We start from the raw sequence: 115,343 nt of genomic DNA on the forward strand, positions 1-115,343 counted from the left end.
ATGGTACTGCACTGGTGACGGTGTGGGAGAGTAGGACGCAGCCGGACACACATTCAGACAACCCCGCCGGGTCACCCGGCGGGGTTGTCGCATTTCCGGACCCTTTTCGCCGCCCTGTTAGCGGTGTGCAGCAGCGGCTAGGGTTGGAGACGTGCCTGAACTCATCGAATCCCCGACTCGCATCCCCGTCCCCGGTGGCAAGGTCATCGACGAGCACGTCGGTGCGGTGAACACGCCCGCGGCTGGCCTGCAGACCTCTGTATCCGTCGCGCGGATGGTCGCTCCGGCCGGGTGGTCCGAGCCGTTCCAGACGCCGGAGTTCGACGAGATCACCGTGGTGCTCTCCGGGACGGTCCTCGTCGACCACGACGGGGGAACCGTGGAGGCGCACGCAGGGCAGACCGTCGTGACCCGTGGTGGGGAGCGCATCCGCTACTCCTGCGGGCCGGAGGGCGCTGAGTACGTCGCCATCTGCCTGCCCGCCTTCAGCCCCGGCACGGTGCACCGTGAGGACGAGGCCGACGAGGCGGCCACGGCCGAGGCAGCGGGCGAGGTCCAGTGAGCGACGAGCTGCCCGCCGACCTCCGACGTGCGCCGAAGGTCCTGCTGCACGACCACCTGGACGGCGGCCTGCGCCCGCAGACGGTGATCGAGCTGGCCGACGCCGTCGGCTACGCCTCGCTGCCGGCCCACGACGCCGACGCCCTCGGCGCCTGGTTCCGCGAGAGTGCCGACTCCGGTTCGCTCCCGCGCTACCTCGAGACGTTCGACCACACCCTGGCCGTGATGCAGACGCGTGAGGGCCTCTTCCGGGTCGCCAGCGAGTGTGCCCAGGACCTGGCGTCCGATGGTGTGGTCTACGCCGAGAGCCGCTACGCGCCGGAACAGCACCTGACGCACGGCCTGACTCTGGAGGGCGTCGTCGAGGCCGTCAACGCGGGCCTGCGAGACGGCGAAGCCAAGGCGGCCGCCGCAGGACACCCCATCCGGGTCACCGCCCTGCTGACGGCCATGCGCCACGCGGCCAACGCCAAGGAGATCGCCCGCCTCGCCATCCGCTACCGCGACGAGGGGGTCTCCGGCTTCGACATCGCGGGGGCCGAGGCCGGCTTCCCTCCCACCCGTCATCTCGACGCGTTCGAGTACCTCCAGCGCGAGAACTTCCACTTCACCATCCATGCGGGGGAGGCCTTCGGCCTGCCGTCGATCTGGGAGGCGATCCAGTGGTGCGGCGCCGACCGCCTCGGTCACGGCGTGCGCATCGTCGACGACATCACCGTGGACGGCTCGCCGTTCTCCGAGTGGCTCGAGGGGCAGACGGACGACCCGCAGGCCCTGACCGCACTCGAGCTGGACCGCGTGCGCCTCGGACGCCTGGCCGCGTACGTTCGGGACAAGCGCATCCCCCTGGAGATGTGCCCGAGCAGCAACCTGCAGACGTCCGCTGCCCTGTCCATCGCCCACCACCCGATTACGCTGCTGCGCCGGCTGCGTTTCCGGGTCACGCTCAACACCGACAACCGGCTGATGAGCGGGACGTCCATGACCCGCGAGGCGACGCTGCTGCGCGACGAGGCGGGCTGGACCCTCGAGGACCTTCGCTGGGTGACGATCAACGCGATGAAGTCGGCCTTCATCCCCTTCGACGAGCGGCTCGCGCTCATCGACGACGTCATCAAGCCCGGCTACGCGACCCTCGTGGAGCAGGCGCCGGTCACCTGACGCGTACGGCCCGCTGCTCCCGGCTCGGCCCTGCCTGGGGCTGGCCGGTCTCAGCCGTGCCGGGGCGCCCCGAGGACGGCCAGCTGCGCCTCTGCCTGGCGGGGGTGCACGCACCGGGCGCCCTGGGCCGTCGCCTCCTCGATGACCCGGGGCTCGTCGCGCCACAGGATCAGGCCGCGACGCACCAGGATGTGCGGCGCCTTCCGCCGTTCCGACAGGTCACGCACGAAGCGCCGCGCGGCGGTCAGGGAGCGGTTCTGCCGGACACACAGCGCGTCCGCGAGCAGCCCCTCGCGGTCGAGCGGCTCGATGAGCCGTCCGGCGAAGAGCCCCTCTGCGAGGATGTGGTCGGTGGGCGCGGCCTCCAGCTCGTGGCGCCCCGTCACCGCGGACGCGCCGATGTCGTAGATCGGCAGCTGCACGGGACCCCCGTCGACGAGCCGGCGCAGCGCGTCCACGGCGGCGTCGGCGTTCCACGAGTCGACGTGGTCCCAGTCCGGGATGCCGAGCGGTGACCGGGGCAGGCGTGGGTCGTGGGCCTCACGGTAGAAGTCGTCGAGGCGCACGACCGGCCAGCCGTGCGTGGCGCTGAGCCGGGCCGAGAGGCGGCTCTTGCCGGCCCCGCTGGGGCCGGTGAGCAGGATGACGCGTCGCCGGTGCCCGTCAGCGACAGGAGCGGCGTCCTCCGGTGCCACCGGTCAGAGGCCCTTGGGGTGCCAGACCGTCTTGGTCTCGACGAACGCGCGGATGCGGTCCAGTCCCGGGTCGGCGGTCCAGTCCGGCTCCACCGGTGCCCCGTCGCGCAGGGTCGGGCGGTACACCCGCTTGAGGTTGCCCGCGGCCTCGGCCTCGAGAGCTGCCCAGTCGACGCCCTCGGCGCCGGCCACGCCGGTGAGGTCGAGGGCGTTGACGTCCCGGTGCGCAGCCAGCCAGGTGGCGACCTCCGCGGTGCGCGCGGTCACGATGTTGACGACGCCGCCGGGGACGTCGGAGGTGGCGAGCACCTCGCCGAAGGTGACCGCCGGCAGGGGCCGGTCCGCCGACGACACGACGACGGCCGTGTTGCCCGTCGCGATCACCGGTGCGACCACGGAGACGAGACCGAGCAGCGAGGAGGCCTGCGGCGCAAGGACGCCCACGACGCCGGTCGGCTCGGGCACGGAGACGTTGAAGAACGGCCCGGCGACCGGGTTGAGGTTGCCGAGCACCTGGGCGATCTTGTCGGTCCACCCGGCGTACCAGACGACGCGGTCGACGGCTGCGTCCACGGCCGCCCCGGCGGCACGCGCCGAGAGGCCCTCGCCCGCGGCGACCTCCTCGACGAACTGGGCACGACGGCCCTCGAGCACCTCGGCGACGCGGTAGAGCACCTGGCCGCGGTTGTACGCCGTGGCACCCGACCACTTGGCCAGCGCGCCCCGGGCGGCGACGACGGCGTCGCGCACGTCCTTGCGCGAACCCATCGAGGCGTTGGCGAGGAACTCGCCCGAGGCCGAGACGACTTCGTAGGAGCGGCCCGACTCGCTGCGGGGGAAGGCCCCGCCGATGTAGAGCTTGTAGGTCTTGCGCACGTCGAGGCGGCTCATCGGGTGGCTCCCGTCAGGGTCGAAGCGGCGGTCGGAGCAGCGGTGGTGACGTAGGCCTCGAGGCCGTGGCGGCCGCCCTCGCGGCCGTAGCCGGACTCCTTGTAGCCACCGAACGGCGACGTCGGGTCGAAGCGGTTGAAGGTGTTGGCCCACACCACCCCGGCGCGCAGCTGGTCGGCCATCCAGAGGATGCGCGAGCCCTTCTCGGTCCACACGCCGGCGGAGAGGCCGTATGCCGTGTTGTTGGCCTTGGCGACCGCCTCCTGGGGCGTGCGGAAGGTCAGCACCGACAGCACCGGGCCGAAGATCTCCTCGGTGGCCACGCGGTGCGTCTGCGAGACGCCGGTGAGCACGGTCGGCGGGAACCAGAAGCCCTTGCCGGGCAGCGCGCACTCGGGGCTCCAGCGCTCCGCGCCCTCGGCCACCCCGGCCTCGACGAGCGAGGTGATGCGCTCGAGCTGGGCGCGGGAGTTGATGGCGCCGAGGTCGGTGTTCTTGTCCATCGGGTCGCCGACGCGCAGCGTCCCGAGGCGGCGCTTGAGCCGCGACACGACCTCGTCGTGGACGTTCTCCTGGACGAGCAGGCGGGACCCGGCGCAGCAGACCTGGCCCTGGTTGAAGAAGATCCCGCCGATGATGCCCTCGACCGCCTGGTCGATGGGGGCGTCGTCGAAGACGATGTTGGCGGCCTTGCCGCCGAGCTCGAGGGTGGCCTTCTTGGACGTGCCGGCGATCGAGCGGGCGATGGCCTTGCCCACCTCGGTGGAGCCGGTGAAGGCGATCTTGTCCACCCCGGCGTGCTCGACCAGGGCCTGGCCGGTTCGGCCGTCACCGGTGACGATGTTGACGACTCCGGCGGGCAGCCCGGCCTGCTGGCACACCTCGGCGAAGAGCAGGGCGCTGAGCGGCGTCGTCTCGGCGGGCTTGAGCACGACCGTGTTGCCGGTCGCGAGTGCGGGCGCGATCTTCCACGCCAGCATGAGCAGCGGGAAGTTCCACGGGATGACCTGCGCGACCACGCCGTGCGGTCGGGGCACGCTGCCACCGGAGGCCGAGAGGCCGGCATACTCCAGCTTGTCGGCCCAGCCGGCGTGGTAGAAGAAGTGCGCCGCCGCGGTCGGCACGTCGACGTCGCGGGTCTCCTTGATCGGCTTGCCGTTGTCGAGCGTCTCGAGCACGGCGAACTCGCGGGCCCGCTCCTGCAGGATGCGCGCGATGCGGAAGAGGTACTTGCCGCGCTCGGCGCCGCTCATCCGGCCCCAGACGCCCTCGAACGCACGGCGGGCGGCCGCCACGGCGCGGTCGACGTCCTCGGCGCCGGCCTGGCTCACCTGCGCGAGCACCGTCTCGTCGGCCGGGTTGATCGTGGGGAAGGTCTCCGCCGGCTCGGTGAAGGCGCCGTCGACGTAGTGGCCGTACGCCTCCTCGATGGTGACGACGGCTCGCGACTCGGGAGCGGGGGCGTACTCGAACGTGGGCATGAAAGTGTCTTTCGTGGCAGTCGTGGCAGGCGCCGTGGCGGTCTCGGTCAGGGCGCTCGTCAGTCGAGCGTCACGTAGTCGGCACCGGAGTAGGCGCCCGTGGTCAGCTTCTGCCGCTGCAGGAGCAGGTCGTTGAGCAGGCTCGAGGCGCCGAAGCGGAACCACTCGGGGGTGAGCCAGTCCTCGCCTGCGACCTCGCTGACCATGACGAGGTACTTGATGGCGTCCTTGGTGGTGCGGATGCCGCCGGCCGGCTTGACACCGACCTGGACGCCGGTGAGCTCGCGCCAGTCGCGCACGGCCTCGAGCATCACGAGGGTGACCGGCAGCGTCGCGGCGGGGGAGACCTTGCCGGTGGAGGTCTTGATGAAGTCGCCGCCCGCCAGCATGGACAGGTAGGACGCGCGCCGGACGTTGTCGTAGGTGACGAGCTCGCCGGTCTCCATGATCACCTTGAGGTGGGCCTCGCCGCAGGCCTGCTTCACCTGGGCGATCTGGTCGAACACCGTGAGGTAGTCGCCCGAGAGGAAGGCGCCGCGGTCGATGACCATGTCGATCTCGTCGGCACCGGCCTCGACGGCGTCGCGGGTGTCGGCTAGCTTCACGGCCATGCTGGCGCGTCCCGACGGGAACGCCGTGGCGACGGCCGCGACGTGGATGCCGCTGTCTCCCAGTGCCTCCCGTGCGGTGGCCACCATGTCGCCGTAGACGCAGATCGCGGCGGGACGCGGCGTGCTCGGGTCGAGGGGGTCGGGCACGAGGGCCTTGGCGCACAGGGACCGCACCTTGCCGACGGTGTCGGAGCCCTCGAGCGTGGTGAGGTCGATCATGCCGATGGCGGTGTCGATGGCCCACGCCTTGCTCGTCGTCTTGATCGAGCGGGTGCCGAGGCCGGCGGCGCGGGCCTCGTTGCCGACCTGGTCGACGCCGGGCAGGCCGTGGAGCCACGAGGTGAGGGCTCGGTTGGTCAGTCGCGAGACCCCGAGCACGTCCCGGGCCTGAGCGGCGACGTCCGAGGCGGTGCGGGTCGTGGTGCTAACGGTCACCACGGGAGTCTATCCACCCTTCGAGACGGGGCCGGACGCGTGAGAGAGTCGGGGGGTGAGCCCAGACGTGTCCCAGCCGCCCGACTCACCCGTGCCGAGCAGCGGCCCCGGCCAGCCCGCGCCGGAGTCCGGCAGGCAGCCTGCACCGCAGCCCCTGCCCGAGCCCCGGACGCTGCGTCCCGGGTCGTCGGTCGCCATCGGCGTCATCGCGGGGCTGGCCGCGCTCGGCCTGCTCGCCTCGGCCCTGCTGTCCGATCCTCGGAGCTGGACGCTCGCCTCCACCGTCGTGCTCGCCCTCGTGCTGCTGTGGCTCTTCGTCGTGCGGCCGTGCGTCGTCATCCACACCGAGGGCATCCGGCTGGTCAACCCGATGCGGGTGGTCGAGCTGACGTGGCCGGTCATCACCGAGGTGCGCTCGCGCTGGGCCCTCGAGCTCGTCGCCGAGGGCCGGCGCTACACCGCCTGGGGCGTGCCGGCCGACCCGGGCCGCCCGCGCTACGGCCGCAGCCTGCTCACCGTCGGGTCCAACAAGGTCCGCGGCAAGGGCACCTCGGAGCTGCCGTCGAAGTCGAAGGTCGAGGCGCAGGTCGTGGCCGCCGAGGTCGAGGAGCGCATCGCGGCCGACCGACGGCGCAAGGACGGCCGTACCCCCCGCATCGCGACCCAGGCCTGGGACCCCGTGTCGGTCGGGCTGCTGCTCGGCGCCCTGGCCGTCTTCGTTCTCGGCACCTTCGTCGCCTGACGCGGGCGTATGCCGTGTGCCGCCGTGATCGGCCGGGTGCGCGGGGTCCCGCCGCGGGCACCCGGCATACGGCGAGGTGCCCGCGGCGACGCGACTCAGAGCGAGGTGAGGCGCTCGAAGTCGGAGCGCACGCGGGCCAGCCGCGTCTCTGCGACCGCACGTGACTCCCCGAGGGAGGCGGCGTCGGCGACGGGCTCGATCACCTCGAGGTAGACCTTGAGCTTGGGCTCGGTGCCGCTGGGGCGCACGATCACGCGCGAGCGGTCCGCGAGGTGGTAGCGCAGGCCCTCGGTGGGCGGCAGGCCACCGTCACCCTTGGCGAGGTCGTCGGTGCGCGACACCTGGACGCCGGCCACCGTGGTCGGCTTCTCGGCGCGCAGGCGCGACATCAGCGTGTCGATCTGCGCGAGGTCCGAGACGCGCACCGAGAAGGAGTCGGTGGCGTGGACCCCGTGCTGGACGGCGAGCTCGTCGAGCAGGTCGGTCAGACGCCGACCCTCGGCCTTGAGCGTCGCGGCCAGCTCGGCAAGCAGCAGGGCCGCGCTGATGCCGTCCTTGTCGCGCACGAGCTGCGGGGCGACGCAGTAGCCGAGCGCCTCCTCGTAGCCGTAGCGCAGGCGGTCGACCCGCGAGATCCACTTGAAGCCGGTCAGCGTCTCCTCGTGGGCGATGCCGGCGCTCTTGGCGATGGAGGCCAGCAGGCGCGAGGACACGATGGAGCAGGCGAAGACGTCCTTGCGCGAGACACCACGACGCACCACGTGGGCACCGAGCAGGGCGCCCACCTCGTCGCCGCGCAGCATCCGCCAGTCGCCGAGCGCCGGGTCGTGGACGGCCGCCGCGCACCGGTCCGCGTCGGGGTCGTTGGCGATGACGAGGTCGCACCCCACGGCCCGGGCCCGTGCCAGGGCGAGGTCGATGGCGCCCTTCTCCTCGGGGTTGGGGAAGGCGACCGTCGGGAAGTCGGGATCGGGCACGGCCTGCTCGTCGACGACGACCGGGGCCGGAAAGCCGGCCCGGACGAAGGCGGAGTGCACGGTGCCGTGGCCGACGCCGTGCAGGCTGGTGTGCACGATGCTCAGGTCGCGCGGGGAGGTGGGGTCGACCACCGTGACCACGGCGTCGACGTAGTCCTGCAGCAGGTTGTCGCCCAGGGTCTCCCAGCCGTCGGCGGCGCGGGGCACGTCGGCCACCCACTGCACCCGCGCGATGTGCGCGGCGATCTGGGCGTCGGCCGGCGGCACGATCTGGCTGCCGTCGCCGAGGTAGACCTTGTAGCCGTTGTCCTGCGGCGGGTTGTGGCTGGCGGTCACCATGACACCGGCGTCGGCGCCGAGGTGGCGGATCGCGAAGGCGAGGACCGGGGTCGGCAGGGGCTGGGGCAGCAGCAGCGCGCGACCGCCGGCCGCGACCACCACCGCCGCCGTGTCGCGCGCGAACACGTCGGAGTTGTAGCGGGCGTCGAAGCCGATGACGACCGTGGGCGCCTCGCCCGCACGTCCCTCGGCCTTGAGGTATGCCGTCAGGCCGGCGGCCGCGCGGATGACCACGCTCCGGTTCATTCGGTTCGGGCCGGCGCCCAGCGCCCCACGCAGCCCGGCGGTGCCGAACTCGAGCAGCCCGGACATCCGGTCCGCGAGGTCGGCGACCGCGTCGGCGTCGCCACCGGCAGCCCGGGTCAGGACGGCGTCGAGCTCGGCGCGGGTGGTCGGGTCGGGGTCGTCGTCGCGCCAGGCCCGCGCTGCGGCATACAGGCCCTCGGCGTCGTCGGTGGGCTGCATGCTCTCGAGGTCGGGCATCACAGGCGCCCCACCACCGCGGCGAGGAGGCGCCCACAGCGCTCTGCCGCGGCCTGGCCGGCCTCGAGCACCTCGGCGTGGCTGAGCGGCTGGTCGGAGATGCCGGCGGCCAGGTTGGTGACGAGCGAGATGCCGAGGACGTCGAGCCCGCACTGGCGTGCGGCGATCGCCTCGAGGGTCGTCGACATGCCGACGAGGTCGCCGCCGAGGACCTTGGCCATCTGCACCTCGGCCGGGGTCTCGTAGTGCGGGCCCCGGAACTGGACGTACACGCCCTCGTCGAGGTCGCCGTCGACCTCACGGGCCAGCTCGCGCAGGCGGGGGGTGTAGAGGTCGGTGAGGTCGACGAAGTTGGCGCCCTCGACGGGGGAGTGCGCCGTCAGGTTGATGTGGTCGCGGATGAGCACGGGGGTGCCGGGGGACCAGGCGGGGTTGAGGCCGCCGCAGCCGTTGGTGAGCACGATCGTCGAGCACCCGGCGGCCGCCGCGGTGCGCACGCCGTGCACCACCGCGCGCACGCCGCGACCCTCGTAGAAGTGGGTCCGCGTGCCGAAGACGAGCGCCCGGCGACCGGTGTCGCCGATGGCGACGGAGCGCATCGTGCCGGAGTGCCCGGCCACCGCGGCGCTGTGGAAGCCCGGCACCTCGGCGTTCTCCACCGTCGCCAGCGTCTCGCCGATGAGGTCGGCGGTCTGCCCCCAGCCCGACCCGAGCACGAGCGCCACGTCGTGGCGCGCAGATCCGGTGCGCTCGGCGATGACGGCCGCGGCCTGCGCGGCGACGTCGAAGGGGTCGGTGGCGGGATCGGTGAGATCGGCGCTGACATCTCGGTGGCTACTGGTCACGCTGAGGACTCTAGCGAGGTCGCTGCGGCCGGAGCGGCCATGCCCTGTCCGGTCCGAGGGGACCGGGTGCCCGTCCCGGCCGTGGTGGTTGGATGGAGCCCGTGATCACGCGCGAGACGTCGGTTGTCATCATCGGCGGGGGCCCCGGTGGCTACGAGGCGGCCCTCGTGGCCGCCCAGCTCGGGGCGCAGGTGACCATCGTCGAGAAGGACGGCCTCGGCGGCGCTGCGGTGCTCACCGACTGCGTCCCCAGCAAGGCCCTCATCGCGACCGCCGACTACATGTCCGACTTCGAGACCGCCTCCCACCTCGGCGTCCGGCTGCAGGACGACGACGGCGACGAGGTCTCCGACGCCGTGGCCCAGGCCCAGACCGTCAACGGGCGCATCCTCGAGCTCGCAGCCGCCCAGAGCGCCGACATCCAGGGCAGCCTCGAGCAGGTCGGCGTCTCCGTGCTCCGTGGCACGGCGCGCCTCGCCCGGCGCGACCTCGTGGTGGCCGAGCTCACCGACGGGACGACGCGGGAGCTGGCCGCTGACGTGGTGCTCCTCGCGACCGGCGCCGCGCCCCGGGTCATGGACACCATGCGCCCCGACGGCGAGCGGATCCTGACCTGGCAGCAGATCTACTCGCTGCGCGAGCTGCCCGAGCGGATCATCGTCATCGGCTCCGGCGTCACCGGTGCCGAGCTCGCCCAGGCCTACCTCGGACTCGGCTCGGAGGTCGTGCTCGTCTCGTCCCGAGACCGGGTGCTGCCGGGGGAGGACGCCGACGCCGCCACGGTCATCGAGGACGTCTTCCGCAAGCGCGGCATGGAGGTCCTGAACAAGTCGCGCGCCGCCTCCGTCGAGCGCACCGCCGACGGCGTCGTGGTCACCCTCGTCGACGGCCGCACCGTGGAGGGCTCCCACGCCCTGCTGGCGGTGGGTTCGGTCCCCAACACCTCTGGGCTGGGTCTCGAGGAGGCCGGCGTCGAGCTGAGCGCCTCCGGGCACATCTCGGTCGACCGGGTCTCGCGCACCAGCGTCGGCGGCGTCTACGCGGCCGGCGACTGCACGGGAGTGCTGCCCCTCGCCTCGGTCGCCGCCATGCAGGGCCGCATCGCCATGTGGCACGCCCTCGGCGACGCGGTGGCGCCGCTCAACGTGCGCGGCGTCGCGGCCAACATCTTCACCGAGCCCGAGATCGCCACCGTCGGCATCAGCCAGAACGCCGCCGACGAGTCCGCCGACATCGAGTGCGTCATGCTGCCCCTCGCCCGCAACCCGCGCGCCAAGATGCAGGGCATCAACGACGGCTTCGTCAAGCTCTTCTGCCGCAAGGTCACCGGCGCCGTCCTCGGCGGCGTCGTCGTCGCACCGAAGGCGTCCGAGCTGATCTTCCCCGTGGCGCTCGCGGTGCAGAACCGTCTGAGCGTCGACCAGGTCTCGAGCACCATCACGGTCTATCCGTCGCTCTCCGGCTCGATTGCGGAGGCCGCCCGACAGCTGCACCAGTCGGACTGAGCCGTACGCGCAGGGCCGACCTCACGGGATACGGCGCGGCTCCGTTGCAACGGGAAGGTCAGCGTGGCTCGTGGCCGGACGGGGGCGCGTCGTCGGACCGGGGTGCGTCCTGATCGTGCCGCTCGAGGTCGTGCCGGTCGAGGTCGTGCCGGTCGAGGTCGCGCCGCTCGAGCTCGTGTCGCTCGAGCTCGGCCTGGCGGTCCTCCTCGGCCCAGCGCTCGCGCCTGCGGCGGGACACGGACTCGCGCAGCTTCTTCTGCAGCGGGTAGACCACCGCGGCCACGATGGCGAGGATGATCAGGTTCTGCACGGGGAAGACGGGCTGCTGGGCCGCAGCTTGGACTGACGCGAGCACCTGACCAGTCTGCCAGAGGGGTAGCGTCGAGCCCGTGGCGGCTTCGTCGTCGCGCCAGGGACGGGGCAGGGCCTCGGTCCTGGGAGGCCCGACCGTGGAGGACACGCAGTGAGCGACTGGATCCAGAAGGCCAAGGACTTCGTCAAGGGTCACCCGGAGCAGGCCGAGCAGGGACTCGACAAGGTCGAGGACCTCCTCAACCAGCGCACCGGCGGCAAGTACGCCGACCAGATCGACCAGGGCGCGGACAAGCTCAAGGAGAGCCTGGGGCTGCCGGGCGACGGTGGCGCCACCATCCCGCCCACGCCCAACCCGGGGCCCGCTCCTACACCGACGCCCGAGCCGGCTCCGACCCCGACGCCCGAGCCCGGGCCGGCTCCGACGCCCGGTCCCGCTCCCGGGGAGCCGATGCCGCCGGTGGACCCGACCGACCCGACCCCGGTCGACCCCACCCTTCCGGGCAGCCCCGGGCCGTCGGAGATCCCGCCGACGGGGGAGCCGGCCGGCGAGCAGGACCTGCCCGGGGTGCCGAACCCGAACGAGCCGGCGCCCGGCTCGGAGCACATCACCCTCGGCGACCCGCCGCCGAACCAGCACTGACCGCCACCGGCCGGCGCGTCGAGCGGCGACCGGTGGACGGGAGAAAGGGCCGACCCGCCAGACGGCGGGTCGGCCCTTTCTGAGGCCTGCAACCTGGGGCGTCAGCCCTCGGCGGCGTCCTTGATCTCGGCGAGCACGGCGCCGGAGGTGACGGTCTCGCCGACGGCGGCCTTGAGGCCGGAGACGACGCCGGCCTTGTGGGCGGTGATCGGCTGCTCCATCTTCATCGCCTCGAGGACGATGACGAGGTCGCCGGCCGCGACGGTGGCGCCCTCCTCGACGGCGATCTTGACGATGGTGCCCTGCATCGGGGCGGTCAGCGAGTCGCCGGAGGCCGCGCCACCGGACTTGCCGCCACCGGAGCGCTTGGGCGCCTTCTTCTTGGCCGCGGTGCTGTTGCCGCCACCGAGGGAGAGGCCTCCGGGCAGCGACACCTCCAGGCGCTTGCCGCCGACCTCGACTACGACCGTCTGGCGCTCCTCGGCCTCGGCCGCGTCGGCCGACCCGCCGGCATACGGCTCGACGGTGTTGTCCCACTCGGTCTCGATCCAGCGCGTGTGGATCGTGAAGGGTGAGCCGTCGGAGGGGGCGAACGCCGGGTCCGAGACGACCGCGCGGTGGAAGGGGACGACGGTCGGCATGCCGTCGATGACGAGCTCGGCCAGGGCCCGGCGCGATCGCTCGATGGCCTGCTCGCGCGTGCGGCCGGTGACGATGAGCTTGGCGATCATCGAGTCGAACGCGCCGGCGACGGTGTCACCCTCGACGATGCCGGCGTCCCAGCGCACGCCGGGGCCGGAGGGGACGACCATCCGGGTGACCGTGCCGGGTGCCGGGAGGAAGCCCCGGCCGGCGTCCTCGCCGTTGATGCGGAACTCGATGGAGTGGGCGTGCGGCTCCGGGTCGTCGTAGTCGAGGGACTCGCCGTTGGCGATGCGGAACTGCTCGCGCACGAGGTCGATGCCGGTGACCTCCTCGGAGACCGGGTGCTCGACCTGCAGGCGGGTGTTGACCTCGAGGAAGCTGATGTCGCCCTGCGGGCCGACGAGGAACTCGCACGTGCCCGCGCCGACGTAGCCGGCCTCCTTGAGGATGGCCTTGCTCGCCCGGAGCAGCTCGGCGTGCTGCTCCTCGGCGAGGAACGGGGCCGGCGCCTCCTCGACGAGCTTCTGGTTGCGGCGCTGCAGGGAGCAGTCACGGGTCGAGACGATGACGACGTTGCCGTGCTGGTCGGCCAGGCACTGGGTCTCGACGTGGCGGGGGTGGTCGAGGAAGCGCTCGACGAAGCACTCGCCGCGGCCGAAGGCCGTCACGGCCTCGCGGACGGCCGACTCGTACAGGTGCGGGATCTCGTCCATCTCGCGGGCGACCTTCAGGCCGCGACCGCCGCCGCCGTATGCCGCCTTGATCGCCACCGGGAGACCGTGCTCCTGGGCGAACGCGACGACCTCGTCGGCGCCGGACACCGGGTCCTTGGTGCCGGGCACGAGCGGCGCGCCGGCCTTGGTGGCGATGTGGCGCGCCTTGACCTTGTCCCCGAGGGCGTCGATGGCGTCCGGCCCGGGACCGATCCAGATGAGGCCGGCGTCGATGACGGCCTGCGCGAAGGACGCGTTCTCGGCGAGGAATCCGTAGCCCGGATGCACCGCGTCGGCGCCGGACCTGCGGGCGACGTCGATGAGCTGCTCCTGGACGAGGTAGCTCTCACCGGGGGTCGAGCCCCCGAGGGCGTACGCCTCGTCGGCGACCTTGACGTGGAGGGCATCGCGGTCCGGGTCGGCGTAGACCGCCACCGAGGCGATTCCACTGTCCCTGCACGCCCGCGCGATGCGGACGGCGATCTCACCACGGTTTGCGATCAGGACCTTGCTGATGGATGCCATGGCTCGGACTCTATCGGCACGGCACAGCGTCGATTCGGCGTCATTCGTTCTATTCCCGCGCGTCTCGCAGTGAGGTCCGGCACATCGCGCGGCGAGCGGTCGGCCTAGCGTGGTCGACATGACGACACACCAGCCAGCTCCCGTCCTGCCGCTCGGCCACGCCTCCGTCCCCGGCCTGTCGATCCCGCAGATCGGCTTCGGCGTCTGGGAGGTCCCGGACGCCCAGGTGGACGCCGCGGTGGGTCAGGCCCTCGAGGTCGGCTACCGCCACGTCGACACGGCCCGGATCTACGGCAACGAGGAGGGCGTCGGACGCGTCCTGGCCCGTGGCGACGTCGACCGCGACGACGTCTTCGTGACCACCAAGGTGTGGAACGACGACCACCGCAACGTGGCGGGAGCGTTCGACGCGTCGATGAAGCGCCTCGGCATCGACGTCCTCGACCTCTACCTGATCCACTGGCCCGCTCCGGCTCAGGATGCCTATGTCGACGCCTGGAAGGACATGCTCGAGCTGCAGGCACAGGGTCGGGTCCGCTCGGTCGGCGTGTGCAACTTCCAGGTGCCGCACCTGCAGCGCCTGCTCGACGAGACCGGCGTCCTGCCGTCGGTCAACCAGGTGGAGCTGAGCCCCTACCTGCAGCAGCGGGAGCTGCGCGCCTTCCACTCCGAGCACGGGATCGTGACCGAGGCCTGGAGCCCGCTCGCCGTCCGCGCCGGGCTCCTCGATGACCCGGTCGTCGTCGAGCTCGCTGGCCGGCACGGCGTCACGCCTGCCCAGCTGGTGCTGCGGTGGCACATCGAGCTCGGCAACGTGGTGCTGACCCGCTCGGTGACCCCGGCCCGGATCGCGGAGAACTTCGGGATCTTCGGCTTCGCGCTCGGTGACGACGACCTCGACGCACTCGCCGGACTGGACCGCGGGACGCGCACCGGCCCGGACCCCGACACCTTCGGCTGACCTGACGGGCCCGGCGGGCCAGCCACTAGATTGGCCGACATGGGTCTGTTCTCGCGCAAGGGACGAGGCGAGTCCGCCACCTCCTCGGGCGCCGACCAGCCGGGCGACTCGGGCGACTGGGAAGACGCGGTCGACTCGGGCGACCTGGCGGACGCCGAGGGTGGTCCCGGTGACTTCACGGGGCGCCCCGTCGCGCAGCCGCTCGGCGCCGAGGAACGTGACCGCATCGAGCGAGCGCTCGCGCAGGCGGCTGCCGATGGGGTCGATGTCGACGACCTCGGCTCCATCGGCACCCACTACGACGACGCGTACCGGCGTTGGGTCGCCGACGGGGGCACCGGGCAGGGGCCCGACACCATCGTCGATACGTATGCCGTGGCCATCGGCGAGCACCTGGCGCGCCACAGCGCGCGGGAGTGGGCCGTGGTGACGGACGTCTTCGGCACCGATCTAGGCCTCGTGGCGGCGCGTGCGGACACCGTCGTCGTGCCGCACAACCTCGTCGGTGCCCGGTGGATGCGCGGTGAGACGGGGTGGGTGCCCGGAGTCGTCTCCCACCTCGTCGGGCTGCATCCACGGTCGCGCTGACAGCACGCCTAGGATCGCGGTCATGGACAGTGCCGCCCCCGGTGGGCTCGACCGGCGCAGCAAGCGTGACCTCGAGGAGGGCATCCAGCGCGACTTCCGGCGGAAGATGTCGTACGGCGACTACCTGCGCTTGGAGACGCTGCTGAGCGCGCAACAGCCGTTGAGCGACCCGCCGCAGCACGACGAGCTGCTGTTCATCATCCAGCACCAGACGTCCGAACTCTGGCTGAAGCTGATGATCCACGAGCTGCGTTCTGCTAGAAATCTGCTCCGGGAGGACGAGCTGGCTCCGGCGCTCAAGCGGCTCGCTCGGGTCAAGCACATCCAGCACACCCTGACGGACCAGTGGTCGGTGCTCGCGACGCTGACGCCGAGCGAGTACGCGCAGATCCGGCCCTTCTTGGCTACCAGCTCGGGCTTCCAGTCGGCGCAGTACCGGGAGGTCGAGTTCCTTCTCGGCAACAAGAACGCCGACATGGTGGCCGTGTTCTCCCACGACGAGGCGGCCCGCGCGGCCCTCGACGCGCTGCTCCACGAGCCGAGCCTCTACGACGAGTTCCTCGCGTACCTCTCGAGGCGGGGGTATGCCGTCCCGCCGGCCCTGCTCGACCGTGACTGGACCCAGCCCTACCGCCTCAACGACGGCCTCGTCGACGTCTTTGCGGGGGTCTACGCGGAGCCGCACGAGCACTGGGGCGTCTACGAGACGTGCGAGGAGCTGGTCGACCTCGAGGACAACTTCCAGCTGTGGCGCTTCCGGCACCTGCGGGTGGTGCAGCGCACGATCGGCCAGAAGACCGGCACGGGGGGCTCGACCGGGGTCGACTTCCTACGACGGGCCCTCGACCTCACCTTCTTCCCCGAGCTCTACGAGGTACGCACCCGCATCGGGGGGTGACTGCAGCGAGTCGTCGAGCCTTCGCCAGCGCAGGTCGTTGCTGGGTGGCTCGCACTGGCAGGGGCAGTCGGTCACACAGAGCTCCTCGAAGCACTGGTCCAGGCACTCGCAGACGATGTCCGGTGGTGGCGGCGCGTCCACCCTCGGCTGACGCCCCAGCATGAGGCGGCGCCTACGCGTCAGCTCGGAACTGGTCGGATGGTCGGTCGGCCGCTCACGCTCCCGGGCGCCCTGGGCCACGTCGTCGCGGGCGCCACGCAGGTGGTACCAGCCGCGCGCCTGCGGCCGGTCGTAGCGCGGGAATGCCCACCGCTCCCACGGCACCTCGTCCGGCGGCATGACGTCGAGGTGTGCGGGGAACCGCCGACCCTGGTTGTCGCGCACGGTGTCGGCGGGCACTGGTGCCACCTCTCGCCCGTCGGCATCGAGCACGGCCAACCGGAGCCCGGCGACGGCGAGAATCCGCTCGTAGAGGCCCAGAGTCGGGGTGATGAAGCCGGACTCGAGACGGCTCACCGTGCTGCACGAGACGCCGACGTGCGCAGCGAGCTCGCGCTGGCTCAGATCCGCCAGCCGCCGAGCGCGCAGGACGTAACGCCCGCTTTCACCCTCGCGTTCCTGGCGTGCGTTCTCACTCATGTCGCAAGGTTGCAGGCCGGTGCCGACAACTGAGACGGTCGAGGGGAGGTTTTCCACAAGCCGTCGCACTCACCTGCCCCAGCGGTGCTACGACACTGCTGCGTCGGGTGCAGCAGTGTCGTGGGGGTGGCTACGTCTGTGCTGCGTGGGGTGCAGCAGTGTCGTGGGGGTGGCTACGTCTGTGCTGCGTGGGGTGCAGCAGTGTCGTCGGGGTGGCTACGTCTGTGCTGCGTGGGGTGCAGCAGTGTCGTGGGGGTGGCTACGTCTGTGCTGCGTGGGGTGCAGCAGTGTCGTAAGGGTGGCTACGTCTGTGCTGCGTCGGGTGCAGCAGTGTCGTAGGGAGGGGCGGCGGTGCGTGTCAGCCGGCGGTCTTCGCGCGGACCTGGCGCTTGATGCGGGCGAGCATCGCCACCATGCCGCGCATGCGCAGCGGAGACACCGCCTCGGCGAGGCCGAAGCGCATCGGGGCGTCGTCCGGCACAGCGAGGACCTCGGCGGCGGAGAGGCCGTCAAGTCCCTCGTGCAGGATCCCGGCGAAGCCGCGTGTCGTCGGGGCCTCCGCCGGCGCGTCGAAGAAGAGATTCACGGAGCGCTGGTCGAGTGATGCGCCGTCCTCGACCTCGACGGTCAGGAACAGCGGGGACTGGCACTCGTCGACGCGCTCGAGCTCGTCGAGCCGGCCGGCATACCGCTCGGGCAGGGGAGGCAGCTCGTCGCTGAACTCGAGCAGCAGCTGTAGCTTCATCTGGCTGCTGGCCGCGCGGAAGTCCTCGGCGATCTCCTCGAGCTGCGCCGGCAGGGCAGTGTCGTTCACTGCAGGCTCCTCACAGGCGTACGGGTCACTTCTCGATCGGGACGCGCACCGAGTTGCCCCACTCGGTCCACGAGCCGTCGTAGTTGCGCACCGACTCGAAGCCGAGCAGGTGCGTCAGCACGAACCACGTGTGGGACGAGCGCTCCCCGATCCGGCAGTAGGCCACGACGTCGTCGGAGGGAGCCAGGCCCTGCTCCTGCTGGTAGATCGCCTCGAGCTCCTCACGCGACTTGAACGAGCCGTCCTCGTTCGCGGCACGTGCCCACGGCACCGACTTCGCGCCGGGGATGTGGCCGCCGCGCATGGCGCCCTCCTGCGGGTAGTCGGGCATGTGGAGCAGCTCGCCGGAGTACTCGCCGGGGGAGCGGACGTCGACCAGGGGCTTGCCGAGGTGGGCGAGCACGTCGTCCTTGAAGGCACGGATGGGGGCGTCGTCGCGTTCGGCGACGGGATACGACGCCGGCTTGGCCGTCGGCACCTCGCGGGTCAGCTCACGGCCCTCGGCGACCCACTTCGCGCGGCCGCCGTCGAGCAGGCGCACGTCCTCGTGGCCGAAGAGGCTGAAGACCCACAGGGCGTACGCCGCCCACCAGTTGCTCTTGTCGCCGTAGATGACCACGGTGGTGTCGCGGCCGATGCCGCGAGCGCCCATCACCTCGGCGAAACGGGCGCCGTCGACGTAGTCGCGGGTCACGGGATCGTTGAGGTCGACGTGCCAGTCGATCTTGAGCGCACCGGGGATGTGACCGGTCTCGTAGAGCAGCACGTCCTCGTCGGACTCGAGCAGTGCGATGCCGTCGGGGCCGCCGACGTTGCCGCCAGCGACCTGCTCGGCGAGCCACTCGGTGGTCACGAGTCGCTCGGGGTGGGCGTACGCGGAGATCTTCGTGTCTTCAGCGCTCATGTCCCCATCGTGTCACGCGAGCGCGCGGCCCTCACACGTGGTCGAGCCGAGCGAGGTCCTCGCGGCAGCGCCGCTCGAAGTCCCCGAGCTCGGCGATCGCGTCCTGCACGTCCCGTAGGCGTTGCTCGAGGTCGCTGCGGCGCTCGTCGATCTGGCCGAGGACGTACTCGAGCTGCGCACGCCGACCGCGGGGCGCATCGAAGAGGTCGATGATCGTGCGGATCTCCTCCAGCGGGAAGCCCAGCCGCTTGCCGCGCAGGATCAGGCCCAGGCGGGTCCGGTCACGGCGGTGGTAGACCCGCTGCGTCCCGCGGCGCTCGGGGGAGATGAGGCCGAGGTCCTCGTAGTGACGCACCGTCCGGTGCGTGACCCCGAACTCGTCGGCGACCTGCGCAATGGTCCATGTCGGCGCGCTTGTCATGCCCACGATCGTGCTTTACGTTTACGTAAGCGTCAAGCCATCCCACGAGGAGAACACCGATGTTCGAGCTCAGCCAGGACCACGAGGACTTCCGCATGGTCGTCCGCGACTTCGCCGAGAAGGAGGTCGCGCCCAACATCGCCAAGTGGGATGCCGCGTCCTACTTCCCGACCGACCTCGTGCCGAAGATGGGTGACCTCGGGCTCTTCGGTCTCGTCGTCCCGGAGGAGTACGGCGGCGCCGGCGACAGCGGCGACTTCACGAGCCTCTGCGTCGCCATCGAGGAGCTCGGCCGCGTCGACCAGTCCATCGGGATCACGCTCTCCGCCGGCGTCGGCCTCGGCATCAACCCGATCCTGACCTACGGCAGCGAGGAGCAGAAGCAGCGCTTCCTGCCCGACCTCGTGGCCGGGCGCGCGCTCGCGGGCTTCGGTCTCACCGAGCCGGAGGCCGGCTCCGACGCCGGGGCCACCCGTACCCGGGCCGTCCGCGACGGCGACGAGTGGGTGCTGCACGGCGCCAAGGCGTTCATCACCAACTCCGGCACCGACATCACGTCGGTCGTGACAGTCACCGCCCGCACCGGGACCAACGAGGACGGCTCGCCCCAGATCTCGGCGATCATGGTGCCGGCCGGCACCCCCGGTTTCGTCGTCGAGCCGGCGTACCACAAGCTCGGCTGGCACGTCTCCGACACCCACGGGCTCACCTTCGAGGCCTGCCGCGTCCCGGCCGACCACCTCCTCGGCCAGGAGGGGGAGGGCTTCAGGCAGTTCCTCAAGACCCTCGACGACGGCCGCATCGCCATCTCGGCGCTCGCCGTCGGCTGCGCCCAGGCCTGTCTCGAGCTCGCCACCGACTACGCGAAGACGCGCACCGCCTTCGGACGCCCGATCGGCGTCAACCAGGGCGTCTCCTTCCAGCTCGCCGACCTCGCCGTCATGGTCGAGGGCGCGCGGCTGCTGACCTACAAGGCGGCCTGGCTCAAGGACGAGCTGCACGCGGGGAAGCGCTCGGTCAAGGAGGTCAAGCAGGCGGCCGCCATCGCCAAGCTCTACTCCACCGAGGCCGCCGTCACGGCCACCCGGATCGCGACGCAGGTCTTCGGTGGCAACGGCTTCATGGAGGAGTACCCCGTGGCCCGCTTCTACCGCGACGCGAAGATCCTCGAGATCGGGGAGGGCACGTCCGAGGTGCAGCGCATGCTCATCGCCCGCGGGATGGGGCTACCGGCATGACCACACCCACGAGCACCCCGACGAGCATCCCGACGACCACCTCGAACCCGCAGGCCGACCCCCGCGTCGCCGACGTCCGCAGCCGGCTCGCCGCCGCGCACGCGGCCTCTGCCAGCGCGCCGGAGAAGGCGCAGGCCAAGCTCGACGCCCAGAGAAAGATCTACGTCCGCGACCGCATCGCCCTGCTCTTCGACGAGGGATCCTTCGTCGAGGACGGCCGCTACGCCAACGCCCTGCAGCCGGGGCTGCCTGCCGACGGCGTCGTCACCGGTCGCGGCACCGTCGACGGACGGCCCGCGATCGTCATCGCCAACGACCCGACCGTCAAGGCCGGTTCGTGGGGAGCGCGTACCGTCGAGAAGATCGTGCGAGCCACCGAGATGGCGCTGCGCGAGGAGCTGCCCGTCTTCTGGTTCGTCGACTCCGCAGGTGCCCGTATCACCGACCAGGTCGAGATGTTCCCCGGCCGCCGCGGCGCAGGGCGCATCTTCCACAACCAGGTGGCCCTGTCGGGCAAGGTGCCGCAGATCTGCTGCCTCTTCGGACCGAGCGCGGCCGGAGGCGCCTACATCCCGAGCTTCTGCGACCTCATCATCATGGTCGAGGGCAACGCCTCGATGTACCTCGGCAGCCCGCGCATGGCCGAGATGGTCGTCGGCGAGAAGGTCTCCCTCGAGGAGATGGGTGGCGCCCGCATGCACTGCACCGTCTCGGGCGTCGGCGACCTGCTCGCCCACGACGACGCCGAGGCGATCGAGCTCGCCAAGCTCTACTTCTCCTACGTCCCCGGCAGCTGGCGCGACCACCCACCGACGTATGCCGCCGAGTCCCCGGCCGTGCCGCTGACCCGTGAGACCGTCCCCGAGCGCGAGTCGGTCCCGTTCGACATCCACGACGTCATCGAGGGCCTCGTCGACGACGACTCCTTCTTCGAGCTGAAGCCGCTGTGGGCCGGGGAGCTCGTCATCGGCTTCGGCCGGCTCGAGGGCCAGAGCGTCGGCATCGTCGCCAACAACTCGATGGTCAAGGGCGGGGTGCTCTTCACCGACAGCGCCGACAAGGCGGCCCGGTTCATCTGGCTGTGCGACGCCTTCAACATCCCGCTGATCTACCTGGCCGACGTGCCCGGCTTCATGATCGGCTCCGACGTTGAGCGGGGCGGCATCATCCGCCACGGCGCCAAGATGGTCAGCGCCGTCTCGTCGGCCACGGTTCCGCAGTTCTGCGTCATCGTGCGCAAGGCGTACGGCGCGGGCCTCTACGCGATGGGTGGGCCGGGCTTCGGTCCGGACGCGACCATCGCCCTGCCCACGGCCCGGATCGCGGTCATGGGCCCCGAGGCGGCCGTCAACGCCGTGTACGCCAACAAGATCGCCGAGATCACCGACCCCGACGAGCGCGCCCGCTTCGTGGCCGACCGTCGGCGCGAGTACGAGGAGGACGTCGACATCGAGCGGCTCGCCGCCGACCTGGTGCTCGACTCGGTCATCGAGGCCGATGAACTGCGCTCGGACCTCGTGCGACGACTGGCCTATGCTTCCCGGCGTGACCGCCACTTCAGTGAGCGCCGACGCGCCGTCCCGCCCGTCTGAGGAGGGGCTCGGTCACCGGCTCGAGCACCCGGACCGCGAACTCGAGAGGACGCAGCCCTTCTGGCGCCGCTTCCCGGTGTGGTTCCCGTTCGCGGTCTTCGCGGTCTCGCGCCTGTTCGTCTGGGTCAGCGCCACCTACCTGTCCCGCTACCAGATCGCGCTGCCCATCGGCACGCCGAACATCCGCATCTTCTACCCCTCACCGGCGGATCCCGGCTACCTGTCGGTGATGAGCGGCTGGGACGGCCAGTGGTACCGCGTCATCGCCGAGCACGGCTACCCGGCGGTGCTGCCCCGCACCGGCTGGGGCGGCATCGACATGAACCCGTGGGCGTTCTTCCCGGTGTTCCCGATGACGGCCGGCCTCGTCATGAAGCTGACGGGCCTGCAGTTCGCGCTCGTGGCGCCGCTGCTGTCGACGGCGATCGGCTTCGCCGCCATGCACGTCCTGTTCAAGCTCGTCGACCAGGTCGTCGGTCGCTGGGAGGCCATCGTCGCCGTCGTGGCGACCTGCTTCTACATGGCCTCGCCGGCCTTCTCGGCCTCCTACACCGAGTCGACGGCCCTGCTCGGCGTCGTCACCGTGCTGTGGCTGCTGCGCGCCCGCCGCTACTGGTGGGTCGTGCTCGCGCTGCTCGTGCTGTCGCTGAGCCGCAACGTCGTCATCGCGATGGTGCCGGTGATCATCGCCCACGGTGTGGTGCGCTGGCGCCAGCACGACGAGGGTGACAACCCGCGGAGGCTGCGCGTCGTCCTGGCGGCGCTCGCGGCATATGCGGCTGCGCTCACCTGGCTGTGGCCGGCCTTCGTCTCCATCGCGACGGACACCCCCAACGCGTACAACGACACGATGCTCGCCTGGAACATCCAGACGAAGATCAAGCTCTACCTCTGGTGGAACCTGCTCTACGACTACTGGGGCGTGCTCGGGCAGGTGGCCGGGGTGCTCGGGGTGGCGGCGTTCGCCTGGTTCATGCTGAGCCGCCACTCGTGGCGGTGGGGCCCGGAGATCTGGGGCTGGGCCGGCGCCTACCCGGCGTACATCGTGCTGGTCACGAGCACGACGCCGAGCCGGGTGCGCTACGCGCTGCTCGCGTTCCCGATGGCCCTGATCATCGCGTGGTTCCTGCAGCTGCGGTGGTGGCGGCGCTACCGCTACTGGATCCTGGGGCTCATCGTCGTCACCGGGGCGGCCCAGATGTGGTGGTGGACCGAGCACTACCTCGTGGTGGAGAACCTCACCGACGACCTCTACCCCTGACGTCTACCCCTGACCGCTGCCTGCGGTGGGGGTGGTCTCACACGGCCCGGGGGCGGGCGCCCAGGCTGCCCAGGACCTCGAACCAGCCGATGCCGGCGTCGGCCAGCAGCTCGCGCAGGAGCGGCAGCGACAGGCCCACGACGTTGTGGTGGTCGCCCTCGACGGCGGTGACGAAGGCACCACCGAGGCCGTCGATGGTGAAGGCGCCCGCCACGGTCAGCGGCTCGCCGGTGGCGACGTAGGCATCGATCTCATCGTCGGACAGGGCCGCGAAGTGGACCGTGGTGGAGGCGGTGGCGCCGAGCGTGGCACCGCCCTGGTCGCGGTCGTCGATGAGCCAGTGGCCGGTGTGCAGCACCCCGGAGCGTCCTCGCATGCGGCGCCACCGGGCTACCGCCTCGGCCGCGTCCGAGGGCTTGCCGTGCATCTCGCCGTCGAGCTCGAGGACCGAGTCGCAGCCGAGGACGACCATGCCGTCCTCAAGCCGGCCGGCGACGTCCTCGGCCTTGGCGCGGGCGAGCAGCAGGGTGATGTCGCCGGGTTCGAGCGGGCCGTAGCGCTCGGTCGCCTCGGCGACGGCGAGGTCCTCGTCGACCTCGCTCACCACGACGACCGGCTCGATGCCGGCCGCCTGGAGGGTCGAGCGCCGGGCCGGTGAGGCGGAGGCGAGGACGAGCTGGACGGCGGGCACGTCGGGGAGGGGGCTCGGCGGCATGACGACATGGTAGGCCGCGGCCGGTCATGGCGACGGCGCCGCTCCCGGTGGGGGCGGCGCCGTCGTCGTCTGGTGGGCGTCGTCTGGTGGGCGTCGTCTCGGGCAGCAGCCGGGAGGCCCTCAGAGCTCCAGGAGGACCGCGGTGCGCAGGGTGTCGAGACCGACGCTGCCGATGTCGAGCGCGCGACGGTGGAAGGCCTTGAGGTCGAAGGAGTCGCCCTCACGCTGCTTGACCTCCTCGCGCAGCTGCAGCCAGAGCCGCTCACCCACCTTGTAACTCGGCGCCTGCCCGGGCCAGCCGAGGTAGCGGTTGAGCTCGAAGCGCAGGATCTTCTCGTCCATGAAGCCGTAGCGGGTGAGGTAGGTCCAGGCCTTGTCGTAGTCCCACGCGCCGCCGCCGACCTCGTCCGGCGCCTCGAAGCCGCAGTGCACGCCGATGTCGATGACGACGCGTGCAGCGCGCAGGGACTGCCCGGCGAGCCACCCCATCCGGTTGCCCGGGTCGTCCATGTAGCCGAGCTCGGCCATGAGCCGTTCGGCGTAGAGCGCCCAGCCCTCGCCGTGCCCCGACACCCAGGACTCGAGGCGGCGCCAGCGGTTGAGCAGCTGCGACCGGTAGACGGTCTGGGCGACCTGCAGGTGGTGGCCCGGCACGCCCTCGTGGTAGACGGTCGTCAGCTCGTTCCAGGTGCGGAACTCGGTGTTGCCCTTGGGCACCGACCACCACATCCGACCCGGACGGCTGAAGTCGTCGGAGGGGCCGGTGTAGTAGATGCCGCCGGTCTGCGTCGGCGCGATCATGCACTCGATGCGCTGCACCGGACCGGGGATGTCGAAGTGGACGTCCTTGAGGTTGGCGATGACCTCGTCGGCCCGCTCCTGCATCCAGGCCTTGAGGGCGTCGGTGCCGTGCAGGGCGTAGCGGTCGTCGGCGTCGAGGATCTCGACACCACGCTCCACGGACGCGCCGGGCTCGAGCCCCTCGGCGATCTCAGTCATCTGGGCGTGCAGGTGGGCGACCTCCTGCTGTCCCCAGCGGTAGGTCTCCTCGAGGTCGACGGTGGCCCCGAGGAAGTGCCGCGACTCGAGCTGGTAGCGCTCGATGCCGCAGGCGTCGGCCTCGGGCGCGTGGGGCAGCAGCTCCTGCTCGAGCCAGTCGGCCATCTGGGCGTATGCCGTCGCCGCGGCCCGGGCGCCCGTGGCCAAAGCGTCGCGCAGGTCGCCGTCGAGGGGCGCGCCGTCGACGGTGGCGTCCGCGACGACCTTGGTGAAGTAGCCGTCGTCGGCGACCAGGTCGCGGGTCTGCTCGGCACAGGCCACCACCTGGCGGCGGGGGGTGACCTGGCCGCGCTCGCGGGCCAGCAGCAGCGACTCCCTGTACCCCTCGAGGGCGGCCGGGATCTTGCCGAGGCGCACCGCGAAGGTGCGCCAGTGCTCCGGCGTGTCCTGCGGCATGAGGTCGAAGACGTCCCGGACGCCCTGGAGCGGCGAGGCGATGACGTTGAGCGACATCTCGTCGAGCCCGGCGGCATACCGGTCCTCGGCGAGCTGCAGGCGCTCGGTCATCGCGGCCACCGTCACCGCGTCGACGTCGTCGGCCGGCGTCGCGGCCTCGAGCTCGGCGAGGGTGCGGCGCCGCAGCTCGGAGTGGGCGGCACTGCCTGCCGGGGACAGGTCGTCGAGGTCCTCGTCGCGACCCGGCACCCCGAGGTAGGTGGCGTTGATGGGGCTGAGCGCGACGGCGGCGTCGAAGTAGGCCTCCGCGATGCGGTCGACGTCGGTCTGCGGTCGCGCGCTGTGGGTGTTGGTCGTCACCCGGCGAACGTAGTCGAGGGCCCGACCCCGTGCCAGTGCATTCGGGCTCGTGCCGGACGGCCCGGCGCGGCCCTCAGTCGCCCTTCTTCTTGCCGCCCTTGCCGCCCTTCCCGGGACCCTTCTGGTCGCCGGCCGGGGTGGAGTCGTTGCCGGCGGGGCTCGGCGAGCTCGTGGCGGCTCCGGGTGTGCCGGAGACGACGAGCACGACGACGCCCTCGGTCGTGGGCTGCCCGGCCGCGGGCCAGGTGGCGATCACCTGCCCGTCGGGGGAGGAGGAGGGGATCGTGACCCGCGTGACGCGTACGTCCTTGGCGTCGATGCGCGACATGGCGTCGTCGGCGCTCGTGCCGGCGAGGCCGTCGGGGACGAGGAAGGAGGAGTTGACGCGGTCGGGGGCGTTGGCACGGCTGACGACCAAAGCTACGGTCTGGCCCTTCGTCATCGGCTGGCCCGGGGCGGGGTAGCTGCCGAGGACCACGTCGTTCGGCTGCGAGGAGCGCACGAGGACCCAGCGCACGTTGACGCCGCGCGAGATGAGCTCGGAGACCACGGTGCCCCGGGGCTGCCCGACGATGTCGCTCGGCACCGTTCCACCGTCCGAGGGCGCCGCCGTCGTGGGCGTTGTCGAGCTCGGTGTGGGAGCCGACGTGGACACCGACGGCTGCGGGCCGGCCGTCGGTGCGGAACCCGTGCCCGAGGGCCTCAGCAGGGCGAAGACGAGGGCGGCGAGCAGCACCACGACGACGGCGCCGAGGCCCCACACCAGGGGCCCGGGTCCCTGGCGTCGGCGGGACCGACTGGTGGAACGCGTCGGGGTGGCGGTGGGTGCGGCGGCCTGTCCCGAGGCGGGCCGGACGGCCGTTCCACCGGTGGCCCCGTCAGCGGAGGCAGGACCGGACCCGGCGTCTGCACCAGCCGCCACCGCGGCAGCAGCGAGGCCGGCACCGACTGCCGGCATGACCGCGGTGCCGCTGCCCGCAGCCGGGCGGGCCGCCGCGCGGTCGTCGGGCGCCCCCAGCACCGCAGTGGGCTCGGCCAGGGGCATGGCCTGGGTCGCGGCGTCGGCGAGCTGCTCGCGGCCGCGCAGGGCATCGGCCATGGCGTCGGCGTCGCGGTAGCGGTCCGCGGGCTTCTTGGCCGTGGCGCGGGTGACGACCTCGTCGAGCTTCGCCGGCAGGTCGGCCACGCGTGAGCTGGGCAGCGGCATGGGCTCGTCGAGATGCCGCATGGCGACCGCCACCGGGGTGTCGCCCTCGAAGGGCACCGCACCGGTGAGCATCTGGAAGAGCAGGACGCCGAGCGAGTAGAGGTCGGTGGCCGGTGTGGAGGGCCGGCCCTGGGCCTGCTCCGGGGCGACGTAGGCCGCGGTGCCCATCACGGTGCCGGTCTCGGTGAGGGAGGCCAGCCCCTTGGCCTGGGCGATCCCGAAGTCGGTCACCTTGACGGTGCCGTCCGGGCGCACCATGACGTTGCCCGGCTTGATGTCCCGGTGCACGACACCGGCGCGGTGCGCGGCCGAGAGCGCCGCGCACACCTGCTCGGCGACGCGCACCGCGTCCGTGGGCGTGAGCCGTCCCCGCTCGCGGAGGATCCGGGCAAGGTCGGAGCCGTCGACGTGCTCCATGACGATGAAGTGCGACGAGCCGTCGACGCCGTAGTCGTAGACCTGGGCGATGTTCGGGTGCGAGAGGGCGGCGGCGGTCAGGGCCTCACGGCGGAAGCGCTCGACGAAGTCGGGAGAGTCGGCGTAGACGGGTGCGAGCACCTTGACTGCGACACGGCGCCCGAGGCGCTCGTCGGTCGCCAGGTGCACCTCGCCCATGCCTCCGACGGCGATGCGCTCGAGCAGCAGGTAGCGCTGGGCGAGGCGGACGGAGGGGGAGGAGTCGACCGACATGGGCAACGAGACTACGGGAGCCACCTCGGGCGGGGCCAACCGAGCAGGTCACCTCGGCAGGCCGGTGCTCCTCCAGCCGCCGTGCCGCGCGGACGGTCCGACGAGCCGCCACGACGGGTCGGACCAGGCCGACATGGCCGGCTCCGGGGGCTCGTCACCGCCGCCGAGGGCCGAGAGCACGACAACGAGCGCGGCAAGCTCCTCGGAGGTGGGGCTGCCGGACACGCGGATGGCGGCAGCCGGGGCATCCGGCCTCTCGACCTGTGTCGCGTCGGTGCTCACAGCGGGATGTTCCCGTGCTTCTTGGGCGGCAGAGTCTCGCGCTTGTTCTGCAGCGCCCGCAGGGCCCGGGTGACGTTCATCCGCGTGTTCGACGGGCTGATGACCGTGTCGATGTAGCCGCGCTCGGCCGCGATGTACGGGTTGGCGAGCGTCTCCTCGTAGTGGGTGATCAGCTCCTGGCGCTGCGCCTCGACGTCGCCGCCCGCAGCGGCGGTGGCCGCGAGCTCCTTGCGGTAGAGGATGTTGACGGCGCCCTGGGCCCCCATGACGGCGATCTGGCCGGTGGGCCAGGACAGGTTGATGTCGGCGCCGAGGTGCTTGGAGCCCATGACGTCGTAGGCGCCGCCGTAGGCCTTGCGGGTGATCACGGTGATCTTGGGGACGGTGGCCTCGGCGTACGCGTAGATGAGCTTGGCGCCGCGACGGATGATGCCGTCCCACTCCTGCGAGGTGCCGGGCAGGAAGCCGGGCACGTCGACGAACGTCAGCACCGGCACGTTGAAGCAGTCGCAGGTGCGCACGAAGCGCGCGGCCTTCTCGGAGGCGTCGATGTCGAGGCACCCGGCGAACTGCAGCGGCTGGTTCGCCACGACGCCGACCGACATGCCGTCGATGCGCGCGAACCCGGTCACGATGTTCGGCGCGAAGAGCGGCTGCACCTCGAGGAAGTCGCCGTCGTCGACGACGTGCTCGATGACCTGCTTCATGTCGTACGGCACGTTGGGCGAGTCGGGGATGCACGTGTCGAGCCAGCGGTCCTCGTCGGTCACGGTGAGGTCGGCCTCGCCGACGCCGTACGCCGGCGGCGTCTCCATGTTGTTGCTCGGCAGGTAGGACAGCAGCGCCTTGACGTAGTCGATGGCGTCCTGCTCGTCGGTGCCCATGTAGTGGGCGACGCCGGACTTGGTGTTGTGCGTCTGCGCGCCGCCGAGCTCCTCGAAGCCGACGTCCTCACCGGTGACGGTCTTGATGACGTCAGGTCCGGTGATGAACATGTGCGAGGTCTGGTCGACCATGACGGTGAAGTCGGTGATGGCGGGGGAGTAGACGGCGCCGCCGGCGCACGGGCCCATGACGAGCGAGATCTGCGGGATCACCCCGGAGGCGCGCACGTTGCGGAAGAAGATGTCGCCGTAGAGGCCGAGGGAGACCACGCCCTCCTGGATGCGGGCGCCGCCGGAGTCGTTGAGGCCGATGACCGGGCAGCCGATCTTCATGGCGAGGTCCATGACCTTGACGATCTTCTCGCCGAAGACCTCACCTAGCGAGCCGCCGAAGACGGTGAAGTCCTGGGCGAAGACGGCCACCTGGCGCCCGTCGACGGTGCCGTAGCCGGTGACGACGCCGTCGCCGTACGGGCGGTTCTTCTCCTGCCCGAACTGGGTGCTGCGGTGCCGGGCGTACTTGTCCATCTCGATGAACGTGCCCTCGTCGAGGAGCATCTCGATGCGCTCGCGGGCCGTCTTCTTGCCGCGCGCGTGCTGCTTCTCGACCGCACGCTCGGACCCGGCGTTCGCCACCTCGGCGACCCGGCGCTTGAGGTCCGCGAGCTTGCCGGCGGTGGTGCTGAGGTCGGGGCCCGGCGCGGCTGCCGCGTCCGGCGTGGTCTGCTCCGGGGCGATGGGAGGCTGCTCTGCCACGGCGTGATCGGTTGCCATGCTGGGCACTCTAGCCTTGTGCGCGTGCGCAGCCCGCTCGACTCCGACAGTGTCCGTGCGGCCTTGGTCACGTCCGGACGGCCGTGGCGCGGGGTCGAGTTCCACCCTGCCCTCGGCTCCACGAACACGCGGCTGCGCGAGCTGCTGACCGCGTCCTCCGGCTCACCGAGGGCGTATGCCGCCGGGCGCGCCGACGAGGTGCCCGGGCTCTGGCGGGTGGTGCTGACCGACCACCAGACCGGCGGCCGCGGACGTCTCGGCCGTGCCTGGACCGTTCCCGACCGGGCATCCCTCGCCGTCAGCGTGGCGGTGCCCGTGAGCGACCAGGCGCAGGCCGGCTGGCTGCCGCTGCTTGCCGGGCTGGCCCTCGCCCGGGCGGTCGACGACGTCACCCGCACGGTGGACCACCCGCTGATGACGCGGCTCAAGTGGCCCAACGACGTGCTCCTCGCCGACGACGGCGACCGGAAGCTCAGCGGGATCCTCTGCGAGCTCGTCACCACCCCTGCCGGCCCGGCGGTCGTGGTGGGCACCGGCGTCAACGTCGACCAGACCCGCGCCGAGCTGCCCGTCGACACGGCGACCTCGCTCGCGCTCGCGGGCGCCGACGTGCGCCGCGAGGACCTCCTGCTCGCCTACCTCGACCACCTCCTCGCGGTGCTGCCCGGCGCCGGTTCCGAGCCTGCGGTCCGGCCCGACCGCGCGACCGCGGGCGAGGTCGCGGCGGTGCGGACGGCATACCGCGAGTCCTGCTCGACGGTGGGGCTGGAGGTCCGCGTGCACCTGCCGACCGGGCACGCGGTGGAGGGCACCGCCCTCGACGTCGACGACGCCGGGGGGCTCGTGGTGCGCACGCCGGACGGGCCACGGACCTTCGCCGCGGGCGACGTCGTCCACGTCCGGCGGGCCGGCGGCGGGCTGGCATGATCGGCTCATGACCGAGCCCGGCAGCTCTGGCGCAGAGCCGACGAGGCGGCCGAGCGACGACTACACCGAGCAGCTGCTCGGGCGTCCGCTCGAGCTGCGCCGCCGCGATGTGAGCCGCGGGGCCGAGGTGTCGCTGCTCTCGGCGCGCAAGTTCTGGCACGCGCTCGGCTTCCCGGTCGTCGACACCGACGACGAGCTGTTCACGGAGGCCGACCAGAAGGCCCTCAGCGCCGTCGCCGGCATCGTGCGCGACGGCCTGCTCGACGAGCAGACGGCCCTGGCCATGACGCGGGCCTTCGCCCGCTCGGCCGACCGCCTGGCCGGCTGGCAGTCCCAGCTGATCGCCGAAGCCGTCGAGGCCCACATGACCGCGGCGCTCGAGGAGGAGGGGGACACGGCCGAGGGCGAGACGCGTTCGGTCCCGAGCACCGAGACCGCCACCGAGACCGCTCGGCGGCTCTCGGCGCTCACCGACCGCCTCGAGCCGCTCCTCGTCTACGCCTGGCGCCGGCACCTCTCCGCGACGGTCTCGCGCATGCTCGCCGACGCCGACCCCGAGTCCTACGGCATGACGAAGATGCGCTCGGTGGGCTTCGCCGACCTCGTCAACTTCACCGCTCTCGTGCGACGGATGTCCGAACGCGACCTGGCCCGGCTCGTCTCCCGCTTCGAGGCCCTCTCGGCCGACGTCATCACCGCGCACGGCGGCCGCCTCATCAAGACGGTGGGCGACGAGGTGCTCTTCACGACCATGGGGGCCGCTCCCGCCGCTGCCATCGCGCTCGACCTCGTCGAGGCCATGGCGCAGGACGACCTGCTGCCCGACGTGCGCTGCGGGATGGCACGCGGGCCGATCATCTCCCGGCTCGGCGACGTCTTCGGCACGACCGTCAATCGGGCGTCGCGGCTGACGGCCGTCGCGCAGGCCGGCACGGTGCTCGTCGACGCCACGATGGCCCGTGAGCTCGCCAGCCTCTCCGGGTTCGAGCTGACGGGCCAGCGGAGGCGCATCCTGCGCGGCGTCGGCCCGGTGACCCCCTCCCTGCTGCGCCGCGCGACCTCGCCCGCGCGACGGTCGACCTCACCGGTGACGCCCGAGCAGGGCACCCCCGATCCCGCCCGCCGCGACCGATCGCACCCCGAGCCGCGCCCCCGCACCTGAGGCCCGTCCCGGTCCCAGCCGATTCACGCCGATCCACGAGGAGAACGCCGTATGCCGTCGACGCCGACCGCACCCGAGCCCACCGACGCGGGAGCCTCGGCCCCGGACGCCCTCGTACGCGTCGAGCGCTTCGAGGCCCCCGAGCTCGCCCACGTCGCCGAGATCGTCCTCGACCGCCCCCGGGCCATGAACGCCGTCTCCACGGCCATGGCCCGCGCGATCGCCGCCGCAACGAAGCAGGTGGCGGCCGACGAGTCCGTGCGCTGCGTCGTGCTCACCTCCACCCACGAGCGGGCCTTCTGCGTCGGCGCCGACCTCAAGGAGCGCAACGCCTTCACCGACGCCGAGCTCATGGAGCAGCGTCCGGTCGCGCGGGCGGCATACGGCGGCGTGCTCGGCCTGCCGGTGCCGTCCATCGCAGCGGTCGACGGGTTCGCCCTCGGCGGTGGCTTCGAGCTGGCGCTCTCCTGCGACGTCGTCGTGGCGGGGGAGGGCGCGACGGTCGGCCTGCCCGAGGTGGGCGTCGGCGTCATCCCCGGCGGGGGTGGCACGCAGCTGCTCGTGCGCCGCGTCGGCTGGTCGCGCGCCGCGAAGGCGATCTTCACCGCGGCCCGGATGCCGGCTGGCGAGGCCCTGGAGATGGGCGCGGTCGACGAGGTCGTCGCCGCGGGGACCGCTCGCGACCGGGCACTCGAGCTGGCCGCCACCATCGCTGCCAACTCGCCCGTCGGGCTGCGCAGCGCCAAGCGGGCCATGCGCCTGGGGGCCGACGTCGACCTGGCCGCCGGGCTCGAGATCGAGGACGCGTGCTGGCGGGCGACCGCCTTCTCGGGCGATCGGCGCGAGGGTGTGGCGGCCTTCGCCGAGAAGCGCCGGCCGGTGTGGCCGGGACGCTGAGCGCGCTCGGCACGGCCGCTACCGGGGCCCGTGCGGCGGCGCCGGTGGCGTCGCCGCCGTGTCGGGTGGGCGCCAAGGTGCAAAACGGGCGGTTGTCGATAGGCTCACGACCGTCGGCGCGACCCGGGCCGGCACCCCGATGAGGACGGTGACATGACCCTAGTGCTCCTGGCGGAGGACGACCCAGCCATCTCCGAGCCGCTGGCGCGCGCGCTGCGGCGCGAGGGCTACGACGTCGACGTGCGCGAGGACGGACTGGCGGCGCTGGACGGCGCCAAGGAGAGCCCCGATCTCGTGCTCCTCGACCTCGGCCTGCCCAAGATCGACGGCCTCGAGGTGTGCCGGCGCATCCGCGCCGAGGGCCGCACCATCCCGGTCCTCATCCTCACCGCCCGCGCCGACGAGGTCGACACGGTCGTCGGGCTCGACGCCGGCGCCGACGACTACGTCACCAAGCCGTTCCGCCTCGCCGAGCTCCTCGCCCGCGTCCGGGCCCTGCTGCGGCGCACCCCGACCGAGCCGGTGGCCGCCGGCGAGCTCGTGCGCATCGACTCCGACGGCCGGCGCGCCTGGTTCAAGGGTCAGGAGCTGCAGCTGACCGCCAAGGAGTTCGACCTGCTCCGGGTCCTCGTGCGCGAGCAGGGCAAGGTCGTCTCCCGCGAGCAGCTCATGCGTGAGATCTGGGACACCGCCTGGTTCGGCTCCACGAAGACCCTCGACATGCACATCTCCGTCCTGCGGCGCAAGCTCGGTGACGACGCCACGTCCCCGCAGTACATCGCTACGGTCCGTGGCGTCGGCTTCCGCTTCGAACGGCCACAGGCGGAGTGACCGTGCGGGGCGTGCTCGACCGGCTGGCGCTCGTCGTCGCGGCCGTCTGCGCCGGGGTCTGCGTCCTGCTCTCGACGGCCGTCGTGGCGTGGGTCCTGACCCAGCGCCCCGGGGCGGTGAGCCAGCTGCTGGCCTCGGAGCCCTCCACGGTGGTCGCCCGCTTCGGCGGTGCGATGCTCGTCGTCGGAGTCCTGGGCGGCGTCACGGCATACGTCCTCACGGCGCGCAGCCGCGCCCGGGTCGGTCGCTCCTCACGGGAGCTCGTGGAGCTGGCCACCCGCTTCGCGGCGGGGGAGGCCAGGCTCGCCCCGGTGCACTCGGACATCGAGGAGATGGACCTGGTCTCCGGGGTCATGACCCGGCGGGCCCACGACATGACGAAGTCGCTGGCGGCCGAGCGCGACTTCGCCGCGGATGCCTCGCACCAGCTGCGCACCCCCCTGACCGCCCTGCTCATGCGCCTCGAGGAGATCTCGGAGACCGACGACGCCGAGGTGGTCAAGGAGGAGGCGACGATCGCGATCGCGCAGGTCGAGCGCCTGACCCGGGTGGTCGACGACCTGCTGGGCCGCACCCGCGGCGCCGGCGGGCCGGCCCCGGCGGTCTCGCTCGACTCGGTCATCGCCGCGCTGCAGCGCGAGTGGCAGCCCGCCTTCGAGCAGGCGCGCCGCTCGGTGCGGGTGCGCGGCGAGCGTGGTCTCTTCGTCCGGTCCACGCCGGTCGCGCTGTCGCAGGTGCTCTCGACCCTGCTCGAGAACTCGCTCGTGCACGGGCGTGGCACCGTCGACGTGCACGCCCGCCGGTCGGGACCCTCGGTCATCGTCGAGGTCAGCGACCAGGGCGACGGCGTGCCCGCCGCCATGGCCCCGCACATCTTCGAGCGGTCCGTCAGCAGCGGCGCCGGCGGCAGCACCGGGCTCGGGCTCGCGCTCGCGCGCGACCTCGCCGAGTCCAACGGCGGGCGCCTCGACCTCGTGCAGGCCCAGCCCGCCCGCTTCGCCCTCTTCCTGTCCGAGGCCGAGACCGACTGAAGGACGCGCGCCCGGCCCCCACCGACCTGCGCGAACCACCCGGGAACTCCCGGACTCGCGGGGTAGGGTGCCCCGGTGAGGCGCCTGCATGAGTTCCTGTTCGTGCGCCACCGGCACAACTGGCTGCTGCTGCTCCGGTTCGCGGTGGTGGGCGCCTCCGGCGTGCTGGTCAACCTGCTGACCCTCGTCGTCGTCAAGAAGCTCGGGCCGGGCTTCGACGAGGCCCTGGTCGGCCTGCCCGGCACCGAGTTCAACGTGCGCTGGTACCACCTCTACTCGACCGTCGCCTTCCTCGTGGCCAACCTCTGGAACTTCCAGCTGAACCGGAGCTGGACCTTCCGAACCGGCAAGCACGCCCGCTGGTGGCGCGAGTACTGGCCGTTCCTCGCGGTCGGACTGCTCGGCCAGGTGGTCGGGCTCCTGCTGCTGACGTTGCTCATGCACCTCGACTCGCCGATCCACCTGTCGCCCACGGTGTTCGACGACTCCACCGGCCTGCGGACCCGGCTCTACTGGGCCCAGCTCATCGTCATCGCGGTCGTCACCCCGGTGTCGTTCGTGCTCAACAAGCTCTGGACCTTCGCCGCCGTGCGCACCGCGCACCCCGAGCTGGCCGACCCGGCGCACGTCGAGGCGGTGTTGTCGGAGGACGACGAGGCCAGCGAGCCCACCGCGGCTGCCGAGGTGGGTGCCGAGGCCCGCGCCCACACGGGTGGCTCCGGCCGGCCGGCCGGGGTCGCGGTGCGCCAGCCGGACCGGCACGACCCCGTCCGCTGACGCCGACTACGCTTGGCCGTCGTGAGCCAGCCCAAGCGCGCCCCCGGAGGTTTCCCCGTCGTCGGCGTGGTCGGCGGCGGACAGCTCGCCCGCATGATGCAGGGCCCCGCCGTCGAGCTCGGCATCCAGCTGTCGGTGCTCGCCGAGAGCGACACGGCAGCTGCCGCGCTCGTCGTGCCCAGCTCGCCGGTCGGTGAGCACACCGACTACGAGGCCATCCGGGCCTTCGCCGAGCACTGCGACGTCGTGACGTTCGACCACGAGCACGTGCCCCCGCACGTGCTCGAGGCGCTCGAGGCGGACGGGGTGACCCTGCACCCGACCCGCGCCGCCCTGCACTTCGCGCAGGACAAGCTCGCCATGCGGGAGCGCCTCAGCGCCTTCGGCATCGCGTGCCCCCGCTGGGCGCGCGCGACGACCGCCGAGGAGGTCACGGCCTTCGGTGACGAGGTCGGCTGGCCGATCGTCGCCAAGACCCCGCGCGGCGGCTACGACGGCAAGGGAGTGGCGATCGCCTCGTCGGTGGACGACATCGCCGACTGGGTGTCGCGCATCGGCGCCCCCGGACCCCTCGAGCACGGCCTGCTGCTCGAGGAGAAGGTCGACTTCGAGCGCGAGCTGGCCGTGCTCCTGGCCCGCAGCCCGTCCGGCCAGGCGGCCGCCTGGCCGGTGGTCGAGACGGTCCAGACCGACGGGGTCTGCACCGAGGTGCTCGCCCCGGCCCCGGCCCTCGACGCGGACCTCGCCTCCGTCGCGACCGAGGCGGCGCTGCGCATCGCCGGCGAGCTCGGCGTCACGGGCGTGCTCGCGGTGGAGATGTTCGAGGTCCGGTCGCCGAACGGCGAGCCGTCCTACGTCGTCAACGAGCTCGCGATGCGGCCCCACAACAGCGGCCACTGGTCGATGGACGGCGCTGTGACGGGCCAGTTCGAGCAGCATCTGCGCGCGGTCCTCGACCTCCCGCTCGGTGACCCCCGGCCGCGGGCGCCGTGGACCGTCATGGCCAACGTGCTGGGCGGTGACTACGAGCACCTCTACCCGGCCTACCGCCACATCATGGCGCGCGACCCCGGCGCCAAGGTGCACGTCTACGGCAAGGGCGTGCGTCCCGGCCGGAAGATCGGCCACGTCAACGTCAGCAGCGGCGACCTCGAGGAGGCGCGCGAGCGCGCCGGCCACGCCGCCGACTACCTCAGAGGGACGATCACCGAATGAGCGAGAGCAACCAGGCCGCACCGGCCCCCGTGGTCGGCATCGTCATGGGCAGCGACAGCGACTGGCCCGTGATGCGCGAGGCCGCCCGGGCCTTGGCGGAGTTCGGCATCCCCTACGAGGCCGACGTCGTCTCGGCACACCGGATGCCCGACGAGATGATCGCCTACGGCCAGCAGGCTGCGGGTCGCGGCCTGCGCGTCGTCATCGCCGGGGCCGGGGGAGCCGCCCACCTGCCCGGCATGCTGGCCTCGGTCACGCCGCTACCGGTGGTCGGGGTGCCCGTGCCGCTGAAGTACCTCGACGGCATGGACTCGCTGCTCTCCATCGTGCAGATGCCGGCCGGCGTGCCCGTGGCCACCGTGTCGATCGGCGGCGCCCGCAATGCCGGCCTGCTCGCCGCGCGGATCGTGGCAGCCGGCAGCGACGAGCTCGCTGTCGACGTGCGCGAGCAGATGGTCACCTTCCAGGACGACCTGCGGGAGCAGGCGCACGCCAAGGGCGCGAAGCTGCGCGAGGAGGTCGCCCGCGGGCTCGAGTGAGCCCAGCGGACGGCATACGCCCTCAACCTCAGCCGGGCGGGAGGAGGAAGCCCCGCACGGCGGCCGTGAACGCGGCCGGCTGGCTCGCGTGGACCAGGTGCCCCGCGTCGATGCGCACGAGCCGGCCGTCGGCGACGGTCTCGGCCATCTGCGCGACGTGTTCGGCCGGCATCGGGCTGCTCGGGCCGCCCCAGACCACGAGCGTCGGGGCCGTGATGCCGGCGACGAGCTGGGCCCACTCGGGGTCCGGGTCGTCGATCTGCACTCGCACCTGCAGCACGGCCGCCCAGTCGAAGGTGAGATCGCCCTCGGGCCTGGTCGGGGGCCGTGGCTCGCGGGGATGCGGCACCGGGACGTCCTCGAGCACGAGGCGGTGGACGAGCTCGGGCCGGCGGCTCGCGACGATGCAGGCGACCAGCCCGCCCAGCGAGTGGCCCACGACGTCGGCGGGTCGCCCGTGCTCGGCCGCGAGGCCTGCCGCGACCGCCTCGACGTCGCCGGCGAGCTCGGTGAGCGCGTAGCTGCCCGCGCGCGGGCTGGACCCGTGCCCCCGCAGGTCCACGGCGACGACCAGCCGGTCGGTGGCCAGCCCGGGCGCCACCTGCTCCCAGTCGGCCGAGCTCTCACCGGTCGCGTGGACGAGCAGGACCGGCGGAGCCGACCCCGGTTCACCCCAGCGCCGCGTGTGCAGCCCGACGGCCGCCACGGCGGTCAGTCGGTGACGGCGTTCGCGCCGTCGCCGGGCCGGATCCGGGGGAACTCGATCTTCGGGCAGGTGTCCATGACCACGGACAGGCCGGCAGCCTCGGCCCGGGCCGCCGCCTCCTCGTCGATCACGCCGAGCTGGAGCCACAGGGCCTCGATGCCAAGCCGTTCGCGCTGGGAGATCGCCTCGTCGACGACCTGGCCGACCCGCGCGCTGTTGACGAAGCAGTCGACGACCTTGACGACGGTGCCGTCCGGGATGTCGGAGAGGGTGGCATGGCCGGGCTCACCGTGCACCGTCGCCGCGCTCGGGTGCACCGGGACGATGCGCAGCCCCAGCTCGCGCTGGAGCCACCGGGAGACGGAGTATGCCGTGCGGTCGGGGTTGGCGCCGAGGCCCACGACGGCCCAGGTGGCCGGGGTGTGCAGCAGGTCCCGGATGACGGCAGGGTCGTTGCGGTGGGCGGTCATGGCGCCATCCTCACACGGGCGGCCGACGGTCGCCGGGTCCGTCCTGTCCAGCCCTCTTCCAGAACGCCGTGGTTTGATGACGGGATGCGATTTGGAATGTTTGTGCCCCAGGGCTGGCGGATGGACCTCGTCGGGATCGAGCCGGCCCAGCAGTGGGAGGCCATGGTCAACCTCGCCCGGCACGCTGACGACGGCGACGTCTTCGAGTCGATCTGGGTCTACGACCACTTCCACACGGTGCCCCAGCCGTCGGGGGAGGCGACGCACGAGGCGTGGTCGCTCATGGCCGGCTTCGGCGCCGCCACGAGCCGGGTGCGCCTGGGCCAGATGTGCACGTGCATGGCCTACCGCAACCCCGCCTACCTCGCCAAGGTCGCCGCGACCGTCGACGTCATCTCCGGTGGGCGCACCGAGATGGGCATCGGCGCCGGCTGGTACGAGCACGAGTGGCGTGCCTACGGCTACGGCTTCCCCAAGGCCGGTGACCGCCTCGGCGCCCTGCGCGAGGGCGTGCAGGTCTTCCGCGACATGTGGACCAAGGGCGAGGCCACGCTCGACGGGAAGTACTACCAGGTCGACGGCGCCATCTGCGCCCCGCGCCCGCTGCAGGGCACGAGCCACCCGGGCAGCGCCGTCAACGGCATCCCGATGTGGATCGCCGGCGGCGGCGAGAAGGTGACCCTCAAGATCGCGGCGCAGTACGCCGACTACACCAACTTCGACGGCAGCCCCGAGGGCTTCGACCACAAGAGCGAGGTCCTCAAGGGCCACTGCGACGACCTCGGCCGCGACTTCGGCGAGATCGTCCGCTCGGCCAACTACAACGTCGTCATCGGTGAGACCGACAGCGACGTCGAGGACCGCCTGGCGTTCTACGGCGAGCTGCTGCGCAAGGGCGGTGTCGCCGACGACAAGGCGGCCGCCGCGGTGGACGACCTGCGCAAGCAGCCGGCCGTCGGCACCCCCGACAAGATCATCACGATGCTCAAGGACATGCAGGCCCGCGGCATGACGTACGCCATCACGTACTTCGCGGAGGCCGCCTACGACCGCTCCGGCATCGAGCTGTTCGAGCAGACGGTCGCTCCGGAGCTCGAGGGCTGACCCGCTCCCAGCACACCCGTTCGAGGTGGTGCCGTGCCGGTGACGGCCGCGGCATCACCTCGAACCGTTTTCGGGCGGGGTACGGCGCGACCAAGTGGCACGCGCTACCAGGCGGTCCAGCCGCCGTCGACGGCGACGACCTGCCCGGTGACGTATGCCGACGCGTCCGAGGCGAGCCAGGTGACCACCCCGCGGAAGTCGTCCTCGGTGCCCATCCGGCCCAGCGGCGTCAGCCGCTCGTAGCGCTCGACGAACGCCTCGTCCTGGCCGCGCGCGATGCCGCCGGGCGCGAAGGCGTTGACCCGCACCTCGGGCGCGAGCACGGTCGAGAGGTAGCGCGTGAGCTGGGCGAGACCGCCCTTGCTCGCGGCGTACGCGGCCGGGTTGCCCATCCGTGTGCCCTCGTAGAGGCCCATGTTCGGGCCGACGAGCCCGTAGATGCTCGAGACGTTGACGACGCTGCCGTGGCCTCCGGCCCGCAGCAGGGGTGCGAGGCGGCGCGTCAGCGAGAAGGGCGCCGTGAGGTTGAGGGCGAGCGCCATCGCGAAGGCCTCGTCGGTCTGCTCCTCGAACGGGACGGCATACCCGGGGACACCCGAGGTGCCGGTGAAGGCGGCGTTGTTGACGAGCACGTCGCACGCGCCGAGGTCGGTGACCGTCGCCACGACGTCGGTCAGGCCCTGCGGGGCGAGGAGGTCGGCCGCGAGTGGCACGTGACCGGAGCCGTGCAGGCCGTCCGCCGTTGCGGCACAAGCGGTTTCGTCGCGGTCGACGACGACGACCCGTGCGCCGGCCGAGGCGAGGGCGTCGGACAGCACGCGCCCGAGCGGGCCGGCACCACCGGTGACGACGGCGGTGCGCCCGGTCAGGTCGGTGGTGGGCTGCGTCATCGGACGTCCTCCTGGGGGGTCGGGTGGCCCGTGAGCCAGGGCAGGGTGATGAGGCCCGCGCCGACGAGGGCCTCGATGAGGCGGAACTCGTAGTCGTCGTCGATGGAGAAGGCCTGCGCCTCGGGGATCTCGAGTCCGGAGTGGTGACCCTCGTCGAACCACGACGACTCGAGCCGTCGCACGAAGTCGGCGCGCCACAGGTAGAAGTTGCCGTTGATGCGCAGGAAGCGCCCGACGTCCTGGCGGCGCGTGACCCCGGCTCCCGAGGGGAAGTAGCGGGTGAGCACGTCGTCGCGCGCGTCGTCCGGGCGGACGCCGACCCAGACCGGGTTGAACGTCGGCTCGGAAACGCTGACGACCCCGTCGAGGCCGGCGGTCGCGGTCAGGCGGCGCACGGCCTCGGCCAGCTGCGCCGGCACGCGGGCGGGGCTCGTCGGGTCGAGGAGCAGCACCGCGTCGTATGCCGTGCCCTCCTCGCGCTCGACCGACTCGAGGGCGTGGCGCACCACGGGCGCCATCGGGGTGTCGTCGGAGGCCAGCTCGGACGGTCGCAGGAAGGGGATGTCGCCGCCGTGCTCGCGCGCGACGCGGGCGATCTCGGGGGAGTCGGTGGTGACGACGCAGCGGGTCACCTCGGGGGTGAGTGCCGCGGCCCGGATGCTGTGCGCGATCAGGGGCAGCCCTCGCAGGGGCCGGATGTTCTTGCCGGGCAGCCCCTTGGAGCCGCCTCGGGCGGGGATGACGGCGAGCACGCGCGGGCTGGTGTCGGTCACGAGTTCTTCTCCGGGTGGTCCGAGGCCGAGGCAGCGGCGTCTGCCCGGCTGGTGCTGAGGGCGCGGGCCTCGTCACAGAGGCGGACGGCGGCGACGCCCTCGGCGAGGTTGGCCGGCGCTCCTCGCGGGATGCGCACCGGGGCCGGTGCCCACGGACGCAGCTCGAGGGCCGCCCGGGCCTGGGTGCCCATGACGATGTCGCGGTCGAGGTCGTGGTCGAAGGCCTGCTCGGTGACGTCGCCGTCGGCGGTGGTGTGCCGGATGGTGGCCCGGACGACGTCCCACTCGAGCACGCCGTCGGGGGAGCGGACCACGACGCCGCGGGTCGTGGGGCGGGTGACGTAGTCGAGCCGCGCCGCCACGTCGAAGGAGCCTGCCGTCCACAGCAGGCTGGCGGCCTGGTCCGCCTCGATGTCGAGCGGCCCGGTCGTCGAGACGCCAGCGCCCAAAAGGGTCGGCGGTCCGAACAGCACTGTCGCGTAGTCGATCTCGTGGACGAGGTCGCGAAGCACCCCACCCTCGCCCGGTCGCGCGGAGTAGGACTCGCGGTAGTCGCGGTCCGGACGCCAGTCGGGCAGCCACGACTGCGACCACACGTGGGCGGAGCCGCCGTCGTCCAGGCGACCGACGAGGCGGTGCAGGTGACGGAAGGCCTCGTGGGCCCGCAGGGGCGCCGCGACCCAGACGTCGCCGGAGCGGGGGTGGTCGGTCAGGGCGGCGGCGTCGGCCGCCGTGGGTGCCACCGGCTTCTCGACGAGGACCGTCCTGGCGCCGGCGTCGAGGGCCTGGAGCGCGTCGCTGACGTGCCGCGCGGTGTCGGTGGCGACGACGACCAGCGTGTCGCGCAGCGCAGCCGGGCCCGACGCGTCGTCGAGCAGGCGCGCGCCGGTGGCGTCGTCGACGGTGCCCGGAGGCAGGCCGCGGTCGCGGACCGGCCAGAGGGAGACGTCGGCGCCCTCCTGGCGGAACACGCGGGCGTGCCGTTGCCCGATGGAGCCGGAGCCGCGCACGACGACCCGCAGTGAGGACGGCGACAGGCTCGGCATCCCTGCAGGCTAGAGGAACCGGCCGGTGGTCGCCCACGCCGGCGCTCCTGCGCCTCGCCGGGCCGGGCGCACACGCACCCCGGTGCGTGCGCGGGGCTGACGTGGGCGCGTGCGAGTCCCCGAGGGGCGGTCCGCCGCGCACCGGTACCTTCGGGTCTGTGACGAGCCCACCCGGAACCCCCGCGCCGACCGCCGGCAGCCGGGGCTCGTCCCTCGGTGGCCACGCCGTGGTCTACCTCGTGGGGACCGCGCTGCAGGGCCTCGGGGTGCTGCTGGTGCTGCCCTTCGCCACCCGGGTGCTCGGTGCGACCGAGTTCGGCCGGGTCGCGACCGGGCTCGTCGTGGTCCAGATGGTCGGCACGATCGCCGCCGCAGGCATCCCGCAGGTGATCCTGCGCGAGCACCACCGCGGCGAGGAGGGCCCCCGCGTCGCCCGGGCCCTGGCCGGCACCATGGTCCTGCTCGCCGTGGCGCTGGGGGTGGTCGGTCTGGCGCTGGCTCTCGTCCTGTCCGCGACGGGCCACGCCGACCTCGGCCAGTGGGTGCCGCTCGTCGTGGCCGCGGTGGCGCTGACCACCGTCGTCGCCGGCCAGACCCTCATGCGGGCCCGACTGCAGCCGTGGGGATTCCTGGCCCTGGCGGTGCTCGCGACGGTCGCCGCCCAGCTCGCGGGACTGCTCGCCGCACGCGGTGAGCCGACCGCGGAGCGCTACCTGACGGCATACGCGGCGGTCGTGCTCGTGGCGGCGCTCGTGGCGGTGGCGCTCGGCCGCCCGCTGCCTCCCACGGTCGAGCGGGAGCGGGTCTCGGCCGGTGTCCGGCTCGCCGCGCCGCTGCTGCCGCAGGCAGCGGCCATGCTCGGCCTGCTCTCGGGCGACGTCCTGCTCGCCCGGGCGCTCGTCGGGGAGGCCGGCGCCGGCACCTACCAGGTCGCCCTGCAGCTCGGGAACATGCCCTTCGTCCTCGCCGTCGCCCTCTTCAACGCGTGGGGCCCGCTCGTGCTGTCGCACCCGGTCGAGGGGCGGTGGGCGTGGACGGCCCGGACCGGCACGGTCCTGACGGCCGTCGTCGCGGCCGGCGCCGCCGGGGTGGCGCTGCTCGGCCCGTGGCTCGTGGCCGTCATGGCCGACCCCGGCTTCGACCACGGGGCGATGGTCGGCGCCCTGGGCCTGATCTGCACCGTGTCGATCTCGTACATGCTCTACCAGGGCTCGTCCCTGGCGGTGCTCGACGCCGAGCGCACCGGGCGGCTGGCCTGGTCGGCGCTCGCGGCACTCGCGGTCGTCGTGGCGGTCGCCCTCTGGCTCGCACCCGGGCGCGAGGGCACCGACGGCGTCGTGGGCATCGCCGTCGCCAAGGCCGTGGGCTACCTCGTCCTCATGGCGCTGACGACGGCCTTCGCCCGCCGGCACTCGTCGCTGCGGTGGCCACGCCGGGCGGCCGCCGTGGCCGGGTGCGGCGCAGCCCTGGCCGTGGCGGGGTCGGTGCTCCCGCTCACCGGCGCGGGGGCCTGGCTGCGGGTGGTCCTCGCCGCGCTCGTCGCCGTCGCCGCGCTCGCGGCCGCGCCCCGGATCGTGCGAGTGCTGCGCGGATAGGATGGGGCGCTCGCCGGCTCATCCTCGTCCCGGCAGCGACCGACACGCAGGAGACACGCTTTCGTGGTGACACCGCTCGTCCACATGGGTCTGGGCTACGACGACCTCCTCGTCCCCGCACTCGTGCACGCCGGATTCGACACCAGGGACCTCGTGCTCGTCGCGAGGACCGACGCCAACCTCGCGTGGGTGCGCCGGCACGCGCCGCGCGCCACGACCGTGAGGCTGCCGTATGCCGCCGCGCGCAAGGCCAACGTCGTCAGTGGCCTCGCGCCGCACGCGGCTCTCAAGCGCGCCTGCGCGGGCGTGGGTCTCGACCCGCTCGACCTGCTCGTGTCCGAGCGCGCGCTGCGCCGTAACCGGGTCGACACGGCGATGAACTTCCTCAACCTCGCCGCCGAGGAGCTCGAGGCGGTCGTCGCCGACCGCGGACCGATGCTCGCGCTCGTCGAGTTCACGGTGACGTCCGAGCTGCTGACTGCCGGTCTCGTCACCCACCACGGCGGCCTCGCGACCTGGCCACGCGGCATACGGCTGCCCTCCGACCGCTTCGGACTGATCGGCGCACCCAAGGGCATCACCCTGTGGCAGCGCCAGGTCGAGGACCCCTCGGCCGTCGCGGCCGGACAGGCCTTCCTCGACACGTGGCGCGCACAGCACGGCCGGCCTATGGGCTTCGCCCGTAACCTCAAGGTCGAGACGGGGCAGGAGATCTGGCGCCTCGCGAGCGACCGGATCAGGGAGTTCGCCCTCGACCGCGGCGCGAACCTGCAGCTGCCCCGGCCCACCGACTACGCCCGGCTGCCGTGGCTCAACCCCGTCAAGGCGCGCCTCAACCTGCGCGAGTACTCCGGTCGGCGCTGGGACCCGGTGCCCGAGAAGTTCGTGTTCCTGCCGCTGCAGGTGCAGCCAGAGTCCAGCGCGGACGTCATGGGGCAGGAGTGGCGCGACCAGGCCTACACCGCCCGCGTTCTCGCCGAGGCGCTGGCCCCGCTCGGTATCGGGGTCGCCGTCAAGGAGCATGCGCACTTCATGTGGCGCCGCGACCCCGACTACTGGCCGCAGTTCGACGCCCACCCGAACATCGCGACGATCGACCCGTTCGCCGACTCGCGCGAGCTGATGAAGCAGGCCGTCTTCACGGTCACCGCCACGGGCACGGTGGGCCTCGAGGCGGGCCTGCTCGGGCTGCCGGTGGTGACCGGCGCCGAGATGCCGTGGAGCGGGCTGGGCAACGTCGCACGGCTGGCATCGCCCGACGACCTCACGCAGTTCGTCGCGGACCGCGGGTGGGAGTCGCTGCGCGCGGACCAGGCGTCGATCGACGAGTGGTTCGTCCACGACTACGTCCGGAACTCGTGGGAGGGTCTCGTGCTCGACCCGCCGCGCGTCCCCCCGGTGCTCGAGCCTGACAACATCCGCAAGGTCGGCGGCGCGCTGGCCGAGGCTGCGGCCTCGCTGGGGCACGCGCCGGCCGCCGGTGATCCTGCCACCGCCCTCCCAGCTGGGCCGACCGCGCCGGCGACCTCCCAGACCTCCGCGACCACTGCGACCACGCCTGCGACCGCCACGACCGGGACGGTCTGACGTGGCGACCGGCGAGGCCGGCTGGGTCGTGCTCGGCGCCGGCGGGCACGCCCGCTCGGTCGTCGACGTGCTCGAGCGGGCCGGCCAGTCCGTCGTCGCCGTGTCAGGCCACGCGCCCGAGGGACAGCCGTGGCACGTCGACGTGCTCGCCGACGACGACGCGGCCGTCGAGCTGGCCACCGCCCGGGGCCTGCGTCTCGTCGTCGCCATCGGCGCCTCGGCGACGCGTACGCGACTGGTCCGGGAGCTGCTCGCCCGCGGGCTCCGCGTGCCACCCGTCGTCGCGTCGACCGCCACGGTGTCGGACCGGAGCCTGCTCGGTGACGGCTGCGTGGTGCTCGAGCACGCCCACGTCGGCCCGGCCAGCCACCTCGGCGAAGGGGTGCTCGTCAACACGGCGGCCGTCGTCGAGCACGACTGCAGCATCGGCGTCGGGGTCCACCTCGCCCCCGGTGCCGTCGTGCTCGGCGGCGCCTGCGTCGGCGACGGGACCCTCGTCGGCAGCGGCGCCCGCGTCCTGCCGCTCGTCACCGTGGGGTCCGGCGTCACCGTCGGCGCCGGTGCGGTGGTCACCGGGCACGTCGCCGACGGCCAGACCGTCGTCGGCGTTCCGGCCACCGCCCGCCCCGCCGCCGCCCACCACCTTCCTGGAGAGACCACATGAGCGACCCGTTGAACGCCGTCACCCCGGTCGCGATCGGCACGGCGACCGTTCCCACCGCCGGTGACGTCTTCGTCATCGCCGAGGCCGGGGTCAACCACAACGGCGACGTCGACCTGGCCCACCGGCTCGTCGACATCGCGGCGGCCTCGGGCGCCGACGCCGTGAAGTTCCAGACCTTCTCACCCGACAAGCTCGTCTCGTCGGCGGCGGCCACGACCCCCTACCAGCGCGACCGCGGCGGGTCCACCGACCAGCGCAGCCTGCTGGAGGCCCTGACCCTGCCCAAGGAGGCCTGGGTCGAGCTGCGCGACCACGCCACCGAGGCGGGCACGACCTTCCTGTCGACGCCCTTCGACCTCGACAGCGCAGAGATGCTCGTCGACCTCGGGCTGCCCGCCCTGAAGGTGAGCTCGGGCGAGCTGACCAACCTGCCCTACCTGCGGGAGATGGCCCGCCTCGGTGTCGTCCTGCTCGTCTCCACCGGGATGGGCACCGAGGAGGAGGTCGAGGCCGCGGTCGAGGCCTGCGCCGACGCGCCGGGGCTCGTCCTCTTCCACTGCGTCTCGGCCTACCCGGCGCCGGTGGAGGAGTGCAACCTACGGGCCATCCCGCGCCTGACCGAGCTGCACGGCATACCCGTGGGGTGGTCGGACCACACGCCCGGGCTCACGACGGCGCTCGGTGCCGTGGCGCTGGGCGCCCCCATCCTCGAGAAGCACTTCACGAGCGACCGCACCCTGCCCGGGCCCGACCACCTCGCCAGCCTCGAGCCCGGCGAGCTGACCGACTACGTCGCGGCGACGAAGCAGCTGGCGCGCGCCCTCGGCGACGGGGTCAAGGTGCGTATGCCGTCCGAGGAGGAGAACGCCCTCCTCGTCCGGCGCTCGTGGCACGCCGCCCGCGCCCTGCGCCCCGGCACCGAGCTGACCGGCGACGACCTGCAGCTGCTGCGCCCCGAGGGCGGCATCAGCCCGGGCACCGACATCCGCGGGCGCGTCGTCACCCGGGCGGTCGAGGCCGGGGCGCCCGTCACCGACGCCGACCTCGAGCAGCCCTGAGCCACATGACCGCCCAGCCACTCACCGTCGCCGCCTTCGTCGGGACGCGCGCCGACCTCGGCCCGCTCTCACCGGTGCTCGAGGCGCTGCAGTCGGCCGACGACGTGAGCCTGCGCATCCTGACCGGGGTCATGTATGCCGCCGACGACCTCGTCGCGGCACTGCCCACGAGCGCCCCCGAGCGGGCCTGGCGCGCGGCCGTGGTGCCGCTCGCGGAGCCGATGGCCGAGGTCAGCGTCGAGGCACAGCTCGAGCAGGGCGCCCTGCTGTCACGCGCGACGGGACGGGCCCTGCGTGAGCACTCGGTCGACGTCCTCGTCGTCCTCGGCGACCGGTGGGAGCTGCTCTACGTCGTGCCGCCGGCGGTGCTGCTCGGCGTCCCGGTCGTGCACCTGCACGGGGGAGAGGTCACCGAGGGCGCGCTCGACGAACGCGTCCGGCACGCCGTCACCAAGCTGGCCGACCAGCACTGCGTCGCGTCCGACGACGCGGCCGCCCGGGTGCGGCAGCTGGGGGAGCCCGGCGAGCGCGTCCACGTGACGGGGGCGCCGGGCCTGGACCGCCTCGCGGCCGCGCAGCCCCTGCCGGACGACGAGCTGGCCGACCTGCTGGGCGCCGCCGTCGAGCGCCCGCTCGCTCTCTTGACCTACCACCCGCCGACCGCCCAGCCCGGCGCGCCGGTGGGCCGGTGGGCCCACGAGGCGGCCGAGGCGGCGCTCGCCACCTGCGGCACGGTCGTCGCCACGCACCCGGGCATGGACGGGGGCCGCGAGGAGATCCTCGCCGCGCTGACGCAGCTCGCCTCCCGCGAGCCGCGGCTGCGCCTCGTCGCCGCCCTGGGCCGCGACTACCCCCGCGTGCTCGCTGCCGCCGACGTCGTCGTCGGCAACTCGAGCTCGGGTGTCATCGAGGCCGCGACCCTGCACGTGCCCGCCGTCGACGTCGGCGAGCGCCAGCGCGGTCGGCTGCGCGGGGAGAACGTCGTCCACGCCGACGAGGGGCGCGAGGCCGTCGAGGCCGCGCTGCGGACCGCCCTGACCCCGCGCTGGCGCGAGCACTCGGCCCACATCACGAACCCCTACGGCACGGGTGAGGCCAGCGCGCGCATCCTCGATATCGTTCGGGCAGCGGCGCGCGCCCCGCGGGTCAAGCCCTTCCGTGACGCACGCGCGTTCACGACGACCGCCGGGCCCGCCCTACCTGGACGCACCGACGGCGGCGACCGTGAGGAGGAGCAGTGACGGCTCGGGACCTGCGCGCGGCCTGCGCGCCGATGACGGCCACGATCCGCGAGGCGCTGGAGGTGGTCGACCGCAGCGCGACCCTGGTGTGCCTGCTGGTCGACGAGGCCGGACGCCTGGCCGGTCTGCTCTCCGACGGTGACCTGCGGCGCGCCGTGCTGAAGGGCTCGAGCCTGGAGGATCCGGCGCTGGACCATGCGACGCGCTCGCCGCACGCCGTGCCGGCGGGGTCGCCGCGGGCGCTGGTGCTGGACCTGATGCAGGCGTTGCGGATCTCGGCGGTGCCGGAGCTGGACGGCGAGGGTGTCGTGGTCGGGTTGCACACCCTGTCGGACGTCGTCGGGTCGGCGCCGCTGCCGAACGTGGCGGTGGTGATGGCCGGGGGCCGTGGGACCCGGCTGGGGCCGCTGACGAAGGACACGCCGAAGCCGCTGATGACAGTCGCGGGTCGTTCGATCCTGGAGTGGATCGTGCTGGGGCTGGTGGGCAACGGGATCCGCGAGATCTACGTGAGCGTGAACTACCTGGCCGAGCAGATCGAGGAGCACCTGGGGGACGGCTCGCGCCTGGGGTGCACGGTGCGCTACCTGCGGGAGGAGCCGGACCGGCCGCTGGGCACGGCGGGGTCGCTGACGTTGCTGCGGGCCGAGCGGCCGGATCTGGCGGACCCGGTGCTGGTGATGAACGGCGACCTCATGGTCGAGTTCGACGCGAGCGACCTGCTGGATGCGCACCGGCGGGCGGGGGCGGCGTTGACGGTGGCGACGCGCACCTACCAGCACGAGGTGCCCTTCGGGGTGGTGGAGAGCACCGACGGGCGGGTGACCGGGGTGTCGGAGAAGCCGACGCTGACCTTCGACATCAACGCGGCGGTGTATGCCGTGGACCCGCGGGCGTTGTCGTGGCTGCCGGAGGGCCGGGCGAGCACGATGCCGGAGCTGGTGCAGACGTGCCTGGGGCGCGGGGAGCCGGTGGCGGCGTGGCCGATCCAGAGCGAGTGGATCGACGTGGGCACGCCGCGGGACCTGGCCCGCGCGAAGGGTCACTCGTGACCGACGCCTCGATGACCGACCGGACGATGACCGACCGGACGATGGCTGACCGACCGATGACTGACCCAACGATGACTGACCGAACGATGACTGACCGAACAATGACGAAAAGGCAGCCGTGACAACACTTCCGGGCACCATCACCTCCGACGAGGCCCGTCGGGCCGAGCTGACCGCGCGTCCCGTGGAGGGCTCGCTGGCCGGCAGGACCGTGCTGGTCACCGGGTCCGACGGGTTCATCGGCTCGCACGTCGTGGAGCGCCTCGTCGCTGACGGCGCGCAGGTGCGGGCGTTCTGCCTGTACAACTCCAACGGGTCGACCGGCTGGCTGGAGGAGTCCGAGACGTTCCGGGCGGCGGTGCGTGACGGGCAGGCGGAGGTCGTGCTCGGCGACATCCGCGACCCGGAGCACGTGTCGGCATCCGCTGAGGGCGTGGACGTCGTGCTGCACCTGGCGGCGCTGATCGCGATCCCGTTCTCCTACGTTGCGCCCCGGTCCTACGTGGAGACGAACGTCATCGGCACGCTGAACGTGCTGGAGGCGGTGCGTCGGCACGGGACGCCGCGGATGGTCAACACCTCGACGTCCGAGGTGTACGGCACGCCGGAGGAGGTGCCGATCACCGAGGCCCACCCGCTGCGGGGGCAGTCGCCGTACTCGGCGACGAAGATCTCGGCGGACAAGATGTGCGAGTCGTACGCGTTGTCGTTCGGCACGCCGGTGACGACGCTGCGCCCGTTCAACACCTTCGGGCCGCGTCAGTCCGCGCGGGCCGTGATCCCGACCGTGCTGTCGCAGCTGCTGGCCGGGGCCGAGCAGGTCCGGCTCGGGGACGTGACCCCGAAGCGGGACTTCACCTTCGTGACGGACACGGCCGACGGGTTCGTGCGAGCGGCCCTGGCCGACGTGGCGCCGGGCACGACGATCCAGCTGGGCACCGGGCGGACCGTCTCGGTGGGCGAGGTCGTCGAGCTGTGCCGGAAGGTCACCGGCAGTGACGCGCAGATCGTGACCGAGAGCGACCGGATCCGGCCCGAGGGCTCGGAGGTGCAGATCCTGCTGTCGGACCCCGGCCGGGCCAACGAGGTGCTCGGGTGGGCGCCGACGGTCTCCCTCGAGGAGGGCCTGGCGGCGACGGCCGAGTGGCTGCGGCCGCGGGTCGACCTCGAGACGGCTGCGCGGTACCACCGGTGACCGCCGGCCACCACACGAGCGGGGAGGCGCACGCGCCCGGCGCGCGTGGCCCGGAGGGGACCATCCCGCTCGCGGTGCCCAACATCGGCGAGCTCGAGCGGCGCTACGTGCTGGAGGCGGTCAAGTCCGGGTTCGTCTCCTCGGTGGGTCCGTTCGTGTCGGAGTTCGAGCGCCGCTTCGCCGAGCAGGTCGGCGCGAAGCACGCCATCGCCTGCTCGAGCGGCACCGCCGCCATCCACGTCGGCCTGATCCTGCTCGGTGTCGGTCGCGACGACGAGGTGGTCTGCTCCGACTTCACGTTCGTCGGCTCGGTCAACCCCATCGCCTACCTCGGGGCCCGGCCGGTGCTCGTCGACTCCGAGACCCGCACCTGGAACCTCGACCCGGCGCTGCTGGCCGCCGACCTCGACCGGCGCGCCCTGGCCGGCCAGACCCAGCCGAAGGTCGTCGAGATCGTCCACGTGCTCGGGCAGCCTGCCGACATGGAACCGCTGGTGGACGCCTGCGAGCGACACGGCATACCCGTGCTCGAGGATGCCGCGGAGTCGCTCGGTGCCACGTGGACGACCGGGCGCTACGCCGGCCGGCACACCGGCACGGTCGGGCGCATCGGGTGCTTCTCGTTCAACGGCAACAAGATCGCCACGACCGGCGGCGGCGGGATGATCGTCACCGACGACGACGACCTCGCGGCCCGCGCGCGGCACCTGACGACCCAGGCGAAGGTGCCCGACGTCGGCTACCTGCACGACGAGGTCGGCTACAACTACCGCCTGACCAACCTCGCCGCCGGCCTCGGGCTGGCCCAGCTGGAGCGGCTGGAGGAGTTCGTCGCCGCCAAGCACCGCATCGCCGGACGCTACGACGCGGCGTTCGCCGACCTGCCGCTCGTGCTGCCACCTCGGGTCGAGGGCATGGACGCGACGTACTGGCTCTACTCGGTGCTCGTGCCCGAGGCCGACGGGCGCGGGCGCGACGACTTCCTGGCCCACCTGCAGGCCGCCGGCGTCGGGGCCCGCGCACTGTGGCGGCCGCTGCACGCCCAGCCGCCGTTCCTCAGCGCCCCCGTGCTCGGGGGAGCGGTCGGCGACGGGCTCTTCGCCCGCGGCCTGTCGCTGCCGTGCGCCACCGACCTCACCGAAGCCGACCAGCACCGCGTCATCACCGCCGTCCGCTCCTTCTTCGGCTAGCAGCGTAGGGTCCGGGACTCGGTCCGGGATCCGGTCCGGGGCCGGACCCGGCGGCAGCGGCAGCGGGCCCCGACCGTGGACGGGTGAGGCCGAGAGCCGCCGCGTGCGGCAGGATGTCGCCGTGGAGATCGCCATCGGACTGCTCGCGATCGCGGCCACGGTTCTCGCGGGCTCGTGGCTGGCCGACCGGTTCGACCTGCCGGCGCCGCTCGTGCTCATCGTCGTCGGGATCCTCGGCTCGTTCCTGCCGTTCGTGCCCGAGGTCGCGCTCAGCCCCGAGGTCGTCCTGCTCGGGATCCTGCCCCCGTTGCTGTATGCCGCCGCGATCCAGACCTCGCTCGTGGACTTCCGCAACAACAAGGGCGTGATCCTCAGCCTCTCGGTGGGGCTCGTGATCTTCACCGCCCTGGGCGTCGCGCTCTTCCTCCAATGGGCACTCGGCCTCAAGTTCGGCGTGGCGTTCGCCATCGGGGCGGTCGTCGCCCCGCCCGACGCCGTGGCTGCAACCGCGGTCGGTCGGCGAATCGGGCTGCCCCGGCAGCTCGTGACGATCCTCGAGGGCGAGTCGCTCCTCAACGACGCCACGGCGCTGGTGTCGCTGCGGACCGCCCTGGCGGCGGCGGGCCTGACCGCCGGGGTCGCGTCCGACGGCGTCAGCGTCGGCACCGTCGCGCTCGACTTCGTGTGGGCCTCGGTCGGCGGCGTCGCGGTCGGTGTCGCGGTGGCGTTCCTCGTCGGGGTGCTGCGCCGGCACTTCTCGACGGAGCCCGCCTTCGACACGATCCTGTCGTTCATGGTGCCCTTCGCGGCCTACATCCCCGCCGAGGAGCTGCACGCCTCCGGCGTCATCGGCGTCGTGACAGCGGGTCTGGTGCTCGGCCACCGCTCGCCGCGCACCCAGTCGGGCGCCTCGCGGCTCAGCGAGCGGATCAACTGGACCTCGATCCAGTTCCTCCTCGAGAACGCCGTCTTCCTGCTCATCGGCCTGCAGGTCTTCTACGTCCTGCGCGAGGTCCGCAGCTCCGACCTCTCGCCACAGCAGATCGCCCTGGCCGCGCTCGGCACGCTCGTGGCGGTGCTGGTGCTGCGTCCGCTGTGGCTCGTCCCGTTCCGCTTCCTGCGCACCAAGGTCACGCACCAGGACCCCGACGCCCCGTGGACGCACACCGTCGTGCTCTCGTGGGCCGGCATGCGGGGCGTGGTCACCCTCGCGGCCGCGCTGCTGCTCCCGGGCGAGACCGAGCACCGCGACGTGCTCGTGCTCATCGCGGTCGTCGTCGTGGTCGGCACCCTCCTGCTGCAGGGCACGACCCTGCCGGCGTTGGCCCGGCGCCTCGGTGTCCACGGCCCCGACCCGCGCGAGGACGCCCTGCAGGCGGCCACCGTGATGCAGGCGGCGACGCGCTCGGGGCTCGACGTCCTCGAGGGCCTGCCCGAGGTCGACGAGGCCACCCGCGAGCTGCTCCGCAACCGCGCCGACGACCGGCTCAACCAGATGTGGGAGCGCCTCAGCCCCCGCAGCGGGGACGCGGACGAGACGCCGAGCGCGAAGTACCGCCGGGCCCGGATGCAGATGCTGCAGGCCGAGCGCACCGAGGTGCTGCGACTGCGTGACGAGGGTCGTGCCGACCACGCGGTGCTCCGCGTGGTGCTCGGGGCCCTCGACCTCGAGGAGACGATGCTCGACCGCATCGACGACCAGGAGAGTCGCCTGGAGGAGAGCGAGATGCTGCCCGTGGACACGATCGAGGCGCCGTGCGAGCACCTGCGGAGCACCGAGTCCTGCCTCGAGCCGCGCACGCCCGGCGGCTGCGAGGAGTGCCTGCGCGACGGCACGGTCTGGGTGCACCTGCGCCTGTGCCTCACCTGTGGCCACGTCGGCTGCTGCGACTCCTCCGAGGGCAAGCACGCGACGGCGCACTTCCACGAGACGCAGCACCCCGTGATGCGCTCCATCGAACCCGGCGAGGCGTGGCGCTGGTGCTACGTCGACGAGGTCGTCGGCTGACGCCTGCTGCGCCTGGACGGGATCGTCATCCCCGCCCACTAGGGTGACGCGCATGTCCGAAGCGACCCCCGCCAGCACGACCGCGACCCGAGCTGGGCGCCCGGCAAGCCTGCACCGCCGGCTGGGCGTCGTCGGCTGGGCCGTCGACGCCGCCGCGGTCCTCGCCTGCGTGGTCTACGCGGCGCGGCTGTCGGCCGGCATGGACGTCAGCTTCGACCAGATCAGCTACCACTACTACTACTCGTGGCTGCTCTTCCACGGTGGCATCGACCAGGTCGACCCCGAGCCCTTCACGAACCGCTACGTCAGTCCCCTGGCCCAGCTGCCCTGGTACGTCCTCGACTCCGTGCTCTCCCCACGGGGGACAGCCGCCGCGATCGCTGCGCTGGCAGGGCTCAACCTCCCGCTCGTGCGCAGGATCTCGATGCGTATGCTGCCCGCTCGCGTCGGTGACGTGAGCCGGCTCGCGCTCGGGGTGGCGGCGATGCTGCTCGCGGGCACGGGCGCGGTGTTCCGCCTGTCGCTCGGCACCAGTCTCAGCGACGTCATCGTCACGGTGCCGGTGCTCGGGGCGCTGCTGTGCGTCCTCGTGGCCGCCGACGACGGGGTGGGGCCGCGGCGGCGCACCTGGCTCGTCCTGCTCGCCGGCCTCTTCGCCGGGGTCGCGGTCGGCGCCAAGCTGACGATGGGTCCGTTCGTCGTGGCCCTCGTCGTGGTGGTCGGCTGCCTGGCCGTCGCCCGGCGGACGGTGCTGCCCGTCGTCTGGCTGGCCGTCGGTGGTCTGGTCGGCGTCGTCGTGGCTGGGGGATGGTGGTTCCTCGACGTGTGGCGGGCCACGGGCAGCCCGACCTTCCCCTACTACAACGCTGTCTTCAAGTCGCCGTGGTGGCCGCTCGAGAACTTCCGCGACACCCGCTTCGGGCCGAGGTCTCTGGCCGACGCCCTGCAGTTCCCGAACTACATGCTGCAGGGCACCCGCCGGCTGCTCGACTACGAGCTGCGCGATGCCCGCTGGGTCGTCCTCGAGGTGCTCGTGGCGCTGGCCCTCGTGGTGGGCGCGGTGGGCCTGGCCCGGGCGCGTCGTCGCCCGTCGATGCCGACGCTGCCGAGCCTGGTCGTCTGGGCGTTCTTCCTCGTCGGCGCGCTGCTGTGGCTCGTCCAGTTCGGGATCGCCCGCTACGCCGCCCCGGTCGAGCTTCTCTCGGGGGTGGTGCTGGTGGCGCTCGTCCTGACGATCACCAGGCGACCGGTCGTGGCCGTGGCGGGGTCGGTCGTTCTCGCGCTGGCGATGGCCCCCTGGGTCAAGGGGCACGTCGAGCACGTGCCGTTCGCCGCGGACCGCTACGGCATCAAGGGCCGGGCGCTGCAGGACATCCCCGCCGGCTCGGAGGTGCTCGTCAACGCGTGGAGCGCGCCGAGCGGCTTCCTGCTGGCCGAGGTGCCGGCCACCTCCCGGCGGCACATCATCCACCCGTGGTTCTTCGGCTCCCCGCTGCTCGAGCGACTGAAGCGCGACGAGATCAGCAAGGCCCCCCGGATCTACGTCATCGTCTCGGGGAAGTGGCGCTCGTCGCCGAAGGTGATCGCGGCGTTCGAGAAGGCGGTGGGGGTCCGGCTCGACGAGAGCACCTGCGTGCCGATCCCGAACCACGTCAGGTCCCGCGCCCTGTGCTCGGGGACCTGGGTCGGCGGCTCCTGACTCGCCGGGGCGACCGGCCCTCGGCGCCGGGCTCAGGGTTCGGTGGGGACCTCGGCCCGCTCCGCGGCCCGGACGAACACGAAGCGGCGGTAGGTCACGAACCGGAAGACGGTCGCCAGCCCCCACCCGATCAGGCGTGCGACGTTGTCGCTGAGCACGGAGTCGAGGCCGAGCACCTGGCGCGAGAGGAACACGGTGCTCGCTGTGATCACGATGCCGATGACGTTGACGATGACGAAGAGCGCCAGCTCGTGCGCGACGTTGGCGCGTCGCTGGTGCCGGTAGGTCCAGTAGCGGTTGCCCGCCCAGCTGAGCACCGTGGCCGCGCCGGTGGCCACCACGGACGCGGCCACGGGGGAGCCGTGCATCGGCCCGTCGCCCGATCCGGGGAGGCCGAACACGAGCAGGTTGTAGCCCCCTTGGTCGATGACGAAGGCGAGGGCGCCGACGACGCCGAACTTCGCGACCTCACGGTAGATGCCGCGTATGCCGTCGCGCGCCGTGACGACGACATCCCCCAGGGCTGGCATGGGCTCGATGCTATCCGGGCCTAGACTCTGCGACCGAACCACCCGTCAGCCGAGGAGTAGTCCCGTGGAACCGACGATCGCCTGTGTCGTGCCCTGTCACAACGAGGAGGCCGCGATCGGTCAGGTCGTCCGTGACCTGCGCGAAGCCCTGCCCACGGCGACGATCTACGTCTACGACAACGCGTCCACGGACCGCACGGTCGAGGTCGCGACGCAGGCGGGCGCCATCGTGCGCCACGAGCCGCGCAAGGGCAAGGGCAACGTCATCCGGCGCGCCTTCGCCGACGTCGACGCCGACGCACTCCTGCTGATCGACGGGGACGACACCTACGACGCCAGCCGCGCCGGCGACCTCGTGGACGCCCTCTTCGACGGGCCCTACGACCAGGTGCTGGGCGCGCGTCGCCAGACGGTGGACGGCGCCTACCGTCCGGGCCACGCCGTGGGCAACCGCGTGCTGACCGGGGCGGTCCGTTTCCTGTTCGGCAACGACGTCACGGACATGCTGAGCGGCTACCGCGTCTTCTCCCGGCGCTTCGTCAAGTCCTTCCCGGCCCTGTCCAAGGAGTTCGAGACCGAGACCGAGATGACGGTGCACGCCCTCAACCTGCGCCTGCCGACGGTCGAGGTCCCGGTGGACTTCAAGGACCGCCCCGCAGGCAGCGAGAGCAAGTTGCGGACCTACCGCGACGGCTGGCGCATCCTGCGCGTCATCGTCAACCTCGCCCGCCGTGAGCGTCCGGCGCTCGTCCACACCGTGATCGCCGCGCTGATCGCGCTGGTCGCGCTCGTCCTCGGCGTCCCCGTCATCGGCGACTACCTGAGGACGGGGACCGTGCCGCGCTTCCCGACCGCGATCCTCGCGGCAGCGATCATGACGATCGCGGCCCTCGTGGCTCTGATGGGCTACCTGCTCGAGTCGGTGCAGCACATGCGCCAGGAGCAGTCGCGTCTGGCCTACCTCTCCCTGGCTGCGCCGAGCCGGCCCGCGCCCGCGGCGGCCCATCTTCCGCCGGCAGCCACCCAGGAGCCGGTGCTCGGCCAGCCGCAGCCGACGCTGCAGCAGCACGGACGCTGACCCGACGCGGCCCGGCTCAGACGAGCCGCTGGGTGACCGAGTGCCGCCCGCCGTCGTGGACGACGGTCGTCGTCGCGCCCTGGACGAGTGCCAGCATCGGCTGCACGTGCCCGCACTCGACGTTGGCGACGATGGGCAGTCCGAGCATCCCCAAGGCGTCGACGACCGCTGCGTGCTGGGTGAAGCCATCCGGCTCGGGTGCCTTGGTGCGTGAGACGAGGATGCCGGTGGCCGCGTCGAACCAGCCGCGCAGCCGCATCGCGTGCAGTGCCCGGCAGATGTCGGGGGAGCGCCACTCGGCGACGTCGAGCGCGATGACCAGACCCTCGGGGGCGTGGTCGCGCGCGAAGGTGCCGATGTCGGCGTAGCGGCCACCGGCCAGGAAGCTCAGGGTCTCGACGCAGCCGGCGACGAGCCGCCCCGAGAAGGTGACCGGCTCGTCCTCGTGGCCGGGGTCGATCCGGGTCCACGTGCCGCGGCCCTCGAGCGTCATCGTCGTGACCCTGGGCTCGCTGGCGTAGTCGTCCCACCCACCGGAGCGGTAGCGGCCGGGGGAGTGCTGCTCGACCTCCGCACCGCCCTCGGTCGAGGCGACGTCGACCCAGTGGCGTATGCCGTCCGGCACGGCGTACGGGGTGTCCATGAGGTTCTGCCCGTGGATCGTTGCGATCCCCGTGGTGAGGGTGAGTGGCGTGATCCACGTCGAGGTGTCCGAGAAGCCGACGCACCACGTCGGGTCGGCGGCTGCCACGGCGTCGAGGTCGAGCAGGTCGAGCAGGTCGATGCACGTCTCGCCGCCCCACGGCGGCACGACGGCCCGGATGGTCGGGTCGAGGAGCATGGCCATGAGCTCGGCCGCGCGTGCCTCGCGCGGCCCGCTGACGTGGGAGGGCGCGTGGTTGAGCTCGCCGACGACGACCTCGAAGCCGCGGTCGCGCAGCCACGAGACGGCATACGTGAACCGTCCCCAGAGGGCGTCGGGGACGCCGGAGCTCGGCGACGTCACGCCGATGCGGTCGCCGGGGCGCAGCGGGGCGGGGTAGCGGATCGGCATGGCTGACATGGTGCCAGCCGTGCCGATCCGCTTCGCCCCGTTTTCACCCGCGGCGAGACGCTCAGGCCTTGGCGGCGGCGAAGCCCTGCTCGAGGTCGGCGAGGATGTCGTCGATGTGCTCGATCCCGACCGAGAGGCGCACGAGGCCGGGCGTGACGCCGGCGGCGAGGCGGTCGGCCTCGGGGCCCTGCGAGTGCGTCGTCGACGCCGGGTGGATGACGAGCGAGCGCACGTCGCCGATGTTGGCGACGTGGCTGTGCAGCGTCAGCGCCTCGACGAACTTCTTGCCCGCCTCGAGGCCGCCGGCGATCTCGAAGGAGAGCACCGCGCCGGCGCCGCGAGGCGCGTACTTCTGCGCCGTGGCGTAGGACGGGCTGTCCGGCAGCGACGCCCAGACCACGCGCTCGACCTGCTCGTGGCCCTGCAGGAACGCGGCCACCTTCCCGGCGTTCTCGAGGTGGCGCTCGATGCGCAGCGACAGCGTCTCGATGCCCTGTGCGATGAGGAACGCGTTGAACGGCGCCGCCGACGGGCCGAGGTCGCGCAGCAGCTGCACGCGGGCCTTGAGGATGTAGGCGAGGTTGGCCCCGAGCGGGCTGCCCACGCCGAGGTCGCGCGCGAAGACGAGGCCGTGGTAGCTCTCCTCGGGTGTGTTGTAGTTCGGGAACCGCTCCGGGTCCTTGGCGTAGTCGAAGCGGCCCGCGTCGACGATGACGCCGGCGATCGAGGTGCCGTGGCCGCCGAGGTACTTCGTGGCGGAGTGCACCACGACGTCGGCGCCCCACTCGATGGGCCGGATGACGTAGGGCGTCGCGATGGTGTTGTCGACGACGAGCGGCACACCGTTCTCGTGGGCCACCGCGGCCACGGCCTCGATGTCGAGCACCTCGGCCTTGGGGTTGGCGATCGTCTCGCCGAAGAACGCCTTGGTGTTGGGCCGCACCGCTGCGCGCCAGGCGTCGATGCTCGTCGGGTCCTCGACGAAGGTCACGTCGATGCCGAGCTTGGGGAAGGTGAACTTCAGCAGGTTGACGGTGCCGCCGTAGAGGCTGGGGGAGGCGACGATGTGGTCGCCGGCCTCGGCGATGTTGAGCAGCGCGAGCGTCGTGGCGGACTGCCCGGAGGCGACGAGCAGCGCGCCGACGCCGCCCTCGAGCGCGGCGATGCGCTGCTCGACGACGTCGGTCGTCGGGTTCATGATCCGCGTGTAGATGTTGCCGAACTCCGAGAGCCCGAACAGGTTCGCGGCGTGGTCGGTGTCCTTGAAGACGTAGCTCGTCGTCTGGTAGATCGGCAGGGCGCGCGCGCCGGTGGCGCTGTCCGCGGACTGTCCGGCGTGGATCTGCTTGGTCTCGAAGGACCAGTTGGGCTCGGTCATCGCGTGGTGCTCTTCCTCGGTCGTGTCGATGACCGGGACTGCAGGTTCGGCAGCCGGCGCACCGACGGGTCGGTGCGGGAGAGGGTCTCTCGGGAGGTCTCTCCGCGCTTGCCCGCGCGCCGGGTGGCGTCGACGGGCCAGGTCCTCACCCGGGGCACCCCACCGCGGTTGGAGGGTTGCCGGCCAGCGAGCCGGGGCTTGTCGCTGGCGCTCATGACCTACCGGGAAGTGTACGTATGCGTGGCCACCCCTCGTGAACGGGTGTCCTCATCGTGGACGTCGGACACGGCATACGACCCCGCTCGTGGCGTCGATCACGAGGACGTCCTAGTAATCCGAACCGGCGAGTAGGATTCCGGCCGTGAGCACGAATGCCGACTTCGACCTGTTCCGGACCAGTGAGGACCACGAGGCCCTGAGGGAGGCCGTCCGAGCAGTCGCCGAGGACAAGATCGCCCCGTACGCCGCCGCCGTCGACGCGGAGGCGCGCTACCCGCAGGAGGCGCACGACGCGCTCGTCGCGTCCGACTTCTTCGCGCCGCACGTGCCGGAGGAGTACGACGGGGTCGGGGCGGACGCGCTCGCCACCTGCATCGTCATCGAGGAGGTGGCCCGCGTCGACGCGTCGGCCTCGCTCATCCCGGCGGTCAACAAGCTCGGCTCGCTCCCGCTCATCCTCGCCGCGAACGAGGACGTCAAGTCCCGCTACCTGCCGCCGCTGGCCAAGGGCGAGACCACCTTCTCCTACGGCCTGTCCGAGCGCGAGGCCGGCTCCGACACCGCGTCGATGCGCTGCCGTGCCCGGCAGGACGGCGACGGCTGGGTGCTGTCCGGCCAGAAGTCGTGGATCACCAACGCCGGCGTCTCCGAGTACTACACCGTCCTGGCCGTCACCGACCCCGACGGCCCGCGCGGCGGCAACGTCACGGCGTTCGTGGTCGAGAAGTCCGACGAGGGCTTCACCTTCGGCGAGAAGGAGCGCAAGCTCGGCATCAAGGGCAGTCCGACGCGCGAGCTGCACTTCGACAACGTGCGCCTTCCCGGCGGCCGCGTCGTCGGGCAGGTCGGCGACGGCCTGAAGATCGCGCTGCGCACCCTCGACCACACCCGCGTCACCATCGGCGCCCAGGCCGTCGGCATCGCCCAGGGCGCGCTCGACCAGGCCGTCGCCTACGTCAAGGAGCGCAAGCAGTTCGGCAAGCGCATCGCCGACTTCCAGGGCATCCAGTTCATGCTCGCCGACATGGCGATGGAGCTCGAGGCCGCCCGCCAGATGGTCTACGTCGCGGCCGCCAAGTCCGAGCGCGGCGACAAGGACCTGACCTTCTTCGGGGCCGCCGCCAAGTGCTACGCCTCCGACGTCGCGATGAAGATCACGACCGACGCCGTCCAGCTGCTCGGCGGTGCCGGCTACACGAGCGACTTCCCGCTCGAGCGGATGATGCGCGACGCGAAGATCACCCAGATCTACGAGGGCACCAACCAGGTGCAGCGCCTCGTCATGGCGCGCCAGCTGCTCAAGTAGGCATCGAGCGGCGCGTTCGGAGCTCAGCGCCGTCGGTGCGGCGTCTCAGGGCCCGTGCGCCGTGTGTCCGTGTCATCTGGTTACCTAGTGTCCACATGGCACTGGGATGCGACCGTCCGTGGTTCGGGGTCCTCCGCCGCGCACCGGGTCGGCACAGCACCCATCCGGTGTCGTTGCTCACAGCACACCGATCCGTCCGACCGGAGCCTCTCCCATGTCCCTCACGTCCGCCACTCTCCGTGCGCGTCGAGCCGTCGACCGGCCACCCGAGAGCCTCCTGGGCACGGTCACCAGGGCCGTGCTCATCGGTGCCATCGTGTTCTTCGGCGCATGGACGCTCGTCTACCAGGCGGCCCTCTTCGCGGACGCAGGCGTCGTCGCGGCCGCCGCCGCGGCGGCTGTCGTCGGCGCGGTTCTGCTGGTTGCCGTCGCACCTGTGCTGCGCCCCATGCCCGAGGTCGGGCGGTCGGGCGCGTCTCTCGGGCACGCAGGCGATCTCGACGAGACGCCCGTAGCGCTTCTCACCCCCGCGACGAGGGCTGTCGCGGTGGGCACCTCCGCGGTGACGGTCGTGGTGACGACGCTGGGGAGGCCTGCGCTGGCAGTCGCGTTCCTGGCAGTGGGCAGTCTCACGTGGCTCGTGCTCGCCGCACGAGCTCGCCGACGGACCGGGGCCCAGAAACCCGCTGATCGGCCGTCCGAGGCGGCGTCGGCTCCTTCTCGGGGCCCGTCGGCCGGCGGCGACTCGCTCCTCTGGCTGACCGGTTGGTTCTGGGCGCTGGCCTGCGGCGTGATCAGCGCCATCGGGGTGCGCCACGACGGCGACGACGCGTACTTCGTCAACCTGGCCCAGTGGGTGTCGCAGCGCGGTGACTTCCCCATGCGGGAGACGATGCTCACCGACGAGGTCCTCCCGGCCCTCGACGGCCACCGTCCCCCGATCCACAGCCTCGAAGGGCTCGTGGGCGCGGTGGGCTACCTGACGGGGCAGTCGGGTGCGGCGCTCACGTACGTGGTGTCGGCGCCGCTGTTCACCGTGGGTGCGGTCCTCGTCATGACGTGGCTGGTGTCGGTGTGCCGGATCCCCTTCGGGCCGCTGGCGCTGTCGGCCGCCGTGCTCTACCTGCTCATGTCCGGCTCGTCGGGCGCGTCGTTCGGCAACTTCTTCGCCCTGCGCATGTGGCAGGGCAAGAGTGTGTTGGCCGCGCTCGCCCTCCCACTGGTCGTCGCCCTGTCCATAGAGCTCCTGCGCCATGGAGGGTGGCGCCGCGGCGTCGTGCTTGCCCTCGCGGTGGTCTCAGCCGTCGGGTTCAGCAACACCGCGGTGTTCCTGCTGCCCGTCCTCCTCGGCGCGCTCACGCTCGCAGGTCTCGTGCTCGGGCAGCTCCGTCAAGCGGTCGTCATCGCGGCCACCCTCGCGTACCCCCTGGCCTGGGGCCTCATCGTGGCGTTGTCCGCCCCGCCGCCGTCGGTTCCGGCCGCAGCGGACGCCACCCCAGCGGCCTTCCTCGACCCGCTCACCGGCGTCCCCGGCGGAAAGGGTCTCGCGGTTGCCACCTACCTGGGGCTGTGTCTCGGGTGGCTGGGACTGCGCTCGCACGTCGCCCGAGTCGCAGCGCTCTCGACGGTGCTGGCCATGACCGTCGTCCTCCTGCCGCCGGTGACGCACCTGCTGACCCAGGCGGCAGGTCTCGGTCCCGTCCTCTGGCGGATGTGGTGGGTCGTTCCCGTCCCGGTCCTGGTCGGTGCCGTCGTCGGGGTGTCCGCCGATCTCGTCCACGGACGCACGCGAGTCGTCGTGGCCACGGGAGTGGGCCTTGCCGTCGGGCTCCTACCCCTCCTGGGAGGGCAGTGGATCGGATCCCCCGGTAACGGCACGCGGTGGGCGTCCCCCACGGCCTGGAAGGTTCCGCCCGGAGCCGAGGAGGGCGCCCGCCTCGCGCTGCAGGTCTCGAACCCGGGCGACGTCGTGCTCGCGCCATGGGCGACCTCGCGGGTACTGGCCGGGATGTCAGTCGACATGCACCCGGCCTCGGCTCGCACGTTCTACCTGTCGCAGTACCTGTCCGAGCCCGGGTCGTACGCGCGGGAGCGTCTCGCGCTGCAGACGTTCGCGGACAGGGCCACACCCCCCGACCCCGAGACGCTGCGACCGATGCTCGAGGCGCTCGGGGTCGACACCGCATGCGTGGCACCGTCGCGAGGGGCCGCCGTCAGGGCTCTGGAACGCATGGGGTTCCGGACCGTGGCGACGCAGGGCGAGCTGGCCTGCCTGCGCCGGGCCTGAGGCGCCCGGAGCTGCGACCGCCCTGGGGCTCGGTCGGACAGCCTTCCCCCGTGATCTCCTGGGCGCCCAGGACCACCCAGCTCGACCAGGGCGCCGACGAAGGGCGCCGAGCAGGTGCAGTGCCTCGTCATGGCCCGTCAGCTGCTGAAGTAGGCTGGGCGCCGCTCGAGCGGGGGAGGTCGGGCCCTCGAGCCCGACAACGCACGACGACGAGAAGGACGCCCTGTGGAGCCCACCACCGACGCGCTGCCGGCGGTCAGTGTGATCATGCCGATCCTCAACGAGGAGAGGCACCTTCGTGACGCCGTCGCCATGATCCTCGCGCAGGACTACGCCGGTCCGCTGGAGGTCGTCCTCGCGCTCGGTCCGTCCAGGGACCGCACCGACGAGGTGGCGGCGCAGGTCGCGAACGCCGACGCGCGGGTGCGTCTCGTCGCCAACCCCAGTGGCCGGACCCCCGACGCCCTCAACGCGGCCATCGGCGCGAGCACGGGCGAAGTCATCGTCCGTGTCGACGGGCACGCCGAGATCCCGGACGACTACATCAGCGTCGCCGTGACGGAGCTGCTGCGCGTCGGCGCCGACAACGTCGGCGGCATCATGGACGCCCAGGGCACGACCACCTTCGAGCGGGCCGTGGCCGCAGCGATGCGCAGCCCGCTCGGCGTCGGCAGCTCGCGCTTCCACACGGGCGGCTCCGCAGGAGAGGCCGACACGGTCTACCTCGGCGTCTTCCGACGCAGCGCCCTCGAGCGCGTCGGGGGCTACGACTCCCACTTCGCGAGGGCTCAGGACTGGGAGATGAACCACCGGATCCGCGAGACGGGTGGCACCGTGTGGTTCACCCCGGACCTGAAGGTGACGTACCGGCCGCGGGCAACCGTCAAGGCCCTCGCCAAGCAGTACTTCCACTACGGCCGCTGGCGCCGGGTCGTGGCACGCCACCACGAGGGCACGATCAACCCGCGCTACCTCGCGCCGCCGACCATGGTCGCGGTGGCCACTGCCGCCACCGTCGCGGGCTTCTTCTGGCGGCCTGCCTGGGCCGTGCCCGCCGCGTATGCCGCCGGGGTCGTCGCGGGCGGCGCCGCGATCTCGCGTGGTGAGTCGCCGGCCACCCGCGCCGTGACGCCCGTCGTGCTCGCGACGATGCACTGGTCGTGGGGCGTGGGCTTCCTCACCAGCCCCCGGCGACTGACCCGCTGAACTGCCGCCGGGCGCTCACGACCCGGCGCTCAGGACCCGGCGCAGGCGACGCGCTCGTAGAGCGTGTAGGGCGCGGCGTGGGCGACCTCCCGCCAGGCGGCCGAGCTGCCGACGTGGTCGATGCCGGCATACTCCTCGACGCGGTTGCCGGCCCACGAGAAGGGCTGGCCGCCCGTGATGGCCCAGGCGACGTGCTGGCGCGTGGCCGCCGCGCACACCTTCGGGTCGGTGCCGACCCGGTCGAGGGACTTGGCGAGCAGGGTGCGGTCGCCGGCCGTGCGGCCCTTCTCCGTCGGGATGAGCAGCCGACGGCCGCTCACGACGTAGAGGTAGGTCGGCCCGTTCCACGGGTTGGCCGCGACGACGGCGTCCGGCGGCAGGTGGGCTGACAGCGATCGCAGGGCGCGCAGCTCCTGGTCGCTCACCCACGAGTCCGCGGGCTTCGGGTGGAAGTAGCGGTGGAGGATGTGCCGGTGGGCCGACACCTGGGCCCCGGTGTCGAGCGCGGCCGCACCCAGGACGAGCGCGGCGGCGCCGACTGCCACCACGGTCCTGCTCCAGCGGCGGGTGGCCAGCCGGGCGACCAGGTCGGCGATGGCGACGAGCGCGGCCGCACCGGCCAGGACGGCGGGGAGGATGGCGACGGCGTGCAACCGGACCGCGTTGTTGTACCAGGGCCAGGTGAGGTAGCGCACGAGGGCGTCGTCGACGGCGATGTTGAGCCAGTAGAGCGCCAGCATGACGACCAGCGCTGCGACCACCCAACGGGCGCCGCGGTGGCGCCGCAGCAGCACGACGACGCCGATCGCCACCAGCGCCGACAGCACCGGCAGGGGGTGCGTCTCGCGGGGCGCGAAGAGGAGCAGGTCGTGGAAGGCGCCGAGCACCGACCGCTCGGGGCCGGGAGCGCCGGTGTCGACCATGAACTGCGGTCGCACGAGGACGGACACCACGGCGACCACGACGAGGGCGACGACTGCGCCGCCGAGGATCAGGAGCCGGCGCTGCCCGGAGCGCTGGCTCCTCGCCGCCTCCCACACCCGGCCGAGCACGATCAACGCGCCGAACACCCCGAGCGTCACGAAGGCGTTGGGATGGGCCAGGACGAGCCCGGGCACGGCCACGAGCAGGACGGCGGCCGAGCGCACGCGGTCGCCCACGGCATACGGCGGCGTCGCGCGCGGCCGGAAGACTCCGACGAGCGCGGCCAGGGCGGCCGGCAGGATCGCCTGACCCAGCAGGTTGGGCCACAGCACGCCGAAGCCCATGAGGAAGTAGGGGTAGGTCGTGAACGCGACGCTGAGCAGGGCGGTGGCCAGCACGACGAGCACCCGCCGGCCCAGCAGGCTCAGCGCCAGCACGATGCAGCCCAGCGGCCACACGACACCGGCGAGGAGGACCACGTAGACCGAGGTGCAGACCACGACGGACGCACCGGTGAGGAGCGAGGCCGTGGCCGTGAACGCATAGAAGGCGCCGGGGTAGAACGGCGCGGCCGGGTCGTTGAAGTGCCCGATCTGCAGCGAGGACAGCGTGCCGTGCTGGAGCCCCCACTGCGGTGCGGCGACGTGGAAGATCGTGTCCGGCGCCTGGGGCAGTGCCTCGGGGGTGCGGATCTCGGGCCGGATCGTCCAGAGGACGACCAGCAGCGTGACGACGACGCTCGCCACCGTCCACCACAGCACCGGGTCGAACCGGCGCTCGGCCGGGTGCTCGAGCCAGGTCGCCCATCCCGGGCGACGCGCGGCCAGGGCCGTGTTCGCGCGGGTCAGCAGGATTCCGGCCCCGAACGCGATGACCCACAGCGCCAGCGTGCCGACGACCACGGTGGCCACGCTCCAGCGCACCCCGACCAGGGGCGCGACGACGGCGGTCAGGCCGAGGCACGTCGTCGACAGCAGCGGCGCCAGTGCGAGGGCGGCGAGCGGGCGCAGCCGCAGGAGCAGCCCGGCCGCCAGGCCGGGGACGAAGACGAGCACGCCCACGACGAGGAAGACGGGGACGGTGTCGGTCCACGAGGTCGAGCCCGGTAGGAGCAACTCCAGACCCTTTCTCGGCTGCCGACGGCTCCGCTTCGACCCCGAGGCTACCCAAGCGGGCTCAACGATCGCTGGCAGCTCACTGACAGTCGCGCCGCGCCGACGGCCGTTCTGCTGTGCCCGCGCCGGTTCACTACGATGGCGGGGCCCCGGGGACTGCTGCCCTGCACCCGGCGACCAAGGAGTTGGAGATCCGCATGTCAGTGCCGCTCGGCGCGACCGGGAAGGCCCGGCGCGTCGTCCGCCAGGTCGTCCGCAAGGCCGTCCGCTCCGGTCCCCACGAGGTGAAGGTGGCGCTGCGGGCGATGCCGGTCGACCCCGACCTCGTGGTCTACGAGTCGTTCGGCGGCAACGGGATGCTCTGCAACCCCGAGGCGATCTTCCGGGCGCTGCTCGAAGACCCCGAGCAGCAGCACCTGCGCCACGTCTGGGTGCTGGCCGACCCCACGGCATACGCCTCGACCGTCGCGGAGTTCCGGGACGACCCCCGCGTGCGCTTCGTCCGGCGCCGCTCGATCGCCTACCACCGGGCGCTCTCGACCGCGGGCCTGCTCGTCAACAACGCGACGTTCCCGCCCGACTGGGGCAAGCGACCCGGCCAGACCTACCTCAACACCTGGCACGGCACGCCGCTGAAGGCCATGGGCTACGACGAGGCCCAGGGTGGGCGCGGGGCCCTCAACGTCCTGCGCAACTTCATGATGGCCGACTACCTCCTCTCGACCAGCCCCTTCATGAGCGAGCGGATGTACGAGCAGGCCTACCGGCTCGTCAACGTCGCACCCGGCGAGCTCGTCGAGGTCGGCTACCCGCGCACCGACCTGCAGTTCGGCGGGGAGGGCGAGCGGGAGCGCACGCGCGCCCGGCTGCGCTCGGCCGGGGTCCGGCTCGCCGCCGACGACACCCTGGTGCTGGTCGCGCCCACGTGGAAGGGTGAGTCGTTCCACACGCCCCGCAACGACGCTGCCGACCTCGCCGCGATGGTGGACGAGCTTCAGAACCGGCTGCCGTCCGGACACCGCGTGCTGCTGAAGGTCCACCAGCAGGTCTACCGCTTCGCCCGCACCGAGCCGCGCCTGGCCGGCCGCCTCGTGCCCAACGAGCTGCCCACCAACGCGGTGCTCGGCGTCACCGACGTGCTCGTCACCGACTACTCGAGCATCTTCTTCGACTTCCTCTCCACGGGACGTCCGATCCTCTTCCACACCCCGGACCGCGAGGAGTACGACGGCTACCGCGGGTCCTACCTCCCCGTCGAGCAGCTGCCCGGACCGCAGAGCCGCACCACCGCGGAGCTCGCGGACCTCGTCGGCGCAGTGGGCAGCGGCACGGCGCCCGACCCCCTCGTGTCCCACCGGGACCGCTACGACGCCGCGCGGGCGCGCTTCGCGCCGAAGGACGACGGCGGCGCGACCCAACGGGTCCTCGACGTGGTCGTGCGTGGCCGGCGCGAGGGACACGAGGTGCGGCAGACCCGCCGCGACGGCCGTCGCACCCTGATGCTCTACCTCGGTGGGATGATGTCCAACGGCATCACCAGCTCGGCCCTCAACCTGCTCCGGACGCTCGACCACACGGCGTGGGACGTCTCCGTGGTCACCGGTCCCATCGACAACGAGGACCGCCTCGCCAACGCCGAGGCGCTCGACCCCCGCGTGCGCCAGTTCGCCCGGAACGGCTCCGCGAGCATGAGCAAGACTCTCTGGGTGAGCCGCCGCCGGCTCATGCGCGGTCAGCTGGACAGGATCTCGCAGCCCGTGCTCGAGAAGGTCGACCAGGCGCTGGAGCAGGACTGGCGCCGGATCGTGGGGGCGGCCCGCTTCGACCACGTCGTCGACTTCAGCGGCTACTCACCGGCCTGGACGTTCCTGATCGGGCACGCGCCGGCCGGCAGCCACTCGGTCTGGCAGCACAACGACCTGCTCGCCGACCAGCTGCGCGAGATCGGGGGACGTCGACCGCACTTCGCCAACCTGCAGGCCGTCTTCACCAGCTACGCCCGGTTCGACCACATCGTGTCCGTCTCCGAGGCGCTGCGTGAGGTCAACGCCCGCAACCTGTCGCGATGGGCGCCTCCCGAGAAGTTCGTCGCGGCCCGCAACACCATCGACGTCCAGCGGGTCGTGAGCGGCGCGGCCGAACCGGCCCCCCAGGAGGTCATGGACGCCTTGGCGCCGGCGCCCCCCGGTCACGACCGCTTCGTCTTCGTCGCCGTCGGCCGGCTCTCCCCGGAGAAGAACCACGAGCGCCTCCTCGAGGCCTTCGCCCTCGCCCGCCGCGAGCACCCCGGCATCCGCCTCGTCGTCGTGGGCGACGGGCCGCTGCGGGACGAGCTGACCGACCGGGCGAGCGAGCTGGGGCTCGAGGGCCACGTCCTCTTCGCCGGGCTCCAGCGCAACCCGTGGTCGATCATGGCCGAGTGCCAGTGCTTCGTCCTCTCGAGTGACTACGAGGGCCAGCCGATGGTCATCCTCGAGGCCCGCACCCTGGGCCTGCCGGTCGTCTCGACGTCGTTCGACTCCGTGGGCTCGGCGCTCGCCGACGGCGAGGGCCTCGTCGTCGAGCGTTCGGTCCCCGCTCTCGCAGCGGGGCTGGCTGCGGCCGCCGAGGGCCGGGTGCCCCGGGCCGACTTCGACGCCGGGGCCTACAACGCAGCCGTCGTCGGCGAGTTCGAACGCGCCATCGGCGCCGTCGTCGCCCCGGCGTAGGGCACGCCTGCTCAGGCGCCCCAGACCGCGTCGACGACCCGGGCGGCCGCCTTGCCGTCGTCGCGCGGCGCGAAGCGCTCGCGGAAGGCGGTGTAGCGCTCGCGGTAGGTCGCCTCGATCTGCCCGAGCGAGGTCAGCGTCTGGAGCACGCTGTCGGTCGAGGACAGCAGCGGACCGGGCGCGATCTCGGCGAAGTCGAGGTAGAAGCCGCGGGTGGTGCCGGCGTACTGCGCCACGTCGGGCGTCAGGAACAGCATCGGTCGACCGGTGCCGATGAAGTCGAACATCACCGAGGAGTAGTCGGTGATGAGGACGTCGGCCACCAGCATCAGCTCGGTGATGTCCGGGTAGCGCGAGACGTCGACGACGTTGGCCGCCACGCTCTGGCCCAGGCCGGGCGTGTTGCTGTGCCCGCGCACCAGGAGCACCGAGTCGCCGCCGAACGCGCGGGAGACGACGTCGAGCTCGAGGTGGTTGACCATCGCGTAGCCGCCGGAGGCGGTGCGCACGTCGTCGCGCCAGGTGGGCGCGTAGAGCACGAGGCGGGCGTCCCCGGACACGCCGAGCCGCTCCCGGACCCGGGCGCGGTCGGCCTCGGAGCCGGTGGTCAGCAGGTCGTTGCGGGGGTAGCCGAGGTTCAGCACCTCGCCCTCGAAGCCGAGCGCGTCGGGCAGCACCGTGCTCGCGAAGTCGTTCTGGGCGAGCAGCAGGTCCCAGGCCCGTGCCTCCCGGACCATGAGGCCGCGGTAGGAGAGCGAGAGGTTTCCCGCCGGGACGTGCCGCCCGATCTTCTTCAGCGGGGTGCCGTGCCAGGTCTGCAGGTAGGTCTGGTCGGCGTGCTTGCGGTAGAAGAACGGGAAGTTGTTGTTGGCCACCAGGTGGCGCGACGTCTCGAGGGCACGCAGGTGCTCTCGCGTGCCGACGACCACCGTCTCGGCGCCGTCCGGCACGACGGCCGTGCCGTCGGCGACCTCCCACACGAGGCGGTGGGGGAAGTCGCGCCGCACCAGCTCCTCGTAGAGGGCGAGCGGCGAGTCGGCGGGCGACCGGCCGCCGAACGTGGACAGGAGCACGCCCTCCTCGACCGGGGAGCGCAGCAACGCAGGTGTGCCGCGTCGCATCGTCCACTGACCGGCGCGGGTCCAGTCGTCCTCCGGGATCGACGCGCGGGTGTTGACCCACAGTGCGCGGGCCCGCGAGGTGATGGTGAACCGGAAGGAGACCTCGTCGGACCGGTGCCAGTGCAGGAAGTGCGGGCTGACGTCCTCGACCGCGTGCGGCGCCACGGGCACCCAGACGCTGCGCTCGGTGACGCCCGGGCTGCGCAGCAGGCGGAGCGAGTACCCGCCGGTGGCGCGGGCGACCAGCTGACCCCAGCGCTCGACGAGGAGGTCGAAGTCGGCCTCGAAGCGCCCGGTGGTGACGTCGTGACGCACCGCGGTGGGCAGCCAGTCGCCCTGGTCGGACACGAGCGCGAGGTGCAGGGCGTCGCCCACGTCCGACCCGGCATACCCGGTGACCGTGAAGGACCGCTGGTCCGGCGCCACGGAGACGGCGTGGATCGACGCGTGCAGCTTCCGGTCGTGCATGCGCAGGCGACCCGAGCCGACGAGCGCGAGCCGCAGGCCACCGGTGTGCGGCGAGGTGCGGGCCAGCTCGGCGGTCGACCCGGCGTAGACCACCGGGGCCGGGCCGCTCGGCAGCACGGCTCGGACCCCCCAGCGGTAGTCGGTGGTGGGGGAGGCCCCCGCCGGCAGCGGCGGGACCGTGATGGTCGCGGCGTAGCCGCCCTCGACGGCCACGGCCGGCACGCTGCGCCGGATGCCCACCGAACCGCCCGAGAGGGTGAACGCGGAGATCGGCTCGTCGCCGGCGGTCGCCACGAGGTGCAGCTCGCGGCCGACCAGGCGTGCCTCGGTGGCGACGACCCGGGGAGCGAACAGGTGCAGCTGCAGCCCGCGGGCGGCGGAGTACCGGGGTGCGACCCGCTGCCCCTCGTGCAGGGGCGAGATCTCGAGCTCCTGGCCGGTCCAGCGACGGTCCCAGCCGGTGACGGGCGTCCGCCAGGAGCGCCGTGTCCCACCGTCCTGGTGGAGCTCGAGCTCGAGCTCCAGGTGCCACCCGGGGTGCGAGTCGACGTCGTCGACGGCCGGGTGGTGCGCGCCGAGCGCGGTCGCGAGCTCGGCCAGGTCGGTGCGTACGCGGAAGCCGGACCCTGCCTGGCTGGGCGAGGCCTGGGCGGCCAGCTCGTCGAGGACGGGGTCCTCGAAGCGCTCGACCGAGAGGACGAGGTCCGCACCGACCGCGACGGGCTCCGGACCGCCGTCCTGCTCGTCGGCCTGCTCGTCGACGAGGTGGGCGGTCAGGGTGGTCGTGGTCGCGGAGAGGTCGAGCCCGGGCACCCAGGCCATGCCGGTGACGACGAGGTCGTCGCCGTCGAGCTCGTAGCCGAACACCGTGACCCGCATCCGGTCGTCGACGTCGGTCAGGGCGAGGTCGGCAGCCGTCGGGCGGAAGCTCTGCAGGTCCTCGAGGTAGAGCGGGCGGGCCTGCGGGGGGTCGACGGAGAAGTCCGACTCCCAGGCGTCACCCACCTCGCTGCGGCGGCTGAGCGTGGTGCGGATGTCGTCACGGTGGCCCTGCTGCACCATCCGTGCGAGCAGCCGGTCGTGCAGGCTGACGAGGCCCCAGGTGTCGTCGTCCATGTCGCGCGCGACGGCCGCGAGCCCCGACGCGAGCGCGTCGAAGTAGTCGTCGTCCGTCCGCGGCACCTCGTTGTAGTAGGACCGCAGGTCCAGGCCCACCGACTTGGCCTGCCACTGGTGGAGCACGTGCGGACTCGCCTGCCGGCGCAGCACGTCGGCCACCCTGGACATCACCGTGAGGCGGTCGGTGAGGTCGACCATCGAGGACTTCTGCTGGGTGATCGAGGTGCCGTCGCCGCGCACGTACCAGGAGTAGACGACCTCGTGGAGCACGTCGAAGGCCTTCGCGCCGGAGTACGCCTTGGCCGAGGGCTCCTGGTCCTCGTAGCGGATGCCCTCGGGGAACTCGCCGACGGCACGGTCGAAGAACTCCCGGCGGAACAGCTTGTTCCACGCGAAGACGTCGGCGAGGACCTCGGGGAAGTCGTCGAGGCGTACGCCGATCCGGTCACGGCGGTGCACGTCCTGGGCCCAGAGCGGCACCCAGGAGCGTGCCTCGTTGCGCCGCTCGAGCCCACCGACGACGAAGTCGGACCCCGACGTGGCCAGGCAGGTCACCATCATCTCGACCGCCCGCGCGGGCAGCGTGTCGTCGGAGTCGACGAAGCCGATGAACTCGCCACTCGCTGCGCGGATGCCGGTGTTGCGCGCGGCGCCGAGGCCGGCGTTCGGCTGCTCGATGACCCGGATGCGGCGGTCCCAGCGGGCGTAGCCGCGGGCGATCTCGGCGCTGCGGTCGGGGCTGCCGTCGATGACGACGATGATCTCGAGGTCGCGGTACCGCTGCCGCACGATGCTGTCGAGGCAGTCCGGGAGGTACTCCTCCACGTTGTAGCAGGGCACGACGAGGGAGACCCGCCCGGAGCTGGCCGGCGCGGTCGTCAGGGCCGCGGTCACGGTCTGGCGCAGGGCCGGGTGGAGCCGGTCGCGCAGCACCTCCCAGCGGTGGTGCGGGATGGACCGGAGCACCGCCTTCACCGTGCGGCTCGCGCGTCGCTTCACTTCGGATCGGCCCAGCACGTAACAGCCCCTCGTGGTCCTCGTGGTCGGAGTCGACGACCGGGTCGTGCGGGGGTCGGCCCGCGGATGCGCGCGCTCGGCGCGGGGTCGTCGGTGCCCCATTGTGGCATCGCACCGCGTGGACCCCCGCCGCGCCGGGAGTCCACGGAGTGCGGGCGCCCCACGCGGCGCCGTGCACGCTTACGCCGGGAGCGGGCCCTAGACTGCCCATCGGCGATGCCCGGATCGGGTCTGCGCCGACCTGTTCCAGACGAGAAGGTAGGACCCGCTCGCATGATCCTGTTGCCCCAGGCGCGAGGCGTCATCGCCCGTAGGCAGGTGCTCGACACCCTGGTGCGTCGAGACCTGCGCGTGAGGTACGCCGGCAGCGCCATCGGCTACCTCTGGACGATCATCGACCCGCTGGCGATGGCCCTGATCTACTTCGTGGTCTTCACCTTCATCTTCAAGGCCCGCAGCGTGGGCTACCAGCCCTACGTCCTGTTCATCGTCATCGGCGTCCTCGCGTGGCAGTGGTTCTCCCAGTGCGCCACCGAGACCTCGCGTGCGTTGCTGTCAGAGGCTCGGCTGGTGCGCTCGACGAACCTGCCCCGCGAGCTGTGGGTGGTGCGCATCGTCGTGGCCAAGGGCATCGAGTTCGTGCTGTCCCTGCCGGTGCTCGCAGGCTTCGCCATCTACTTCATCGCCGCGGGCCAGACGAGCGTGCACTACCGGCTGCTGCTGTTCCCGCTCGGCATCGTGCTGCAGTTCCTGCTCTCGGTCGGCCTCGGGCTCGTGCTCGCGCCGGTCACCGTGCTCTTCACCGACATGCCGAGGATCGTGCGGATCGCCCTGCGGATGGGCTTCTACGCCACGCCGATCATCTACGGCGTCCACGCGGCGCCGCCGCTGCTGCGCGACCTGCTGCTGCTCAACCCGATGGCCGGGATCCTCGAGATGTACCGGGCGGGCTTCTTCCCGCACGAGGTCAACGTCCCGGCGATCCTCTCCTCCGTCGTCATCACGTTCATCACGCTCGTGGCCGGGACCGTCGTGTTCAAGCGGCTCGAGGCTCCCGTGCTCAAGGAGATCTGATGAAGCCCGTCATCGAGGCGCACGGCCTCGGCATCGAGTTCTACCGCAGCCGGCGGCGGAAGATGTCGCTGCGCGAGATCGTCTTCAAGGGCCAGAACACCGCGCCGAAGGACACCTTCTGGGCGCTGCGCGACATCTCCTTCACCGTGGCGCCGGGCGAGGCGGTCGGGCTGGTCGGCGGCAACGGCAGTGGCAAGAGCACCCTGCTGAAGATGATCGCCGGCGTCATGATCCCCGACGAGGGCAAGGTCGCGGTGCGCGGCGGCGTGGCACCGCTCATCGAGCTGACGGGTGGCTTCCTCGGGGAGCTCACGGCGCGCGACAACCTCTACCTCGCTGCCGGCCTGCACGGCCTGAGCAAGGAGCAGATGGACGAGCGCTACGACGAGATCGTCGAGTTCGCCGGGCCGCAGGTGAAGGCCGGCATGGACATGGCCTACCGCCACTTCTCGTCCGGCATGCAGGTGCGCCTCGCCTTCGCGCTCATCACCACCCTCGACGAGCCGATCGTGCTCGTCGACGAGGTCCTCGCCGTCGGCGACCGCGCCTTCCGGGAGAAGTGCTACCAGCGCATGGAGAACATGCTGGCGGGCGGCAAGACCCTCTTCATGGTCTCCCACAGCGAGGCCGACCTCCGCCGCTTCGCCGAGCGCGGCCTCTACCTGCACCAGGGCAGCCTCGTCGGGGACGGCCCGATCGAGGAGGTCATCGACCACTACAACGCGGACGCGGACGCGGCGAAGTGACCTCGACGCTGACCTGGGGCGATCCGCCCCTCGTCGGTAGCCCGCGCGCCCGCGCCCTGCGCGGCACGTCTTCGGGCGGGGCGCTCGTGCAGGTCGGCCGTCCCGCCTCCTCGGAGGCGGCGGCCGTCGCCGCCCTCGCCTCCGCCTACGACCTGCGTCGGGAGGCCACGAGCGCCACCGACCTCCCGAGCGTCCTCGAGCAGGTCGCCGCCCACGCCCGGTCCGACGCCGGCACACCCCTCGTGCTCGTGGCGGGGGACGTCGACGTGAGCCCCGTCGCCCTGCTCGACACCCTCGACGGCGCGGACGCCACCGGTGCGGCGGTCGTCGAGGGCGCCGCCGTCACCGAGCGCGCCGGGGCTCCTGCTGCCGTACGCGTGTCGCGGGCGCGCCGGCTCGTCGTGGGGGTGGGTGCGGCCGGCCACGCCGTCGGCAACCCGGGTGCGTATGCCGTGGGCGTGCTGCGCGTCCGGGCCGCCGACCGCGCGGCGCTGGCCGCAGCCCTCACCGAAGCCGCGACCGCGCTGCGTGCCGGAGCGACGGGCGAAGCCGAGCCGGCGGGACCGGACGCCTTCGACGTCGTCCTGCTCGCCGCCGTGCGAGCCGGCCTGCCGGTGCGGGCCGTCCCCGTCGCCCACCAGCGGGTGCGGCGCGGTGACTGGCAGGTCGACGGCGCGCCCGGCTCGCCCTGGCAGCAGCGGCTGCGCGCCGCCTCGCGCGGCAACGACGGCGTCTTCTCGATGCTCGCGATCCGGCCGCTCTCGCGGCGCCTGACGGCATACGGCCTCGGGCGGGACTGGAGCCCGAACGCGGTCACCGCCGTCAGCCTCGCGCTCGGCCTGGCGGCGTGCGCCGCCGTCGCCACCGGGCTGTGGTGGGCGTGGCTGCTCGCGGCGGTGCTGCTGCAGGCGTCACTCGTCGTCGACTGCGTCGACGGCGAGATCGCGAGGTTCACCCGCGTCTCGAGCCCGCTGGGTGCCTGGCTCGACGCCGTGAGCGACCGGGTCAAGGAGTTCGCGATGGTGGCGGCCCTCGCCTGGGTCGCCGCGCGGCGGGGGAGCGACCTGTGGTGGCTCGCGGTCCTCGTGCTCACCGTCCTCGCCTTCCGGCACGTCGAGGACCACGCGTACGCCATGCGCACCCGGGCGCAGCTGCTGGCCGAGGGCTGGCCCGAGCGCCCCGCGGCGGGCGGGCTGGGAGCCCCGGACGCACGCGCCTGCGACGCGCCCGCCGGAGTCCCCACGACGGTCCCACTGCCACCCGCGCGCCGGGCGCGGCTGGTGCGGGGCGCGAAGCAGGTGCTGCACCTGCCTGTCGCCGAGCGCTACCTCATCATGTCGCTCGGCCTGCTCACGATGAGCCCTGCCGTCGTGCTGTGGGCCCTCGGGATCGCCTCGCTCCTCGCCCTCGGCTGGACCCAGGCCGGCCGGCTCGCCCGAGCGGTCACCGGTCGGGACGGCTTCCGGCGCGACCGTCCGGACACCGCGCTCGCCGAGCTGTGCGACCTCGCCGTGCTGCCACGGCCCTCGGGGCGCGGGCGGCTCTCCTGGCAGGTGCCGGGGCTGCTGCTGCTCGTCGAGACGGCGGCGCTGCTGCTGGCGGCCGGGGACGACACCACCGCCCGTGCCGCGGCCTACGCGTGGCTCGCCGTCGTGTGCTGGCGCGTCTACGACAACGCCTACCGGCTGCGCGAGACGGGCGAAGGCGGCCCCGGCTGGCTGCGGCGGGGGAGCGGCCTCGAGTGGCGCGTCATCGTGCTGGCCCTCGTCGGTGGCGCCCTGTCCCAGCCCGCCCCGGCACTGCTGGGCGTCGCGCTCGTGCTCGCCGCCCTTTCCGCCGCGGCCTCGGCCCAGGGGTGGAGCGGCCGGCTCGGCGACAAGGCAGGATAGGGGCTCGTGACGCACGACCCCACCGACGACCATCCCACCCTCGAGCAGCTTCGGGCCGTGGCCCAGCCGCCGGAGCACATCGCGCGCTACAACGCCGAGCACTGGGCGGGGGCCCTCTACATCCGCCACCTGTCGATCTACGCCACCAGGGCCCTGCTGCCCACGAGGATCAGCCCCAACGGTGTCACCTGGCTGATGATCCTCGTCGGCGTGCTCGGCGCCTTCGCCATCCCGTTCGGCGGCGTGATCGGGCCGCTCGTCGCGGCCGTCGCGATGCAGGTGCAGATCCTGCTCGACTGCTCCGACGGCGAGGTCGCCCGCTGGCGCCAGCGCTTCTCACCGGCCGGCATCTACCTCGACCGCATCGGCCACTACGTCACCGAGGCGGCGATCCCGATCGCCATCGGGCTGCGCGCCGACGGCTGGTCGCTCGGCCGGCCGAGCGACGTCGGCGGCTTCACCGTCCTCGGCCTGCTCGTGGCCGTGGTCGTGCTGCTCAACAAGGCCTTCACCGACCTCGTCGTGGTGGCCCGGGCCAAGACCGGTCGACCGATGCTCGAGGACGTGGCGCAGGTGACCGCCTCGAAGGTGTCGGGGATCGCTGCCGTACGCCGGGCCCTCGGGCACCTGCCCTTCTTCCGGGCCTTCGTGGCCGTCGAGGCGAGCCTGCTGGCCCTGCTCGCGGCCGTCGTCGACGTCGCACACGGTGACCTGCTCGGCACCCAGGTGCTCGTGGTGGTGATGCTGCCGCTGGCGCTCGTCACGGCTGCGGGGCACCTCCTCGGCGTCCTCACGAGCTCGAGGCTCGACTGATGTCCGCCGGCTCGGCCGTGCCGCCGGGTTCGGGTATGCCGTCGGGCTCGGGTATGCCGTCGGGCTCGGGTATGCCGTCGGGCTCGGGTGTGCCGTCGGGCGGGGGACACGTCGTCCAGTGGGCACAGGAGCACGGCGAGGTGGGCGGTGTCATGACGAGCCACCGCCAGATGACGGCGGCGCTGCGCGCCGACGGGCACGAGGTGACCTATCTCGACACCGGCTCGGCGCGCCGCGCTGTGGGCGCGGCGGGATCACTCTGGAACCGTCGTTCGCTGCACGTCCTGCACATCACCCGGCTCTTCCGCGCCGCGCAGCTGGCCCCGGCCCTCGCGGTCCTGCCGGGCGCGAAGGCGCTGGTGCTGCACTCAGGGTCCACGGCGGGGCAGCTGTCCGCCATGGCCCCGTGGCGACGTCGGCTCGTGCTGAGGGCGCTGCGGGCCTTCGACGAGATCTGGGCCGTCAACGGCGCCATACGTGACCTGCTGCCTGCCGACCTCGCAGCGCGCACGACGGTCGTGACCCCCTTCGACGCGCGTGGGATGGCCGTGAGGGGCACCCCCGGCCGCGACGCACACGCTCTGGCTCTGGCCACCAACGCCGGGCTGCCGCACTACAACGCGGTCCTCGGGGTGGAGGCCACCGAACGAGTGCGGCGGCAGTGGCCGGATGCGACCCTGCACCTGCTCGCCTACGGCAACGACGGGGCCGAGCTGGCCGAGCTGCGGGCCCGGGTCGCGGGCCTGGACTGGGTGCAGCTCTCGTTCGACCTGACACCGCAGCAGGTCAGCGACGTGCTGGCGCGGACGGGTGTCTTCCTGCGCCCGACCAGCTGGGACGGTGACAGCCTCGTCGTCCGGGAGGCGCAGGCGCTGGGGGCCCGGGTGGTCGCGAGCGACTGCGCGCCGCGGCCCCGCGGCGTCGAGCTGTGCGCACTCGATGCGGAGCAGCTCGCGTCGGCGGTGCTGCACGGTGGGAGGGTGAGCGACGGCGCCGGCCTGGCCGACACGACGTTGGCGGACGCGGCCGAGCGGCTGCTCGGGCGAGCACCCGCAGGTAGCCCCCGAGACGGTAGCCCCGAGACGGTAGCCTCTGAGGACCTCTGAGCGGGTCCGGTCGGGCCCTGCGCACACCTGTTGAAGGAGCACACCCCTTGTCCTCGACCACCGTCATCACCTTCGGCACGTTCGACGTGTTCCACGTCGGCCACGTCCGGGTGCTCAAGCGCGCGGCCGAGCTCGGCGACCGCCTCGTCGTCGGCGTGTCGTCCGATGCCCTCAACATCGCCAAGAAGGGCCGCGCACCGGTCTTCAACGAGGACGAGCGGCTCGAGATCATCAGCAGCCTGCGCGTCGTCGACGGCGTCTTCCTCGAGGAGTCGCTCGAGCAGAAGCGCGACTACATCCTCGAGCAGAAGGCCGACGTGCTCGTCATGGGTGACGACTGGGCCGGGAAGTTCGACTGGGTCAAGGACGTGTGCGACGTCGTCTACCTGCCGCGGACCCCGTCGGTGTCGACCACGGGCCTGATCGAGCACATCGCCGGGCTGAGCTGAGCCGGGCGGCCGGGCGCTCCCCGCCCGGCTGGCGGCGACTCAGGACGTGCGCGGGTCGGTCGTGCCGGGATCGGAACCGGGCGTGCCCGGAGTGCGCCCGGGCGGCCCGTCCTGCCGGATCGCCTCGTCGATGGCGATGGAGCGCACGAGGCGCCGCAGGTGCTGGTCGGTGTCGCGCAGCCGGAAGTAGAGCCCGAGGGTCGTCAGCACGAACACCACGATGAGCAGGTAGAGCAGCAGGTCGGTGCCGCGGGCGACCCCGAGGGCGTTGGCGAAGGCCTGGGGGATGTCGGGGTCGATGATCGACGCGACGGCGGCGACGGCCATCAGCAGGACGAGCAGCCGGGAGCCGGCGCGCAGCTCGACGCGCTGGCGGTTGCGGAAGACGATCACGAGGATCAGCACCGCCGCCAGGACCAGGGGGACTTTGATCCACTGCATCAGCGACCTCGCAGGAGCTTGTTGATGAGCACGTCCATCCCGATGTTCACGGAGTTGATGGACCGCTGGCCCTTGCTCCGCGAGTAGTCGGTGTACATCACGTGGACGGGGTACTCCTCGTAGGTGGTGTGGTGTTCGGCCATGCGCGTGAGGAACTCGCTGGCCCAGCTCATGTCGTGGGACTTCATGTCGAGGACGCGGGCGAAGGACCGGCGGAAGACGCGCAGCCCCTGGTGGGCGTCGGTCAGCGCGATCCCGGAAGTGAGGCGCTCGAAGACCACCGCGGCCTTGAGCAGCGCCCGCCGCGAGGGCGACATGCCGTCGACGGAGCCGAGGAAGCGCGAGCCGATGAGCACCTCGGTGTCCACCTTGCGCAGGTGCTCGACCATGGCCACGACGTCCTCGACCTGGTGCTGGCCGTCGGCGTCGAAGGTCACGAAGATCTCGGCGCCCGGGTCGCGCAGGGCGAAGTCGATGCCGGTCTGGTAGGCGGCGCCGGCGCCGAGGTTGACGGGGTGCTGGACGAGCCGCGCGCCCGCGGCGACGATCTCCTCCGCGGAGTTGTCACGCGAGCCGTCGTCCACGGCGACGACGTTCGGGAAGTGCTCGCGCACGCGTTCGACGACCCCCCGCACGACCGGCCCCTCGTTGTAGCAGGGAACGACCACCCATACGTCCTCGTTGCGGCGTCTGGGGTCTGACTCCATGGAAACCCTGGTCCTTTGCGTGCGTCGGGAGAGCGGGTCACGGCAGAAGCTAGACTGATCCGCGGTCACGCCCGCTCCGCCGGCTCGGAGCGAGCTGTCGGGCGATCTCCGTACCGACGAGCGGCGGTTCTCGCGTCGCGACCGGCACGACCCTACCGGAACAGAATTGGAGACCGTGAGCACCCGCATGCGCAGCGTCATCGTACTTGGATATGGCGCGGAACCGCTGCTGGAGGAGGCGCTGACGGCCATCGCCGCCGACTGCGGCCCCGACGACGAGGTGGTGCTCGTCGACAACGGCATCGAGGGCCGCTCCGCACGCCAGGATGGCTGGCCCGCGGTCGTCCGGGTCGTCGGCCACGGGGAGAACACCGGCTTCGCCGGTGGCTGCGTGCGCGGCGCCGATGCCGCGACCGGCGAGGTCCTCGTCTTCGTCAACTCCGACGCCATCCTGCGACCGGGAGCGCTCGACGCCCTCACGCAGGCCCTCGCCGACCCCTCGGTCGGCATCGCCTGCGGCTGCCTGCGGCTGGCCGACCAGCCCGACCTCGTCAACTCCGTCGGCAACCCGCTCCACTTCAGCGGCATCTCGTGGGCCGGGGCGTGCGGGGAGCCGGCGAGCGAGCACGACACCCCCGGTGACGTCGCCGTCGCCACGGGCGGCCTCCTGGCGATGCGACGCGAGGCGTGGGACGCCCTCGGCGGCTTCGACGAGCTCTTCTTCGCCTACAACGAGGACACCGACCTGTCGCTGCGGACGTGGCTGCGCGGGTGGCGGGTGCGCTTCGTGCCGCAGGCCGTCGCCGACCACCACTACGAGTTCGGCCGGTCGCCGCTGAAGATGTACCTCGTCGAGCGCAACCGGCTCATCACGGTCCTGACGACCTACCCCGATCGCCTGCTCCGCTCGGTCCTGCCGGCCGTGCTCGCGATGGAGCTGCTGCTGCTCGTGCAGGCGGTGCTCCAGGGCTGGTCCAAGCAGAAGCTGCGCTCCTGGTGGTGGCTGGCCCGCCACACCCGGCTGCTCCGGGCCCGTCGCCGCCGGGTCCAGGCCGACATCACCGCGAGCGACGAGGACATCGCCCGCCTGCTCGTCTCCAAGGTCGAGCCGCCGATGATGGCCCTGCCCCCGGGGATGGGCCTGGTCAACCGTGGCCTCGACGCCTACTGGCGCCGGGCCCGCAGGACGCTGGTCACCCGTGGAGGATGACCTGACGCAGCGGGTGAGTCCCGAGGCCCGGCGGACGCCTCGCGCGTCGGCGATCGCCGCCCTGAGGAGCGGCACCGTCCGGGTGGCGGTCGGGCTCGGCTTCTTCGGCCTGTCGACGTACGCCTTCACCGCGGTCGTGCTGCGAGCCCTGGGCCCCGGCCAGTTCGCCGACTTCAACCTCTTCTGGGGGTTGGCCTACGGTCTCGGGCTCGGGGCGATGCTGCCCTTCGAGCAGGAGGTGAGCCGACGCACCGCCACCGCCGTGCACAGCGGCGGCCACGTCGGCCCGGTCCTCAGCGCGGCCGGCATCGTCTCGACGGCCTTCGGGGTGGCCCTGGCCCTCGTGGCGCTTCCGTTCGTGCTGGCGTCGGGTCACCCGGGTGCCGGGACGCTCTGGGTCATCACCCTGTGCGCGTTCCTGACCCTCGGGATCGCCTACGTCTCCCGCGGCGCGCTCTCCGGGCGCGGCTCGTTCGGGCGCTACAGCGGGCAGCTCATCGCCGAGGGAAGCGTGCGGCTGGTCCTCGTCGGCGTCTGCGTGGTGGCCGGCTTCGCGTCGACGTGGGGGTATGCCGCGATCGTGCCGGTCGCGCTCACCGTCGCCGTCGCCCTGACCTGGCCCCGCAAGGACCGTCCGGAGCGCACCTCGGTGCCGGTCGTGCGCAACATGGCGGGCATGATGGCGCCGCTGCTCGTCGCCTCGGTCATCTCCCTGACGCTCGTCAACCTCGGGCCGGTGGCGATCCGCTACGTCCAGGACTCGCCCAACCCCTCGCACGACGGCAGCTACCTCGCTGCGGCCTTCATCGCCCGGTTGCCGATCTTCGCCTTCGCCGCGGTCCAGGCGGTGCTCATGCCGCGACTGGCCCGCTCCGTCGCGCAGCGTGACGCCGCAGGTTTCCGGGGAACCGTGCTGCGCGTGCTGGCCCTGACGGCTGCCCTCGGGGTGGTGGCCGTCGGCGCCGTCGCGGTCGCCGGACCGTGGCTCCTCGGGCTGCTGGGCGGACCGCAGTACCACCTGGGTCGCTTCGACATGGTCCTGCTCACGGTGGGCTTCGCCTGCTACCTGCTCACCCTGGTGCTCCAGCCCGCCGCAGTGGCCCTGGGCCGGCACCGCGCGAGCGCCGGGATCTGGGTGCTCGGTGCGGTGACGTTCCTGCTCGCCTGGCTGCTGCCGACCGACGCCTCCACCGCGGTGAGCCTCGCCGTCGCTGCGGTGAGCCTGACGGTCTCGGCCGGGCTGGCCACGCTCGTGTGGCGTGCGCTCGCCCGCGACTTCCCTCAGCGCACGGCGTAGAGGACGTAGCCCTCGTTCGCTGAGGCGTAGACCTTGGTCCACTTGGAGGGCAGGCTCGGGTGTCGCTTGCGCCACGGTGCCAACGCCCCGGTGCAGAAGCCGCACGGCGTCGCGTCCGCGGTGGCGGTGACGAGCAGGGCGTAGTCGCCGGCACCCGGCTGCCGCTTGCCGGTGATCGAGCGCACACCCGCATACCACCGCTTCGAGCCGCCGAACCACGGGCGCTGGTAGATGGGCAGCACCCGGGCGGTCTGCCAGTCGGTGTAGACGGTCGCCTGCTCGGGCAGCCGGAGCCGTGACAGCTCGGCCGAGACGCCGGCCAGCGGTGTCCCGCCGTTGGTCGCCAGCGTCGGAGCTGCAGAAGCGGCCCGGGCGACGGACACCGCGGGAAGGACCGCCACGAGCAGCGCGACCGCGGCGACGGCCAGCTGCTGCGCCCGGGGCCGTCCGGCGGCCGGGACGGCCCGGACGAGGACGCTCCGGACGAGGACGGCCAGGGCACCGCTGACGGCCAGGGCGATCCACGGCACGAACTGGATCCAGTAGCGCTCGACGTCCAGTCGACCGGCCGGGTGCGAGGGGATGAAGAAGCCGCTGATCCCGACGAACAGGAGGTAGGAGACGAGCAGGCCTGCGGCGCTGACGCGCACGGCCGCGTTTCGCACGAAGATCGCCAGCGCGGCGATCGCGGCCAGCACCAGGAACCACACGCCGCCCGGCACGTGCCGCTCGAGCACGAGGCGGGGGATCATCGTCAGGTAGTCGACGCGGGGCAGTCCGACGAACTGGTCCATCACCGCCACGTCGGCCGGGTTCTTGGTGGTGCTCAGGTCCTGGCGGGTGAAGGTGTGCAGCTTCAGCAGCGGGTCGCCGTAGGCCAGGGCTCCGATGGCGACGTCGACGACGGCCCACAGCAGCACCGGGGCGGCCGTCAGCAGGGCGTTGCGCACGACCCGCCCGCGGACCCACAGCACCGCGACGACGGCCGGCCAGGCGAACAACGCGGTCTCGCGGGTCTCGAAGCTCCAGCCGAGCAGGAAGCCGGCGACGATGACGAGCAGGCCCGCCCAGCGGGCGTTCGCCAGCATCCGTCCGCGAGCGGCGACCGCGACCGCGAGCGCGGCCATGACGAGAGCCATCGAGGGGATGTCGGGGTAGTAGCGCGAGAGGGTTGTGAAGACGATCCAGTTGCTGAGCAGGAGCACGACGGCCGCGATGCCGGCAACGTGGCCCCACCACCGCCGCCCGACGAGGTAGACGCAGCCTGCCAGGACCCCGGAGGCGATGATCGCGGGGAGGTAGAAGGTCGCGGGCGCGTGGCCGAAGGCGAGCACGAGCGGCGCGAGCGGCAGGATCATGCCGTAGCGGGTGTAGCCGAGTGGCACCCAGGAGTGCTGCGGGAACTGGATGGCGGCCATGACGTAGTGCCACGGGTCGCTGCTGATGATCTCGGAGCGGAAGACCCAGGCGACGAGCATCGTCGCCGCCGTCACTGCCGCTGCCACCCCGAAGTCGACGCGCTTCCACGGCGAGCCCGCCAAGGCGTCCCTCGACACGTCCTGTGGCGCCTCCTCGACCGTTGTGGCGTCGCCCGGAGGCTCGGAGTCGCCCACACTGCCCTCGCCCGCGCGCGGCCTCGTGGTCTCGGTCACGCTCTCCGACGGTTCAGGCACGAGGGAATCGTATGCGAGTTGCTGGGCACCTCCCGCCACGACCGGCATCTTCAGCTCCCGGGCGAGCCGGTCGCGGGCCGTCGGGTCCGCCGCCCGAGGGGTTGGTGCGAAATTCGGCGTGCCCTGGACGTGCCCTGCGTCCACAGCGGACATATCGTCATGAACCGGACATTCCCTGTCCGGTGGCTCGAAGGGACAGCTCATGACTCCATCCGCACACACCGATCACGGCGACCGACATCGCACCGGCCGCTGGGGCAACAGACTTCGCGGCGCCGGCCTGGCGGCGCCCGTCGTGGTCGTGCTCGGCGCCGCACTCTGCGCCGGCACCGCCGTGGCGGCGCCACCCGACCGACCCACGGCCCTGGCCGGCGCGCCCGACTACGCCGCACTCGCAGTCGACCAGGCACCCGCGGTCGGCCACGCACCCGCGGTCGGCCAGGCCCGCGGCCCCGCGGTCCCACCGCGCGTGACCCGGCTGCCCATCCCCGCGGTCGCCGCCGCCAAGAGGGCGGCGGCGCCCGCCTCCGGAGACCGGCTCGCGGCAGCCACCACCCGACTCGGGGTGCCGTTCGACGTGGCGGGCGTGAGCTTCTCCGGCACCGCACCGAACGGACTGGCGGTCGAGGTCCGGACCCGTGACACCCACGGCTGGAGTGCCTGGCGGCCCGTCGACATCGACTCCCAGGACGGACCCGACCCCGGCTCGGTCGAGGCGCGCCGGCAGAAGGCCGGATCCGCAGCCGTGACGGCCGCGGGCTCTGACGGCATCGACGTCCGCGTCACGAGCAAGGCAGGCGCGGTGCCCCGCGACCTCACGCTCACCGTGGTCGACGGCGGCAGCGATCCGTCCGACGCCACGCTCACGCCGACTCCCGTCGCCACGGCGACGCCCTCCGCCGGGCCTGCCCGGACCGCCGCGGCCTCCACGGGGACGGTCCAGACGGCGGCCCTCGACACGACGGCGGCCACGACGACCCCTGCGGTGCAGGCAGTCGCGGCGTCGACGTCGTCCGTGAGCCCGCCTGCCATCGTCACGCGCGCGCAGTGGGGCGCGGACGAGAGGCTGATGCCCTGCCAGCCCGACCGGCTCGCCGGCTTCAAGGCCGCGGTCGTGCACCACACCGTCGACACCAACAGCTACACCGCCGCGCAGGCGCCGGCGCTCATGCGGGCGATCTTCGCCTTCCACACCCAGAGCCGTGGCTGGTGCGACATCGGCTACAACTTCCTCGTCGATCGCTACGGCCGTATCTACGAGGGCCGCAAGGGCAGCATCAGCGGTTTCACGCAGGGCGCGCAGAGCGGCGGCTTCAACCACTCCACGTTCGGCGTGTCCGTGATCGGGGACTTCACGTCGGTCAAGTTCCCCAGCGCGGTGCAGTCGTCGGTGGCCAGGGTCATCGCCTGGGAGGCCGACCGCTCGCCCTTCGACCCGGCCTCGACCGTGAGGCTGCAGTCGGGTGGCAGCACTCGCTACGCCTCCGGCGTGTGGGTCACGAAGCCCCGGGTCATGGGCCACCGCGACCTCAGCCTGACCAGCTGCCCAGGTGACTCGGCCTACCCGCAGGTGGCCGCCATCCGCTCGTCGGCGGCCTCGCAGTGGCGCGCCGGCCAGTACGTCGGCGTCGCCGGCAAGTACACGCCGGTCGCCGCCCGCCGGTTCATCGACACGCGGTCGGGTGTGGGCGCCCCACGCGGGCTGCTGGCGCCCTGGGGCGCTGTGACCATCCGCCCGGCGGGCCTGCCCGCGGATGTCACCGCCGTCACCGTCAACCTCACGACCACGGCGGCCTCGGCCAACACCTCCATCGCCGCCTATCCCGCCGGGCAAGCGCCCCGCAGCTCCTCGGTCCTGAGCACGAGCCCCGGCCGCACGACCGCCACTGCGGTGACGGTGGGCATCGGCGCCGGAGGGGCGATCACGCTGCGCAACGCCGGCGGCGGGGTGCACCTCATCGCCGACCTCGCCGGCTACTACTCGAAGGGCTCCTCCGCCGGCCTGTCGGGCTCCTTCCGCAGGGTGCTCGACACCCGGTCGGGCCTGGGCGCACCGGTCCAGCAGGTCACTCCGTCGCGCCCGCTCACGCTCACGATCGGCGGCCTCCCGGCCGGCACGCGCGCCGTCAACCTCAACCTGACCGCGACGCGCGCGCAGGGCGACGGCTTCCTCACCGCATACGCCGGCGGTGCGGCCCGCCCGGGGACGTCCAACCTCAACTACGCCGCGGGCGGCACCGTGGCCAACCTCGCGACCGTCCCCGTCGGGCCGGGCGGCACCGTGACGATCCACGCCTCCGCCGCCACGGACGTCGTCGCCGACCTGGCCGGGTTCTTCGTCACGGGTGGGGGCTCCCGCTTCACGCCGGTCAGCCCGCGCCGAGTGCTCGACACACGCTACGGCTGGGCGTCGGCATACGCACCGCTCGTCGCCAGCCGTCCGCTGGACGTCACCCTGGCCGGCGTCCCCTCGTCGGCGACGGGGGTGGCCTTCGCGCTGACCGGCACGAACGCCACGCAGCCGGCGGCCGTCACGGCATACCCGACGGGCTTCCCGCGGCCCAACACCTCCTACCTCAACCCGGTCCCGCGTCAGGTGGTCTCGGGCCTGGTGGTGTCGGGCATCAAGTCGTCGAGCGTCGCGCTCGCCAGCACGGGCGGTTCGGTCGACCTGATCGCCGACCTGCTCGGCTACTACGGCGGCTAGCCGCACGCGCGGACGGTCCTCCCCGCCTGGGCGAGGAGGACCGTCCGGTGTTCGGTCGGCGGGTCAGAGCGCCACGGTGATCTCCGGCTCGGTGCGCTCGCGGACCTCCTCGACGGTGACCCCGGGCGCCAGCTCGCGCAGCACGAGCCCCTTCTCGGTGACGTCCAGGACGCAGAGGTCGGTGATGATCCGCTGCACCACGGCACGGCCCGTGTAGGGCAGGGAGCACTCGTTCACGATCTTGTAGGAGCCGTCGCGGGCGTTGTGCTCCATGAGCACGATGACCTTCTTCGCCCCGTGGACGAGGTCCATGGCCCCGCCCATGCCCTTGACCATCTTGCCGGGGATCATCCAGTTGGCGATGTCACCGTGCTGCGAGACCTGCATGGCCCCGAGGATCGCGGCGTCGACCTTGCCGCCGCGGATCATGCCGAAGCTCGTCGCCGAGTCGAAGAACGCCGCGCCCTTGCGCAGGGTCACGGTCTCCTTGCCCGCGTTGATGAGGTCGGGGTCCTCGTCCCCGTCGAACGGGTAGGCGCCGACGCCGAGGATGCCGTTCTCGGACTGCAGGACGATCTCGACGTCGTCCGGGACGTAGTTGGGCACCAGGGTGGGCAGCCCGATGCCGAGGTTGACGTAGGCGCCGTCGGACAGCTCGGCCGCGGCGCGCGCCGCCATCTGCTCACGGGTCAGGGCCATGGCTCAGGCCTCCTTGCTGTCGGTCGCGGGGGTCTCGCTGCCGGCGCCCGCCCCGGCGGGCGCCTCGGTGCCGTCGTTCCGCGGGCGCACGGTGCGCCGCTCGATCCGCTTCTCCGCGGCCTGTTCGGGGGTCAGCGGCAGCACCCGCTGCACGAAGATGCCCGGCAGGTGGATCTCGTCGGGGTCGAGCTCGCCCGGCTCGACGAGCTGCTCGACCTCGGCGACGGTGATGCGTCCGGCCATGGCACACAGCGGGTTGAAGTTGCGGGCCGACTGGTTGAAGACGAGGTTTCCGTGCCGGTCGCCCTTGGCGGCGCGCACGAGGCCGAAGTCGGTGGTGATGGCCTGCTCGAGCACGAAGGTCCTCGTCTCGCCCATCCACTCGAAGTCCTGGGTCTGCTTGGGCGGCGAGGCGACGGCGACGTTGCCGGCCTCGTCGTAGCGCCAGGGCAGCCCGCCCTCGGCGATCTGGGTGCCCACGCCGGTCATGGTGAAGAAGGCGGCGATGCCGGAGCCGCCGGCCCGCAGGCGCTCGGCCAGCGTGCCCTGCGGCGTCAGCTCGACCTCGAGCTCGCCCGAGAGGTACTGCCGCTCGAACTCCTTGTTCTCCCCGACGTACGAGCTCACCATGCGGCGGATCCGCTTGTCGCGCAGGAGCACTCCGAGCCCCCAGTCGTCGACGCCGCAGTTGTTGGAGACCGCCTCGAGATCGCTGGTGCCGGCGTCGTGGATCGCCGCGATGAGGACGGAGGGGATGCCGCAGAGGCCGAAACCGCCGACGGAGAGCGACATTCCGTCGCGGATCCCGGCGATGGCCTCCTGGGGTGTGGAGACGACTTTGTCCATGTGCCGGACTCTATCCGCGCCATGCCGCTCCCGGGCCGTGGGGTGAGCCCACACGGTGCGTCGGCCTGTGGTGGCGGGCCCCACGTAGGCCGTACACGCTGACCGTCGGGTGGCGCCGACGAACTACAGGTCTGTAGTTCTCCTGAGGCGCTTGTGGTCACTGTGACGGTGGTGCATAAATGGTGCAGGAGTGATCGGCGGTGGCGACTCAGCTGCCCCGCCGGACCGCTGTCGCGCTTGCACCACACTGGGGGAGGACCACGCCATGACCGCCTACGCGAGCAGGTCGCCACGCACGAGCGTGGGCGTCGCGCAGGTCGACGTCGCGACCGGCTACACGCCCTACAAGGGCCTGACCATCGGAACCGGTGCGCGAGGGGCGGCTGTCCGCGTCCTGCAGCGCGCGCTCGGCGGCCTCGCCGTCGACGGCGTCTACGGGGTCCTCACCACCGCCAAGGTCGCCCGGCTCCAGCGGTCGCTCGCGATGCCGCAGACCGGCGTGGTCACCCCCGAGCTGTGGGACGTCCTCGAGGCCCGGGACTTCCCGTTCGTGTCCGACCGTTCCACCGTGCTGCGTGCCGGCGACACCGGCCCGCAGGTCGTCGCCGTGCAGCGCCTCCTCGGCGTGCGCGAGACCGGTGTGTTCGACCTCGTGACCCGGGAGGCCGTCAAGGCCGCCCAGGCGCGCGCGGGGCTCGCGAGCACCGGCGTCGTGGCCTCGCGGACGTGGTCGCTCTTCGACCGCCTGTCGGCCTGAGCAACCCTGTTCGGGCGAGGGCCCGCGTCTCAGGCGAGGTGGCGGACGTCGAGGGTCACACCCTCGGAGGCGAGCCGGTCCTGCACGTCCTGCCGCCCGCCGCGCAGCAGCACGACGGACCCGTCCGCCGCCCACGCCGCGAGTGCACGGCGCAGCACCCGGTCGAGGGAGCCCTCGAGGGCCACCCGGGGAGCGTCGCCCCACTCCTCGGCGGACGTCACGACCTCGCCGTATGCCGTGTCCTGGCCGTCGACGACGAGCGCCACGTCCCCGGCTTCCGGGTCCGCTGCGGGGGAGAAGAGGTCGCCGTGGGTGGACAGCTCGCGGGCCTCGTCGACCGCCGACGGCGCCGCGCCGGCCTCGGGGTGGCTGCGCGCCAGCGCCGGCAGCGACACCAGGACGGCGTCACCCCCGTGGGCGGCGGCCGCGGCCGGTGAGTCGGTGACGAGCACGTCGGCACCGGGCGCGGCGTCACCCACGACGACGGTCGCGCCCACCGACCACGCCGCGAGGGCCCAGTAGAGGGAGCGCCAGTGCGCCGGCAGGTCGATGCCGACGGTGGTGCCGGGCCCTGCGTCGGCATCGTCCTGCAGCAGGTTGGCGGCCTTGGCGACCCAGTTGGCCAGCACCCGGGCACTGAGCTCGATGCGCTCGCCGCAGGTCGGGCCGGGCTCGTCGTCGTACCACGTGAGCCGGGGACGGCCGGGGTCAGAGGCCACCATGCGGGCCAGCACGTCGGCCGGCAGCAGGGCCGGGCTCACCACGCGGCCACCGTTCGTCGACGGGCCATCAGCTGTTCCCGCCCTCCTTGACCGTGGTGCCGGGGGGCGCCTGGGTCATCGGCTCGTCGTTCTTCAGCGCGGTGAACAGCGCCTTCGCGCGCACCGTGTCCCACTTCACGGCCAGGGCGCCGGTGCTCGTGCGGTAGGAGAGGGTCGAGGTCGGCACCGAGAGCGAGAGGCCCTCGTCGTTGCTGACCGAGCGCATCGCCTGCAGCACCCGGACCGCGTCCATGATGCCGGTGCCCTCGCCGACGGCGAGCCCGGCGGCGGACGCGTCGGCGAAGCTCTTGTAGCGCCAGGGGAGCAGGACGGTCGAGGGGGTCGCCGCCTTCTTCATCAGGGCGCCAAGGAACTGCCGCTGGCGAGCGGCTCGGCCGATGTCACCCAGCGGGTCCTCGTAGCGCGAGCGCACGTAGCCGAGGGCGTTGCCCCCGTCGAGGGTCTGGCAGCCCTTCTTGAGGTTGATCCCGGCCTTCTTGTCCTTCATGTCGCGGGGGACGCAGAGGTTGACCCCGCCGACGCTGTCGACGACGTTGGCGAAGCCGCCCAGACCGATCTCGACGTAGCCGTCCACGTGGATGCCGGTCGACTGCTCGACGGTCTCGGTGAGCAGCTTCGGCCCGCCGATCGAGTACGCGGCGTTGATCTTGTCGTGGCCGTGCCCGGGGATGGGCACCCAGGAGTCGCGCGGCAGGGACACCATGACCGGCTTGCCGCCGCTCTCGGAGACGTGCACGAGCATGATCGTGTCGGTGCGGTTGCCGACGGCGTTGCCCGTGGCGTACTTCTTGCGCTGCGCCTTGGTGAGCCCCTCGCGGCTGTCGGACCCGACGAGCAGGTAGTTGTGGCCGGAGGTGTCGGCCGGTCGGTCGCCCGCGGGGACGTTGTCGACCTTGTTGACCGCGCTCCATGCGTTGAGCGGCACCCACACGAGGAAACCGATCCAGGCCAGCAGGAGCACCAGCAGCACGACGAGCACGATGCGTCCCCGGCGCCGCCGACGGGGCCTGCCCGGGACCGCCGCGGGAGCGGTCGGCCGCCGGCCGGGCCCGTCCGGCCCCCCTGGCGCCCGTCCACGCCGGCGGGTGTCGACGAGGACGGCGTCGTCCGCGCCACCGTCGCCGTCGGGACCGAGGCGTCGGGTCGAGGGCCCACGGCCGCCGGCCCGCTCGGGGCGACGCCGGGTGTCGACGACGTAGGCGTCGTCGCCGGAGCGCCGCGGAGTGCTCGGATCAGTCGGCATCTGCTGCCTTCACGCTGGGGGGCGGGGTCACATCGGCCGACAGTGTCTCACTCGACCCTGCCGCCCGCACGTGCTCCGTCGCCGGGCGCGCCTCGTCGAGGGCGATGCGCCGCGCGAGCCGGGTGTAGCGGGTCTCCATGGCGCGGAACCGCTTGTACGTGGTGACCACGAAGCCGAAGAAGGCGACCGCGAGGCCGTAGAGGATCAGGTCGGCGCCGCGGCCGACCCCCAGGGCGCGGGCGAGGTTGGTCCACGTCTTGCTCGGGTCGATGATCGAGTAGACGACGAGCGCGAGCAGGAGCAGCAGGCCGAGGCGCCGCACGGCCTGGGTGCGCTGTCCGGTCCCGGCGAGCAGCCGCCACGCGCTGGCGAGCACCGCCGCGATGAGCAGGATCTGGATGACACTTTGCCGACTCATCGCCAGATCAGCTCCGCGAGGATGTTGATCGCGTTCCAGATCGACTGGCCCTTGGCCCGGGAGTAGTCGGTGTAGAGGATGTGCACGGGCTCCTCCGCGTAGGTGACCTTGGCCCCGTCGAGGCGCATCGAGCCGATCTGGGCCACGATCTCGGACGCGTGCGCCATCCGGTTCTGCGTGATGTCGAGCCTCTCCACGACGTCGCGGCACAGCACCCGGAGCCCGTTGTGGGCGTCGGTCAGTCGGGTGCCGGTCGTCAGGTTGGTGTAGGCGACCGCCGCCCGGAGCACGGCACGCTTGGGCGCCGAGGCCTCGGTGCGCTCGTCGAGGAATCGGGAGCCGAAGACCACCTGGACATCGCCACGGCGGATCCGCTCGAGCATGACCCGGACGTCCTCGATCTGGTGCTGCCCGTCGGCGTCATAGGTCACGACGTAGCGCATCGCCGGGTCACCCAGGGCGTAGTCGAAGCCGGTCTGCAACGCCGCGCCCTGCCCGAGGTTGACCGGGTGGCGCACCACCGCAGCGCCGGCGCGCGCCGCGAGGCTCGCGGAGGCGTCGCGGGAACCGTCGTCGACGCAGACGATGTTGGGGAAGACGCGCCTGGCTTCGTGCACGACGTCGGCGATGACGGCGGCCTCGTTGTAGAGCGGCACCACCATCCACACGTCCTCGTTCTGCATGCGCCCAGCCTAGAGCGGTGGGCGGGATGCTCCGGCCACGCTCAGGACCGCGCCGGTGAGCGCCTCGAGAGCGCCTGAGAGCGCCGCGCGAGTGCGCTGACGAGGTCGCCGGCCCGTGCGTCGTCGGCCGGCCCGACACGCGAGCCCGAGCGGCGAGGAGCAGCGAGGGCGTACGTCTGGAACTAGAGTCGAGTCACCATGACGGACGCGTTGCCACACCAGTCACGCACCCACATCGGCGCGGTCTCGCGCGACGCGGGACCGTGGGCCAGCGAGGACTCGGCCGGCGCGCGAGACCACATCGCCGGGTCCGCAGCCCTCCGCATCGCCGTCGTGGGTCCGACCGGGCCCGATGACGGCGCGGCCGCTGGGCACACGACCATGCTCGCGCACCACCTCGACGATGCCGGCCACGAGGTCACGCTGGTGTCCTGGGCCGACCCGTCCCGACGGCGCGAGGGAGTGCGGCCGCGACCGGCAGCCGGGCGGCACGTCCCGTCCTTCCCCCGCACGATCAGGGCGTTGGTCCGGACCCGCCCCGACAGCTGGCTCCGAGCGGGGCGGCGGCTCCGCGGCGCCGACGTCATCGTCGTGGTCCAGTCGCGCGCCGAGCTCGCTCCCGCCCACCTCACGCTCCTGCGCGCGGCGCACGCAGTGCCGGGGGAGGCCGGACCGCACCCCCGGTCGGTGGTCGTGATCCTCGGCGAGCTGCCCCTCGACAGCCGGGCCTTCGACCGGCGGCTGGTCTCGGCCCTCCTCTCGCGCGTGCACGCGGTGCTCGTCGACGACCCGGGACGGGCGAGCGTCGCCCGGGCACTCGGCGCCTCGCACGTATCCGTCCTCGACCTGCCTCGGGGCACGGACGAGACCCCGCCCTCACACCGGTGGCACTCCGGCCGGACCCGGCTGCTCGCGCTCGGACGCGCAGAGGATGCCGACGCCGTCGTCGGGGTCACCGACCTGCTGCGGGCTATGGGCCCCGTGCCCGGCATCACCCTGACGATCGCCGGGCAGCTCTCTGGCAGCGAGCGAGAGCTCGTCGGTCGCCTCGCGGCCGATCCGGAGCTGACCGGCCGCGTCGAGGTCCGTGAGGGCACGGTGCCCTCTGACGAGCTGGCCACCCTCCTCGCGGAGCACGACGTGCTGGCGCTGCCGTTCCGGTCCGCCGCTGACTCCCGTGGCGTGCTGTTGGGGCATGCGCACGGCCTGCCGGTGCTGGCGCCCGACCTGCCGCCGTTCTCGGCCGAGGTCACCGACGGCGTGGACGGCGTGCTCGTCCCCGCCGACGACGATGCCGCGCTCACCGCGGCGCTGCAGCGGCTCGGGGACCCGGAGCTGCGGCGACGCCTGGCAGAGGGTGTGCGCACCCCCGACCTCTCAGGCGCCTGGGCGCACTACCTGGGCGCCATCGAGGCCCTGTCCGTCGACGCAAGTGTGCTGCTCGGAGAGGCCTGCGAAGCAAGTGCGGCGTCCGACGAGGTGTCGCAGCGCTCGGACTCACCGGGTTCGCCCGAACAGCCGCGCGGCGTGCCCGGCTCGGGCTCGTGGGGGAGCCGGCTCGGGAACGTACGCGGGCGCGTCGGCGCGGGTGCTCGCCAGGCGTCCCAGCTCGTCCGAGGCCACGCCGTAGCCCGCGCCGCAGCCGATGTCGGCAGCCGAGCCGCGGGCGACCTCGCGGGACTGGCCCGAGGCGGCCTCTCCCGCGCGCTCTCCGGCCGCCGAGCGCTCGTGACCCTGCGCCCGGACGACCTGCCCCACTGGGTGCTGGCCACGGATGTTCTCGGCGACTCCGAGGAGGCGGACGACGCGCGCAGGCTCGCCCGCATCATCGGGCTGCCCCGGTCGCTCGACAGCGTCTCGGCGTGGGCGGCGCTCGGCACCCTGGCCGCCGTCCTTCGCGTCCGCGACGACGGCCGCCGCAGTGCCGTCATCGTCGACGAGGGCGGCCCTCGCTCGCTGCTGTCCCGCTGGGCGCGCGCCGTCGGGTTCGCGCCCGTCGAGATCGACTTCACGGGCGAGCACCCCAGTGTCGCGGCGCTCGACGTCGACGCGGGCTCCCTCGACGTCATCGCGCGCATCCACCCCGGAGGATGCGACGGCGACGATGTCGACCACGTGCTCGAGCAGGCCTCGTGGGCGCTGCGCTCCGGCGGCCTGCTCGTCGTCACCATTCCGCTGGGACCACGAGCGGCCGAGGGCGCGGTCGGCCCGGCCGACGTGCGCGGCGTCCTGGCCCGTGCCCACGACCTGGGCTTCGTGCTCGTCGGCGACCTCGACGGCGACGTCAACGCCCGAATGCGGCAGGCCGCCTCGCGCGCGAGAGCCGACGACGCGGCATACGCCCTCGTGCGGCTGACGCTGCGGCGTCGCTGAGCACCCCCTCGAGCCTGCGATGATGGTGCGGACATGAAGCGCTCACAGATCCTCACCGTCCTCCGTGTGGGCATCGCGCTCGTCACGCTCGCCGCGGTCGGCTACGCCGTGGCCCGCAACTGGGCCGACATGTCGGTGCAGCTCGGGAAGATCTCGTGGTCCACCTTCGCGTGGTCGACGCTCGCGGCCGGCGTCGGGACGTGGCTGACGATGATCGGGTGGAAGACGCTGCTGCGCGACCTCGGCTCCGACCTCCACGTCGCGCCGGCATCCGGCGTGTACTTCGTCGGGCAGCTCGGGAAGTACCTCCCCGGCTCGCTCTGGTCGGTGCTGGTCCAGGCCGACATCGGCAGCCACCTGAAGGTGCCGCGCCGTCGCACGGCCGTGACCGGTCTGCTCGCCCTCGGGCTGTCGCTGCTGACCGGGCTGCTCGTGGGCCTGCCGGCAGCGTCCCTGCTGCTCACCCGCGAGTCGGGGGGCTTCGACTGGTGGCTGCTGCTCGGGCTGCCCATCCTCGTCGTGCTGTGCTTCCCCCGGCTGCTCAACGCCATCATCGACCGGGCGCTGCGCCTGCTGAAGCGGCAGCCGCTCGAGCAGCAGCTCTCGGGCGGCGCCGTGCTGCGGGCCGTCGGGATCTTCGTCCTGGTGTGGCTGTCCTTCGGGATCCACACGCTGCTGCTCGCCCGGGCCGTCGCCGGGGACGGCACGCCGCACCCCGACCTGACCATGGCGGCGCTGACCGGCTACGCCCTGGCGGTGTCGCTGGGGATGCTCACCGTGGTGCTGCCTGCCGGCCTTGGCGCCCGCGAGGGGCTGCTCACCCTGGCCCTCGCCACGGCGATCCCGACGCCTGCGGCCGCCGCGGTCGCGATCATGTCCCGCTTCATCGTCACCGTCGTCGACGTCGCGTGCGCGGGTGGCGGCTGGCTCTACGCCCGCTCGCACCACCTCGTCAGCCAGCGTCACGCCGCCGAGCAGGCCGAGCTCACCGATGCCGACCTGCGCAGCTGACGGACGCGTGCGCGCCAGGTCGGCGCGACTCAGCTGACGGCGACTCAGCGGCCGGTGTCGCGGCGCTCGAGGACGAAGACCGGGATGAGCCGGTCGGTCTTGGTCTGGTACTCGGCGTAGGACGGGAAGGCCGCGACGCAGCGCTCCCACCACTGCTCCCGCTCCTCGCCGGCCAGCTCACGCGCGTGCACGGGGAAGGTGTCCGTGCCGGCCTGCAGCTCGATGTCCGGGTGCGCGAGGAGGTTGTGGTACCACTGCGGGTGCGCCGGCGCGCCACCTTGGCTCGCCACGGCCGCGAACGAGCCGTCGTGCTCGACGCGCATCAGGGGGACCTTGCGGACGGCGCCGCTCTTGGCGCCGCGCATCGTCAGCATGACGACGGGAAGGCCCATGATGTCGACCGAGTCGGTGGTGCCGGTCGCCTCGATCGTGCCGACCTGGTCGCGGACCCACTGGCTGGGGCTGGGGACGTACTCACCGGTGATGGCCATTCCCGCAGGCTAACCCGGGACGATCGGGACTGCCGGAGTGGGGTCGGCGGAGTGGGGTCGGCGGAGTGGGGTCGCCGGGGTGGGGTCGACGGGGACCGCGGGCGTACGCGTCGGGTCCGCTCTGCCCGACCGCTCAGGCGGCGCCCGGCTCGGGCGCCGAGCTCCACGGGAACTTCTTGACGAAGTCCTCGACCACGGTCGTGCTGAGGCCGCCGCACAGCTGGCGGTGGCCCATCTGCTGGCGCACCTGGCCGGTGCTCGGGTCGACGTCGGCCGCCCAGTGCGACAGGGCGTACTTCTTGCCGGCCGGGAACGCCCCGTAGGCGGGGTTCCACGGCACCACCAGGAACTTGTTGGCCGACTCCTTCATGGCGTTGACCTTGGTGGCGAGGGCCTGGAACGCCGAGGCCTGCTCCTTCTCGAGCGAGCGGTCGTACCAGAGGATCGTGTAGCCGTGCTCCAGGTTGTGCACGAGCGTCTCGACGGCCGGCACGTCCGCCACCGTGTAGACGCGCCGGGAGTCGACGGCAGGCACGGCGAAGTGCTTGCCGCTGGAGGGCGGGACCGTCGAGTACTGCACCTTCGTGACGCCCGGCTGGTTCGTGCCCGGGCCGACATGGTCCCCGCTGCCCTCGGCCGGGTCGTTGGTGATGGGATCGCACGAGGCGGCGCCGGCGTCCCCGCTGATGGCCGCGAGCGCCTGGTCCTTCTTGCTCTGCTCGCCGACGACGGCCCAGGTGACGGCCGCGGCGATGATGGCGATGACGGCGACGCAGGCGCCGACGACCACGAGGAGGCGCCGACGTTCGGACCGCTTCTGGGCGGCCTGCATCGCTGCGACTCGCTCGCGGCGGTCTCGGGTCGTCTCGCGGGGCATCGTTCCTCGTTCCTGTGCAGCTGCCGGGTGGCGGGTCCGGGTGCCGGCTCTCCCGGCAGACAGTGGCAGGAGGCCACGGTCCGGCGGGCGGTCCGGCTGCGCGTGTGAGTCGCGGTCATCGGGCGGTGGGTGGGCCGTCCGACGACGGTGCCGAGTGTAGGCGAGGATGATGTGGTGCCCGAACCGTCGACCCGTCTGTGGCGCAGCGACCGCGAGATCGTGCTGCGCGCCCAGCTCGGGGTCTTCCGCCGCGGCTCCGGCGACCCCACCTCGCGGTTCACCGCCGACGGCTCCGTCACCCGAGCAGTGCAGACGCCCGAGGGCGTGGGCACGCTGCACCTGTCCTGCCGTCCCGGCGAGTCCGTGGTGCGGGCGCAGGCCTGGGGCCCCGGCGCGTTGTGGCTGCTGGACTCGGTGCCGGCGCTGCTCGGGGCCCACGACGACCCCTCCGGCTTCGTCGCCCACCACGAGGTCGTCGCCCAGGCGTGGCGGCGCTTCCCGCACTGGCGGGTCCCACGCTCGGGCCTGGTCCTCGATGCGCTCGTCCCGGCAGTGATCGAGCAGAAGGTGACGGGCCAGGAGGCGTTCGCCGGCTACCGGAGGCTGGTCCGCCGGTTCGGCACTGCCGCTCCCGGCCCCTTCGTGGGGCTGATGGCGCCGCCGACGCCCACCGGGTGGGCGGCGATCCCGTCGTGGGCGTGGTTGCAGGCCTCGGTCGACGGTGCCCGTTCGCAGACGGTCGTCCGGGCAGCGGGGTATGCCGGCCGGCTCGAGGAGGGCGCCGGCGTGTCCTTGGGTGAGGCGCACCGTCGCCTGCGGGCCCTGCCCGGGGTCGGGGTGTGGACGGCCGCCGAGGTCGCGCAGCGCGCGCTGGGCGACGCTGACTCCGTGTCGTTCGGCGACTACCACGTGGCGAAGGACATCGGATGGGCGCTGACCGGGACGCCGGTCGACGACGCCGGGCTCGCCGAGCTGCTGGAGCCCTATCGCGGCCACCGCTACCGGGTGCAGCAGCTACTCGGCCTCGCGGGCTACCACCGGCCGCGCCGCGGTGCCCGCATGGCGCCGCGCACGCACCTGCCGACGCGCATCCGCTGAGCCCGCGAACGGGAGGTGGCGGGCCCGGCGGCTGGCGTGCGACCTCACCTCGGGGGTGTGCAGGCGAGCTCTCCGGACCGGGTGTGAGTAGGTGGCAGGAGGCCCGACTCGGCCCGAGCCACCTGGGTCGGGAGCACCCGGCCGTCGGTCACGAGATGCCCCCGACCGGCGCGGCGAACGGTCGAAGGGTCGAGGCGGACACCCAGCACGTCACCGTCGGAGGGCGCCGTGGCACCGAGGACCAGGCCACATCCGTCGCGGGCGACCTCGGGCACCAGCCCGCGGAACGCCCCGTTCGCGCGACTGAGCTCGGCCGAGACTGCAATGAGGCCATCGGTCGCGTCGACGAGCCGGGTGGCCTCGACGAGAGCCACCTCCACCGGGCCCCCGTCGACGAGCTCGACGTCGTCGACCAGCAGGCAGAGGTCAGGGTCCTCGCGCCGCAGCGCGACCAGGTCGCTGGCGTCGCGCGGGTCGAGCACCGGCACTGTCCGGCCCTCGGCCCAGGCCGACAGCGGTGACCGGCGCGGGCAGACGGCCACGACGTGCCGGCCGTGCTGCACGAGTCGCTCGCCGAGCGTCGCCAAGGTGGTGGAGCGACCCGTTCGGGCCGGCCCTGCGACGAGGAACCGCCGGTGTCCCGCCGAGAGTGTCAGACCCAGAGCTCGGGCCTCGTCACCACCGACCCCCAGGACGAGCCGGTCGGGGTCCGGGGCGAGCTCGTCGAGGACCACGAGGGCCGGCAGCGGCCTGATCCGCCAGGGACGCCGGGCCACGGTGCCCTCGGATGCTGCCTGCCCGACAGGTCCCGGGTCGGCGTGGGAGCCGGCACTGGTGACCGCGGCGCTGGTGACCGCGGCGCTCGTGGCCGTCGGTGATGCGTCGGTCCCGGGGACGGCGAGCTGGACGTGGTTGCCGGAGCCCAGGTCGACGGCGCGGCCGGGGGGCAGGTGGGTGGAGGTCTGGTCCGGGGAGAGCCCCGCGAGCGTGAGGTCCAGGGGGTCGGGCATGGCGAGGACCAGTCGCCGCTGGAGGAGCCCGGGCAGGCGACCCGAGAGCAGGGCGCGTCCTCCGGCGACGGCGAAACGGATCCCGACGGACGGGCCGTCACGTAGCAGGCGCAGGAGGTCGTCGATGCCGCTGCCGTGGTCGGTGGAGGTCAGCGCCTCCTCGAGGGACTCCCACCCGTCGACGAGCACGACGACGGTGCGCGGCCCCGTCTCCTGGCCGTCGACCAGGCCGAGCAGCCGTGTGATCAGGCGCCGGACCAGCGTCGGCTCGGTGGCGTCCGCCACGGTCCCGACGTGCGGGAGTTCGACGAGGCCGGCCGCCGGTCCGGGGACACCCTGCAGCACGTGTAGGTGCAGCTCTTCGGGTGTGTACCGACTGGCGAGGGCCAGCGCGACGGTGACGACGCTCGTGCTGCGACCCGAGCGCGGGCCGCCGGCGAGGCCGAGATGGCCGTCCAGCTCCGGCCTCCACACCAGGGGCTCCTGACGTTGTCGACGGGGCAGGTCGACGAGGCCGAGCGCGGCGCCCGGATCCTCGGCGACCTCCGCATCCGAGACGCTGGTCGAGAGCTCGGCGGTCGTCAGCAGTGCGGGCAGCGGGGGCAGCCAGGGCGGGGGCGCGGGGGCGATGTGCTGCTCGCGGGCGGCGGCTCGAGCTGCCTCCACGACGGCGTGCAGCTCCGTCCGGGCGGTCCCGACGCTGCCTCCACGGGCACGGTCCTGCGTGACGACCCGACCCTCGGCTTCGGCCGGGCGCGCGGCGTCGTCCAGGATGCCACTGAGATCGGCTTCCTCGACGATCGAGCCGCCGGTGGCGGGAAGGGGAGCCAGCAGGTCACGGGCGACGACTCTGGTGGTGTGACCGGGGGCGACGGGGGCCAGCTCCGCGCCGAGGTACGCGGTCTGCACCGTGCGGAGACCGTGGTCGCCGCTGCGGAGGCAGGCGCGGCCGGGCGTGCGGGGATCGAGGGCAGCGGCGTCCGCCGAGTCGACGACGTCGTCGCTGTCGGTCCGGTCGCGCACGCGCAGGGCGATCCGGAGGGCGAGGTTGGCGCGCATGTCGGCGGACACGATGCCGGCCGGTCGCTGCGTCGCGAGCACGAGGTGCAGGCCCAGCGACCGACCGAGCGCCGCGACCCGGACCAGCCCGTCGATGAAGTCGGGGAACTCCTCCGCGAGCGCCTTGAACTCGTCCACGACGATGACGAGCCGTGCTAGTGGAGGCAGCTCACGGCATACGGCAGCGGCCCGGCGGTAGTCGTCGAGGTCGCGCGCGCCGGCCTGCGCGAGCAGGCGCTCGCGACGCTTCATCTCCGCGTCGAGGGAGGTGAGGGCGCGGGCGGTGAGGTGGGCGTCGAGGTCAGTGACGAGGCCGACGGTGTGGGGCAGTCGGGCGCACTCACTGAAGGCGGAGCCGCCCTTGTAGTCGACCAGCACGAAGGCCAGCTCCTCCGGAGGACTCGCGACGGCGAGTCCGGTCACGAGGGTCTGCAACAGCTCGGACTTGCCCGAGCCGGTGGTGCCGCCCACGAGGACGTGCGGGCCGTCGGCAGCGAGGTCGACGTGCCAGGGGGCCTCGACCGCCAGCCCCAGGAGCGCGCCGGGCCGGCCGGTGCTGCGGCTCCAGCTCTCGGCGAGGCTGTCGGCGCGGGTCGGGTCGGTCCCGGTTGCCCGGTGCAGCTCCACGAAGGAGCAGCGGTCGGCCAGGGCGCCCGCGCCCTGTTCGGGTGTCGCGTCCACGTAGGGCGCCATCGCCCGCGCCACGGCCTCGAGCCACCCGACGGAGGGCAGGTCGGGGACGATGCCGCGCAGGGTGCTGCCGTCCTCGCGGAGGGTCGCGTCCACGCCGGCCTCGTCGATCTCCAGCGAGGCCCTGGTCTCGGCGGGGAGGGACACGGCGTCGGTGTCGATGCAGATCAGGGCCACGCCGGCGCCCGGGCCGTCGCGCAACAGCTCCGCCACGCCCGGCACGGCGCGCAGCGCGCTGGCCCCGTCGAGCACCACGACGACGTCGGCGGGCCGGTGACTCGCAGCACCGCCCTCTCGCGCGTCGCGCCGGCTCTCGACGAGGGTGCGCAGGGACGCCACGCTCGCGGCGACTGCGGCCGCGCCGCCGTGGACCCGACCGGTGTGGTCCACGCGGTCAGCGACGTGCGGCAGGTGGGCGGCCCACTCCCAGTCGCGGGTACGCGCCGGCGTGTCCGTGAGCACGTGCACCGACAGCGTCCGGGGGGTGTGCCAGGTGGCCAGCTGGACCACGAGCGCGGCCGCGAGCGACCTCACGTGCGTGCGGGGACCGGCGATGCCGACGACCCCGGACCTCCCGAGTTCCACGAGGGCGGGAAGGCCCTCGACCTGTGGGCGCTCGTCGGCGGGGCCGTCCGTGGCGACCTCGGCCGGCTGGGTGGCGGTGCCCACGCGGAGCACGAGGTGGTCGCTGTCGTCGGGCCGGCGCTCCCAGAGCCGGGTGCCGCGCCGCCGCACGAGCGCCTCGACCTGCCCCAGGTCCGGGTGGTCATGCCGTCGCCTCTCCGCGTCGGCGCGCGCAGCCTGCGCCAGCTCTGCCCGGGCTCGGGAGAGCTTGGAGGCGTGCTCGACGAGCTGGCGCCGGTAGGAGGTGCGCCCGGCACGCCGGTCGCTCCACCACTGCCCGAGGAGCAGCAGCGGGGACATCAGCGCGAAGAGCAGCAGGGCGGGGGAGGAGAGCGCCAGGGCGAGGATCGCCGAGAGGGCCAGCGGTGCGAGCGACGCGAGCAGTGGCAGGCGCCCGTGCTCGGGCCGGCGGGGCGTCTCCGGGAAGACCACCGTCGGGCAGGCCGAGGCGTCTCGGAACCGGGGCCGGCGGTGGATGCGGACCTCGCCGTCGACGACCTCGTGGTGGCCGGCCCGCACGGGCGCGGGGCCGATCACCAGCGTCGTCGAGCCCACCCGTACGTGCTGACCGGCGGTGACGAACGCCCCCGGTGTGGGCAGCGGCAACCCGTCGACGTAGGAGCGGTTGGTGGGCTCGAGGTCGCGCAGGTGCACGCCGTCGGACGAGACGGTGAGGATCGCGTGCGCCCGGGACACACCCGGGTCGTCGAGCCGCACCTGCGCGGAGGCGGCGCGCCCGACCACGTGCTCGCCACGTCCCAGGACGACGAGGCGACCGGCTCCGACACCGCCCACGACTCGCAGCTGCACGGCGCCGGCACCCCGGGACGGCCGCACCGCCTGGTCGCGGGCACCGGCGACGAGGAGCGCACCGCGCAGTAGCGGTGGCTGCCCGAGGACGTCGTCGTCCGTGACGAGTCGCCCGTCCACCCGCAGCTCCTCCGCGGCCACGCCCGCGGCGGCGGCGAAACGAGCCCGCACCCGACCGAACGTCGTGCCGGTCGCGGCGTCGACGGTGATGTGACGCACCGGCCCGTCGGTCGCCCCGCGGTCCAGCACGGAAAGAGTCAAGCGCACCGGTTCCTCCTGTCGTGAGGCACCATGAGACCGCGATCGGGCCCGGTGACGCGGGTGTCGTGCACAGCTGTGGAGCGCCGGCACGCTCACGCCGACGGCGTCGCTAGGGTGCGCCGACGGGTTGCGTCGGGTTCGGTCAGGGCCGTGCGCACGGTCCACGGCGTGCGTGCGACCGGCGCCGGATCCGGGGCCTGTGGATGACGCGGGCGGTGAGAACGAAACTCGGCCTAGCTTGGACGCGCCAGAACCGGACGGTGCGGGCAGGATGTCCGCAAGCAGCTCACAGGGGTTTCAGGGGAGACGTATGTCGACGCAGGAAGCGGTGCGCCATGTCGAGGGCGAGGTCCGCGAGCTCATCCGACGCTCCGGGCTCGACCCGTCGAGCGACACCAAGGCCGTGCGGTCCCTGGTGCAGGAGGCCGTGCAGGACTACGACGAGCGCTCGCTCCACGGCGGGCTGCCGTCCTTGGGTGATCCCCGGATGGCCGTCCACTCGATCCTGGCCGTGGTCGCCGGCTACGGACCACTGCAGCAGTACTTCGACGACCCCGCCGTCGAGGAGATCTGGATCAACGAGCCATCGAAGGTGTTCGTGGCACGAGGCGGCATCGCGGAGCTGACGCCGACGATCCTCACGGCCGACGACGTGCGCGACCTCGTCGAGCGCATGCTGAGGACGAGCGGTCGCCGGGTCGACCTCAGCAGCCCCTTCGTCGACGCGACCCTCGCCGACGGGTCGCGGCTGCACGTCGTCATCCCCGACATCAGCCGCGCCCACTGGCAGGTCAACATCCGCAAGTTCGTGGTCAAGGCCGACCACCTGGACGACCTGGTCCGTCTCGGCACGATGCCGCGGGCGGCGGCGACCTTCCTCGAGGCCGCCGTCGCCAGCGGGCTGAACGTCCTCGTCGCCGGTGGCACGCAGGCCGGCAAGACGACCCTGCTCAACTGCCTGGCCGCCGCCATCCCGCCGCGCGAGCGCATCGTCACCTGCGAGGAGGTGTTCGAGCTCAAGATCCCGCAGCGCGACGTCGCCGCGATGCAGTGCCGCCAGCCCAGCCTCGAGGGCACCGGGGAGGTGCCGTTGCGTCGCCTCGTCAAGGAGGCCCTGCGTATGCGGCCCTCCCGGATCATCGTGGGTGAGGTGCGCCAGGAGGAGAGCCTCGACCTGCTCATCGCCCTCAACAGCGGGGTGCCGGGCATGTGCACGGTCCACGCCAACAGCGCCCGCGAGGCCGTGACGAAGATGTGCACCCTGCCGCTGCTCGCCGGTGAGAACGTCTCAAGCCGGTTCGTCGTGCCCACGGTGGCGGCGGCGGTCGACCTCGTCGTGCACGTCGCGCTCGAGCGGGACGGCAAGCGGCGGGTGCGCGAGATCGTCGCTGTCCCCGGCCGGGCCGAGGGGGACGTCATCGAGATCGCCGACCTCTTCGTGACCCGTGGCGGCGTGCTGCGCCGTGCCGACGGCTTCCCACCGCACCGGGAGGCGTTCGAGCGCGCCGGCTACGACGTGACCGCCCTGCTCGCCCGGGACGACTCGTGATCTCGCCGCTGCTCGTCGGCCTCATCTTCGGGGTCGGCGTCTTCTTCGTCTACTGGTCGTTCTGGCCTCAGCAGCCCGCGTCCGAGCGAAGCGCCCGGCCCGGGTTCATGCTCGAGCTGCGTGACCACCTGACGCAGGCCGGCTACTCGTCCGTCACTCCGGCCAACGTCATCCTCGGCTCCTTCGTCCTCTTCGCCGTGGCCCTCGTGCTCGTGCTCGCCCTGACGCGTGTGCTGCCCATCGCCCTCTGCTTCGCACTGATGGCCGAGGCCCTCCCGCTGTCGCTCGTGCGGTCACGGGCACGCAAGCGGCGCAACAAGCTGCGCGACCTGTGGCCCGACGTCGTGGACAACATCACCTCGGGCGTACGCGCCGGCCTGGCACTGCCGGAGGCGCTGTCCCAGCTCGCCGTCCGGGGCCCGCTCGAGCTCCGGCCCGCGTTCGAGGCCTTCGCCGAGGACTACCGGACGACCGGCCGCTTCTCCGACTGCCTCGACCGCCTGAAGGAGCGCCTCAGCGACCCCGTCGGCGACCGCATCGTGGAGTCGCTGCGCATCGCCCGGGAGGTCGGGGGCAGCGACCTCGGACGGCTGCTGCGGACGCTCTCGTCCTTCCTCCGCGAGGATGCGCGCACCCGTTCCGAGCTTGAGACGCGACAGAGCTGGACGGTCAACGCCGCGCGCCTGGCGGCCGGTGCCCCGTGGGTTATCCTCGGCCTGCTCGCGCTCAACGGCAGCTCGCTGGCGGCCTACTCCTCACCCACCGGCTGGGTCGTCCTCGCGGTCGGTGCCACCCTCTGTGCACTGGCGTACCGCTCCATGGTCTGGATCGGGCGCCTACCCGAGGAAGAGCGGGTGCTGCGATGAACGCGCTTTCGCAGGTGCTCGACGCCGGGTGGTCATGGGTCGGAGCCAGCGCAGGCGTGCTGCTGCTCGCCGGCCTGGCACTCGTCGTCGCGGGCGTCCCGGCCCGTCGCCGGCCGACCCTCGACGACCGTCTCGTGCCCTACCTGCGCGACACCCCGCGGCCCTCGACGCTGCTCGCGCCACCTGCTCCGCCGAGGGGCCCCTTCGGTTTCGGTGAGCTCTTCGCGCCGTATGTCGCCCACCTCGGCCGCGGGGTCGGTGCCGTCTTCGGGGGCGCCCCGTCCGTCGCACGGCGGCAGCTGCGTGCTGGGCGTCCCGCCGACGTCGAGGCCTTCCGCGCCGAGCAGGTCATGGCCGGCGCCCTCGGCGGGCTCGGGGGCCTCGCCTTCACGGCCCTCGTCGCCGTGGCCCAGCGCCGCTTCCCGGTCCCCGTGCTCGTCGTCATGGTGATGGTCGGCGTGCTGGGAGGAATCGCCGTCCGCGACTACGCGCTGAGTCGCGCCGCCTCAAGGCGAGAGGCGCGCATGCTGACCGAGTTCCCAACCGTCGCAGAGCTGCTCGCCCTTGCGGTGAGCGCCGGAGAGGGCGCCGTGGGCGCGCTCGAACGGGTCTGCCGCCTCTCACGCGGTGAGCTCTCCGACGAGCTGCGCCGGTGCCTCGCAGATGCGCGCGCGGGCGCCAACCTGCCCACGGCGCTGCAGGGGCTGGCCGACAGGACCGGGCTGATGAGCCTCACCCGTTTCGTCGACGGGATCGTCGTCGCCGTCGAGCGCGGGACCCCGTTGGCCGAGGTCCTGCGCGCCCAGGCGCAGGACGTCCGCGAGGACGGCCGTCGAGCCCTCATGGAGGAGGGCGGCAAGAAGGAGATCTACATGATGGTCCCCATCGTCTTCCTGACGCTGCCCGTGACCGTGCTGTTCGCGCTCTTCCCCGGCCTCAGCTTCCTCCACCTCAAGCTCTGACACCGCTCATCACAGCGGCAACACCGAATCACCACCGCACCACCAAGACAGGGAGACAAGGAATGAACCACATCATCACCGGGCACGCCCGGGCCCGAGCCGCACTCGTCGGCGGCGTCACGCGCCGCATCCAGGGGCCGCGCGACCGGGGCGACGTGCCCGGTTGGGTCCTCATCACGATCATGACCGCCGGCCTCGTGACGGCGCTCTGCGCCCTTGCGGGCCCGCAGCTCGGGCAGCTCTTCAGCGACGCGATCTCGAGCGTCAAGGGCCCGTGACGCGCCGCGGGTGGGCCACGGCCGCCCTGCGTCCCGAGTCGCTCCTGCGTCAGGTCGCCACCCGCGCGACGACGACGCCGCATCCCACCGCGTCGCCCGGTGGGGAGCTCGCAGGTGAGGACAGGACCCTCGGACGCGAGGCGCCCCGGGTAGGGGGAGTCGAGCGGGGCTCGGCCATCGCCGAGTTCGTGATGGTCGCCGCCCTGCTCCTCGTCGTGGCGATGGGCGTCTTCCAGCTCGGGCTGGCCCTCTACGTGCGCAACACCCTCATCTCCGCGGCGTCGGAGGGGGCCCGCTACGGGGCCCGCGCCGACGCCGACCCCGGCGACGGCACGGCGCGCACCCGTGCCCTCGTGACCTCGGCGCTGAGCGCCTCCTTCGCGCGCGACGTGACGGCCGTCCGCTCGGTCACGCCCTCCGGCGTGCGGGTGGTCGAGGTGCACGTGTCGGCACCGCTGCCGCTCATCGGTGTGATCGGCCCCTCGGGACGGCTGACGGTCTCGGGCCGCGCCTTCAGCGAGGAGCAGGTCGTGGCGGGTGGTGGGGGATGAGGCTGCCTCACCGACTCCTGGCCCGGGCAGCGCGGCTGCATGACGCTCGGCACGGCGGCGGCATCGAGCAGGGCCGCGCGATCCTCGAGTTCATCTTCCTCGGCATCCTGCTGCTGCTCCCGCTGACCTACCTCGTGCTGATCGCCGCCCGGCTGCAGGCGGCTTCCTTCTCCGCCTCCCTGGCGGGTCGCGAGGCCGGCAGGGCGTTCGTGACCGCACAGTCCGACGGCGACGGCTTCGCGCGCGCCCGCGCGGCTGCCTCCCTGGCCTTTGCCGACTTCGCCTTCGAGCGCGGCGCCGACGTGAGGGTGACGTGCGACGGTTCGCCGTGCCTGCGTCCCGACGGTTCAGTGACTGCGACCGCGACGATCGCCGTGGCGCTGCCCCTCGTGCCCGACTTCATCGCGGCGCACGTGGCCGCCTCGGTCACCATCTCCTCGACGCACGTCGCGTCGGTCGACCGGTTCGTGGCGCGATGACCCCGTCGTATGCCGTCTCCTGCGTCCACGGCCTGCGCCGGCTCCGCGCCCGGCTGGGAGCAGGGCAGGCGCCCGAGGAGGGGCAGATCGGCATCCTGGCACTCGGGTTGTTCGTCCTCGTGGCCCTGCTCGTGCTCGGCACCGTCGACGTGACGGCCGCGCAGCTGGCTCGCATGCGCCTGCTCGACACCGCCGACTCCGCAGCCCTGGACGCCGCGGACTCGCTCGACGAGGCCTCCGCCTACGAGAACGGGGTAACCGACCGGCTGGCGCTCACCGACGCCTCGGTCGCGCGCGCGGCCTCGGCGCATCTGGCGCGCACGCCCAGACCACCGGGCATCACCTCGTGGTCGGTGGTTGCCGACACCGGCGCCGAGGGCGACACCGCGGTGGTGACGGTGCAGGGCACGGCGACCCTGCCCATGACCGGGTGGGTCCTCGACTCGCTCGGTGGCAGCGTCACCATCACGGTCACCTCCCGGGCCCGCGCGCCCCTGCGCTGAGGCACACCACAAAATTCCCAAAACGGTCACGCCGGGGCCTGTTTGCCCCTAGCCTCCGGTGTCGGCGCCCACGCCACCGCAGCACGTCCATGCGCGGTGGCGTGGCGCGTCCCAGGCCGGCGCCGCACGCTGGCGCTCGCGTGCCCGCCGCCCGCGTTTGCCGCGGCCGGCTCCCGGCCGCGTCGCACAGGCCAAGACGACACCAGACGACAGACCACCAGACAGACAGGTAGAAGATGCACCACTTCGACACCAAGGCCCTCGTGGCCGCAGCAGGCCTCGGACTCGGCCTGGTCGCGCCGGTCGCGGCGGCCGGCTCCGCCCAGGCCCTGCCGGCCATCATGATCTACAAGGTCCAGTACGACTCTCCGGGACCCGACACCGGCAGCAACGCCAGCCTGAACGCCGAGTACGTCGTCATCAAGAACACGACCCGGAGCAACCGGGTGCTCACCGGGTGGACCCTGCGTGACAAGACCGGCTACACCTACCGCTTCCCGTCCTTCACCCTCAAGGCCGGCGCCACGGTGACCGTCCACACCGGCCGCGGCACGGCCACGGCGGCGCACCGCTACTACAACAAGTCCTGGTACGTCTGGAACAACACCGGCGACACGGCCTACCTCAAGAACGCCTCCGGCTCGACCGTCGACACGTGCAGCTGGAAGCGCGGTGGCGGGGCGACGTACTGCTGATCGCTTCGCGTCCCCAGAATCTCCCGAGGAGGACCCGGCCCTGACAGGGACCGGGTCCTCGTCATGTCGGCACGTGTCGGCACGTGTCGGCCCGGGCGTCCGCGCCACCCGAGGTGCAGACCCCGTGCGCGACGCCTCGCCGAGTCAAGAGACCGTCAAAACGGGCGCATCACGCCATCAAGCCGATAATTTGGGCAAACGACGCCAAACGCCTCTCACCACCCGCTGCATCACCGGCGTCGCAGCACGCCGGGAGCCGCCCCCCAAGCCCCGGCGCACCCCCCACAGCAGGAGAAGGCACATGAAGCGACCCCTCGTCGTCGTCCTCGCAGCACTCGGGCTCGCCATCGCGGCCGCGTCGCCGTCCGAGGCCGCAAAGCCCGCCCCGACGGCCAAGCCCGTTTCGACCACCAAGGCCGTCCCGGCGAAGCCGGCACCGGCCACGAACCCTCCGTACACCGGCCACTGGACCACCCAGGCCGTCGTCTACGACGCCACGGGCGGCGCCAACTCCTTCAAGGTGGCCGAGGCCGTCACCGAGTGGAGCAAGTCCGGCTGGAGCGTGGTGACGACGACCGATCCCACCCGGGCCAACATCACCGTGGTGGCCGAGGACTCGACCGTCGACGGTGCAGTCGGTGACGCCACCCTCGTCAGGAGCGGCACCGTCATCACGGGCTGCACCGTGCACCTGTCGCCGACCTTCGCGGGCCTCAACATCGGCGAGCACATGGCGATCCACGAGCTCGGTCACTGCGGCGGTCTGCCGCACTCGACGTCGACCAAGAGCGTGATGTACCCGACGACCAACTCCAACACAATGATGACCAGGCCGAGCGCGCAGGACCTGCGCTGGATGGCGGGCAACCTCTGAGCCGCCCGGCAGCGTCGCGCAGCCGCGCCGGGCTCCGGGTTCGCGTGCGCGGCCCGGTGCGGCGCTGCCGTAGGCTGTTCGATCGTGGCTGTTGACTTCACGCAAGAGATCAGGGACCTGCGCGCGACGATGGACTCGGTGCGTGGGGTCACCAACCTCGACGAGCTCGCCCGCACCATCAAGGAGCTCGAGGAGCAGGCCTCCGCCCCCGACCTGTGGGACGACCCCGACGCCGCCCAGCAGGTGACGAGCGCCCTCAGCCGCGCCAACTCCGAGCGCGACCGCGTCCTCGGCATGGACGCCCGCATCGAGGACCTCGAGACGCTCGTCGAGATGGGCCAGGAGGAGCACGACGCCGCGACCCTCGAGGAGGCCGAGCGGGACCTGGCCAAGCTGAAGAAGGACGTCGGCGAGCTCGAGGTCCGCACCCTGCTCTCCGGCGAGTACGACGAGCGCGAGGCCGTCGTCACGATCCGGGCCGGCGCCGGCGGCGTCGACGCCGCCGACTTCGCCGAGATGCTCATGCGCATGTACCTGCGCTGGGCCGAGCGCCACGGCTACCCGACGAAGGTCATGGACACCTCCTACGCCGAGGAGGCGGGCCTGAAGTCGGCCACCTTCGAGGTCAACGTGCCGTACGCATACGGCCACCTCTCCGTCGAGGGCGGCACCCACCGCCTCGTGCGCATCAGCCCGTTCGACAACCAGGGCCGTCGCCAGACGAGCTTCGCGGCCGTCGAGGTGATCCCGCTCATCGAGTCCGACGACTCCATCGACATCCCCGAGAACGAGCTGAAGATCGACGTCTTCCGCTCGAGCGGCCCCGGCGGGCAGAGCGTCAACACGACCGACTCGGCCGTGCGCATGACGCACATCCCGACCGGCATCGTCGTCTCGATGCAGAACGAGAAGAGCCAGATCCAGAACCGTGCCGCCGCCCTGCGCGTGCTGCAGTCCCGACTGCTCCTGCAGCGCAAGGCCGAAGAGGCCGCGGTCAAGAAGGAGATGGCCGGCGACGTCAAGGCGAGCTGGGGCGACCAGATGCGCTCCTACGTCCTCAACCCGTACCAGATGGTCAAGGACCTGCGCACCGACTACGAGACCGGCAACCCGAGCTCGGTCTTCGACGGCGACATCGACGGCTTCATCGAGGCCGGCATCCGCTGGCAGATCGCGCAGAACCGCCAGCAGGACTGACGGGCCGCCACGCCGGGGCGGGCGCCCTTCCCGGGAGATCGCGCGGTGCGCACGTAGCCTCGTAGCGCTCGCGTGGAGGCGCCTGCGTATGCCGTCTCGTGCAGATCCGGTCCAACCCGCGGTCGCGCACGGGCGAGCCTCGCAGACCAGCCGTCTCCACGGCAGCAGTCCCCGCAGCAGTCCCCAGCACGAGTCGAGGCCCGACGCATGATCCTCTTCGAGAACGTCACGAAGACCTACCCTCGGACGACTCGTCCGGCGCTCGAGGACGTCAGCCTCGAGATCCCGCGGGGCGAGTTCGCGTTCGTCGTCGGCACCTCCGGTTCCGGCAAGTCGACGATGATGCAGCTCGTCATGAAGGAGCAGGACGCGACGAGCGGCCGGGTGCTCGTCGCCGGCCGCGAGCTCGACCGCCTGCCCGAGCGCAAGGTCCCGGCCCTGCGCCGCGAGATCGGCTGCGTCTTCCAGGACTTCCGGCTCCTGCCCAACAAGACGGTCTTCCAGAACGTCGCCTACGCCCTGCAGGTCCTCGGCAGCAGCCGGGCCCGCATCCGCCAGACCGTCCCCGAGACGCTCGAGCTCGTCGGCCTCGCCGGCATGGAGAAGCGCCTGCCGCACCAGCTCTCCGGTGGTGAGCAGCAACGCGTGGCCATCGCGCGCGCCTTCGTCAACCGGCCGCCGATCCTGCTCGCCGACGAGCCCACCGGCAACCTCGACCCCGACACGAGCCTCGGCATCGTGCAGCTGCTCGACCGGATCAACCGCACGGGCACGACCGTCGTCATGGCCACGCACGACACGGTCACGGTCAACGCGATGCGCAAGCGCGTCATCCGCCTCGACCAGGGCGTGCTCATCAGCGACATGGAGGCCGGCGACTACACCACCGGCTCCATCCCACGCATCCGGCTCGACGAGGAGTCGGGGGCCCCCCGCCGTGCCGACGCACCCGAGGTCCCAGACGGCTACGACGACGGGGACCCCGCGGCATACGACCCCGACGACCCCGACGCGCTGCCGCCGATCGGCCGTGACGCCGACGGGCCGCGGGCGAAGGGCGGGCTCTTCCGCCGGTCCAAGGCCGTCCAGACGAGCAGCCGCTGAGCGCGAGACGGAGCGAGACACGACATGCGAATCCAGTTCCTCCTCGGCGAGATCGGCAACGGCCTCCGGCGCAACCTCTCGATGGCCGTCTCGGTGGTCATCGTCACGATGATCTCGATGTACCTGCTGGGCCTGGGCCTGATGGGCCAGCGGCAGGTCGACACGATGAAGGACTACTGGTACGACCGCGTCCAGGTCACCGTCCTGCTCTGTGCCGAGAAGACCCGCTACACCAACTGCGCGGGTGAGCCGACGACCGACGCCCAGCGGGCGGCCATCAAGGCCGAGCTCGACTCGCTGCGCCCCACCGTCAAGGACGTCTTCTACGAGACGCGCGACGAGGCGTACGACCGCTTCAAGCAGACCTACAAGAACTCGCCCCTGGCGCGCGCGGGGGAGTCGTACTTCGCCGACTCCTACCGGGTGAACCTCGGCGACCCCAGCAAGTTCGACGTCGTGGCGAGCTCGATCAAGGGCATGCCGGGCGTGGCTGACGTGCAGGACCAGAAGAAGCTGCTCGAGAAGTTCTTCACCTTCATGAACACCGTGTCGTGGGCGGCGATCGCGCTCTCCTCGCTCATGGTGCTCGCGGCCGTCATGCTCATCTCCACCACGATCCGGCAGACCGCGTTCAGTCGTCGTCGCGAGACGGGGATCATGCGCCTCGTCGGGGCCTCGAACTTCACCATCCGCTTCCCGTTCGTGATGGAGACCGTCCTGTCGAGCATGCTCGGCGCCGTCCTGGCGATGGGGATGCTCTGGGCGACCGTGCGCTACGGCGTCGTGGGCTTCCTGAGCCAGACCCTGACCGACACGGCGTTCATCGGTGTCGCCGACGTCTACTACGTCGCCCCGTTCGTCATCCTCGGCGTCGTGGTGCTGGCGACCCTCACCTCGTGGGTGACGCTGCGCCGCTACCTGCGCGTCTGAGGACGGCTCCCGGCCGCTCGATCGCAGCCGTTCCGGCCCGCCACCCGCGCGGGCGCGGCATGCTGTGCACTGCCAGACCTGACGAAAACGCCCACATCGGTGTTACCTGTGGTACCAATGGAGCCTATGTGGCAGAAGTGGCGGTTCAGCGGTAACAGCACCGCGACGAGGATGACGGCCGCCGGGCTGGCCGTGGCATGCACCGTCTCGCTGGGCAGCGCCCTCGGTGCCCGCGCCGACTCGGTCTCTGACCAGAAGAAGCGCAACGACCAGAAGATCGCCGCCCTCGGCCAGCAGCTCGAGGGCACCAACGCCGCACTGGCCCGTGCCTACGTCAACCTCGAGCGCACCAACGCCGCCCTGCCGATCGCGCAGCAGCGGGTCGTCTCGGCCCAGCAGGCGCAGGTGCGGGCGCAGGCCGCCCAGGCCGCTGCCGAGGACACCGAGGCCCGCGCCATCGCGGCAGAGGCGCAGGCGCGTGCGCACAACGACGACGTGGCGCAGAAGCTCGCCGTCGCCCAGGCCAACGAGCAGCGGGCCAAGGAGAAGCTGGCCAAGAGCTCCACCGACCTGGTCAGCAGCCAGGACGCCCTCGACTCGTATGCCGCCGAGGTCTTCCAGGGCTCGGGCCAGGAGTCGCAGCTCGGCATGGTGTTCGGCTCGAGCTCGCCCGAGGACTTCGCCAACCGCCTCGTGATGGCCGACACCGCCAGCGCCGTCGCGAGCGACACCATCGACAAGCTCGCCGCGATGACGGTCGACAACACCTCGACCCGCTCCTACCTGACGTCGGTGCGCGGTGAGATCGCCGAGCTGAAGCGCCAGGCGGAGATCGCCCTGCAGGGAGCCGAGGCCGCTGCCGCCGCCGCGACCCAGGCCAAGAACCAGGCGATCGTCGCGAAGAACAACGCCGTCACCGCCGCGCAGAACGCAGCCTCGGCCAAGACCGAGCTCGACCAGCTGAAGGCCCAGCAGTCCGCGGCGGCAGCCGACCTCGCCGCCCAGAAGAAGAGCGAGGCCGCCGACCTCGCCGATGCGCAGGCCGAGTCCGCGCGACTGCAGGGCATCCTCGTCGAGCGGGCCCGCCAGGCGCGCATCGCCGAGCAGAAGCGCGTCGCCGCCCTCAGGGCCAAGCTCGAGGCGCAGCGTCAGGCCAAGATCCGTGCGGAGCGGGCCAAGGCGGCTGCGGCGGCAGCCCAGGGCCATCACTACACCCCCAAGCCGCCGCCGCCCGTGGTCGTGCCGACCGACTCGACGCCGTCGAACTACCTGACCTACCCGGCGAACGGCCCGACGACCTCCGGCTTCGGCATGCGCTGGCACCCGATCCTGCAGAAGTGGATGCTGCACGACGGGCTTGACTGGGGCATCCCGTGTGGCACCCCCGTGTATGCCGCGGCGCCCGGTGACATCATCCGCGCCGGCTGGCGCGCGAGCGGCTGGGGCAACCAGGTCGTCATCGACCACGGTATCCACCGGGGCGTCGACCTCGTCACCACCTACAACCACCTGACGAGCATCGTGGACTTCGGCGGGCACGTGAACCGCGGCCAGCTCATCGGCTACTCCGGCACCACCGGCTACTCCACGGGCTGCCACCTGCACTTCGGCGTCTACGAGGACGGCACGCCGGTCGACCCGCGCAAGTGGCTGTGAGCTGCTCTGCGTTCGGCCTGAATCGCCCCGGTGCCCTGACCGGGGCGAACCGAAACCGGCTCTGAGCCCCGCCCCTCTTCGGGGTAGCGTTGGGAGGCCGACCGCGCCCGCGGTCGCACCCGCAGCAGCTGGTCCGTGCGCACGAGCGCGCAGCGGACCCGAGTCGGAAGGATGGTCCGGTGGCCAAGGAGAAGGGGCGGTCGCTCATCGCGAGCAACCGCAAGGCCCGACACGACTACCTCATCGGCGACACCTTCGAGGCCGGCATCGTGCTTTCCGGGACCGAGGTCAAGGCCCTGCGGATGGGCCGCGCCTCCCTCGTGGACGGCTTCGCGATGTTCACGGGAGACGAGCTCTACCTCGAGAACGTCCACATCCCCGAGTACCTCAACGGCACGTGGAACAACCACGCCCCGCGCCGCAAGCGCAAGCTGCTCCTGCACCGCGCCGAGCTCGAGAAGATCGCCCAGAAGACGCGCGAGAGCGGGCGCACCATCGTCCCGCTCGCGCTGTACTTCAAGGACGGCCGGGCCAAGGTCGAGATCGCGATCGCGACCGGCAAGAAGGAGTACGACAAGCGTCACGCGCTGCGCGAACGACAGGACAACCGCGAGGCCGAGCGCGCCATGGCCGCAGCGAACCGCCGCCGCTGACGCGCCCTGCAGGACCGAGCTCGGGCGGTGCTCGGGGCCTCGGAACCGCACGCGCGCCTGCGACGTCCGGTGTCAGGATGCAAGGGAGCGATGACGTGGAGGCACTGCGATGACGGGACCCGACGGACCCAGCCGGCCGAGCCGACCCGGGGCGGTGCGCAGCCGCCGGGTGGGGGGTCTCCTCGCGGTGCTCACCGGTCTTCTGCTGCTGCTGGTCGGTCCGGCCGGGGCGGCCCGCGCGGCCGGGGGCGAGGGGATGCAGTCGTTCGTCGCGGCGTACGACCTGCAGCCCGACGGCAGCATGAAGGTCACCGAGACGATCACCTGGCGCTTCCCGAGCGGTGAGCAGCGGCACGGCATCTTCCGCGACGTCGTCGTGCGGATGGGCTGGAACAACGAGGAGAACCGCTACCGCTACTACGACCTGACCGACGTCGCCGTGAGCAGCCCCAGCGGGGCCCCCGACACGTTCCGCGTCAGCGACAACGGCGCCGCCAAGGAGATCCGCATCGGCTCGGCGAGCGCGTACACCAGCGGCACGCAGGTCTACAAGGTCTCCTACACCCTGCACAACGTCCTCAACCCGATCACCGCCGACGGCAAGCCGGCCACCGGCACCACGCCCGCCGACACGGTCGAGCTCAACTACAACGTCTTCGGCACCAACGAGATGACCGAGCGTGACAAGGTCACCGTCACCGTCAACGCGCCCGCTGCGGCCACCAAGGTGCTCTGCTACGCCGGACCCTCCGGATCCACCACCCAGTG

The 115,343-nt window shown here is 72.5% G+C and carries 102 protein-coding genes and 1 riboswitch (1 of these 103 running past the window's edge); of the genes, 63 read left to right on the forward strand and 39 right to left on the reverse strand.

The features are described 5' to 3' along the window. The first annotated feature begins 151 nt into the window (after positions 1-151). Entirely contained in the window at positions 152-562 is a 411-nt protein-coding gene (locus AB0316_RS16190) for a cupin (RefSeq protein ID WP_366274073.1), read from the forward strand. Next, positions 559-1,722 (forward strand): adenosine deaminase, encoded by a 1,164-nt coding sequence (locus tag AB0316_RS16195; protein WP_366274074.1) that lies wholly within the window; start codon positions 559-561, stop codon positions 1,720-1,722. The genes AB0316_RS16190 and AB0316_RS16195 overlap by 4 nt, the downstream gene beginning before the upstream one ends. A 50-nt stretch (positions 1,723-1,772) precedes the next feature. Here the strand turns inward: AB0316_RS16195 and AB0316_RS16200 are convergent, their stop codons facing one another. Genes AB0316_RS16200 through deoC form a run of 4 tightly spaced genes read right to left on the reverse strand, consistent with a single transcriptional unit; the run spans position 1,773 to position 5,778 of the window. Beyond that, positions 1,773-2,417, reverse strand: a complete 645-nt coding sequence (locus AB0316_RS16200; protein ID WP_366274075.1) for an AAA family ATPase — start codon at positions 2,415-2,417, stop codon at positions 1,773-1,775. Between the two features lie 3 nt (positions 2,418-2,420). Continuing rightward, positions 2,421-3,308 (reverse strand): aldehyde dehydrogenase family protein, encoded by an 888-nt coding sequence (locus AB0316_RS16205; protein WP_366274076.1) that lies wholly within the window; start codon positions 3,306-3,308, stop codon positions 2,421-2,423. Beyond that, entirely contained in the window at positions 3,305-4,789 is a 1,485-nt protein-coding gene (locus AB0316_RS16210; protein WP_366274077.1) for an aldehyde dehydrogenase family protein, read from the reverse strand. Before AB0316_RS16210 ends, AB0316_RS16205 begins: the two co-directional genes overlap by 4 nt. A 59-nt stretch (positions 4,790-4,848) precedes the next feature. After that, positions 4,849-5,778 (reverse strand): deoxyribose-phosphate aldolase, encoded by a 930-nt coding sequence (gene deoC, locus AB0316_RS16215; RefSeq protein WP_366274366.1) that lies wholly within the window; start codon positions 5,776-5,778, stop codon positions 4,849-4,851. Between the two features lie 112 nt (positions 5,779-5,890). On the opposite strand from deoC, the gene AB0316_RS16220 reads away from it, so the two are divergent. Next, positions 5,891-6,577 (forward strand): PH domain-containing protein, encoded by a 687-nt coding sequence (locus tag AB0316_RS16220; RefSeq protein ID WP_366274078.1) that lies wholly within the window; start codon positions 5,891-5,893, stop codon positions 6,575-6,577. Between the two features lie 95 nt (positions 6,578-6,672). Here AB0316_RS16220 and AB0316_RS16225 read toward each other — a convergent pair whose 3' ends face one another. Both AB0316_RS16225 and AB0316_RS16230 read right to left on the reverse strand, forming a co-directional pair. Then, positions 6,673-8,376, reverse strand: a complete 1,704-nt coding sequence (locus AB0316_RS16225; RefSeq protein ID WP_366274079.1) for a phospho-sugar mutase — start codon at positions 8,374-8,376, stop codon at positions 6,673-6,675. Further along, positions 8,376-9,221, reverse strand: a complete 846-nt coding sequence (locus AB0316_RS16230; RefSeq protein WP_366274080.1) for a purine-nucleoside phosphorylase — start codon at positions 9,219-9,221, stop codon at positions 8,376-8,378. The genes AB0316_RS16225 and AB0316_RS16230 overlap by 1 nt, the downstream gene beginning before the upstream one ends. 92 nt (positions 9,222-9,313) lie before the next feature. Between AB0316_RS16230 and AB0316_RS16235 the strand changes: the two genes are divergently transcribed. Then, positions 9,314-10,726, forward strand: a complete 1,413-nt coding sequence (locus tag AB0316_RS16235; protein ID WP_366274081.1) for an NAD(P)H-quinone dehydrogenase — start codon at positions 9,314-9,316, stop codon at positions 10,724-10,726. Between the two features lie 58 nt (positions 10,727-10,784). Here the strand turns inward: AB0316_RS16235 and AB0316_RS16240 are convergent, their stop codons facing one another. Further along, complete coding sequence (locus AB0316_RS16240; RefSeq protein WP_366274082.1) at positions 10,785-11,081, reverse strand: hypothetical protein; 297 nt, start codon at positions 11,079-11,081, stop codon at positions 10,785-10,787. Between the two features lie 108 nt (positions 11,082-11,189). Here AB0316_RS16240 and AB0316_RS16245 point away from each other — a divergent pair, with 108 nt between their 5' ends. Next, entirely contained in the window at positions 11,190-11,681 is a 492-nt protein-coding gene (locus AB0316_RS16245; protein WP_366274083.1) for an antitoxin, read from the forward strand. Positions 11,682-11,782: 101 nt separating this feature from the next. Here the strand turns inward: AB0316_RS16245 and AB0316_RS16250 are convergent, their stop codons facing one another. Continuing rightward, a complete protein-coding gene (locus tag AB0316_RS16250; RefSeq protein ID WP_366274084.1) occupies positions 11,783-13,564 on the reverse strand; it encodes a biotin carboxylase N-terminal domain-containing protein in 1,782 nt (593 codons plus the stop codon). 118 nt (positions 13,565-13,682) lie between these two features. On the opposite strand from AB0316_RS16250, the gene AB0316_RS16255 reads away from it, so the two are divergent. The 3 genes from AB0316_RS16255 to kynA are packed head-to-tail and all read left to right on the forward strand — an operon-like array spanning position 13,683 to position 16,011. Then, positions 13,683-14,525, forward strand: a complete 843-nt coding sequence (locus AB0316_RS16255; RefSeq protein WP_366274085.1) for an aldo/keto reductase — start codon at positions 13,683-13,685, stop codon at positions 14,523-14,525. A gap of 39 nt (positions 14,526-14,564) precedes the next feature. Continuing rightward, positions 14,565-15,113, forward strand: coding sequence for a DUF3806 domain-containing protein (locus AB0316_RS16260; RefSeq protein WP_366274086.1), 549 nt, complete (start codon positions 14,565-14,567; stop codon positions 15,111-15,113). Between the two features lie 22 nt (positions 15,114-15,135). After that, the gene (kynA, locus tag AB0316_RS16265; protein WP_366274087.1) at positions 15,136-16,011 is read left to right on the forward strand and encodes a tryptophan 2,3-dioxygenase; all 876 of its coding nucleotides are present in this window, start codon (positions 15,136-15,138) and stop codon (positions 16,009-16,011) included. Here the strand turns inward: kynA and AB0316_RS16270 are convergent. From AB0316_RS16270 to AB0316_RS16285, 4 genes are all read right to left on the reverse strand, one after another. Further along, the gene (locus AB0316_RS16270) at positions 15,943-16,650 is read right to left on the reverse strand and encodes a helix-turn-helix transcriptional regulator (protein ID WP_366274088.1); all 708 of its coding nucleotides are present in this window, start codon (positions 16,648-16,650) and stop codon (positions 15,943-15,945) included. The genes kynA and AB0316_RS16270 overlap by 69 nt on opposite strands. Before the next feature lie 358 nt (positions 16,651-17,008). Beyond that, positions 17,009-17,464 carry a SufE family protein gene (locus AB0316_RS16275; RefSeq protein WP_366274089.1) on the reverse strand — a complete coding sequence of 152 codons (456 nt, stop codon included), beginning with the start codon at positions 17,462-17,464 and terminating at the stop codon, positions 17,009-17,011. A 25-nt stretch (positions 17,465-17,489) separates the two neighbouring features. Next, the gene (locus AB0316_RS16280) at positions 17,490-18,368 is read right to left on the reverse strand and encodes a sulfurtransferase (RefSeq protein ID WP_366274090.1); all 879 of its coding nucleotides are present in this window, start codon (positions 18,366-18,368) and stop codon (positions 17,490-17,492) included. 31 nt (positions 18,369-18,399) lie between these two features. Further along, positions 18,400-18,789 (reverse strand): MerR family DNA-binding transcriptional regulator, encoded by a 390-nt coding sequence (locus AB0316_RS16285; protein WP_366274091.1) that lies wholly within the window; start codon positions 18,787-18,789, stop codon positions 18,400-18,402. Between the two features lie 59 nt (positions 18,790-18,848). On the opposite strand from AB0316_RS16285, the gene AB0316_RS16290 reads away from it, so the two are divergent. From AB0316_RS16290 to AB0316_RS16300, 3 genes are read left to right on the forward strand one after another with little or no spacing between them, the layout of a single operon-like run. Next, positions 18,849-20,027 (forward strand): acyl-CoA dehydrogenase family protein, encoded by a 1,179-nt coding sequence (locus tag AB0316_RS16290; protein WP_366274092.1) that lies wholly within the window; start codon positions 18,849-18,851, stop codon positions 20,025-20,027. Beyond that, positions 20,024-21,619, forward strand: a complete 1,596-nt coding sequence (locus AB0316_RS16295) for an acyl-CoA carboxylase subunit beta (protein ID WP_366274093.1) — start codon at positions 20,024-20,026, stop codon at positions 21,617-21,619. The genes AB0316_RS16290 and AB0316_RS16295 overlap by 4 nt, the downstream gene beginning before the upstream one ends. Further along, on the forward strand, positions 21,573-22,880 hold the full coding sequence (locus AB0316_RS16300) for a hypothetical protein (RefSeq protein ID WP_366274094.1): 1,308 nt from the start codon (positions 21,573-21,575) through the stop codon (positions 22,878-22,880). Before AB0316_RS16295 ends, AB0316_RS16300 begins: the two co-directional genes overlap by 47 nt. A gap of 37 nt (positions 22,881-22,917) precedes the next feature. Here the strand turns inward: AB0316_RS16300 and AB0316_RS16305 are convergent, their stop codons facing one another. The 5 genes from AB0316_RS16305 to AB0316_RS16325 form a co-directional block, all read right to left on the reverse strand. Beyond that, positions 22,918-23,595 (reverse strand): Maf family protein, encoded by a 678-nt coding sequence (locus AB0316_RS16305; RefSeq protein WP_366274095.1) that lies wholly within the window; start codon positions 23,593-23,595, stop codon positions 22,918-22,920. Positions 23,596-23,715: 120 nt separating this feature from the next. After that, positions 23,716-25,410 (reverse strand): DUF885 domain-containing protein, encoded by a 1,695-nt coding sequence (locus tag AB0316_RS16310; protein ID WP_366274096.1) that lies wholly within the window; start codon positions 25,408-25,410, stop codon positions 23,716-23,718. 73 nt (positions 25,411-25,483) lie between these two features. After that, entirely contained in the window at positions 25,484-27,307 is a 1,824-nt protein-coding gene (locus AB0316_RS16315; RefSeq protein ID WP_366274097.1) for a protein kinase, read from the reverse strand. Positions 27,308-27,355: 48 nt separating this feature from the next. Next, the gene (locus AB0316_RS16320) at positions 27,356-27,589 is read right to left on the reverse strand and encodes an acyl-CoA carboxylase subunit epsilon (protein ID WP_366274098.1); all 234 of its coding nucleotides are present in this window, start codon (positions 27,587-27,589) and stop codon (positions 27,356-27,358) included. Then, a complete protein-coding gene (locus AB0316_RS16325; protein ID WP_366274099.1) occupies positions 27,586-29,247 on the reverse strand; it encodes an acyl-CoA carboxylase subunit beta in 1,662 nt (553 codons plus the stop codon). Before AB0316_RS16325 ends, AB0316_RS16320 begins: the two co-directional genes overlap by 4 nt. Positions 29,248-29,271: 24 nt before the next feature. On the opposite strand from AB0316_RS16325, the gene AB0316_RS16330 reads away from it, so the two are divergent. From AB0316_RS16330 to purE, 8 genes are all read left to right on the forward strand, one after another. Further along, positions 29,272-30,174 (forward strand): biotin--[acetyl-CoA-carboxylase] ligase, encoded by a 903-nt coding sequence (locus AB0316_RS16330; protein ID WP_366274100.1) that lies wholly within the window; start codon positions 29,272-29,274, stop codon positions 30,172-30,174. 7 nt (positions 30,175-30,181) lie between these two features. After that, positions 30,182-31,336, forward strand: coding sequence for an adenylate/guanylate cyclase domain-containing protein (locus AB0316_RS16335; RefSeq protein ID WP_366274101.1), 1,155 nt, complete (start codon positions 30,182-30,184; stop codon positions 31,334-31,336). A gap of 51 nt (positions 31,337-31,387) precedes the next feature. Then, positions 31,388-32,233, forward strand: coding sequence for an enoyl-CoA hydratase-related protein (locus AB0316_RS16340; RefSeq protein ID WP_366274102.1), 846 nt, complete (start codon positions 31,388-31,390; stop codon positions 32,231-32,233). A 153-nt stretch (positions 32,234-32,386) separates the two neighbouring features. Continuing rightward, complete coding sequence (locus AB0316_RS16345) at positions 32,387-33,064, forward strand: response regulator transcription factor (protein ID WP_366274103.1); 678 nt, start codon at positions 32,387-32,389, stop codon at positions 33,062-33,064. A 2-nt stretch (positions 33,065-33,066) separates the two neighbouring features. Beyond that, entirely contained in the window at positions 33,067-34,095 is a 1,029-nt protein-coding gene (locus AB0316_RS16350) for a HAMP domain-containing sensor histidine kinase (protein ID WP_366274104.1), read from the forward strand. Positions 34,096-34,170: 75 nt separating this feature from the next. Further along, positions 34,171-34,872, forward strand: coding sequence for a GtrA family protein (locus tag AB0316_RS16355; protein WP_366274105.1), 702 nt, complete (start codon positions 34,171-34,173; stop codon positions 34,870-34,872). 21 nt (positions 34,873-34,893) lie between these two features. After that, positions 34,894-36,087, forward strand: a complete 1,194-nt coding sequence (locus AB0316_RS16360) for a 5-(carboxyamino)imidazole ribonucleotide synthase (protein ID WP_366274106.1) — start codon at positions 34,894-34,896, stop codon at positions 36,085-36,087. Continuing rightward, on the forward strand, positions 36,084-36,626 hold the full coding sequence (gene purE / locus AB0316_RS16365; RefSeq protein ID WP_366274107.1) for a 5-(carboxyamino)imidazole ribonucleotide mutase: 543 nt from the start codon (positions 36,084-36,086) through the stop codon (positions 36,624-36,626). The genes AB0316_RS16360 and purE overlap by 4 nt, the downstream gene beginning before the upstream one ends. 28 nt (positions 36,627-36,654) lie before the next feature. On the opposite strand, the gene AB0316_RS16370 is transcribed toward purE, so the two are convergent. Both AB0316_RS16370 and AB0316_RS16375 read right to left on the reverse strand, forming a co-directional pair. Beyond that, a complete protein-coding gene (locus tag AB0316_RS16370) occupies positions 36,655-37,332 on the reverse strand; it encodes an alpha/beta hydrolase (protein WP_366274108.1) in 678 nt (225 codons plus the stop codon). Positions 37,333-37,337: 5 nt separating this feature from the next. Next, the gene (locus AB0316_RS16375; RefSeq protein ID WP_366274109.1) at positions 37,338-37,802 is read right to left on the reverse strand and encodes a CoA-binding protein; all 465 of its coding nucleotides are present in this window, start codon (positions 37,800-37,802) and stop codon (positions 37,338-37,340) included. Between the two features lie 84 nt (positions 37,803-37,886). On the opposite strand from AB0316_RS16375, the gene AB0316_RS16380 reads away from it, so the two are divergent. After that, positions 37,887-38,906 (forward strand): LLM class F420-dependent oxidoreductase, encoded by a 1,020-nt coding sequence (locus AB0316_RS16380; RefSeq protein WP_366274110.1) that lies wholly within the window; start codon positions 37,887-37,889, stop codon positions 38,904-38,906. Positions 38,907-39,010: 104 nt separating this feature from the next. On the opposite strand, the gene AB0316_RS16385 is transcribed toward AB0316_RS16380, so the two are convergent. From AB0316_RS16385 to AB0316_RS16395, 3 genes are read right to left on the reverse strand one after another with little or no spacing between them, the layout of a single operon-like run. Further along, positions 39,011-39,796 (reverse strand): SDR family oxidoreductase, encoded by a 786-nt coding sequence (locus AB0316_RS16385; protein WP_366274111.1) that lies wholly within the window; start codon positions 39,794-39,796, stop codon positions 39,011-39,013. Then, complete coding sequence (locus AB0316_RS16390) at positions 39,793-40,569, reverse strand: acylneuraminate cytidylyltransferase family protein (protein ID WP_366274112.1); 777 nt, start codon at positions 40,567-40,569, stop codon at positions 39,793-39,795. Before AB0316_RS16390 ends, AB0316_RS16385 begins: the two co-directional genes overlap by 4 nt. After that, on the reverse strand, positions 40,566-41,615 hold the full coding sequence (locus AB0316_RS16395; RefSeq protein ID WP_366274113.1) for a Gfo/Idh/MocA family oxidoreductase: 1,050 nt from the start codon (positions 41,613-41,615) through the stop codon (positions 40,566-40,568). The genes AB0316_RS16390 and AB0316_RS16395 overlap by 4 nt, the downstream gene beginning before the upstream one ends. Positions 41,616-41,773: 158 nt before the next feature. On the opposite strand from AB0316_RS16395, the gene AB0316_RS16400 reads away from it, so the two are divergent. From AB0316_RS16400 to AB0316_RS16445, 10 genes are all read left to right on the forward strand, one after another. Then, entirely contained in the window at positions 41,774-43,210 is a 1,437-nt protein-coding gene (locus tag AB0316_RS16400) for an oligosaccharide flippase family protein (protein WP_366274114.1), read from the forward strand. Positions 43,211-43,276: 66 nt separating this feature from the next. Continuing rightward, complete coding sequence (locus AB0316_RS16405; protein WP_366274115.1) at positions 43,277-44,797, forward strand: hypothetical protein; 1,521 nt, start codon at positions 43,277-43,279, stop codon at positions 44,795-44,797. Between the two features lies 1 nt (position 44,798). Next, positions 44,799-45,461: an acetyltransferase gene (locus tag AB0316_RS16410; RefSeq protein WP_366274116.1), complete on the forward strand. Its 663-nt coding sequence runs from the start codon at positions 44,799-44,801 to the stop codon at positions 45,459-45,461. Continuing rightward, complete coding sequence (locus AB0316_RS16415; protein ID WP_366274117.1) at positions 45,458-46,519, forward strand: N-acetylneuraminate synthase family protein; 1,062 nt, start codon at positions 45,458-45,460, stop codon at positions 46,517-46,519. The genes AB0316_RS16410 and AB0316_RS16415 overlap by 4 nt, the downstream gene beginning before the upstream one ends. 5 nt (positions 46,520-46,524) lie before the next feature. Beyond that, on the forward strand, positions 46,525-47,760 hold the full coding sequence (gene neuC, locus AB0316_RS16420) for a UDP-N-acetylglucosamine 2-epimerase (protein WP_366274118.1): 1,236 nt from the start codon (positions 46,525-46,527) through the stop codon (positions 47,758-47,760). Next, the gene (locus AB0316_RS16425) at positions 47,757-48,812 is read left to right on the forward strand and encodes a nucleotidyltransferase family protein (protein ID WP_366274119.1); all 1,056 of its coding nucleotides are present in this window, start codon (positions 47,757-47,759) and stop codon (positions 48,810-48,812) included. The genes neuC and AB0316_RS16425 overlap by 4 nt, the downstream gene beginning before the upstream one ends. 118 nt (positions 48,813-48,930) lie before the next feature. After that, on the forward strand, positions 48,931-50,007 hold the full coding sequence (locus AB0316_RS16430) for an SDR family NAD(P)-dependent oxidoreductase (protein ID WP_366274120.1): 1,077 nt from the start codon (positions 48,931-48,933) through the stop codon (positions 50,005-50,007). Further along, entirely contained in the window at positions 50,004-51,197 is a 1,194-nt protein-coding gene (locus AB0316_RS16435; RefSeq protein ID WP_366274121.1) for a DegT/DnrJ/EryC1/StrS family aminotransferase, read from the forward strand. Before AB0316_RS16430 ends, AB0316_RS16435 begins: the two co-directional genes overlap by 4 nt. 121 nt (positions 51,198-51,318) lie before the next feature. After that, positions 51,319-53,205, forward strand: a complete 1,887-nt coding sequence (locus AB0316_RS16440; RefSeq protein ID WP_366274122.1) for a Na+/H+ antiporter — start codon at positions 51,319-51,321, stop codon at positions 53,203-53,205. A 52-nt stretch (positions 53,206-53,257) separates the two neighbouring features. Beyond that, complete coding sequence (locus tag AB0316_RS16445; protein WP_366274123.1) at positions 53,258-54,904, forward strand: hypothetical protein; 1,647 nt, start codon at positions 53,258-53,260, stop codon at positions 54,902-54,904. A gap of 32 nt (positions 54,905-54,936) precedes the next feature. Here AB0316_RS16445 and AB0316_RS16450 read toward each other — a convergent pair whose 3' ends face one another. After that, the gene (locus tag AB0316_RS16450) at positions 54,937-55,434 is read right to left on the reverse strand and encodes a GtrA family protein (RefSeq protein ID WP_366274124.1); all 498 of its coding nucleotides are present in this window, start codon (positions 55,432-55,434) and stop codon (positions 54,937-54,939) included. A 64-nt stretch (positions 55,435-55,498) separates the two neighbouring features. On the opposite strand from AB0316_RS16450, the gene AB0316_RS16455 reads away from it, so the two are divergent. Continuing rightward, positions 55,499-56,512, forward strand: coding sequence for a glycosyltransferase family 2 protein (locus AB0316_RS16455; RefSeq protein WP_366274125.1), 1,014 nt, complete (start codon positions 55,499-55,501; stop codon positions 56,510-56,512). Between the two features lie 16 nt (positions 56,513-56,528). Here the strand turns inward: AB0316_RS16455 and AB0316_RS16460 are convergent, their stop codons facing one another. Then, a complete protein-coding gene (locus AB0316_RS16460; protein ID WP_366274126.1) occupies positions 56,529-57,575 on the reverse strand; it encodes an LD-carboxypeptidase in 1,047 nt (348 codons plus the stop codon). A 52-nt stretch (positions 57,576-57,627) separates the two neighbouring features. Beyond that, a complete protein-coding gene (locus AB0316_RS16465) occupies positions 57,628-58,974 on the reverse strand; it encodes a bifunctional o-acetylhomoserine/o-acetylserine sulfhydrylase (RefSeq protein ID WP_366274367.1) in 1,347 nt (448 codons plus the stop codon). Positions 58,975-59,043: 69 nt separating this feature from the next. Beyond that, positions 59,044-59,163, reverse strand: a riboswitch (SAM riboswitch). A 142-nt stretch (positions 59,164-59,305) separates the two neighbouring features. Between AB0316_RS16465 and AB0316_RS16470 the strand changes: the two genes are divergently transcribed. The 3 genes from AB0316_RS16470 to AB0316_RS16480 all read left to right on the forward strand — a co-directional run bounded on the left by AB0316_RS16470 (position 59,306) and on the right by AB0316_RS16480 (position 63,962). Continuing rightward, entirely contained in the window at positions 59,306-60,469 is a 1,164-nt protein-coding gene (locus AB0316_RS16470; protein WP_366274127.1) for an acyl-CoA dehydrogenase family protein, read from the forward strand. Between the two features lie 214 nt (positions 60,470-60,683). Then, the gene (locus tag AB0316_RS16475; protein WP_366274128.1) at positions 60,684-62,756 is read left to right on the forward strand and encodes a DUF6077 domain-containing protein; all 2,073 of its coding nucleotides are present in this window, start codon (positions 60,684-60,686) and stop codon (positions 62,754-62,756) included. A gap of 225 nt (positions 62,757-62,981) precedes the next feature. Then, positions 62,982-63,962, forward strand: coding sequence for a glycosyltransferase family 2 protein (locus tag AB0316_RS16480; protein ID WP_366274129.1), 981 nt, complete (start codon positions 62,982-62,984; stop codon positions 63,960-63,962). Positions 63,963-63,991: 29 nt separating this feature from the next. On the opposite strand, the gene AB0316_RS16485 is transcribed toward AB0316_RS16480, so the two are convergent. Next, complete coding sequence (locus AB0316_RS16485) at positions 63,992-66,001, reverse strand: DUF6541 family protein (RefSeq protein ID WP_366274130.1); 2,010 nt, start codon at positions 65,999-66,001, stop codon at positions 63,992-63,994. Between the two features lie 197 nt (positions 66,002-66,198). On the opposite strand from AB0316_RS16485, the gene AB0316_RS16490 reads away from it, so the two are divergent. Continuing rightward, positions 66,199-68,709 (forward strand): glycosyltransferase, encoded by a 2,511-nt coding sequence (locus AB0316_RS16490; RefSeq protein ID WP_366274131.1) that lies wholly within the window; start codon positions 66,199-66,201, stop codon positions 68,707-68,709. 11 nt (positions 68,710-68,720) lie between these two features. Here the strand turns inward: AB0316_RS16490 and AB0316_RS16495 are convergent, their stop codons facing one another. Next, the gene (locus AB0316_RS16495; protein WP_366274132.1) at positions 68,721-72,383 is read right to left on the reverse strand and encodes a CDP-glycerol glycerophosphotransferase family protein; all 3,663 of its coding nucleotides are present in this window, start codon (positions 72,381-72,383) and stop codon (positions 68,721-68,723) included. Positions 72,384-72,707: 324 nt separating this feature from the next. Between AB0316_RS16495 and AB0316_RS16500 the strand changes: the two genes are divergently transcribed. The 6 genes from AB0316_RS16500 to AB0316_RS16525 are packed head-to-tail and all read left to right on the forward strand — an operon-like array spanning position 72,708 to position 78,511. After that, positions 72,708-73,508: an ABC transporter permease gene (locus tag AB0316_RS16500; protein WP_366274133.1), complete on the forward strand. Its 801-nt coding sequence runs from the start codon at positions 72,708-72,710 to the stop codon at positions 73,506-73,508. Then, positions 73,508-74,254: an ABC transporter ATP-binding protein gene (locus AB0316_RS16505; RefSeq protein ID WP_366274134.1), complete on the forward strand. Its 747-nt coding sequence runs from the start codon at positions 73,508-73,510 to the stop codon at positions 74,252-74,254. The genes AB0316_RS16500 and AB0316_RS16505 overlap by 1 nt, the downstream gene beginning before the upstream one ends. Then, complete coding sequence (locus AB0316_RS16510) at positions 74,251-76,143, forward strand: CDP-alcohol phosphatidyltransferase family protein (protein ID WP_366274135.1); 1,893 nt, start codon at positions 74,251-74,253, stop codon at positions 76,141-76,143. Before AB0316_RS16505 ends, AB0316_RS16510 begins: the two co-directional genes overlap by 4 nt. A gap of 6 nt (positions 76,144-76,149) precedes the next feature. Further along, positions 76,150-76,956, forward strand: coding sequence for a CDP-alcohol phosphatidyltransferase family protein (locus AB0316_RS16515; protein ID WP_366274136.1), 807 nt, complete (start codon positions 76,150-76,152; stop codon positions 76,954-76,956). Continuing rightward, positions 76,956-78,062: a glycosyltransferase gene (locus AB0316_RS16520; protein ID WP_366274137.1), complete on the forward strand. Its 1,107-nt coding sequence runs from the start codon at positions 76,956-76,958 to the stop codon at positions 78,060-78,062. Before AB0316_RS16515 ends, AB0316_RS16520 begins: the two co-directional genes overlap by 1 nt. A 47-nt stretch (positions 78,063-78,109) precedes the next feature. Continuing rightward, positions 78,110-78,511, forward strand: coding sequence for an adenylyltransferase/cytidyltransferase family protein (locus tag AB0316_RS16525; RefSeq protein ID WP_366274138.1), 402 nt, complete (start codon positions 78,110-78,112; stop codon positions 78,509-78,511). Positions 78,512-78,550: 39 nt separating this feature from the next. Here AB0316_RS16525 and AB0316_RS16530 read toward each other — a convergent pair whose 3' ends face one another. Then, on the reverse strand, positions 78,551-78,952 hold the full coding sequence (locus tag AB0316_RS16530; RefSeq protein ID WP_366274139.1) for a DUF2304 domain-containing protein: 402 nt from the start codon (positions 78,950-78,952) through the stop codon (positions 78,551-78,553). Continuing rightward, positions 78,952-79,659, reverse strand: coding sequence for a glycosyltransferase family 2 protein (locus tag AB0316_RS16535; protein ID WP_366274140.1), 708 nt, complete (start codon positions 79,657-79,659; stop codon positions 78,952-78,954). Before AB0316_RS16535 ends, AB0316_RS16530 begins: the two co-directional genes overlap by 1 nt. A 175-nt stretch (positions 79,660-79,834) precedes the next feature. Between AB0316_RS16535 and AB0316_RS16540 the strand changes: the two genes are divergently transcribed. Then, the gene (locus tag AB0316_RS16540; RefSeq protein WP_366274141.1) at positions 79,835-80,869 is read left to right on the forward strand and encodes a glycosyltransferase family 2 protein; all 1,035 of its coding nucleotides are present in this window, start codon (positions 79,835-79,837) and stop codon (positions 80,867-80,869) included. Continuing rightward, positions 80,859-82,166, forward strand: a complete 1,308-nt coding sequence (locus AB0316_RS16545; RefSeq protein ID WP_366274142.1) for a hypothetical protein — start codon at positions 80,859-80,861, stop codon at positions 82,164-82,166. Before AB0316_RS16540 ends, AB0316_RS16545 begins: the two co-directional genes overlap by 11 nt. Here AB0316_RS16545 and AB0316_RS16550 read toward each other — a convergent pair. Further along, positions 82,151-83,839, reverse strand: coding sequence for a glycosyltransferase family 39 protein (locus AB0316_RS16550; protein WP_366274143.1), 1,689 nt, complete (start codon positions 83,837-83,839; stop codon positions 82,151-82,153). The two genes, AB0316_RS16545 and AB0316_RS16550, sit on opposite strands and share 16 nt — an antisense overlap. Before the next feature lie 202 nt (positions 83,840-84,041). Between AB0316_RS16550 and AB0316_RS16555 the strand changes: the two genes are divergently transcribed. Next, entirely contained in the window at positions 84,042-86,546 is a 2,505-nt protein-coding gene (locus tag AB0316_RS16555; protein ID WP_366274144.1) for an N-acetylmuramoyl-L-alanine amidase, read from the forward strand. A 63-nt stretch (positions 86,547-86,609) separates the two neighbouring features. Here the strand turns inward: AB0316_RS16555 and AB0316_RS16560 are convergent, their stop codons facing one another. Beyond that, positions 86,610-87,245, reverse strand: coding sequence for a CoA transferase subunit B (locus AB0316_RS16560; protein ID WP_366274145.1), 636 nt, complete (start codon positions 87,243-87,245; stop codon positions 86,610-86,612). Positions 87,246-87,248: 3 nt separating this feature from the next. Next, complete coding sequence (locus tag AB0316_RS16565) at positions 87,249-88,091, reverse strand: CoA transferase subunit A (protein ID WP_366274146.1); 843 nt, start codon at positions 88,089-88,091, stop codon at positions 87,249-87,251. Positions 88,092-88,356: 265 nt separating this feature from the next. Here AB0316_RS16565 and AB0316_RS16570 point away from each other — a divergent pair, with 265 nt between their 5' ends. Beyond that, the gene (locus tag AB0316_RS16570; RefSeq protein ID WP_366274147.1) at positions 88,357-88,848 is read left to right on the forward strand and encodes a peptidoglycan-binding protein; all 492 of its coding nucleotides are present in this window, start codon (positions 88,357-88,359) and stop codon (positions 88,846-88,848) included. 29 nt (positions 88,849-88,877) lie between these two features. On the opposite strand, the gene AB0316_RS16575 is transcribed toward AB0316_RS16570, so the two are convergent. From AB0316_RS16575 to AB0316_RS16590, 4 genes are read right to left on the reverse strand one after another with little or no spacing between them, the layout of a single operon-like run. Further along, entirely contained in the window at positions 88,878-89,612 is a 735-nt protein-coding gene (locus AB0316_RS16575; protein ID WP_366274148.1) for a TIGR03089 family protein, read from the reverse strand. A gap of 25 nt (positions 89,613-89,637) precedes the next feature. Continuing rightward, a complete protein-coding gene (locus AB0316_RS16580; RefSeq protein ID WP_366274149.1) occupies positions 89,638-90,873 on the reverse strand; it encodes an LCP family protein in 1,236 nt (411 codons plus the stop codon). After that, a complete protein-coding gene (locus tag AB0316_RS16585) occupies positions 90,863-91,291 on the reverse strand; it encodes a DUF2304 domain-containing protein (protein WP_366274150.1) in 429 nt (142 codons plus the stop codon). Before AB0316_RS16585 ends, AB0316_RS16580 begins: the two co-directional genes overlap by 11 nt. Further along, complete coding sequence (locus AB0316_RS16590; protein ID WP_366274151.1) at positions 91,288-91,974, reverse strand: glycosyltransferase family 2 protein; 687 nt, start codon at positions 91,972-91,974, stop codon at positions 91,288-91,290. The genes AB0316_RS16585 and AB0316_RS16590 overlap by 4 nt, the downstream gene beginning before the upstream one ends. A gap of 198 nt (positions 91,975-92,172) precedes the next feature. Between AB0316_RS16590 and AB0316_RS16595 the strand changes: the two genes are divergently transcribed. Beyond that, positions 92,173-94,347 (forward strand): glycosyltransferase family 4 protein, encoded by a 2,175-nt coding sequence (locus tag AB0316_RS16595; protein ID WP_366274152.1) that lies wholly within the window; start codon positions 92,173-92,175, stop codon positions 94,345-94,347. Between the two features lie 33 nt (positions 94,348-94,380). Further along, the gene (locus tag AB0316_RS16600; protein WP_366274153.1) at positions 94,381-95,358 is read left to right on the forward strand and encodes a lysylphosphatidylglycerol synthase domain-containing protein; all 978 of its coding nucleotides are present in this window, start codon (positions 94,381-94,383) and stop codon (positions 95,356-95,358) included. Positions 95,359-95,402: 44 nt separating this feature from the next. Here the strand turns inward: AB0316_RS16600 and AB0316_RS16605 are convergent, their stop codons facing one another. Together AB0316_RS16605 and AB0316_RS16610 are read right to left on the reverse strand one after the other, a co-directional pair. Continuing rightward, positions 95,403-95,849, reverse strand: coding sequence for a nitroreductase family deazaflavin-dependent oxidoreductase (locus AB0316_RS16605; protein ID WP_366274154.1), 447 nt, complete (start codon positions 95,847-95,849; stop codon positions 95,403-95,405). Positions 95,850-95,982: 133 nt separating this feature from the next. After that, the gene (locus AB0316_RS16610) at positions 95,983-96,726 is read right to left on the reverse strand and encodes a DUF3105 domain-containing protein (protein ID WP_366274155.1); all 744 of its coding nucleotides are present in this window, start codon (positions 96,724-96,726) and stop codon (positions 95,983-95,985) included. A gap of 171 nt (positions 96,727-96,897) precedes the next feature. Between AB0316_RS16610 and AB0316_RS16615 the strand changes: the two genes are divergently transcribed. Continuing rightward, positions 96,898-97,824, forward strand: coding sequence for a DNA-3-methyladenine glycosylase 2 family protein (locus AB0316_RS16615; RefSeq protein WP_366274156.1), 927 nt, complete (start codon positions 96,898-96,900; stop codon positions 97,822-97,824). A gap of 44 nt (positions 97,825-97,868) precedes the next feature. Here the strand turns inward: AB0316_RS16615 and AB0316_RS16620 are convergent, their stop codons facing one another. Next, the gene (locus AB0316_RS16620) at positions 97,869-102,284 is read right to left on the reverse strand and encodes an FtsK/SpoIIIE domain-containing protein (protein WP_366274157.1); all 4,416 of its coding nucleotides are present in this window, start codon (positions 102,282-102,284) and stop codon (positions 97,869-97,871) included. Positions 102,285-102,588: 304 nt separating this feature from the next. On the opposite strand from AB0316_RS16620, the gene AB0316_RS16625 reads away from it, so the two are divergent. The 15 genes from AB0316_RS16625 to AB0316_RS16695 all read left to right on the forward strand — a co-directional run. After that, a complete protein-coding gene (locus AB0316_RS16625) occupies positions 102,589-103,827 on the forward strand; it encodes an ATPase, T2SS/T4P/T4SS family (protein WP_366274158.1) in 1,239 nt (412 codons plus the stop codon). Then, positions 103,827-104,693, forward strand: a complete 867-nt coding sequence (locus AB0316_RS16630) for a type II secretion system F family protein (RefSeq protein WP_366274368.1) — start codon at positions 103,827-103,829, stop codon at positions 104,691-104,693. The genes AB0316_RS16625 and AB0316_RS16630 overlap by 1 nt, the downstream gene beginning before the upstream one ends. Continuing rightward, positions 104,690-105,655 (forward strand): type II secretion system F family protein, encoded by a 966-nt coding sequence (locus tag AB0316_RS16635; protein WP_366274159.1) that lies wholly within the window; start codon positions 104,690-104,692, stop codon positions 105,653-105,655. Before AB0316_RS16630 ends, AB0316_RS16635 begins: the two co-directional genes overlap by 4 nt. Positions 105,656-105,717: 62 nt before the next feature. Further along, positions 105,718-105,933, forward strand: a complete 216-nt coding sequence (locus AB0316_RS16640) for a hypothetical protein (RefSeq protein ID WP_366274160.1) — start codon at positions 105,718-105,720, stop codon at positions 105,931-105,933. Further along, positions 105,930-106,484 carry a TadE/TadG family type IV pilus assembly protein gene (locus tag AB0316_RS16645; protein WP_366274161.1) on the forward strand — a complete coding sequence of 185 codons (555 nt, stop codon included), beginning with the start codon at positions 105,930-105,932 and terminating at the stop codon, positions 106,482-106,484. The genes AB0316_RS16640 and AB0316_RS16645 overlap by 4 nt, the downstream gene beginning before the upstream one ends. Then, positions 106,481-106,963, forward strand: coding sequence for a pilus assembly protein (locus tag AB0316_RS16650; RefSeq protein WP_366274162.1), 483 nt, complete (start codon positions 106,481-106,483; stop codon positions 106,961-106,963). Before AB0316_RS16645 ends, AB0316_RS16650 begins: the two co-directional genes overlap by 4 nt. Then, positions 106,960-107,466, forward strand: a complete 507-nt coding sequence (locus AB0316_RS16655) for a pilus assembly protein TadG-related protein (protein WP_366274163.1) — start codon at positions 106,960-106,962, stop codon at positions 107,464-107,466. Before AB0316_RS16650 ends, AB0316_RS16655 begins: the two co-directional genes overlap by 4 nt. A 236-nt stretch (positions 107,467-107,702) precedes the next feature. Then, positions 107,703-108,161 carry a lamin tail domain-containing protein gene (locus AB0316_RS16660; RefSeq protein WP_366274164.1) on the forward strand — a complete coding sequence of 153 codons (459 nt, stop codon included), beginning with the start codon at positions 107,703-107,705 and terminating at the stop codon, positions 108,159-108,161. A gap of 301 nt (positions 108,162-108,462) precedes the next feature. Continuing rightward, positions 108,463-109,035, forward strand: coding sequence for a matrixin family metalloprotease (locus AB0316_RS16665; RefSeq protein WP_366274165.1), 573 nt, complete (start codon positions 108,463-108,465; stop codon positions 109,033-109,035). An 84-nt stretch (positions 109,036-109,119) separates the two neighbouring features. Beyond that, positions 109,120-110,232 carry a peptide chain release factor 2 gene (prfB, locus tag AB0316_RS16670; RefSeq protein ID WP_366274166.1) on the forward strand — a complete coding sequence of 371 codons (1,113 nt, stop codon included), beginning with the start codon at positions 109,120-109,122 and terminating at the stop codon, positions 110,230-110,232. A 207-nt stretch (positions 110,233-110,439) separates the two neighbouring features. After that, positions 110,440-111,336, forward strand: a complete 897-nt coding sequence (gene ftsE / locus AB0316_RS16675) for a cell division ATP-binding protein FtsE (RefSeq protein ID WP_366274167.1) — start codon at positions 110,440-110,442, stop codon at positions 111,334-111,336. Between the two features lie 24 nt (positions 111,337-111,360). Further along, positions 111,361-112,266 carry a permease-like cell division protein FtsX gene (gene ftsX, locus AB0316_RS16680; RefSeq protein ID WP_366274168.1) on the forward strand — a complete coding sequence of 302 codons (906 nt, stop codon included), beginning with the start codon at positions 111,361-111,363 and terminating at the stop codon, positions 112,264-112,266. Between the two features lie 171 nt (positions 112,267-112,437). After that, positions 112,438-113,922 (forward strand): peptidoglycan DD-metalloendopeptidase family protein, encoded by a 1,485-nt coding sequence (locus AB0316_RS16685; RefSeq protein ID WP_366274169.1) that lies wholly within the window; start codon positions 112,438-112,440, stop codon positions 113,920-113,922. Positions 113,923-114,101: 179 nt separating this feature from the next. Beyond that, positions 114,102-114,575, forward strand: coding sequence for an SsrA-binding protein SmpB (gene smpB, locus AB0316_RS16690; RefSeq protein WP_366274170.1), 474 nt, complete (start codon positions 114,102-114,104; stop codon positions 114,573-114,575). 109 nt (positions 114,576-114,684) lie between these two features. After that, positions 114,685-115,343 carry the start of a DUF2207 domain-containing protein gene (locus tag AB0316_RS16695; RefSeq protein ID WP_366274171.1) on the forward strand. Its footprint extends 1,342 nt past the window's final position, so only the first 659 of its 2,001 coding nucleotides appear in the window; it begins with the start codon at positions 114,685-114,687; its stop codon lies off the right edge, out of view.

This window comes from Terrabacter sp. NPDC080008, from assembly GCF_040702505.1.
Classification (GTDB): Bacteria; Actinomycetota; Actinomycetes; order Actinomycetales; family Dermatophilaceae; genus Terrabacter.

Excerpts from the sequence above, each read along its gene's own strand:
- AB0316_RS16600 (WP_366274153.1), top strand. The coding sequence starts at position 94,381 with ATGAAGCGCTCACAGATCCTCACCGTCCTCCGTGTGGGCATCGCGCTC.
- AB0316_RS16570 (WP_366274147.1), top strand. The coding sequence starts at position 88,357 with ATGACCGCCTACGCGAGCAGGTCGCCACGCACGAGCGTGGGCGTCGCG.
- AB0316_RS16625 (WP_366274158.1), top strand. The coding sequence starts at position 102,589 with ATGTCGACGCAGGAAGCGGTGCGCCATGTCGAGGGCGAGGTCCGCGAG.
- AB0316_RS16325 (WP_366274099.1), bottom strand. The coding sequence starts at position 29,247 with ATGGCAACCGATCACGCCGTGGCAGAGCAGCCTCCCATCGCCCCGGAG.
- AB0316_RS16280 (WP_366274090.1), bottom strand. The coding sequence starts at position 18,368 with ATGAGCGCTGAAGACACGAAGATCTCCGCGTACGCCCACCCCGAGCGA.
- AB0316_RS16590 (WP_366274151.1), bottom strand. The coding sequence starts at position 91,974 with ATGCAGAACGAGGACGTGTGGATGGTGGTGCCGCTCTACAACGAGGCC.
- AB0316_RS16260 (WP_366274086.1), top strand. The coding sequence starts at position 14,565 with ATGGGTCTGTTCTCGCGCAAGGGACGAGGCGAGTCCGCCACCTCCTCG.
- ftsE (WP_366274167.1), top strand. The coding sequence starts at position 110,440 with ATGATCCTCTTCGAGAACGTCACGAAGACCTACCCTCGGACGACTCGT.
- AB0316_RS16460 (WP_366274126.1), bottom strand. The coding sequence starts at position 57,575 with ATGTCAGCCATGCCGATCCGCTACCCCGCCCCGCTGCGCCCCGGCGAC.
- AB0316_RS16610 (WP_366274155.1), bottom strand. The coding sequence starts at position 96,726 with ATGCCCCGCGAGACGACCCGAGACCGCCGCGAGCGAGTCGCAGCGATG.
- AB0316_RS16255 (WP_366274085.1), top strand. The coding sequence starts at position 13,683 with ATGACGACACACCAGCCAGCTCCCGTCCTGCCGCTCGGCCACGCCTCC.
- AB0316_RS16665 (WP_366274165.1), top strand. The coding sequence starts at position 108,463 with ATGAAGCGACCCCTCGTCGTCGTCCTCGCAGCACTCGGGCTCGCCATC.
- AB0316_RS16565 (WP_366274146.1), bottom strand. The coding sequence starts at position 88,091 with ATGGACAAAGTCGTCTCCACACCCCAGGAGGCCATCGCCGGGATCCGC.
- AB0316_RS16340 (WP_366274102.1), top strand. The coding sequence starts at position 31,388 with ATGCCGTCGACGCCGACCGCACCCGAGCCCACCGACGCGGGAGCCTCG.
- AB0316_RS16635 (WP_366274159.1), top strand. The coding sequence starts at position 104,690 with ATGAACGCGCTTTCGCAGGTGCTCGACGCCGGGTGGTCATGGGTCGGA.
- AB0316_RS16395 (WP_366274113.1), bottom strand. The coding sequence starts at position 41,615 with ATGCCGAGCCTGTCGCCGTCCTCACTGCGGGTCGTCGTGCGCGGCTCC.
- AB0316_RS16380 (WP_366274110.1), top strand. The coding sequence starts at position 37,887 with ATGCGATTTGGAATGTTTGTGCCCCAGGGCTGGCGGATGGACCTCGTC.
- AB0316_RS16580 (WP_366274149.1), bottom strand. The coding sequence starts at position 90,873 with ATGCCGACTGATCCGAGCACTCCGCGGCGCTCCGGCGACGACGCCTAC.
- AB0316_RS16555 (WP_366274144.1), top strand. The coding sequence starts at position 84,042 with ATGACTCCATCCGCACACACCGATCACGGCGACCGACATCGCACCGGC.
- AB0316_RS16535 (WP_366274140.1), bottom strand. The coding sequence starts at position 79,659 with ATGGAGTCAGACCCCAGACGCCGCAACGAGGACGTATGGGTGGTCGTT.
- AB0316_RS16505 (WP_366274134.1), top strand. The coding sequence starts at position 73,508 with ATGAAGCCCGTCATCGAGGCGCACGGCCTCGGCATCGAGTTCTACCGC.
- AB0316_RS16385 (WP_366274111.1), bottom strand. The coding sequence starts at position 39,796 with ATGACGCAGCCCACCACCGACCTGACCGGGCGCACCGCCGTCGTCACC.
- AB0316_RS16585 (WP_366274150.1), bottom strand. The coding sequence starts at position 91,291 with ATGAGTCGGCAAAGTGTCATCCAGATCCTGCTCATCGCGGCGGTGCTC.
- purE (WP_366274107.1), top strand. The coding sequence starts at position 36,084 with ATGAGCGAGAGCAACCAGGCCGCACCGGCCCCCGTGGTCGGCATCGTC.
- AB0316_RS16655 (WP_366274163.1), top strand. The coding sequence starts at position 106,960 with ATGACCCCGTCGTATGCCGTCTCCTGCGTCCACGGCCTGCGCCGGCTC.
- AB0316_RS16595 (WP_366274152.1), top strand. The coding sequence starts at position 92,173 with ATGACGGACGCGTTGCCACACCAGTCACGCACCCACATCGGCGCGGTC.
- AB0316_RS16295 (WP_366274093.1), top strand. The coding sequence starts at position 20,024 with ATGACCACACCCACGAGCACCCCGACGAGCATCCCGACGACCACCTCG.
- AB0316_RS16560 (WP_366274145.1), bottom strand. The coding sequence starts at position 87,245 with ATGGCCCTGACCCGTGAGCAGATGGCGGCGCGCGCCGCGGCCGAGCTG.
- AB0316_RS16305 (WP_366274095.1), bottom strand. The coding sequence starts at position 23,595 with ATGCCGCCGAGCCCCCTCCCCGACGTGCCCGCCGTCCAGCTCGTCCTC.
- AB0316_RS16530 (WP_366274139.1), bottom strand. The coding sequence starts at position 78,952 with ATGCAGTGGATCAAAGTCCCCCTGGTCCTGGCGGCGGTGCTGATCCTC.
- AB0316_RS16415 (WP_366274117.1), top strand. The coding sequence starts at position 45,458 with ATGAGCGACCCGTTGAACGCCGTCACCCCGGTCGCGATCGGCACGGCG.
- AB0316_RS16640 (WP_366274160.1), top strand. The coding sequence starts at position 105,718 with ATGAACCACATCATCACCGGGCACGCCCGGGCCCGAGCCGCACTCGTC.
- ftsX (WP_366274168.1), top strand. The coding sequence starts at position 111,361 with ATGCGAATCCAGTTCCTCCTCGGCGAGATCGGCAACGGCCTCCGGCGC.
- AB0316_RS16445 (WP_366274123.1), top strand. The coding sequence starts at position 53,258 with ATGTCCGAAGCGACCCCCGCCAGCACGACCGCGACCCGAGCTGGGCGC.
- AB0316_RS16285 (WP_366274091.1), bottom strand. The coding sequence starts at position 18,789 with ATGACAAGCGCGCCGACATGGACCATTGCGCAGGTCGCCGACGAGTTC.
- AB0316_RS16490 (WP_366274131.1), top strand. The coding sequence starts at position 66,199 with ATGTCAGTGCCGCTCGGCGCGACCGGGAAGGCCCGGCGCGTCGTCCGC.
- AB0316_RS16250 (WP_366274084.1), bottom strand. The coding sequence starts at position 13,564 with ATGGCATCCATCAGCAAGGTCCTGATCGCAAACCGTGGTGAGATCGCC.
- AB0316_RS16335 (WP_366274101.1), top strand. The coding sequence starts at position 30,182 with ATGACCGAGCCCGGCAGCTCTGGCGCAGAGCCGACGAGGCGGCCGAGC.
- AB0316_RS16235 (WP_366274081.1), top strand. The coding sequence starts at position 9,314 with ATGGAGCCCGTGATCACGCGCGAGACGTCGGTTGTCATCATCGGCGGG.
- AB0316_RS16210 (WP_366274077.1), bottom strand. The coding sequence starts at position 4,789 with ATGCCCACGTTCGAGTACGCCCCCGCTCCCGAGTCGCGAGCCGTCGTC.
- AB0316_RS16650 (WP_366274162.1), top strand. The coding sequence starts at position 106,481 with ATGAGGCTGCCTCACCGACTCCTGGCCCGGGCAGCGCGGCTGCATGAC.
- AB0316_RS16660 (WP_366274164.1), top strand. The coding sequence starts at position 107,703 with ATGCACCACTTCGACACCAAGGCCCTCGTGGCCGCAGCAGGCCTCGGA.
- AB0316_RS16685 (WP_366274169.1), top strand. The coding sequence starts at position 112,438 with ATGACGGCCGCCGGGCTGGCCGTGGCATGCACCGTCTCGCTGGGCAGC.
- AB0316_RS16375 (WP_366274109.1), bottom strand. The coding sequence starts at position 37,802 with ATGACCGCCCACCGCAACGACCCTGCCGTCATCCGGGACCTGCTGCAC.
- AB0316_RS16315 (WP_366274097.1), bottom strand. The coding sequence starts at position 27,307 with ATGTCGGTCGACTCCTCCCCCTCCGTCCGCCTCGCCCAGCGCTACCTG.
- AB0316_RS16475 (WP_366274128.1), top strand. The coding sequence starts at position 60,684 with ATGTCCCTCACGTCCGCCACTCTCCGTGCGCGTCGAGCCGTCGACCGG.
- AB0316_RS16605 (WP_366274154.1), bottom strand. The coding sequence starts at position 95,849 with ATGGCCATCACCGGTGAGTACGTCCCCAGCCCCAGCCAGTGGGTCCGC.
- kynA (WP_366274087.1), top strand. The coding sequence starts at position 15,136 with ATGGACAGTGCCGCCCCCGGTGGGCTCGACCGGCGCAGCAAGCGTGAC.
- AB0316_RS16270 (WP_366274088.1), bottom strand. The coding sequence starts at position 16,650 with ATGAGTGAGAACGCACGCCAGGAACGCGAGGGTGAAAGCGGGCGTTAC.
- AB0316_RS16290 (WP_366274092.1), top strand. The coding sequence starts at position 18,849 with ATGTTCGAGCTCAGCCAGGACCACGAGGACTTCCGCATGGTCGTCCGC.
- AB0316_RS16225 (WP_366274079.1), bottom strand. The coding sequence starts at position 8,376 with ATGCCCGACCTCGAGAGCATGCAGCCCACCGACGACGCCGAGGGCCTG.
- AB0316_RS16520 (WP_366274137.1), top strand. The coding sequence starts at position 76,956 with ATGTCCGCCGGCTCGGCCGTGCCGCCGGGTTCGGGTATGCCGTCGGGC.
- AB0316_RS16205 (WP_366274076.1), bottom strand. The coding sequence starts at position 3,308 with ATGAGCCGCCTCGACGTGCGCAAGACCTACAAGCTCTACATCGGCGGG.
- AB0316_RS16345 (WP_366274103.1), top strand. The coding sequence starts at position 32,387 with ATGACCCTAGTGCTCCTGGCGGAGGACGACCCAGCCATCTCCGAGCCG.
- AB0316_RS16450 (WP_366274124.1), bottom strand. The coding sequence starts at position 55,434 with ATGCCAGCCCTGGGGGATGTCGTCGTCACGGCGCGCGACGGCATACGC.
- AB0316_RS16500 (WP_366274133.1), top strand. The coding sequence starts at position 72,708 with ATGATCCTGTTGCCCCAGGCGCGAGGCGTCATCGCCCGTAGGCAGGTG.
- neuC (WP_366274118.1), top strand. The coding sequence starts at position 46,525 with ATGACCGCCCAGCCACTCACCGTCGCCGCCTTCGTCGGGACGCGCGCC.